Source organism: Tenacibaculum sp. SM2510 (genome assembly GCF_057002845.1).
On sequence record NZ_CP192703.1, the window covers coordinates 57,672 to 173,014 of the forward strand.

Consider the following 115,343-nt stretch of genomic DNA (forward strand, 5'->3'; position numbering starts at 1 on the left):
TATCTGAAGAAATAGAAAAAGGTGGTGAGTTAAAAGTAAACCTTGATACATCACTGTTATCAGATGGAAAAAACATATTTAAAATTGAAGCCATTGATCAAGCGAATAATAAAGTAGTATATGAGGTCAATTTTATAACAGATAATACAGGGCCAGAAATTAACATTGATAATCTAATAAAAAATTTAGTAATAGATGAAGTATTAATGTTAAAACCAACAGCGTCTGATGTGTATTCAGAAGTGGCTTCAGTCGAAATTATATTTAGTGATAAATCATTGTTTTTAACAGAAGAGAAGTCAAATATAAGTTACGAATTTGATCCTGACACTGTAGGTGCTGGAGATGGAATTTTTATATTAAAAGCAATAGATAATCTTGGGAATATTACAAATATAGAAATACCAGTAAATATTCATCGTAGACTTATAACAATAAATATTCCAGAAAATAGAATTAACCAAGCAATAACAACTTCAGTTGTTTTCGTTTCTGGAATGGATGGAACATTAATAATATCTAAAGAAATTACAGGTAGTGATAGAGAGGTTACTTTAAGTACTCCAGAAGAATTTAGTACAGATACTGAATTTATGGTGTCATTTTTTTTAGAAGATAATGGCAGTGGAGTAAGTGTTTCAACACATCAGAATTTGACAAGAAACAACCCTAAGGTACTTAGTTTAGCAAAACCAACAAGATATAATGAAACTAATATAAAGGTACCAACCAATGGTTTTTTATCTAATGACGGACTTATTGGAGGAGTAACAGGTGAACGTCTTATATCTTTTGAAAATGCAGAAGCTAGTTATAGTGTTTTCTTAAATACGACTGATAGTGAATTAAATATATCTTCTGCTTTGACTACTGAGAGCGGAAATTCTTTTGATTCTTTTTACGTATATGATTCTAAATCCGGAAGATATCTGTTTATACCTAATCCAATAGAGGATAATTATGTGTTAAACAAAGGCGAATTAAATGAAAACAACCTTGAGTCACGTAAGCTTACTATCAGTTCCCCAAGATCAATGACGACTGCATTAGAAGTTTTGCAAATCTTTGGAGCAACATCAGAAGAAGATCGTTCAACTAATAAATTTCACAAAATTTATAATTTTTATATGGATGGAGTTTTAGATTTTCCTACTGAATATTATTTAAATACTTCATTTTATTCTTATAGACATGATTTAGAGTTCGGTAACTATTATACAGAACGAAAAGGAGCACCTATTGAAAATTATCAAATTCCGGATGTAGATCTTAGTTATACTTCTACTGGTAATGAAATTGATTTGTCAGTTCAAGGAACAAATCACATTGTAGGGAGAGCAGATGTTCGTTTTAAAAATACACAAAGCATTTGGTATGTAACTTTTGATAGTAAAAAAAACAGTAATATTATTGTTCCTGAATTACCTGAAAGTATCTCACATTCAATAAAGACAGCTTATGAAAATGGAGATATGGAAGTGAATTCTGTAGAGTTAATATCATATGAATCAATTTCTTCATACGAAGATTATGTTAAAAAAGTAGTGAAAAATAATACTGATATTTTAGATATTACCGATTGGTATCAATTAGTTTTTTCTTCTAAAGGGAATTTTAATGGACCAAATAAAGAATTTGTTTTTCAGTAGATGAATTATTAAAATAAAATATTCATACAAAAAAAAACCTCATAAAACTAAGTTTTATGAGGTTTTTTTTGTAGTAAAGCAACTATTTTTTTGATTGCTGTAAAGCCGCTTTTATAAAACTCACAAACAGCGGGTGTGGATTTAACACCGTACTTTTATATTCTGGGTGGTATTGTACACCAACAAACCAAGGGTGTGTAGGAATTTCAACTATTTCAACCAAGCCTGTTTTAGGGTTGGTTCCTGTAGCTTTCATTCCAGCATTCTCTAATTGTTCCTTATAATCGTTGTTATATTCAAATCTATGACGATGACGCTCACTAATTAATGTCGATTTATAGGCTTTAAATACTTTAGAATCTTCGATAATTTCACAATCCCAAGCGCCTAAACGCATGGTACCTCCTTTTTGGGTAACGTCTTTTTGAGTTTCCATTAAGTTAATAACAGGATGTACAGTTTCTTTATTCATTTCTGTAGATTCTGCATCTTTTAAACCTAAAACATTACGAGAATATTCAATAACAGCCATTTGCATTCCTAAACAAATTCCTAAAAAAGGAATATTATTTTCACGAACATATTGTACAGCAGCTATTTTACCTTCAGTTCCTCGATCTCCAAAACCAGGCGCTACTAAAACACCATTTAATCCGGCTAATTTTGAAGGCGCATTTTCTGGAGTCAATTCCTCAGAATGAATCCAACGTACATTTACTTTTGTCTTGTTAGTTGCACCTGCATGAATAAAAGATTCAGTAATCGATTTATAAGAATCGTGCAATTCAACATATTTACCTACCAAACCAATTTCTATAGTAGAAGTAGGGTTTTTATGACGTTCTAAAAACTGATTCCATGCTTTTAACTTTGGTTGCTTACGGGTAGATAAGTTTAATTTATCTAAAACCACATAATCTAAACCTTCTTTAAACATTAAGTTTGGAACATCATAAATAGTTTCAGCATCTAAAGACTGAATTACATCTTGTTTTTTAACATTACAAAATAAAGCTAGCTTATTTTTAATAGTATCGCTAATCTCGTGTTCAGAACGACACACTAAAATATCAGGGCTAATACCACTTTGCATTAATGTTTTTACAGAATGCTGTGTAGGTTTTGTTTTTAATTCACCGGCCGCAGCTAAATAAGGTACTAGTGTTAAATGAACAACAATAACATTGTCATTTCCTAGTTCCCATTGTAATTGACGAACAGCTTCTATATAAGGTAGTGATTCAATATCACCCACGGTTCCACCAATTTCAGTAATCACAATATCATAATCACCAGTATTTCCTAAAATTTGAATACGATGCTTAATTTCATCCGTAATATGCGGAATTATCTGAACTGTTTTTCCTAAAAATTCTCCTTTACGCTCCTTATTTATTACAGATTGATATATTTTACCTGTAGTAACATTGTTAGCTTGAGAAGTTGGTATGTTTAAAAATCGCTCGTAATGCCCAAGATCTAAATCTGTTTCAGCACCATCATCAGTAACATAACATTCACCGTGTTCATACGGGTTTAATGTTCCTGGATCGATATTAATATACGGGTCTAATTTTTGGATGGTTACAGAGAAACCTCTTTGCTGTAATAATTTAGCTAAAGATGCGGCAATAATTCCTTTTCCTAGTGATGAAGTTACGCCTCCTGTTACAAAAACGTATTTAGTGTTGTTCATGGTGTTGTTAGGTTTGGGCAAAAGTAAGAAGTCTAGCTATTCGAACAAATAAAAAAGTGAAAAAAGATATATAAAAATTTACTATTTTTGCCAAGTGAAAAAATATTAGAAAAAAGTAAAACTAGTATTTGTTAAACAAAAAAACTGTTGTATATTTGCCCACGCTTTTAGCAGGCGGAATTTCATAAAAGCAACGTATAATTAAAGACCATTTTTAAAAATATAAATAATGCCGAAAAGAACTTACCAACCATCGAAAAGAAAAAGAAGAAACAAACACGGTTTCAGAGAAAGAATGGCATCTGCTAACGGACGTAAAGTACTAGCAAGAAGAAGAGCAAAAGGAAGAAAGAACTTAAGTGTATCTTCAGCTCCAAGACCAAAAAAATAATGATTAATTATCATTAATATATTAGGTGTTACTATTTTTTAGTAACACCTTTTTTTGTATATAAACATTTTTTATTTTTGTCAACAACACAACACAACAAACAAAATGCCTAAAAATCAAAACCTTAAATCTATTTTAATAATCGGATCGGGACCAATTGTTATTGGACAAGCCTGTGAGTTTGATTATTCTGGAACGCAAGCTTTACGTTCTTTACGTGAAGACGGAATTGAAACTGTTTTAATCAATTCTAATCCTGCAACAATCATGACCGACCCAACAATGGCCGATCATGTATACCTTTTGCCTTTAAACACAAAGTCGATAATACAAATTTTAAAAGAGCATCCACAAATTGATGCCGTTTTACCAACAATGGGTGGTCAAACAGCGTTGAATTTATGTATTGAAGCTGATGAAAAAGGAATTTGGGAAGATTTTGGTGTAGAGATTATTGGAGTTAATATTGATGCGATTAATATTACCGAAGATCGTGAGAAGTTTAGAAACTTAATGTTAGATATTGGTATTCCAATGGCGCCGCAAGCTACAGCGACTTCTTTCTTAAAAGGAAAAGAGATTGCACAAGAGTTCGGATTTCCTTTAATTATTAGAGCATCCTTTACTTTAGGTGGTGAAGGGGCTTCTTTTGTTTATAAAGAAGAAGATTTTGATGCTTTGTTAACTCGCGGATTAGAAGTGTCTCCTATTCATGAGGTAATGATTGATAAAGCGCTTATCGGTTGGAAAGAATATGAGCTTGAGTTATTAAGAGATGCGAATGATAATGTAGTTATTATCTGTTCTATTGAAAATATGGATCCGATTGGAATTCATACAGGAGATTCTATTACGGTAGCTCCAGCAATGACACTTTCTGATAAGACATTTCAAAAAATGCGTGATATGGCAATTCATATGATGCGTAATATTGGTGATTTTTCCGGTGGATGTAATGTGCAGTTTGCGATTTCTCCTGATGAAAAGGAAGATATAATAGCAATTGAAATTAACCCACGTGTATCACGTTCATCCGCTTTAGCGAGTAAAGCAACTGGTTACCCAATTGCAAAAATTGCAGCGAAGTTAGCATTGGGATATCATTTAGATGAGTTAGACAATCAAATAACAAAATCGACATCAGCTTTATTTGAGCCAACTTTAGATTATGTAATTGTAAAAATTCCACGTTGGAACTTTGATAAGTTCGAAGGTTCAGACAGAACTTTAGGCTTACAAATGAAATCTGTTGGTGAGGTTATGGGAATTGGACGTTCGTTTCAAGAAGCATTACATAAAGCAACTCAGTCTTTAGAGATTAAACGTAATGGTTTAGGAGCAGATGGAAAGGAAAATAAAAATTACGAAGAAATTATAGAGAAGTTAACATACGCTTCTTGGGATCGTGTTTTTATTATTTACGATGCAATTAAAATGGGAATTCCGTTGAGTAAAATCCACGAAATTACGCAGATTGATATGTGGTTCTTAAAGCAATATGAAGAATTACACGAAATAGAAAAAGAAATTTCTAAGTATACTATTGATACCCTTGATAGAGATTTATTATTAGAGGCTAAGCAAAAAGGATATGGAGATCGTCAGATTGCACATATGTTACGATGTTTAGAAAGTGAAGTATATAAAAAGAGAGAAGAGTTAAATATTAATAGAGTTTATAAGTTAGTAGATACTTGTGCTGCTGAATTTAAAGCAAAAACTCCGTACTATTATTCAACTTTCGAAAGTGATATTGTAACCAAAGAAGGAGTTACAGTAATCGCAAATGAAAGTGAAGTTACACCAAAAAAGAAAATTATTGTTTTAGGTTCAGGGCCAAACCGAATCGGACAAGGAATTGAATTTGATTATTGTTGTGTACACGGAATTTTAGCTGCAGCCGAATGCGGTTACGAAACGATTATGATTAACTGTAATCCAGAAACGGTTTCTACCGATTTTGATACGGCGGATAAATTATACTTCGAGCCTGTTTTTTGGGAACATATTTATGATATTATTAAACATGAAAAACCAGAAGGAGTTATTGTTCAGTTAGGTGGACAAACTGCTTTAAAGTTAGCGGAGAAATTAACGAAATACGGAATTAAAATCTTAGGAACGAGTTTTGAGGCTTTAGATTTAGCAGAAGATAGAGGAAGTTTCTCTACGTTATTACAAGATAATAACATTCCTTTTCCAGAATTTGGAATTGCAGAAACGGCAGATGAAGCTTTAGAGTTGGCTGATAAATTAGATTTCCCGATTTTGGTAAGACCTTCTTATGTTTTAGGAGGACAAGGAATGAAAATTGTTATCAATAAAGAAGAATTAATAGAGCATGTTGTTGATTTATTAAGAAGAATGCCTGGTAATAAATTATTATTAGATCATTATTTAGATGGGGCAATAGAAGCAGAAGCAGATGCAATTTGTGACGGTGAAAACGTGCAAATTATCGGAATAATGGAACATATTGAGCCTTGTGGAGTGCACTCTGGAGATTCAAACGCAACTTTACCCGTATTTAACTTGGGTGATTTAGTATTGCAACAAATAAAAGATCACACAAAAACAATTGCTTTAGAGCTGAAAACAGTTGGTTTAATAAATGTTCAGTTTGCAATTAAAAACGACATTGTTTATATTATTGAAGCAAATCCGCGTGCATCTCGTACGGTTCCTTTTATTGCAAAAGCATACAAAGAACCTTATGTAAACTACGCTACCAAGGTAATGTTAGGAGAGAATAAAGTAACAGATTTTACTTTTAATCCGAAATTAGAAGGTTATGCGATAAAGCAACCTGTATTTTCATTTAATAAGTTTCCGAATGTAAACAAGCAATTAGGACCAGAAATGAAGTCGACAGGAGAAAGTATTTTGTTTATTGATGATTTAAAAGATGATCAATTTTACGACTTGTATTCAAGACGTAAAATGTACTTAACTAAATAAGTTTTTAGAGAATACTTAAAAAGCCTATCAATAATTATTGATAGGCTTTTTTTTAACAAAAAATTAACTTGTTGTATATGCAACTAAAATTGCGCTTTAAGTTAGTTTTGCAATTGATATTAAAGAATGTATATGGGTATTGAAAATACATTAGCGCCTTGGTTAGGAGAAACTATGAAAATGATTGATAATCATATTCAAGAATTATTTTTTGAAAAAAAAATAGGCCTTACAAAAATACAATGGGTGCTTTTAAAACGATTAAAGGAAAAGAATGGTGTACCGCAACAAGAGTTGGCTTTTTTAACAGGTAGAGATAAAACATCATTAACTCGCTTAGTGAATACTATGGAAAAGAAGAATTTAGTTGCTAGAATCCCCTCTAAATTAGATAAAAGAATTAATAATATTCACATTACCAAAAAAGGAGAATTATTATTTAAAGAAACCATACCATTAATAGAAAATTTTGTAGCATTATTACAAAAAAACATATCTGAAGAAGAAATCACAAGTACAATAAGTGTTATAAAGAAAATACAAGAAAATTTAAAAACAAAAATCAGTTAAAAGTTGTAAGTACAACTAAATATATAAATCATGAGAAAATTAATCATTGTAGGCGCAGGGGTATTAGTACTTGGACTGTCATTTATAATCTCCAATCTTTTAAAAGATAGTAAGAAAATTCCTAAGCAAAAAATAACAAAAATAGAAAAAACTGTTTTTGTAAAAGAAGTTAAAAATAGTGATGTTGCAATAACTATTACTGCAAACGGAAACTTACAAGCTAAGAATAAAGTAGCTATTTTTTCAGAAGTACAAGGAGTTTTGAAGCCTACAAGAAAACCTTTTAAAGCAGGTATATCTTATAAAAAAGGACAAACATTGTTGCATATTAATAGCCAAGAGTTTTATGCATCGATTCAATCTCAAAGAAGTTCATTGCAAAATTTAATAGCTTCAATTATGCCTGATTTACGACTAGATTATCCAAATTCTTTTGAAAAATGGAATGAATATTTAAAAAACTATGATATAAATAAAGCAGTACAGCCACTTCCACAGGCAAGTTCTGATAAAGAAAAGTATTTTATAACAGGTAAAAATATATATACCTCGTTCTATAATTTAAAAAATTTAGAAGCAAGGTTAGGAAAATATAACCTTAGAGCACCTTTTAGTGGTGTAATAACAGAGGCTTTAGTAACTAACGGTACTTTAGTAAGAGTTGGCCAGAAAATGGGGGAGTTTATAGATACTTCAGCATTTGAATTGGCATTATCTGTTAATGGCGGTTTTGCAGATATTTTAGAAGAGGGAAAAAGTGTAACACTTCAAAATTTAGAAAAAAATAAAACATGGCCAGGAAAAGTTGCTCGAATTAACGGGAAAATAGATCAAACTACACAAACGGTTCAGGTATTTATAGATGTAAAAGGAAAAGAGTTAAGAGAAGGTATGTATTTAGAAGCAAATGTGCCTGTAAAAACAATGACTGATGCTATTGAAATAAACAGAAAACTGTTAGTTGAAAATAAATCGGTGTATGTTGTAGAAAACAATGCCTTAGATTTGGTAGCTATCAACCCAGTTCATTTTAATGAAAATACGGTTGTAATAAAAGGATTACAAAACGGTGCTCAATTAATCCGTAAGCCTGTTGCAGGTGCGTATGTGGGGATGCCTGTTAAGATATTTTCTGAAACTAAAAACACCACAAAAAAATAAGATATGAGAAAAGTAATTGCATATTTTATAAAATATCCAGTGGCGGTAAATATCATTATTATTGCTTTTGTCGTATTAGGAACTTTTGGTTTTTCTTCTTTAAAATCATCTTTTTTTCCGTTAACGGATGCTAAATTCATCAATATAAGTGTAGCCTATCCAGGAGCTTCTCCTCAAGAGATGGAAGAAGGAGTAGTGTTAAAAATTGAAGATAATTTAAAAGGATTGGTAGGTGTAGATCGAGTAACATCTACATCATCAGAAAACTCAGCAAGTATTTCAGTAGAAATATTAAAAGGTTATGACATTAATGTTGTTTTAGCAGATGTTAAAAATGCGGTAGACAAAGTGCCTAATTTTCCGTCGGGAATGGAGCCAGCTGTGGTTGCTAAAATTGAAAACATTGCAGAAACAATTAGTTTTGTGGTAACAGGAGAAAAGATTCCGTTAAAATCTTTAAAAAATATTGCAAGAGATATAGAAAATGATATTCGTAGAATAGACGGAATTTCACAGATTACTGTTTCTGGTTATCCAGCTGAAGAAATTGAAATAGCCGTTAAAGAAAATGATTTAGTAGCCTACGATTTAACATTTAATGATGTTGCAAGAGCAGTATCTACTGCAAATATATTAACCTCAGGAGGATCTGTGAAAACCGATGCAGAAGAGTATCTAATCCGTGCAAATAATCGTTCTTATTATGGTGATGAGCTAGACAATTTGGTAGTAAAAGCAAATGCTACTGGAACCATAATCAGGTTAAAAGATGTTGCAACGGTAAAAGATATTTGGAATGAAACTCCAAATAGAAATTTTTATAACGGAAATTTAGCGGTCAGAATACAAGTAAGTAACACGAATAATGAGGATTTATTAACTTCTGCTAAAAAAATAAATGAATATATAGCGAAGTTTAATAACGAGCATGAAACTATAAAAATTGAAATTACAAGAGATTCATCAATCACTTTAAATCAGCGTACTGAATTATTGTTTAAAAATGCATGGCAAGGAATGTTGTTGGTAATGCTATTTTTATCATTGTTTTTACGTCCGAGGTTAGCGTTTTGGGTAGCAGCAGGACTACCTGTAGCATTTTTCGGAATGTTTATGTTAGCAGGGTATTTTAATATCACCATTAACGTATTATCATTGTTTGGTATGATTATCGTTATCGGTATTTTGGTAGATGATGGTATTGTGATTGCGGAAAATATATACCATCATTATGAAATGGGGAAAAACCCGATTAGAGCTGCTATTGATGGAACCATGGAAGTTGTTCCGCCAATTATATCGGCAATTACCACTACAGTTTTAGCCTTTTCAGTTTTCTTTTTCCTAGAAGGAAATATAGGAGAATTTTTTGGCGAAGTTGCTACCGTTGTAGCGCTTACCTTAATTCTTTCATTAGTAGAAGCCTTAATTATTTTACCAGCACACGTTGCCCATTCAAAAGCATTAGATAGAAATCAGAAATTATATGCATTTAATAAGTATGCTGAAAATTTTATGGATTTTATGCGTGATAAATTATACGCGCCAGCATTGCGATTTGTTTTAGATAATAAGTTCTTCGGATTGGTAATTCCGGTTGCTTTATTTGTAATTACGATCGGCGCATTTCAAGGAGGAATTATAAAAGGAACTTTTTTTCCGTCGATAGCGAGTGATCGAGTATCGGTAAATTTAACCATGCCGCAAGGAACTAACGAAAAAATTACGGATAGTATTATTTCTGTAATTGAAGCAAAAACGTGGGAGGTTGAAAAAGAATTTACAGAAAAATATGCAATTACTGATGAACCAGTAGTTGAAAATGTTTTAAAACAGATAGGGCCAGGTTCTGCAAAAGCATCTTTGCGAATAAATTTATTACCAGGCGAAACAAGAACTTTTGGTTCGAGAGAAATTACCAACGAAATTCGTAAAAGAGTTGGAAATATATATGGTGTAGAATCGTTAACTTTTGGTTCGGGAGGTAATTTTGGAGGAAGTCCGGTTTCAGTATCATTATTAAGTAATAACATCGCTGAGTTAAAGGCGGCTAAAACCGAATTAAAATCAGAATTAAATAACAATCAAAATTTAAAAGATGTAACTGATAATGATCCGCAGGGAATCAAAGAAATTAATATACAGTTAAAAGACAATGCGTATTTATTAGGCTTGAATTTAAACGAGGTAATGTCGCAAATTAGAAGTGGGTTTTTTGGTAGACAAGCGCAACGTTTTCAACGAGGACAAGACGAAATAAAAGTTTGGGTTCGTTATGATAAAAATGAACGCTCGTCGATTAAAAATTTAGATGATATGCGAATTGCTACACCTACAGGTAGTAGAGTTCCGTTATCAGAAATAGCAACTTATAAAATTGAGCGAGGAGAAATATCTATAAATCACATAGCAGGGCAACGAGAAATAAAAATTGATGCTGATATGAAAGATGCTCAAGGAAGTGCTACAGATGTTTTAGATGATATTAAGGCCAGAATAATGCCTGAAATTAAAGCAAAATATCCATCGGTAACAGCTTTGTATGAAGGGCAGAATAGAGAAGCATCAAAAGTTTCAAGTTCGGCAGCATTGGTGGGTCCTGTAATTTTATTGCTAATTTATATTGTAATCGTATTTACATTTAGATCGTACGGACAGCCATTTATGTTGTTAATTATGGTACCTTTTAGTTTAATAGGTGTTGCCTGGGGGCATTGGTTTCATGGTTTTGCAGTAAATATTTTATCACTTCTAGGAATCATTGCTTTAGTAGGTATTATGGTAAATGATGGCTTGGTATTGATCAGTAAGTTTAACAGCTATTTAAAAGAAGGAATGAGTTTTGATGAAGCAATATTTGCTGCAGGAAAATCTAGATTTAGAGCTATTTTCTTAACAACAATTACTACAGTTGCAGGTTTGGCTCCATTAATTTTAGAAACAAGTCGTCAGGCACAATTTTTAATTCCGATGGCAATCTCTATAGCATACGGAATTATGATTGCTACTTTTTTAACCTTATTAACTTTACCTGTTTTATTATCAATCGCTAATTACTCTAAAGTATATACAATGTGGTTGTGGGAAGGCAAAAAACCAAAGAGAGAATCGGTAGAAAGAGCTATTAAAGAATTGGAATCAGAAAATGCTGAAGAAGCATAGTAAAAGAGAATAAAGATGAAAACAACCTATTTAATTATTGGATTTCTGTTTGTAAATGTTTCTTTTTACGGACAAGAAATACTAACGAAGGAAAAAGCGGTAGAAGTTACGCTTGAAAATAACTACGATATACGGGTTACTAAAAACAACTTAGCAACAGCTAAAAATAATAAGAGTATTTATAATAGCGGTTATTTACCAACGGTAGTTGGAAATGCAGGAGCTACCTATAGTAGTAATGATACTGATAATGAGTTTCAGGATGGTACTGTAAATTCAGTTACTGGCGCAGAATCTAAAGCATACAATGCATCCGTGGGATTGAATTATACTATTTTTAATGGATTTAATAGGCAAAACACGTTTAAACGCTTGAAAGAGTCGTATAATTTAACAGAATTACAAGCACGTCAGGTTATTGAAAATACGTTAACGACACTTTTTTTAGCATATTACGAAGTAGGGCGCTTAACAGAAAACGAAACTACACAGAAAGAAACATTAGGTATTTCTAAAAAGCGTTTACAAAGAGCAGTGTATAGTTTTGATTACGGGCAAAACACAAAATTAGATGTTTTAAATGCTGAGGTTGATGTTAATAATGATAGTATTACATATTTAGGTGTAAAAAGACAATTAGCCAACGCTAAAAGAGATTTAAATGTAGTATTGGGTAGAAATGTAAATACCCCAGTAGTTGTAAACACCAATGTAACTTACGCTATTGATTTGAATTTGATGGATGTGTTAGCTAAATCGAAAGTAAACAATGCAAGTTTATTACAAGCAAAAAAAGATATTGAACTCCGACAATTAGATATTAAAATTAATAAATCAGGTTGGATGCCAAATGTAGGTTTAACAAGCTCGTATGCTTGGAATAAAAGTAATAATGATGCTACCAATGCTTTTAGCCCAATTTCTAACACACGAAAAGGTTTGAATGCTGGTGTAAATTTATCCTGGAATCTTTTTGATGGTGGAAGTACTAAAACGAATGTAACCAACGCTAAAATAGCCTTAGCAACACAAGAAATTCAAAAAGAACAACAAGTAGAATTGTTAGAAAGAAATGTAAATAACGCTTGGGAAACCTATCAAAATGCTTTGTTTTCATTACAAGTTCAAGAAAAGAATGTAATAACGAATAAGCTTAATTTTGATAGAACAGATGAGCGTTATAAGCTAGGGCAAGTTACTTCTATAGATTTTCGTCAGGCACAAGTAAATTTAATTAATGCAGAGTTAAGTGTAAGTAACGCGAAGTACACTGCGAAAAATGCTGAATTGCAATTACTACAATTAGCAGGAACGTTATTAGATAATAAGAATTTCTAGAAATAGAATTTTAATATAAAGATAAAAAAATCCGAAGTTAGCTAACTTTGGATTTTTTTTATTCAAAAATAGCAACAGCTCTTACGGGAGAGCCTGTGCCACCTCTTATTTTTAAAGGAAGTCCGATAAAGCGAAATCGACCTCTACCTATCAATTTATGTAAATTAATCATATTTTCATAATGCGTGAATTTTAATTCCCCACAAATATGGTGCACTTCTTTATTAGAAATTTTTGGAACGCCTGGCGACATGGTTTCAACTCCAAAAGCAGCTATTTTTTGTTCTCCTAACCAACGAGCGCATTCTGCTGTAATTCCAGGGCCTTTGTCCCAGTTATCAGTGTTAAAGTGTTTGCGATAATGATCGGTATATAAAAGAATTGTATCTCCTTTTTTTATTGTTAAATTACTTTTAGATAAAGTTGTTTTAACCTCTTCAGAGGTGATTAACTCTTGTAGTTTTTTATGAGAAAAATCTAAGCAAATACCTTTTGTGTAAAACATAGAAAGCGGCATGGTATCTATAGATTCACTTTTATATTCAGCAGCCATATGATTTAAAGCATCAACATGGGTACCAGTATGTTCTCCCATTTCTAGCTTATAAACAGCGGGAGTTTTGGTTGTTGGGTTTTTAATGTTATCCCACTCTTCATGTGTATTATGAACAGATATTTTTACTTGAGGAAGACTTTTATAAACAGGCATTCCTTCAAAAATCTCTTGACTTAAATCTATAATCTCAGGCATAAACTATAGTTGAATTTTTACATTATAGTTTTCTAAATAGTTAATGTAATTATGAGGAACAAAGTCTTCGCTATCAAATTCGTCTTGACGTTTGTTTTTCATTTCAATACGTTTTATGGCCTTTAAAAACCGACTAACTTCAATATCATTTTTTACAATTAAGCCAGGAACTTCAACACTATTTCCTTCATCATCTTTTGCAACCATTGTAAAGTAAGATGAATTACAATGTTTCTTTTTCCCTGTCCTGATATTTTCTGCTTCAACACGAATACCTACCACCATAGATGTTCTTCCAACATAATTAACAGAGGCTTTCATGGTAACTAATTCACCAACTTCAATCGAACTTAAAAAATCAACAGTGTCAACCGAGGCGGTAACACAGTATTCGCCAGAATGTTTAGAGGCACATGCAAAGGCTATTTGATCTAGTAAAGATAAAATATAACCTCCATGAATTTTACCGCTAAAATTAGCATGTGAAGGTAGCATTAACTCTGAAATTGTAATATAAGTTTCTTCTACGTATTTATGTTTTTTATTACTCATCTGCTGGTTTTAAACCCCTAAAATGTGGTGAAACTTCTTCCTCTACTTTGGTTATAAAATATTTAGTATCTCCCAACCAAAAATAAGTATCGTAACGCTCTTTATAAGTAACTTTTACATAACGACCTTGAAACTTTTGCAAATCGTCAATTACTTTTTTTGCTTGATCTTCAACAGAAAAAGAAAAAATTTGTGCGCCAGAAATACCTTGGCTAATTTCTCCTTCCCATGTTTTTATAAACATTCCTTTATTACTAATTTTTATTAATTCACCAGAACGAACACCTTCGCTATAAGGTACATAATATATAAAAGCATAATATAAACCAGCGATTAATATAATACTACTAATAATTAAAGCTAAAATCTTTTTCATTGCATAGAAGTTAAAACCTTTAGGGTTTGTTTAGAACAAAAGTAATGTTAAATTTTAGACTTAAAAAATGAAAGTAAAGTAGTAAGTTTGTGTATCTTCAAAAAAGAAATACAATGAACTATATTTTATTTGATGGTGATGTACGTAACGCATTATTACCATTTACATACACAAAGCCAGTTGCCGATATTAGAGTTGGTATTTTAACCATTAGGGAAAAATGGGAAAAACACTTAGGTTTAACAACAACTACAATAACTGAAGCGTATTTAGAAGAAAAATATCCGATGGTTGAAATGGAAGAAAACGTTTTGTTAAACGCTTCTTTTTTACCAACGAAACCATTAATTGAAATGGTGAAGAGCTTAACAAAAAATCAAGCGATTTTTAAAGGAGAAGATGTAATTGCTTTTTATACTGTTGATTCACAAGAAGAGGTAGATTTTTCATCTTATGAACAAATTGAGTTTGATGATGAAATTATTCAAATAAAAAATACTTGGGATATTTTCTCATTGAATGATAAGGCTATTAGGAACGATTTTGATTTAATTACGGATGGAAGAGATTCAGAACCAATACCAGAAACTGTTAGTTGTATAAATAGAAAAGATATTTTTATTGAAGAAGGAGCAAAGCTAACCTATGCTATTTTAAACGCTTCTACAGGGCCAATTTACATAGGTAAAGATGCAGAGGTGATGGAAGGTGTTGTTGTTAGAGGCGCGTTGGCAATGTGTGAAAACTCAGTATTAAAATTAGGAGCAAAAATATATGGGGCAACAACTTTAGGGCCACATTGTAAAGTAGGAGGCGAGGTTAATAACTCCGTTTTAATGGGATATTCTAGTAAAGGACATGATGGTTTTTTAGGGAACTCTGTACTAGGAGAGTGGTGTAATTTAGGAGCTGACACAAATAATTCGAATTTAAAAAATAACTACGCAGAAGTAAAATTATGGAGTTATGAAACAGGGCGTTTTGCAAAAACGGGCTTACAGTTTTGTGGTTTAATGATGGGAGATCATTCTAAGTGCGGCATAAACACTATGTTTAATACAGGAACAGTAATAGGAGTTTCTGTAAATATATTCGGAAGCGGTTTTCCAAGAAATTTTGTCCCCTCTTTTAGTTGGGGAGGAGCATCAGGCTTTACAGAATATAAAACATCAAAAGTTTTTGAAGTTGCAGAAGTTGTAATGAAAAGACGAAATATAGCGTTTGATGAAAAAGAGAAAAAAATTCTTGAATACGTGTTTGAAGAAACAAAAAAGAATAGAAATTATTAGAAAAAAGCCTCACAATATTGTGAGGCTTTTTTTAGAAACTAACTCTAAAAACTAAATTAGGTGTTATACCTAAAGATAGTCTATCTATAGTCTCTAGTTTATAGGTGATTTCATTATCAGCATTAATAATTGGCATAGCAGTATAGGACCTATTAATAATGTTTTTTTTATTATATATATTTAAAATAGAGCAGCCAAGCTTACCTCTCCATTTTTCTGAAAATTTAAATGAGTAAATAATTGATCCATTTAAACGATGGTATTTAGGTAAACGTTTAGAATTTATATTATCGGTGTCTAAAACAATACTAGGAGCGCCAGTATTTTCATCAACAATAAATGCATTAATAGGGGTGTATGCGTTACCAGTTCTTTTACTCCAGCCAAGTGAAAATTCATAGTTTTTAAGCTTAAAGGCATGAGACCATGAAAAATAGTTTGTAATATCATGGTTAGAGGGGAAGAATTTATTTTCTAAATCTAAAAATTTAAATTGATTTTTAGTGTATGAATAATTAATCCATGTTCTGTAATTATTAAATTTTTTATTAATAAGTAAATCTACTCCAAATATTTTACCTGTTCCATTAGAAAAATCAGTTGTTTGGTCATTGTAACCTCTCGTTTGTGAGGTCATCCCATCTACGTTTTTTAAATAGGTTTCAACATCAACTTTCCATTTGTTTTTACTGAAAATTAAACCAGATGAAATCTGAAAACTTTTTTGAAGAGGTATATTATCAGTATTTACTTGTGCCCAAATTTGATTTTCTAAATCAAACCCTAAGCTAGAAGTTTGAAATTCTACAATTTGCCCTAATGCTTGATGTTTTTGTTCTAAAGAAGCTTTAAATCTAAGGTCGTAGGTAATGTTTTTTTCAAGGTATAGCCGGGGTTCAATTACCGATCTATTAATTTTGTCAAAATAATTAAGTCTTAGTCCCGCATTTATTATCCAATTATTGTTGTCGTAAATACATTCAGCGAAAAAAGAACGAGTGTTATTGGTTCCTTTATCTTGCAGAATTGAGTTTATTTTTTTGTTATTATAATTGCCTTCTTCTTCGTATTTTAATGTGTATTTAGTTTCATTTGATAGAAAATCATACCCCACTAAAAAATTAGTTCGATTATTTGCTTTATAATTTAGGCTATAAGAAAAACCTAAGTCTTTAACGGTGTTTTTTTTAATAGACTTTCGAACTAAATAACCGTTTATATAATTGTAATTCCCCTCATAGTTAAGGTTGAAATTTGAAAAATAAACTTTTAGGTTCTGTTTTAATTTGGGGGTTAATTTCTTGTTCCATAAAAAACTCAAACCATTATTCTTAATATCTAAGTTATCTACATAAAGGTCTTTATAGATAGGTATTTTAAAGCTATTAGATAACTCATTCTTAGTATACAAAAAGCTTAAAGATAAAGTTTCATTTACTGATGGCTTTAGTATTATTTTAGCTGAATAGTCGGCAAAATAAAAATGATTGTCTCTAACAAAAGAAATGTTATCTGTTATGATGTTTCTTTCTTGATTAGCATCAAATGTTTGAAATACTTTATCTGATAATTTACTAAACGTAAAGGAATTAATGGCGTCAGTAAAAGAACGTCTAAAAGAAGTTGTAATAGCTATTTTTTTAGATATTGGAACTCTAAGGTATGCATCAGCATGTGTCATATTAAAACCAAAACCTCCCGTTATTTTTTCAGGAATATTATCTTCAGTTTTAATATCTATTACTCCTGATATTTTATTTCCATATCTAGCTTGTGTACCACTTTTTGAAAGGGTTATTTTTTTTGTTATATAGGGGTTAAAAGCTGAAAGGGTTCCGAAAAAATGACCAGAATAATACATTTTTATTCCGTCCCATAAAATTAAATTTTGATCAGGAGTTCCACCTCTTATGTAAATTCCAGATGCTGTTTCATCAGGGCTTTGCACACCTGGTATAATTTTTAGACTTTCTAATACGTCGGGTTCTGTTAGTCCAGGAAGTATCCCTAGTTTTTTAGGCGAAACAGCTATAGACCCGTTTTTGTTTTTGTTAATACCAGAGGTGACATAGTTTATTACAGATACCTCTTTTAACACATTAAAGTTGTTGTTTAATTTTTTAACTGTAATAAAATAATATCGTTTATTAATTCTATTAAATTCTAGAATAGTTTGGGATTCTATTTCATCAACAAATTCTTCAATTGTACATGCTTTTTTTATAAATGAAAAGACAAGTTTTTTTGTTATTTTAGAATCAAAAGAGAATTTTATTTTATAATTAGCTTCTGTTTTTTTTAAAACGTCTAACATAGGCGTGTTAAAAAAAGCAATGTCTATTTTTTCTTGAGAAAAAACAGACATTGTTAAGCATATATAAAGAATACTTAATTTTTTATTCATTCATTAGAGGTTAATACAACCGAACTATTTTTTGCTAATTTAAATGAAATTTTCATAGGAGCAAAAACAGTTTTTAAGGCGATATTAACATCATTATTTGTAAAAGCACCGGTAAAGCGTCTATTTACATCTATTTTATCAGTATTAAATTTTAAATTGTATTGCTTTTCTAGTGTTAAAATAACTTTACTTAAAGGGGTGTTGTTAAAGTTGCTCTCTCCGTTTAGCCAAGATGGTTTCTCTATAGAAAAATTCCAATTTTCATTTTTGTTATTGTAAACTCTAAATGCTTTTCCTTTAGTTAAAATAGCTTGATCATTATTTTTTGAAACAGCTTTTACTTTACCTTCAAAGCACAAAATTTCAAAGAAGTTATTAGAAGTGTTTACGGCAAATTTAGTACCTAAAACAACCACTTTTCCTTGTTCTGTATTAACGGTAAAAGATTTTCCTTTTTCAACTTCAAAGTACGCTTCACCTGTTAAATTCAGGTTTCTTTTTTCATTCCAAATCTTTTTATCGAAAGAGATACTAGAACCAGGTGAAAGATAAGCAGTAGAATTGTCAGGTAATTTAACAACTATTTGTTCACCGTAAGCAGATGAAAAATTACTAGTATTATCTCTGTTGATGTAAAATACAGTTAATAATATAATAATTGAAGCAGCGGCGCTATACATCCAAGAAGGCGAAAGTTTAAAAACCTTTGTAGGTTTCTTTTTCGAGCTCTTTTCTTTTTTTATTTTGTTTAAAGCGTCTTCTTTATTATAATTAGGAGCTTTCAGTAATAGAGAAGCATCATTAATTTTTTTATATTGATAATATTCTTCAGAATCTTTAAACTTCTTTAATTCATCTGATGATAAGTCATTAGCAATCCACCTCCCTAAAAATGTTTCATTGTTATGTTCTTGTTTCATTTTTTTGTTATTCTTGCTATTTATATTAAGAACAATTAATTTACTAATTACCCTACTTTTTATTAAATTTTACCAATTTTTTCTTTGATAATTAATAAAGCTTTACTCATTCTTTTTTCTACTGCTTTTACAGAAACGCCTACAATTTCTGAGATTTCAGCGTATTTTTTCTTGTCGATTCTGCTTAAAAGAAAAACTTCTCGTTGTTTTTCAGGTAAATCGGCGATTACTTTTTTTAGTTTTTGATAAAACTCTTCCTCCTCTAAAATAAATTGCGGAGTTTCGTTAGTGCTATCCAAAGAAACATTTCTTCTTTGATGCTCTAAAACAACTTTTTTATGGGCTACTTCATTAAAAAAACGATTGTTTGCAACAGTATATAAAAACGATTTTGCTTTTTCAAAGATTATTTTAGAGCAGTTGTCCCAAAGTTTTATGTAAGATTCTTGAACAATATCTTCTGCTTGCTGAGTATTACCACACTTATAATAAATGTAGTTTCTTAGGGTTTGAGAGTGTTTGTTAAAAATTTCTTCGAAATTTTTTTGTTCACAAACAGATTTTAAAAGTTCTTTACTCATTTTTTTTCTTATAATACAAATAAAATTAGCATGTAATATTAGTATTTTTTATAAATAGGCAATTTCATATGCGCGGTTTCATAATGAGGTGTTTTTTTATACACATAGTATAATTGCGCATAGGTGTTTTTTGCAAAAATAGTGTCCTTATTTACTTTATCCATCAACGCTTTTTTTACTAACGGATTTTCTTTTAAAAATTTTGTAGCAACATCTTCAAAAACATAAGCAGAAAAACCTTCTTTTTGTTGCAGAATTGTATCAAAGAAATTCCAATTAAAAAAAGAGTCAGTAGCCTCGGCTTCTAAGGTTTCAATAACATATCTAACACCTTCTTGCTGCGTAGAAATATAAATGTCACCTTTTTTAACTTGAACAGTTTTTGTTTCTGTTACTACAGAAGTATTATAGTGCAAATAATGCCCTTCGTAGGCTGTTTTTCGAGTTTCAAAATCTTTTATATGTTGGGTTTCTAAAGTTATAAGTGTATCTTTTTTAAAATGCGTAAAAGCTATTTTGTTTTGTTGTAGTCTTTTAATAATTTTATGCCAACCTTGTTGTACTATATATGCTTTAGGTATTGTTATTTCTTTTGTGTTTTTGAAGTTGTTGTAATAGGTTACTTTTTTAGTATACGGTTTAGTTTTGTTGTAAAACAATCTTTTTCCGTTGGTTACTTCACTATCAATATAAGATCCTTCATAGCCTTTAAAATATAAATAACTAGGGTTGTTTTTATCGACCTGAAAAGTAATAGGATATGTTTTTTTACTTAAAATATCTTCAAGATTTTTTTTACGTAAATCTTTAATTTTAGTGATGTTTTTCTCCGTAAAATCTAATGTAGAAAGTAACAATTCATAGGTTAGCTCTACACGAATTTTATATGGTTTTAACATGTGTGTTTCTACCATTAATCCTAAGGTGTTAAATAAGGTTGTATATCCGGTAGAGTATCTTGGCGAATCGTAAAACTGCGACCATCCTTTTTCGGGAGTATTTCCCCACACATTTACATAAGGAGTAATCGGAATTTGTTTTTCTTTTAAAGATTTTTCAATAAACGGTCGCATTTCAGTTTCTAAAAAAGCCCCAAGTTTACCACCTAATTTATTGTGCTGTGTGAATAAATGTGTGATAGCATATTGATAATCGGCACCGTTACTTACATGATTATCTATAAAAATATCGGGATTTATTAAATGAAATATTTCTGCAAAAGTCGCTGCATTTTTAGTGTCTTGTTTTATAAAATCACGATTTAAATCATAATTACGTGCATTTCCTCTAAATCCGTATTCTTTCGGTCCGTTTTGGTTGGCTCTAGTATGTGAGTTTCTATTTAAAGCGCCTCCGATATTATATACAGGAATCACAGAAATTAAAGAATTTTTGTAAATCTTTTTTAAAGAATCACTCTGAACAATATCTCTTAGAAGCAACATAGAAGCATCTATTCCGTCCGATTCTCCGGGATGAATTCCGTTATTAATAAGTATTTTGCTTTTAGAAGAGTCCTTAATATTTTTTAATGCTGTTTTTCCGTCTGAATTAAAAACTATTAAATGTAACGGTTCTCCAGAATCTGTTTTACCTATTTCAAATAAAGATATTTCAGCATATGTTTCCGCTAAAGCTTCGTAAAAAGAAATAACATCTTTATATTCTGGCGTTTCTGTTCCGTTTGATTTTTCGAAAAGTGTGGTAAAATCATCCGTATTGATGCGCTCTTTTTTACATCCGAAGAAAGCAATTACAAAAAGTAGAACAAGTAGTTTTTTCATCAAAAATTAAAGTTTTACAGCATCAGGAACTAAGCCGGTATAATCACCATCGTTTCTAATAACATCACGTACAATTGAGGATGATATATAACTTTTACCAGAAGATGTTAGTAAAAAAACGGTTTCTATTTCAGAAAGTTTACGATTGGTATGAGCGATGGCTTTTTCAAATTCAAAATCACCAGGGTTTCTTAGGCCTCTTAAAATAAATTCAGCATTTTGTTCCTTGCAAAAATTCACTGTTAATCCGCTATATGTAACTACTTTAATTTTAGGTTGATGTTTAAAAGATTCTTCAATAAAACGTTTACGTTCCTCTAAAGAAAACATGTATTTTTTATCAGCATTTATACCAATTGCAATAACCAACTCATCAAACAAGGTAACGCCTCGTTCAATAATATCTACATGTCCTAAAGTAATGGGATCGAAAGACCCTGGGAAAACTGCTTTTTTCATAAGTTATATATTTAAAAGATATTCTTTCGTTATTAACCGAAAAAACAACCATTTTTATCTTTTTTAATCACCTGAATGATTTCATCTAAATGTGTTGATTTAGGGAAAGGTTTATACAATTCCCATTTCTCGTTTGCTCGCATCCAATATAGATTCCATTCTGATTTCGATTTATAAAATCTAATTTTAGCGAATTCAATATGATTTTTTTGCGCTGAGTTTATCCAATCCGGTCTAATTTTATAAAAAATGGCTGTGTTTTTATCAAAAGAGTATCCAAAATCTAATTGTTTTCTAATTTCAATATCTGCAGGTCGTAATGATTCTGCAAATTTTTTAATTGTTACTTCATTAATATTTATAGTAATACTTTTCATTTTAATTTAATGCTGTTTCTATAGCGTTGCCAAATAGTGCTGTTAAAGAGATGCCTGCACAGCTTGCTTGTTGTGGTAAAATACTTGCTTCTGTTAATCCCGGTACGGTATTTATTTCTAAGAAATGAGGTTCATTATTTATAAAAATATACTCGGCGCGCGTAAAACCTTTCATATTTAAAACTTCATAGACGCGTTTTGCTACTTCGGTAACGTTTTTTTCTTGTAATTTAGAAATACGAGCGGGTGTAATTTCTTGTGATTTCCCTTCGTATTTAGCTTCATAGTCAAAGAAATCATTTTCTGAAACAATTTCTGTGATTGGTAAAACGGTTGTTTTTTCTTGGTACTCAATTACTCCCACAGAAACTTCGGTTCCGTTTAAAAAACTTTCTATTAATATTTCAGAATCTTCTTTGTAAGCAACTTCTAATGCCGGAATTAATTCAGCCTTTGTGTGAACTTTAGAAATACCATAGCTAGAGCCTGCATTGTTTGGTTTTACAAAACAAGGTAAACCAACATGGGCAATAATTTCATCAACATTTATGTGGTCTCCTTTGTTTAGATATACGGAAATTGCAGTAGCAACACCATATTTTTTAACGACACTTAAAGTATCTCGTTTGTTAAATGTTAATGCCATTTGATAAAAAGGAGCAGAGGTGTGTTTTAATCCGATTAAATCGAAATAAGCTAGTATGAGTCCGTTTTCACCAGGCATACCATGAATTGCGTTGAAAACACAGTCAAAAACTATTTTACGACCATTTACATCCGCAGAAAAATCATGTTTATTTATAGGGTATTCATTGTTTTCTTCATCAACCAAAACCCATTTATTTTTTAAAATATGAATTTTGTGAGCAGTATATTTTTCTTTATCAAGATGCTTGTAAACAACCGAACCACTTTTTAAAGATATTTCTACTTCAGAAGAATATCCTCCCATAATAATAGCTATGTTTTTTTTCACTTTAATGCTTTTGAGTTGTTTTATAATGTAAAATTGTTTGCCTAAGTTTATACAAACTTACCAAAAAAACTCGTTTAAGAGTTAATGAATTAAAAATAGTAATATTTTTACTGTAAATTTGCGCCACCTTACAAAAAAATAATATGAGTAATTTTTCAGAAAAACTTAAAAATTTATTTCTTTTTTTAAAGAGTAAAACCTTTTTTATTCAAATAGGAATAGCGATTGCTTCGTTATTAATAGTTGTTTTTGTGTTGCAATGGTGGCTTGGAACCACAACGAACCACAATCAAAAAATACAAGTACCTAATTTGCATAAAATGTCATTATTAGAGGTTGAAAAAAAATTAGAAACACTTAATTTAAGCTTTGTTATAATTGATAGTGCTACTTACAATCCTTTGTATCCAAAAAAATCGGTTATAGAACAAGATCCTGAAGTAGGAGATTTTGTAAAAGAAAATCGTAAGATATACTTAACTTTAAATCCCTCTAAATATAGAGACATTGTAATTCCTGATTTAAATGGACGAACAAAAAGACAAGCAACCACTCATTTACAATCTCAAGGTTTTATAGTAGGTAAAGAGATTACTTTTGTAAGGGATATAGGAAAGGATGTTGTTAGAGGATTAAAATACAAAGGAGAAAGAATTACACCAGGAACAAAATTACCAAAGAAAACAACTATCAACCTTATTTTAGGTGATGGTAATAGGTAACTAATTATATAATTGATTAATGCAGGAAGACGCAAATTTAGCAATAGAAAACGACGATTTATACGAACACCATAGGTTTGTAGCAACTGAAGGGCAAGAACCTTTAAGGGTAGATAAATTTTTAATGAACTTTATTGAAGGTTCAACTCGAAATAAGATTCAGCAAGCGGCAAAAGCAGGAAATGTTTTGGTTAATGACGAGGTTGTTAAACCCAACCATAAAGTAAAGCCAAAAGATGTAGTGCGCGTAGTTTTAGCGTATCCGCCAGCTGAAAATTTATTGGTAGCAGAAGATATTCCTATCGATATTGTTTATGAAGATGATGCTGTAATGGTGGTTAATAAACCAGCAGGAATGGTGGTGCACCCAGGGCACGGTAATTACTCAGGTACTTTGGTAAACGGATTAATTCACCATATAGAAAATTTACCAACAAATTCTAATGAACGCCCAGGTTTAGTTCATAGAATTGACAAAGATACAAGCGGACTTTTAGTAGTTGCAAAAACAGAGTTTGCAATGGCGCATTTATCTAAGCAGTTTTTTGATAGAACTACCGAGCGTTTGTATTATGCACTAGTTTGGGGAGATATAAAAGAAGACGAAGGAACTATTGAGGGTAATATAGGACGTAGTTTTAATAATCGTTTGCAAATGGCTGTTTTTCCTGATGGAGATTATGGTAAGCATGCTGTTACGCATTACAAAGTTTTAGAACGTCTTACCTATGTTACTTTAGTGCAGTGTAAATTAGAAACTGGTAGAACACACCAAATAAGAGCACATTTTAAATATATAGGTCATACGCTTTTTAACGATGAGCGTTATGGAGGTGATGATATTTTAAAAGGAACAACGTTTACAAAGTACAAACAATTCGTGCATAACTGTTTTAAAGTATTGCCAAGACAAGCTTTACATGCAAAAACATTAGGTTTTACACATCCTACAACGGGTGAGTTTATGCAATTTAATACAGAAATACCTGCAGATATTGAAGCGTGTTTAACTAAGTGGAGAACCTATTCAGAGAATTCAAAACACGAAGAATAAAATATAAAACATATTATAAAACAAAAAAACCAGCCTTATAAAGCTGGTTTTTTTTGTTTTCGGTTTAAGAAAATTATTTTTTTAAATAAGGAGTAATTTTATTAATTAAATCTTCAGGTGATTTTACATAAGCAAAGAAATTAGCAATTTATTTTTCGTTGCGTATTAAAATAAAGCGGGGAACCATTTTTGTTTTAAATCGTTTTTTAGCTTTGTTAAAATAGGCTAATGCTTCTTTTTTACTTTCATCTAAATCGTTGTAAACTTTTACCATTACAAATTTTTTAGAAAAATCCTGAAATTTTTTAGTATCATAGGCATATTTTTGAACAGTTCTGCAAGGCACACATTTCTTCTCGCCTAAGTATATAAAAACATCTTTGTTGTTTTCTTTACCGTAAGCAATGGCGCTGTCAATATCTGTACGCCAATTAATACCTTGAGAAAAAGTTTGAAGGCAGCTAAAAAAAGTAATGGTTAAAATATTTTTTTTCATTTTCATAGATTTTATTTTCTATAAAAACAGGTAAATTATTATAATCGCATGTTAACTAAGCTCATAATACGATCAAATTGTTCTTCTAAGCCCATATCTGAGTTGTCAAATTTTATAGCATTATCGGCACGAACAAGAGGTGAATCTTCTCTAGTAGAATCTATTCTATCGCGTTCTTGAACATTATGCAATATTTCAGCATAATTAACCTTGTCACCGCGATCTAGTAATTCTTTATAACGACGTGTAGCACGTTTGTCTGCAGAGGCAGTCATAAATAATTTTAATTCAGCATCCTTAAAAACAACCGTGCCAATATCTCGACCATCCATAACAATACCTTTGTTTTTACCCATTTCTTGTTGTTCGCTCACTAATTTTTTACGAACTTCAGAAATGGTAGCTACTTTACTTACCAAACGAGAAACCTCAATAGTTCTAATAGTCGCTTCAACGTTAATGTTATTCAAATACATTTCAGCAAAACCTAGCTTTTCGTTAAATATAAAGGAGAGCGAAATTTTTTGCAAATCTGCAATTAATTTATTCGGATTAAAATGTGAATCTGAAATGTAATTTTGTTGCATTGCGTATAGCGTAACAGCCCTGTACATAGCACCAGTGTCAACATATATATAACCTAGTTTTTTCGCAAGTTGTTTTGCAATAGTACTTTTTCCTGTAGAAGAAAACCCGTCGATGGCAATGGTGATTTTTTTTGTCATAAGAGATGATAATAAAGAACAAATATACGCTAGAAATACATTTTTTTACTCAATAAATATTAAATTTAAAATAAGTATAGAGTAGAGTTAGCTAGTGTTTTAACCTGGTTTTGTCTCTTTAGTTGTGAGTGTGCATTAGTTTTTATATATTACAATATTAATATTGCGATGTGTTAAGGTGTTTTTAAAAAAAAAAATGTATTTTTATCGTCCTTTAATTCCCCTTTGTAAATGAATAAAATAACTAGAAGCATACAAATACTTTTAGGTATACTACTTCTTTGTGTTCACAGTAATACAACGCTTGCACAAACTTTAGAAAGCCCGGTTATTGCGGGTGGTGGCTCTGCATGTGATACTTCAGGAGCAACAGATTTTTCAGTTGACTTTTCTTTTAGTGGTAGTGTTTTTAATGATGATAATGTTTTTTTTGTTGAATTATCTGATGTAAACGGAGAATTTACTGTCGCTTCAGAAGTGATAGAGCTAAGGAGGCTTGAAAGTACAGCTGCGAATAATTACAATCAAGCATTTAATATAAGTACTACAATACAATTGCCAGATGGGACTTTTGGTAAAAATTATAAAATAAGAATTCGTACAACTTCACCAGAAATGACTTCAGAGTCGATTTTTTTTGAAGCCTATCACGATATCGTAAGTGATTCTGAAATCGGAATTAATGATGATAATGATTTCGCATTATGTAACGGCGAGAGTAAGGAAGTTTTTCTAACAACAACTGTTGTTGGAGAATATCAGTGGTTTAGAAGAGTTGGTACAACAGATACCTTAGTAGCAACAACACAAGAGCCATCTTTTATTATTACTCAGGCTGGGACGTATTTTGTAGTAATTGACTACGGAAGTTGTGGTGGACCAAAATCAAGATTTATTAACGCTATTGGTATTAGTAATTCAGATGCACAAATAAAAGGTTCTTCTTCTGTTGAAATTTGTGGAGACGAAGCCTATACTTTTGAGGCTAATGCAAGTAATACGAGTTATACATACGAGTGGTATCAAGATGATGTTTTAAAACAAACATCTAATTCCAACACATACACAACTCCAACGGCGGGTCAGTTTGGTACCTATCACTTAATTGTAAAGCTAGAAGACTGTGAAGTAAGATCTAATGATGTTGTATTATCACAAGAAACAACACCCGATTTTAATGTAAATACCGTAGGAGCTTTAAAAACAATTATTCTTCCAGGAGAAACAAGGGAGCTTTGTATAACACACGATGCTAGTTCTGCAACAATTCAGTGGTACCAAGATGATGCTCCTCTACCTTCAAGAACGCAATTGTGTTTTAACGCTAGAGATGCAGGAACATATTTTGCGCGTGTAACTAAAAACTCAGCAACTTCATGTAACCTAGTAGTAGATTCAGATAAATATGAGTTAATATCTCTAAAATCTTTTGATGTAGCTATAAGGACTGAAACAACCTATGAAGAGTGTAATACCGTAGCAACAAATTTAAGTATAGTAGGTGTTACAGCTTTGGGGGTTGATGATGAAGAATATGAATTGTCTGCAGCTCAAATAGCACAGTTAAATTATCAATGGAAAAAAGACGGAGCAGATGTTGTAGGAGCAACCGAAACTACTTATAATGTTAGTTCTTATCAAGATAATGGAGTGTATTCGTTACAAGTTGGAGTAGGTACATTAGCAACAGATTCTAATGAGTTGCCTATTAAACTTATTGTAGAAGACCCAGAAATAATATCAACATCTTCTTCTAATTCATTATGTCCAGGAGGCGATATTATATATACAATAGATGTTTTAGTAGCAGGATATACATATGAATGGTTTAAAGATAATGATACCACTGCAATAGCAACCGATGTTCAAGATTTTGCTGTTACAGAGATTGGTGATTATACACTAAAAATAACTGGATTTGGTTGTGAAAAAACATACGCGCCTATAACAGTTGTTTTATTTGATGAATCGGTAGTGGCGGTAACACCTTCAGAAAAAGTAGTACTTATACAAGGACAAACAGTAACCGTAACAGCATCGGGAGCCGAGTCTTATGTTTGGTATGAAGGAGAGGATACTACAGGAGCTGTTTTGTCAACAAACGAAACTTTAGATGTAAATATATTAGGTTTTTATACTGTTATAGCTTCTGTAGGTACTTGTAATGTAGTACGTACGATAGAAGTTGTGGAGCAAGATGACCAGGTGATTGTACCAAATATTGTAACACCTAATCAAGACGGAATAAACGATACTTGGCAATTATCAAACAAATATGCGTTTCAACCATCAGTATTAATACAATTGTATGATTCGAGCGGAAAAGAAATTTTAAAGACGACCGATTATAAAAATGATTGGCCGCTAGAAAGTTTAGGAAATCAAAAAATCTTTTATTATAAAATTATAAAAGAAGACGTGTTAATTAAAGCAGGAACAATATCTGTATTAGATTAAAAACTTAAGATGATAAAAAAAAATACATTATGTATCGTGTTATTAGTAAGTGTGTTTTCATTACAAGCACAAGTGTCTAATGATGCACAGCAATACAATAGTTTTACTTCAAGAAATTTCATGAAGTTTAACCGTTTTTTAACAGTACCAACTTTTTCAGCTTTAAGAGAAAATAAAACAGAAATTACCGCAATTGTACGTAATAGTAATGTTGATTTTGAAGATAACCCAAGATTATATGTAGGGACTTATTCTGGTAAAATGAGGGAAAATGTTGGGGCAGGATTAGCTATTTATCAACAAGAAGTAGGTGTTTTTAAAGATTTTGGTGCTTTAATAAATTATGCTCAAAAATTACAATTAAATGAAAACCTAGATTTAACTGTAGGGTTTAATTTTTTATATAGTCGAAGAAGTGCGGATGCTGTAAAAGTAAATTCAACCGTACCAGATCCACAAGTAGCAAATTTTCAAGACATTCCTCTAGTTATGTTACAGCCAGCAGTAACTTTGTCGTTTGGGAAGTTTGATGTAGGCTTATTTTTTGAGAATTTAGTAGATTTTAATTTAAAGACTAGTGAAGTAGCTACATCTTTCGGTGATAAAACATTCTCTACACATGCAATGTATTCACATGAGTTTACCTATGCCTCAGGAATTTTTGAAGGAGCAGATTTAAGAACATTAATAATGGCAAGAAAGCCAGGTAAAGATGCATTTAGTGCGGGAGGTAATGTAATATTAGATTTACCTAAAGCAGGCTGGCTTAAAGCAGGTTATGATAAAACGTATGGTATATCTGCAGGAATAGGAGTTAATATATCTGATAAACTAGCTGTAGGTTTTAGTTATGAGAAAAGCAGTTTTGCAGCAACAAATGAAATAGGTTTGATCTATAACTTTGATAAAAAATCATATACAAGAGAAAGACCAACAAGAAGAGTAGGTAATGTAAATGTAACATTACCAGAAAGAGCTCCTAAAAAAGAATATAAAAACGGAGAACATAACAATTTATCTGACGAAAATCAAATAGCACAAGACTCAATAGACATCTTAAATAAAAAGGTTGATGAAATTTTACGCTTATTAAAAAACCAGCCACCACTTAAAAAAATAAAGGTTGGAAAACCTACAAAGGTAAATACACCTGTAGAGAATACAGTTGAAGAGAAAGATACTTCATTAAAAAGAAGATCTGATAAGCCATGGCGACAAAGTTCAATTACTCGTTCTGGTGGCGGAGGCACGATGTATTATATTGTAGCGGATAGATTTAAAAACAAAACAAACGCAAAAGATTTAATAGAAAAGTGGAAGCGATTAGAAGTAGAAGCTAAATATATTTTCGAACCGAAAGGTAAGTGGTACTACGTATATATAGATCGATTTGGAAAAGAAGAGGATGCAGAAGAAAAAATTGATGAATTTAATGATAAAACAAGAATGTTTGAAAGTGGTGATAAAAATGATAAATCATCAATTAAAATAGAAAAAGGAAGTAAAGACCCTGTTTACATAGAAAAAATTACCATTGGTGTAAGTGGTGGAAGTTATCAAGAGCTTAAAACACAACCACCAGCAAGAGTTAGAACAATGTCAGGTATGACAGGTGTTGCGCCAGGATACTATATACAAGTATATGTGAATTCTCAAAAAGCGTTAGCCGATAGAAATGTTGATGAATTAATAAATGACGACATTGAAGCAGGATATTTTGTAAATCCTAAGACTGGAAATATGCATGTATATATTGCAAAAACAGATAATAGAGAAGAAGCTATTAAGCTGTATGAGAGTAATTTAAATAACTCTTTTTACGATCGTAAAACGATAGTACGTATAAAATAATTAATTTGTAAGCCCCCAAAGCAATTAATTCCCTAGAAAAGATGATGAAAAAAATACTAATCACACTAGTTTTACTAATAACTACTGTAACTTTTTCGCAAGAAAAAATTAGTTTATTCGATGACTCAAGAGTGTCAAAAGAACTCAAAGAGAGCGCAAAAAAGCTATCTAACGTTAAAGAAAGCTCAACGGCCAATAAGCTAGCTGATACCCCTTTTACCAACAGGTTAGGAGCTGGTGGTATTAATGTAAGAGGTAATATTACTTTTGCGGGTAACAATATATTAAGTATTGAAGACTCTAGGTATAGTTTTATAGGTCCTAACGATGATTTTAATTTCGGAGGAAATGCCAACACTGATTTTGAGTTAGGCTATATTGATATTGATGATGATTTAGGTATTCCGGGGAATAATACCACTTTTTCATCAAGTATGTCAACACTTAATTTACCAAGCTGTTCAAGAGTTGTATACGCAGGGCTATACTGGGCTTCTATATATCCATATGATGAATGGAGCGATGAGTCTGCTGGTGTAAACACCAGAGATAACGACTTTAATACTATGAAGTTTAAAGCTCCTGGGCAACCATATCAAGACATAACAGGAACTGTACTTTATGACGATGGAGAAGCTACTCAATTACCTTATGTATGTTATAGTGATGTAACCTCAATAGTACAATCGTTAGGAACTAATTATAATGGAGATTATTTTGGAGCGAATATTAAAGCTACGCTAGGGCAAGATTCAGTTGGTCAACGACTAGGTTCTTCAGCAGGTTGGGTTTTAGTGGTTATTTATGAAAATGAAGGAGAATCAAGTAAAAACATCTCATTATTTGATGGTTTTTCTACGATTGATGGAAATGCGGATACTGACGTAACATTTTCTGGGTTTACTACAATTCCTTCAGGACCTGTTAGAGTTCAGTTACTTACGGCAGCTTTGGAAGGGGATAAACCTTTTGTTGGAGATAGTTTTCAAATACTAAACCAATCAAACAACTATGATGATATAACTACAGGTAATAATAACCAAACCAATAACTTTTTTAATAGTTCTATCACCAAATTTAATAATTTTGTTAATAACAGGGCGCCAAGAAGTACGAACACTTTGGGTTTTGATGTTGATTTATTTAACCTAGATAATCCTTCAAATTCAGTTATAGGAAACGGACAATCTTCAATTGACGTTAGGTTTACCACGGCACAAGATGCCTATTTTCCATTTTTAAATGCAATGACTGTTGAAATTATTGAGCCTAAGGTTCAATTAATTAAAACGATTGAAGATGCTGCAGGTAATGATATTTCTGGGCAAACGGTTGGCTTAGGTTCAGAACTTTTTTACAACATACGTTTTCAAAGTGTAGGTACAGATAATGCAACGAATACTCAAATTATAGACGTTCTTCCAAAGAATGTAGATTTTATATCCGCAGATTTAATATTACCGCCAGAATTAGAAAGTACACGAGCCGATATTTTAAATAATTACGAGCCACCATCGGCAGGTAATGGATTTAGAGGTCGATTAATCTTTGAAATTCCAGATAATCTTGTAGAAGAAAACGGGACTTTTTACGATATAAAGATCAAAGTACAAGTAGTTAGTGATTGTAATGAATTAAGGGATGTTTGTTCTAATGAGATAGAAAATCAAGCATTTGCTAATTATTCAGGAGATAGAGGAGGAACACCTCCTGTAAGTGGTGAAGAAAGTTTTGCAGGTGTGGATGGTTGTAATTTTGGAGTAGTAGGTACTTCTAATTTTTTAGTGGATACCGCGGGTTGTACTTTTGAAAGAACTGAAGTTATTTGTGGTGCAAGTTTAGATTTAGTTGCAGGTAATGGTTTTGCTAACTATTCATGGGAAGAAGCAAGTAATCCTGGAGTAGTTTTAGGAACAAACCAAACATTAACTATCACACAAGCAGGTACCTATGTCGTAACAAAAACGGCACCAGTAGGTTGTATAGATTCAACAGAATCTATTGAAGTAGTAAGTTTTAATAATGAGCCAAATCCATTAGCTCCTTTTTCAGATCAAGTTTTAACATCTTGCCCTAGTAATAGTTTTGAATTAGCTGAAATTTATTTATGTGGTAGTGGTAGTTCGAGACAAGTGAATTTACCATTTACAGGAGCAACAACTGTTAATTGGTTTAAGTTAGACGAAGCTTCATGTGCAGATCAAACAGTATCAGGTTGTGCTAATGTAGCAACAGACTGTACTTGGGCAGATATAGGTCAGGAGTTAAATAAAACATTTGATACAGAAGGCGAATACCGTCTAGAAGTTTTATATGATGGGAGATGTCCACAAACATATTATTTTAATGTTTATAAGGCTACATTAAACCCAACAGTGGTTAAAGAAGATATATTATGTGGTAGTTCAGCTACTGTTAGAATAGATAATGTACCTAATGGGTATGAGTACAGTTTAACAGGGCCCGGAGGGTTCAATGCTCCTTTTCAAGCAAGTAATACCTTTACGGTAACAGCTCCAGGAGATTATGATTATTTTATCCGATTAGCAGGCGCACCAGCAGGATCTTGTACATATACATTTCCATCTTTTAATATTCAAGAAAATAATATAGGTATAAACATTATAACAACGGATATGCAATGTGCAAATGAACCTGCACAAATTAGAGTTCAAGTTAATAATGTACCAGGAGATTATACATATATTTTAATGCAAGGGGGTAGTCAAGTTGCAAGTTTTGGTCCTACAACAGATAATGACCATACTTTTAATGTGACAAATGGTGGCCTTTATGAGGTAACTGTTAATACTCCACAATGTACTATTTCAGAAAATGTTACAATTACAGAGCCTGCAGAATTAAATTTAACAGCAGTACCTACTAAAGATATTTCATGTAAAGACGGAGCTTCTAATGGTATTATTACATTATCCGCTTCAGGAGGAACTATAAATTCTGGAGACGCCTATTCGTTTGCTATATGGTCTAAAGACGGAACAGCTCTTTATGCTAATATATCAGACATACCTGTGTCAGAGTATTTTACAGACCTTACACATGAAGTAGTTAATGGAGAAGAAGGAACTTATGTTTTTATTGTTATTGATAGTAATAATTGTACCACTTTTTCAGGGCCAGTAACAATTAACGTCGAACCAGAATTACAGTTTGATTATACAGCAACTGATATTACCTGTAATGGTTTAACTGATGGAAGAATTGAAGTAACAATTAATGGTAGTGATCAAGGTTTCTCTCCAATAGAATATAGTATTGATGGTACAGGGGGACCATGGAACACAACAGGTGTATTTACAGGGCTTGCAGCTAATACTTATACAGTAACAGTTAGAGCTTCGAAACCTAGTTATCAATGTGTTTATGAAATACAAAATATTGTAATTGATGAACCAACAGTTTTAGTAGGAGGTAGTGCAGCTGGGACTGATCATAGTTGTGATGCTTCGGGAGGAACAGTATTGGGTACATTAACATTTACTCCTCCAACAGGAGGAACAGGTGTATATACTTATTTTTATGGTTTATCGGCAAGTGGAACCTCTTCATCAACAACAGCAACAAGTGTAACAGATTTGCCTGAAGGTACTTATAACATAAGAGTTGAAGATGCTAATGGTTGTTCAAGAGATTTTAATGATGTAACAATCGATCCGTTACCAGTAATTCCAGTTTTCACAAATTCGGTTACCTATAATTGTGATGGTACAGGAAACATTACTTTAACCGCACCAGCTACCCCAGTATTAACATATAGTTATAGTATTGATGGCGGCGCAGTTCAGGCGAGTAATATTTTTACAGATCAAGCAGTTGGTAGTCATACTATTACGGTAACAGCACCAAGAGCATGTCCTAGAGATTTTGTAGTTAATGTAGCTTCAGGCCAAGCCTTTGGCGCGTCAATAACAGGAAGTACAGATGTAACTTGTAATGGAGCAACAGACGGAACGATAACTTTTGAGGTAACAAATTTCACAGGAAACTATGAGTATCGTTTAAATGGAGCAGCCTTTGTAACAAGTAGTAATGCAACAGAAACCTTAACCGGTTTAGATAATATATCATATACAATTGAAGTTCGTCCGGATGCTAGTTCATTGGCGGTATGTACAATTAATTTAGGACCAATAACTTTAAATGAGCCAACGGCAGTTGTAGCGAGTGCTGTAATAACCAAAGAAGTTACCTGTGCAGCACCAACCGGTGCGACTATAGAGGTAACAGGATCTAACGGTACACCAGGTTATACCTATAGTTTAGATAATGGTACAACATTTCAAGCAAGTTCAACATTTACAGATGTTGCCGCAGGAACTTATAATGTAGTAGTAAGAGACACTAACAGTTGTGATTCACCAGCATTTTCAATCACGGTAGCTCCGGCAGCAAATATTACATTTACTTCAGTACCAACAGTTTGTTATGCAGGAGGAAATACAGGAGAGATAGTTGTAGATGTAACAGCTGGAAATGGAGATTACCAGTTTATCTTAAATGGAGGTTCAGCACAAACGCCAACACCAACAAGTGCAACGACTTATACTTTTACAGGCCTAAGTAATGGAACTTATACGGTTGATGTTATTGATGGCGGAGGATGTTCAGGAACACAACAAACGGTAACAATAAATGAGCAGTTAACAGCTACAGCAGCCACAACCAATGTGACTTGTAATGATGGAAGTTTAACGGTAACAGCTCAAGGAGGTAACGGAACATATCAGTATGCAATTATAACCACCGGAAGTGGAGCCGTGCCAACTTTTGGAGCGAGTAACACTTTTGCAATAACCACAGCAGGAGATTACGATTTCTTTGTAGAAGACGGATTAGGATGTAGTTATAGTTCAACGATAACAGTAGCTCAAACAACAGACCCATCGTTTACCACAGTTGCAAACCAACCAAGTTGTAATGGAGATACAGGAAGTATCAATATCACAATAGCAGATGGAGTTTCACCTTATACCATAACGGTAAATGGTACAGCAACAACAGGATTTTCAAATACAACAACCCAAGCAGGTAGTACTATATTGTATGACACATTGTCACCAGATACTTATACGATTCAAGTAACGGATGTTAATGGATGTAGTCAAACACCAGTAGATGTAATAGTAAACCAATTAACGACCGTTGTAAGTACGGCAAGTTTAACACAAGATTATACGTGTTCTACATTTGGAGAGATCACATTTACAGCAGCTACAGGCGGAACAGGACCTACCTATAATTATGGAGTAAATGGAGTTTACGGAGCAGGTTTAGTTTATGGAAACTTAACAGAAGGAACTTATGTATTAACGGTACAGGATACAAACGGATGTGAAGAGTCAGTAGGTTCTATAACAATCGATCCGTTACCAGTAATTCCAGTTTTCACAAATTCGGTTACCTATAATTGTGATGGTACAGGAAACATTACTTTAACCGCACCAGCTACCCCAGTATTAACATATAGTTATAGTATTGATGGCGGCGCAGTTCAGGCGAGTAATATTTTTACAGATCAAGCAGTTGGTAGTCATACTATTACGGTAACAGCACCAAGAGCATGTCCTAGAGATTTTGTAGTTAATGTAGCTTCAGGCCAAGCCTTTGGCGCGTCAATAACAGGAAGTACAGATGTAACTTGTAATGGAGCAACAGACGGAACGATAACTTTTGAGGTAACAAATTTCACAGGAAACTATGAGTATCGTTTAAATGGAGCAGCCTTTGTAACAAGTAGTAATGCAACAGAAACCTTAACCGGTTTAGATAATATATCATATACAATTGAAGTTCGTCCGGATGCTAGTTCATTGGCGGTATGTACAATTAATTTAGGACCAATAACTTTAAATGAGCCAACGGCAGTTGTAGCGAGTGCTGTAATAACCAAAGAAGTTACCTGTGCAGCACCAACCGGTGCGACTATAGAGGTAACAGGATCTAACGGTACACCAGGTTATACCTATAGTTTAGATAATGGTACAACATTTCAAGCAAGTTCAACATTTACAGATGTTGCCGCAGGAACTTATAATGTAGTAGTAAGAGACACTAACAGTTGTGATTCACCAGCATTTTCAATCACGGTAGCTCCGGCAGCAAATATTACATTTACTTCAGTACCAACAGTTTGTTATGCAGGAGGAAATACAGGAGAGATAGTTGTAGATGTAACAGCTGGAAATGGAGATTACCAGTTTATCTTAAATGGAGGTTCAGCACAAACGCCAACACCAACAAGTGCAACGACTTATACTTTTACAGGCCTAAGTAATGGAACTTATACGGTTGATGTTATTGATGGCGGAGGATGTTCAGGAACACAACAAACGGTAACAATAAATGAGCAGTTAACAGCTACAGCAGCCACAACCAATGTGACTTGTAATGATGGAAGTTTAACGGTAACAGCTCAAGGAGGTAACGGAACATATCAGTATGCAATTATAACCACCGGAAGTGGAGCCGTGCCAACTTTTGGAGCGAGTAACACTTTTGCAATAACCACAGCAGGAGATTACGATTTCTTTGTAGAAGACGGATTAGGATGTAGTTATAGTTCAACGATAACAGTAGCTCAAACAACAGACCCATCGTTTACCACAGTTGCAAACCAACCAAGTTGTAATGGAGATACAGGAAGTATCAATATCACAATAGCAGATGGAGTTTCACCTTATACCATAACGGTAAATGGTACAGCAACAACAGGATTTTCAAATACAACAACCCAAGCAGGTAGTACTATATTGTATGACACATTGTCACCAGATACTTATACGATTCAAGTAACGGATGTTAATGGATGTAGTCAAACACCAGTAGATGTAATAGTAAACCAATTAACGACCGTTGTAAGTACGGCAAGTTTAACACAAGATTATACGTGTTCTACATTTGGAGAGATCACATTTACAGCAGCTACAGGCGGAACAGGACCTACCTATAATTATGGAGTAAATGGAGTTTACGGAGCAGGTTTAGTTTATGGAAACTTAACAGAAGGAACTTATGTATTAACGGTACAGGATACAAACGGATGTGAAGAGTCAGTAGGTTCTATAACAATCGATCCGTTACCAGTAATTCCAGTTTTCACAAATTCGGTTACCTATAATTGTGATGGTACAGGAAACATTACTTTAACCGCACCAGCTACCCCAGTATTAACATATAGTTATAGTATTGATGGCGGCGCAGTTCAGGCGAGTAATATTTTTACAGATCAAGCAGTTGGTAGTCATACTATTACGGTAACAGCACCAAGAGCATGTCCTAGAGATTTTGTAGTTAATGTAGCTTCAGGCCAAGCCTTTGGCGCGTCAATAACAGGAAGTACAGATGTAACTTGTAATGGAGCAACAGACGGAACGATAACTTTTGAGGTAACAAATTTCACAGGAAACTATGAGTATCGTTTAAATGGAGCAGCCTTTGTAACAAGTAGTAATGCAACAGAAACCTTAACCGGTTTAGATAATATATCATATACAATTGAAGTTCGTCCGGATGCTAGTTCATTGGCGGTATGTACAATTAATTTAGGACCAATAACTTTAAATGAGCCAACGGCAGTTGTAGCGAGTGCTGTAATAACCAAAGAAGTTACCTGTGCAGCACCAACCGGTGCGACTATAGAGGTAACAGGATCTAACGGTACACCAGGTTATACCTATAGTTTAGATAATGGTACAACATTTCAAGCAAGTTCAACATTTACAGATGTTGCCGCAGGAACTTATAATGTAGTAGTAAGAGACACTAACAGTTGTGATTCACCAGCATTTTCAATCACGGTAGCTCCGGCAGCAAATATTACATTTACTTCAGTACCAACAGTTTGTTATGCAGGAGGAAATACAGGAGAGATAGTTGTAGATGTAACAGCTGGAAATGGAGATTACCAGTTTATCTTAAATGGAGGTTCAGCACAAACGCCAACACCAACAAGTGCAACGACTTATACTTTTACAGGCCTAAGTAATGGAACTTATACGGTTGATGTTATTGATGGCGGAGGATGTTCAGGAACACAACAAACGGTAACAATAAATGAGCAGTTAACAGCTACAGCAGCCACAACCAATGTGACTTGTAATGATGGAAGTTTAACGGTAACAGCTCAAGGAGGTAACGGAACATATCAGTATGCAATTATAACCACCGGAAGTGGAGCCGTGCCAACTTTTGGAGCGAGTAACACTTTTGCAATAACCACAGCAGGAGATTACGATTTCTTTGTAGAAGACGGATTAGGATGTAGTTATAGTTCAACGATAACAGTAGCTCAAACAACAGACCCATCGTTTACCACAGTTGCAAACCAACCAAGTTGTAATGGAGATACAGGAAGTATCAATATCACAATAGCAGATGGAGTTTCACCTTATACCATAACGGTAAATGGTACAGCAACAACAGGATTTTCAAATACAACAACCCAAGCAGGTAGTACTATATTGTATGACACATTGTCACCAGATACTTATACGATTCAAGTAACGGATGTTAATGGATGTAGTCAAACACCAGTAGATGTAATAGTAAACCAATTAACGACCGTTGTAAGTACGGCAAGTTTAACACAAGATTATACGTGTTCTACATTTGGAGAGATCACATTTACAGCAGCTACAGGCGGAACAGGACCTACCTATAATTATGGAGTAAATGGAGTTTACGGAGCAGGTTTAGTTTATGGAAACTTAACAGAAGGAACTTATGTATTAACGGTACAGGATACAAACGGATGTGAAGAGTCAGTAGGTTCTATAACAATCGATCCGTTACCAGTAATTCCAGTTTTCACAAATTCGGTTACCTATAATTGTGATGGTACAGGAAACATTACTTTAACCGCACCAGCTACCCCAGTATTAACATATAGTTATAGTATTGATGGCGGCGCAGTTCAGGCGAGTAATATTTTTACAGATCAAGCAGTTGGTAGTCATACTATTACGGTAACAGCACCAAGAGCATGTCCTAGAGATTTTGTAGTTAATGTAGCTTCAGGCCAAGCCTTTGGCGCGTCAATAACAGGAAGTACAGATGTAACTTGTAATGGAGCAACAGACGGAACGATAACTTTTGAGGTAACAAATTTCACAGGAAACTATGAGTATCGTTTAAATGGAGCAGCCTTTGTAACAAGTAGTAATGCAACAGAAACCTTAACCGGTTTAGATAATATATCATATACAATTGAAGTTCGTCCGGATGCTAGTTCATTGGCGGTATGTACAATTAATTTAGGACCAATAACTTTAAATGAGCCAACGGCAGTTGTAGCGAGTGCTGTAATAACCAAAGAAGTTACCTGTGCAGCACCAACCGGTGCGACTATAGAGGTAACAGGATCTAACGGTACACCAGGTTATACCTATAGTTTAGATAATGGTACAACATTTCAAGCAAGTTCAACATTTACAGATGTTGCCGCAGGAACTTATAATGTAGTAGTAAGAGACACTAACAGTTGTGATTCACCAGCATTTTCAATCACGGTAGCTCCGGCAGCAAATATTACATTTACTTCAGTACCAACAGTTTGTTATGCAGGAGGAAATACAGGAGAGATAGTTGTAGATGTAACAGCTGGAAATGGAGATTACCAGTTTATCTTAAATGGAGGTTCAGCACAAACGCCAACACCAACAAGTGCAACGACTTATACTTTTACAGGCCTAAGTAATGGAACTTATACGGTTGATGTTATTGATGGCGGAGGATGTTCAGGAACACAACAAACGGTAACAATAAATGAGCAGTTAACAGCTACAGCAGCCACAACCAATGTGACTTGTAATGATGGAAGTTTAACGGTAACAGCTCAAGGAGGTAACGGAACATATCAGTATGCAATTATAACCACCGGAAGTGGAGCCGTGCCAACTTTTGGAGCGAGTAACACTTTTGCAATAACCACAGCAGGAGATTACGATTTCTTTGTAGAAGACGGATTAGGATGTAGTTATAGTTCAACGATAACAGTAGCTCAAACAACAGACCCATCGTTTACCACAGTTGCAAACCAACCAAGTTGTAATGGAGATACAGGAAGTATCAATATCACAATAGCAGATGGAGTTTCACCTTATACCATAACGGTAAATGGTACAGCAACAACAGGATTTTCAAATACAACAACCCAAGCAGGTAGTACTATATTGTATGACACATTGTCACCAGATACTTATACGATTCAAGTAACGGATGTTAATGGATGTAGTCAAACACCAGTAGATGTAATAGTAAACCAATTAACGACCGTTGTAAGTACGGCAAGTTTAACACAAGATTATACGTGTTCTACATTTGGAGAGATCACATTTACAGCAGCTACAGGCGGAACAGGACCTACCTATAATTATGGAGTAAATGGAGTTTACGGAGCAGGTTTAGTTTATGGAAACTTAACAGAAGGAACTTATGTATTAACGGTACAGGATACAAACGGATGTGAAGAGTCAGTAGGTTCTATAACAATCGATCCGTTACCAGTAATTCCAGTTTTCACAAATTCGGTTACCTATAATTGTGATGGTACAGGAAACATTACTTTAACCGCACCAGCTACCCCAGTATTAACATATAGTTATAGTATTGATGGCGGCGCAGTTCAGGCGAGTAATATTTTTACAGATCAAGCAGTTGGTAGTCATACTATTACGGTAACAGCACCAAGAGCATGTCCTAGAGATTTTGTAGTTAATGTAGCTTCAGGCCAAGCCTTTGGCGCGTCAATAACAGGAAGTACAGATGTAACTTGTAATGGAGCAACAGACGGAACGATAACTTTTGAGGTAACAAATTTCACAGGAAACTATGAGTATCGTTTAAATGGAGCAGCCTTTGTAACAAGTAGTAATGCAACAGAAACCTTAACCGGTTTAGATAATATATCATATACAATTGAAGTTCGTCCGGATGCTAGTTCATTGGCGGTATGTACAATTAATTTAGGACCAATAACTTTAAATGAGCCAACGGCAGTTGTAGCGAGTGCTGTAATAACCAAAGAAGTTACCTGTGCAGCACCAACCGGTGCGACTATAGAGGTAACAGGATCTAACGGTACACCAGGTTATACCTATAGTTTAGATAATGGTACAACATTTCAAGCAAGTTCAACATTTACAGATGTTGCCGCAGGAACTTATAATGTAGTAGTAAGAGACACTAACAGTTGTGATTCACCAGCATTTTCAATCACGGTAGCTCCGGCAGCAAATATTACATTTACTTCAGTACCAACAGTTTGTTATGCAGGAGGAAATACAGGAGAGATAGTTGTAGATGTAACAGCTGGAAATGGAGATTACCAGTTTATCTTAAATGGAGGTTCAGCACAAACGCCAACACCAACAAGTGCAACGACTTATACTTTTACAGGCCTAAGTAATGGAACTTATACGGTTGATGTTATTGATGGCGGAGGATGTTCAGGAACACAACAAACGGTAACAATAAATGAGCAGTTAACAGCTACAGCAGCCACAACCAATGTGACTTGTAATGATGGAAGTTTAACGGTAACAGCTCAAGGAGGTAACGGAACATATCAGTATGCAATTATAACCACCGGAAGTGGAGCCGTGCCAACTTTTGGAGCGAGTAACACTTTTGCAATAACCACAGCAGGAGATTACGATTTCTTTGTAGAAGACGGATTAGGATGTAGTTATAGTTCAACGATAACAGTAGCTCAAACAACAGACCCATCGTTTACCACAGTTGCAAACCAACCAAGTTGTAATGGAGATACAGGAAGTATCAATATCACAATAGCAGATGGAGTTTCACCTTATACCATAACGGTAAATGGTACAGCAACAACAGGATTTTCAAATACAACAACCCAAGCAGGTAGTACTATATTGTATGACACATTGTCACCAGATACTTATACGATTCAAGTAACGGATGTTAATGGATGTAGTCAAACACCAGTAGATGTAATAGTAAACCAATTAACGACCGTTGTAAGTACGGCAAGTTTAACACAAGATTATACGTGTTCTACATTTGGAGAGATCACATTTACAGCAGCTACAGGCGGAACAGGACCTACCTATAATTATGGAGTAAATGGAGTTTACGGAGCAGGTTTAGTTTATGGAAACTTAACAGAAGGAACTTATGTATTAACGGTACAGGATACAAACGGATGTGAAGAGTCAGTAGGTTCTATAACAATCGATCCGTTACCAGTAATTCCAGTTTTCACAAATTCGGTTACCTATAATTGTGATGGTACAGGAAACATTACTTTAACCGCACCAGCTACCCCAGTATTAACATATAGTTATAGTATTGATGGCGGCGCAGTTCAGGCGAGTAATATTTTTACAGATCAAGCAGTTGGTAGTCATACTATTACGGTAACAGCACCAAGAGCATGTCCTAGAGATTTTGTAGTTAATGTAGCTTCAGGCCAAGCCTTTGGCGCGTCAATAACAGGAAGTACAGATGTAACTTGTAATGGAGCAACAGACGGAACGATAACTTTTGAGGTAACAAATTTCACAGGAAACTATGAGTATCGTTTAAATGGAGCAGCCTTTGTAACAAGTAGTAATGCAACAGAAACCTTAACCGGTTTAGATAATATATCATATACAATTGAAGTTCGTCCGGATGCTAGTTCATTGGCGGTATGTACAATTAATTTAGGACCAATAACTTTAAATGAGCCAACGGCAGTTGTAGCGAGTGCTGTAATAACCAAAGAAGTTACCTGTGCAGCACCAACCGGTGCGACTATAGAGGTAACAGGATCTAACGGTACACCAGGTTATACCTATAGTTTAGATAATGGTACAACATTTCAAGCAAGTTCAACATTTACAGATGTTGCCGCAGGAACTTATAATGTAGTAGTAAGAGACACTAACAGTTGTGATTCACCAGCATTTTCAATCACGGTAGCTCCGGCAGCAAATATTACATTTACTTCAGTACCAACAGTTTGTTATGCAGGAGGAAATACAGGAGAGATAGTTGTAGATGTAACAGCTGGAAATGGAGATTACCAGTTTATCTTAAATGGAGGTTCAGCACAAACGCCAACACCAACAAGTGCAACGACTTATACTTTTACAGGCCTAAGTAATGGAACTTATACGGTTGATGTTATTGATGGCGGAGGATGTTCAGGAACACAACAAACGGTAACAATAAATGAGCAGTTAACAGCTACAGCTATTGTAACAAATGCAAGTTGTTTTGATGGGGCTATAGAAGTATTTCCTTTAGGAGGAGATGGTAATTATGTGTATTCAGTTGTAATAGCTAACGATCCTGTACCAGCAAACGGAACATTTAGTAATACAAACCCTATTACACGACCAACAGGTACTTATGACGTTTATGTAAGAGATAATGGAGGAGCTACAACAGGAGTAGGTTTTTGTCAATTCTTAATAGAAGATGTTATCGTTAATAATATTTCACCAATAGATATTACACCTAGCGCAAACCAGCCTATTTGTAATGGTGATTTAGGAAGTATTGATGTCGCTATCGCAGACGGAGAATCTCCGTATGATTTTACAGTGGTAAATTCAGGAGGTACTACTGTTGCAACAGTTACAGATCATTTAGGAACCTCAATTTCATTCAATGATTTACCTGCAGAGACTTATGATATAACTATTATAGATAATTTAGGATGTTCTGAAACAGAGCAAGTAATATTAACCGATCCTATAGCATTGGTAATGGATATTGTTTCGGTATTACCTCCAGGTTGTGCCCCAAATCCAGCATTAACAGGTTTTGATTTCGTTAATATTAATCCCGTAAATTACCTTCCGTCTATATTACAATATAGTATTGATAATGGAGCTACTTGGATTGATTTTACAAGTACAGGAGGTCAGGTACGTAATTTAAATTCAGGAGATATTGTTTTTCCAGTATTACGAACATCAGATGGGGCAGCAGGAACAGGAAATACCATTTGTTTATTAGCCAATGGACAATATGAAGTGCCTTACCCAGTAGAAGGATTAATTGTTAACCCTGTAAGTACACCAGGAACATGTGTTGGAGGATTTAGTGTTACTGTAGAAGCAGTTGGTGGAGCAGGGCCTTATGAATTTGCAATAAACTCTGCATCAGGCTGGGTTGGTCCAGATGCTCCAAATCCTAATACATTTACATTTACAGGTTTGATACCCGGACAAACATATGATTTTTTCGTAAGAGATGTTACAGGTTGTATTAAACAGAATAATGAAGATGTATATGCCGTTTTCACTCCGTCAGTGCCTATTACAGCCGCTGTAAATAATGCCGCGTGTAATGGTGCTGCGAATGGACAAATTACATTTTCAATAGATAATACAAGTGGAGATTTAACAGATCCTTTTGATTATACTTTATTTAAAAGAGATGCAACTAATACAGGAGTGGGAGTTGCAGGATATATTGGTATCAATCAAACTGGTTTTGTAGACATCGTTGTTACAGGTTTAGATCAAGGAGAATATTATATAGAATTAACAAATACGAGTGGAGGACCACCATTATGTCAGTTTGCAAGCTCAGATACCTTAATAGAAGAAGGTACACCAATAACAGGTAATTTAACAGTTGTTAATAATATTACGTGTAGTGTTGATGGAACGGTAAGAATAGATAGTGTAAGTGGCGGATTCCCTGGATATGTTTACACTGCCACAGTTTATGAAACAGGTACACCGGTAAATACCGTAACAAGTACCGTTTCGGGAAATATCGTAACAGTAGCAGTAGCTGATTTAGGAGCTTATACTTCTGTAGATGTAGAAGTGTTGGTAACTGATACCAATGGGTGTACTACAAACTTAGGACCAGTAACGTTAACCTTAAGTCCATCACCAACAATAGATACTATAGTAACAAGTACATGTGCTGCAAATAAAACAATAACAGTTGATGTATCAAGTGGTACAGCTCCATATCAATACTCTAGTGATGGTGGAATAAATTATACAGCAGCAACAGCAGCAACTTCGTATACTTTTAATAGTTTAACACCTGGTTCTTACGATATTGTTGTAAGAGATGCTAATGGTTGTTCAGACACACAAAACGGAGTAATTATTTACCCTGAGCTAAACCTTACTTTAACTACAGGGCAAAATTTAAATTGTGCACCAGGGGAAGCAATTGTAGATATTACAGTTAATTCTGGAGCAGATTTAGGGGTTACAGGAGATTTTTCATATGTTATTACTGCAGTAGCAGCACCAGCTGTTACACCAGCACTTAATACAGGGACTATTTCAGGAGTAAGTACAACAGCTTCGCATACAGTAACAGCAGAAGGTACTTATGAAGTAACTATTACTGATAATACTTCTGGTTGTGTTGAAACACAACAAATAACTATAGCTGCAGCGATTCAACCAAACTTTACAGGTATTGCGAGTGTAGATGATATTTGTTTTGGAAGTTCAACAGGCGAGATTCAGTTGACCGAGGTAAATAATAGTATCAATCCATTAACTTATAGTATTGCACCAGCAGCAGGAAGTTTTAATGCAGCTACGTTAACTTACACAGGTTTACCAGCAGGAAGTTATGATATAACAGGAACAGGAACCAATGGATGTACTACTATGATAACGGTTGTTATCAATGAGAATCCAGATTTAGTTCTTACACCAAGTGTAGTAGATTTTGCATGTACAACAGATAATGACACGAATAATGCCATTGTAAGTGTAACAGCAATAGGCGGATCAAGTACTTATGTACGTTATGTATTTGTTTACGATAACGGAACTGTAGCAGTAGGTGATGATATCACTCAAGACAGTTCAAGTGCAAGTTTTGCCGTAACCAATGAAGCAGGCGGAAGTGTAGCGATTACAGTTTACGACGATAATGGTTGTAGTGAAGTAACTACGCAAGCAGTAGCGGCGTTTAACGGATTAAGCAATGCAGATTACGCAGTAACCAAAGCGGTAGATTGTAGAGTATTACCATTAGGAGGGGCAGATTTAAATATCACTTTCGATTCTAGTGTAAGTGCTATTACAGCCGATGTTGTAATCACCGGAGTAAATACGGCTTATACAGATACACAAAGTGGCGTATCACCAGTAAGTTTTACAGGAGTACCAGCCGATACATATACAGTAACAATTACAAACCCATCAACAGGTTGTGTATTAACAACAAGTATTTTAGTAGAAGCTGAGCCAACATTTAATTTAGATGTAAATAAGACGAGTGATGTAGCATGTGTATCGAGTAATGAAGGCGCATTTGATTTTGATTTCAGTGTAAGTTCACCATACGCAGGAAACTACGATTACCAAGTTTATGATACCAATGGTACAGCGGCAACAGGAGATGATACTCCAGTAGGAGGATTAGTATCAGGAGCAACAGGAAGTTCATCAGTAACAGGATTATCGGCAGGTAGTTATTATGTTACAGTAACGATGACAGGAAGTCCATTTTGCCCTGTAACATCAGCAAATGTAACGATAGATGAACCAGCAGTAGCCTTAACATTAGCAACTAGCGCAGTAGGTGTAAGTTGTAATAACGGAGGAGACGGAAGTATTACGGCAACAGGATCAGATGGATGGGGAGGTTATACTTATAGTTTAACTCCTGGAACAGGAACTTCACCAGCAGTAGCATTTAGTACCAACAATGTATTTAACAATTTAGAGTCAGGTACGTATGATATTACAGTAAGAGATGCCAACGGATGTGAAGTTGTATTTACAGAGACAGTTAACAATACTACGTTAGTAGAATTTACGGTAACAAAAGATGATAACTCATGTAACAGTAGTGTAGGTGGAAATATAACGGTAACACCAACAGGCGGAACCGGTACCTATACTTTTACATTAACCAATACAGTTACAAGTACAGTAGTATCAACAGCAACAGGAACAGTAGCGCATACTTTTACAAACATAGCGGCAGGCGATTATTCAGTATCTGTAGTAGATAGTAATAGTTGTCCAGGAGTAGCTATTGGAAGTTCATTAGTAACCATTACACCAAACTTAGCATTTACAGCAATTCAGACAAAGAATATAGATTGTAGTGCAAGTACAGACGGAGTAATAGAGCTTACGATATCATCAGGTTCAGGAACGTATGAGTATTCAGTAGTAAATAGTTTAGGCGGTCCAGTTGTAGCTCAAACGACTACAGGAGGAACCACAGTAAGTTTCCCTGTATCATCAGCAGATACCTACACAGTAGAAGTATTTGATATGGCAGCAACGCCAGTATGTTCAAATACAGTTGATGTTGTAGTTGGAGCTCGTATAGAACCAAACTTTACAGGTATTGCGAGTGTAGATGATATTTGTTTTGGAAGTTCAACAGGTGAGATTCAGTTGACCGAGGTAAATAATAGTATCAATCCATTAACTTATAGTATTGCACCAGCAGCAGGAACATTTAATGCAGCTACGTTAACTTACACAGGTTTACCAGCAGGAAGTTATGATATAACAGGAACAGGAACCAATGGATGTACTACTATGATAACGGTTGTTATCAATGAGAATCCAGATTTAGTTCTTACACCAAGTGTAGTAGATTTTGCATGTACAACAGATAATGACACGAATAATGCCATTGTAAGTGTAACAGCAATAGGCGGATCAAGTACTTATGTACGTTATGTATTTGTTTACGATAACGGAACTGTAGCAGTAGGTGATGATATCACTCAAGACAGTTCAAGTGCAAGTTTTGCCGTAACCAATGAAGCAGGCGGAAGTGTAGCGATTACAGTTTACGACGATAATGGTTGTAGTGAAGTAACTACGCAAGCAGTAGCGGCGTTTAACGGATTAAGCAATGCAGATTACGCAGTAACCAAAGCGGTAGATTGTAGAGTATTACCATTAGGAGGGGCAGATTTAAATATCACTTTCGATTCTAGTGTAAGTGCTATTACAGCCGATGTTGTAATCACCGGAGTAAATACGGCTTATACAGATACACAAAGTGGCGTATCACCAGTAAGTTTTACAGGAGTACCAGCCGATACATATACAGTAACAATTACAAACCCATCAACAGGTTGTGTATTAACAACAAGTATTTTAGTAGAAGCTGAGCCAACATTTAATTTAGATGTAAATAAGACGAATGATGTAGCATGTGTATCGAGTAATGAAGGCGCATTTGATTTTGATTTCAGTGTAAGTTCACCATACGCAGGAAACTACGATTACCAAGTTTATGATACCAATGGTACAGCGGCAACAGGAGATGATACTCCAGTAGGAGGATTAGTATCAGGAGCAACAGGAAGTTCATCAGTAACAGGATTATCGGCAGGTAGTTATTATGTTACAGTAACGATGACAGGAAGTCCATTTTGCCCTGTAACATCAGCAAATGTAACGATAGATGAACCAGCAGTAGCCTTAACATTAGCAACTAGCGCAGTAGGTGTAAGTTGTAATAACGGAGGAGACGGAAGTATTACGGCAACAGGATCAGATGGATGGGGAGGTTATACTTATAGTTTAACTCCTGGAACAGGAACTTCACCAGCAGTAGCATTTAGTACCAACAATGTATTTAACAATTTAGAGTCAGGTACGTATGATATTACAGTAAGAGATGCCAACGGATGTGAAGTTGTATTTACAGAGACAGTTAACAATACTACGTTAGTAGAATTTACGGTAACAAAAGATGATAACTCATGTAACAGTAGTGTAGGTGGAAATATAACGGTAACACCAACAGGCGGAACCGGTACCTATACTTTTACATTAACCAATACAGTTACAAGTACAGTAGTATCAACAGCAACAGGAACAGTAGCGCATACTTTTACAAACATAGCGGCAGGCGATTATTCAGTATCTGTAGTAGATAGTAATAGTTGTCCAGGAGTAGCTATTGGAAGTTCATTAGTAACCATTACACCAAACTTAGCATTTACAGCAATTCAGACAAAGAATATAGATTGTAGTGCAAGTACAGACGGAGTAATAGAGCTTACGATATCATCAGGTTCAGGAACGTATGAGTATTCAGTAGTAAATAGTTTAGGCGGTCCAGTTGTAGCTCAAACGACTACAGGAGGAACCACAGTAAGTTTCCCTGTATCATCAGCAGATACCTACACAGTAGAAGTATTTGATATGGCAGCAACGCCAGTATGTTCAAATACAGTTGATGTTGTAGTTGGAGCTCGTATAGAACCAAACTTTACAGGTATTGCGAGTGTAGATGATATTTGTTTTGGAAGTTCAACAGGTGAGATTCAGTTGACCGAGGTAAATAATAGTATCAATCCATTAACTTATAGTATTGCACCAGCAGCAGGAACATTTAATGCAGCTACGTTAACTTACACAGGTTTACCAGCAGGAAGTTATGATATAACAGGAACAGGAACCAATGGATGTACTACTATGATAACGGTTGTTATCAATGAGAATCCAGATTTAGTTCTTACACCAAGTGTAGTAGATTTTGCATGTACAACAGATAATGACACGAATAATGCCATTGTAAGTGTAACAGCAATAGGCGGATCAAGTACTTATGTACGTTATGTATTTGTTTACGATAACGGAACTGTAGCAGTAGGTGATGATATCACTCAAGACAGTTCAAGTGCAAGTTTTGCCGTAACCAATGAAGCAGGCGGAAGTGTAGCGATTACAGTTTACGACGATAATGGTTGTAGTGAAGTAACTACGCAAGCAGTAGCGGCGTTTAACGGATTAAGCAATGCAGATTACGCAGTAACCAAAGCGGTAGATTGTAGAGTATTACCATTAGGAGGGGCAGATTTAAATATCACTTTCGATTCTAGTGTAAGTGCTATTACAGCCGATGTTGTAATCACCGGAGTAAATACGGCTTATACAGATACACAAAGTGGCGTATCACCAGTAAGTTTTACAGGAGTACCAGCCGATACATATACAGTAACAATTACAAACCCATCAACAGGTTGTGTATTAACAACAAGTATTTTAGTAGAAGCTGAGCCAACATTTAATTTAGATGTAAATAAGACGAATGATGTAGCATGTGTATCGAGTAATGAAGGCGCATTTGATTTTGATTTCAGTGTAAGTTCACCATACGCAGGAAACTACGATTACCAAGTTTATGATACCAATGGTACAGCGGCAACAGGAGATGATACTCCAGTAGGAGGATTAGTATCAGGAGCAACAGGAAGTTCATCAGTAACAGGATTATCGGCAGGTAGTTATTATGTTACAGTAACGATGACAGGAAGTCCATTTTGCCCTGTAACATCAGCAAATGTAACGATAGATGAACCAGCAGTAGCCTTAACATTAGCAACTAGCGCAGTAGGTGTAAGTTGTAATAACGGAGGAGACGGAAGTATTACGGCAACAGGATCAGATGGATGGGGAGGTTATACTTATAGTTTAACTCCTGGAACAGGAACTTCACCAGCAGTAGCATTTAGTACCAACAATGTATTTAACAATTTAGAGTCAGGTACGTATGATATTACAGTAAGAGATGCCAACGGATGTGAAGTTGTATTTACAGAGACAGTTAACAATACTACGTTAGTAGAATTTACGGTAACAAAAGATGATAACTCATGTAACAGTAGTGTAGGTGGAAATATAACGGTAACACCAACAGGCGGAACCGGTACCTATACTTTTACATTAACCAATACAGTTACAAGTACAGTAGTATCAACAGCAACAGGAACAGTAGCGCATACTTTTACAAACATAGCGGCAGGCGATTATTCAGTATCTGTAGTAGATAGTAATAGTTGTCCAGGAGTAGCTATTGGAAGTTCATTAGTAACCATTACACCAAACTTAGCATTTACAGCAATTCAGACAAAGAATATAGATTGTAGTGCAAGTACAGACGGAGTAATAGAGCTTACGATATCATCAGGTTCAGGAACGTATGAGTATTCAGTAGTAAATAGTTTAGGCGGTCCAGTTGTAGCTCAAACGACTACAGGAGGAACCACAGTAAGTTTCCCTGTATCATCAGCAGATACCTACACAGTAGAAGTATTTGATATGGCAGCAACGCCAGTATGTTCAAATACAGTTGATGTTGTAGTTGGAGCTCGTATAGAACCAAACTTTACAGGTATTGCGAGTGTAGATGATATTTGTTTTGGAAGTTCAACAGGTGAGATTCAGTTGACCGAGGTAAATAATAGTATCAATCCATTAACTTATAGTATTGCACCAGCAGCAGGAACATTTAATGCAGCTACGTTAACTTACACAGGTTTACCAGCAGGAAGTTATGATATAACAGGAACAGGAACCAATGGATGTACTACTATGATAACGGTTGTTATCAATGAGAATCCAGATTTAGTTCTTACACCAAGTGTAGTAGATTTTGCATGTACAACAGATAATGACACGAATAATGCCATTGTAAGTGTAACAGCAATAGGCGGATCAAGTACTTATGTACGTTATGTATTTGTTTACGATAACGGAACTGTAGCAGTAGGTGATGATATCACTCAAGACAGTTCAAGTGCAAGTTTTGCCGTAACCAATGAAGCAGGCGGAAGTGTAGCGATTACAGTTTACGACGATAATGGTTGTAGTGAAGTAACTACGCAAGCAGTAGCGGCGTTTAACGGATTAAGCAATGCAGATTACGCAGTAACCAAAGCGGTAGATTGTAGAGTATTACCATTAGGAGGGGCAGATTTAAATATCACTTTCGATTCTAGTGTAAGTGCTATTACAGCCGATGTTGTAATCACCGGAGTAAATACGGCTTATACAGATACACAAAGTGGCGTATCACCAGTAAGTTTTACAGGAGTACCAGCCGATACATATACAGTAACAATTACAAACCCATCAACAGGTTGTGTATTAACAACAAGTATTTTAGTAGAAGCTGAGCCAACATTTAATTTAGATGTAAATAAGACGAATGATGTAGCATGTGTATCGAGTAATGAAGGCGCATTTGATTTTGATTTCAGTGTAAGTTCACCATACGCAGGAAACTACGATTACCAAGTTTATGATACCAATGGTACAGCGGCAACAGGAGATGATACTCCAGTAGGAGGATTAGTATCAGGAGCAACAGGAAGTTCATCAGTAACAGGATTATCGGCAGGTAGTTATTATGTTACAGTAACGATGACAGGAAGTCCATTTTGCCCTGTAACATCAGCAAATGTAACGATAGATGAACCAGCAGTAGCCTTAACATTAGCAACTAGCGCAGTAGGTGTAAGTTGTAATAACGGAGGAGACGGAAGTATTACGGCAACAGGATCAGATGGATGGGGAGGTTATACTTATAGTTTAACTCCTGGAACAGGAACTTCACCAGCAGTAGCATTTAGTACCAACAATGTATTTAACAATTTAGAGTCAGGTACGTATGATATTACAGTAAGAGATGCCAACGGATGTGAAGTTGTATTTACAGAGACAGTTAACAATACTACGTTAGTAGAATTTACGGTAACAAAAGATGATAACTCATGTAACAGTAGTGTAGGTGGAAATATAACGGTAACACCAACAGGCGGAACCGGTACCTATACTTTTACATTAACCAATACAGTTACAAGTACAGTAGTATCAACAGCAACAGGAACAGTAGCGCATACTTTTACAAACATAGCGGCAGGCGATTATTCAGTATCTGTAGTAGATAGTAATAGTTGTCCAGGAGTAGCTATTGGAAGTTCATTAGTAACCATTACACCAAACTTAGCATTTACAGCAATTCAGACAAAGAATATAGATTGTAGTGCAAGTACAGACGGAGTAATAGAGCTTACGATATCATCAGGTTCAGGAACGTATGAGTATTCAGTAGTAAATAGTTTAGGCGGTCCAGTTGTAGCTCAAACGACTACAGGAGGAACCACAGTAAGTTTCCCTGTATCATCAGCAGATACCTACACAGTAGAAGTATTTGATATGGCAGCAACGCCAGTATGTTCAAATACAGTTGATGTTGTAGTTGGAGCTCGTATAGAACCAAACTTTACAGGTATTGCGAGTGTAGATGATATTTGTTTTGGAAGTTCAACAGGCGAGATTCAGTTGACCGAGGTAAATAATAGTATCAATCCATTAACTTATAGTATTGTACCAGCAGCAGGAAGTTTTAATGCAGCTACGTTAACTTACACAGGTTTACCAGCAGGAAGTTATGATATAACAGGAACAGGAACCAATGGATGTACTACTATGATAACGGTTGTTATCAATGAGAATCCAGATTTAGTTCTTACACCAAGTGTAGTAGATTTTGCATGTACAACAGATAATGACACGAATAATGCGATTGTAAGTGTAACAGCAATAGGCGGATCAAGTACTTATGTGCGTTATGTATTTGTTTACGATAACGGAACTGTAGCGGTAGGTGATGATATCACTCAAGACAGTTCAAATTCAAGTTTTGCCGTAACCAATGAAGCAGGCGGAAGTATAGCGATTACGGTTTACGACGATAATGGTTGTAGTGAAGTAACTACGCAAGCAGTAGCGGCGTTTAACGGATTAAGCAATGCAGATTACGCAGTAACCAAAGCGGTAGATTGTAGAGTATTACCATTAGGAGGCGCAGAATTAGATATCACTTTCGATTCTAGTGTAAGTGCTATAACTGCGGATGTTGTAATAACAGGAGCTGCAGGGTATACAGATACACAAACAGGCGTATCACCAGTAAGTTTTACGGGAGTACCAGCCGATACATATACAGTAACAATTACAAACCCATCAACAGGTTGTGTATTAACAACAAGTATTTTAGTAGAAGCTGAGCCAACATTTAATTTAGATGTAAATAAGACGAGTGATGTAGCATGTGTATCGAGTAATGAAGGCGCATTTGATTTTGATTTCAGTGTAAGTTCACCATACGCAGGAAACTACGATTACCAAGTTTATGATACCAATGGTACAGCGGCAACAGGAGATGATACTCCAGTAGGAGGATTAGTATCAGGAGCAACAGGAAGTTCATCAGTAACAGGATTATCGGCAGGTAGTTATTATGTTACAGTAACGATGACAGGAAGTCCATTTTGCCCTGTAACATCAGCAAATGTAACGATAGATGAACCAGCAGTAGCCTTAACATTAGCAACTAGCGCAGTAGGTGTAAGTTGTAATAACGGAGGAGACGGAAGTATTACGGCAACAGGATCAGATGGATGGGGAGGTTATACTTATAGTTTAACTCCTGGAACAGGAACTTCACCAGCAGTAGCATTTAGTACCAACAATGTATTTAACAATTTAGAGTCAGGTACGTATGATATTACAGTAAGAGATGCCAACGGATGTGAAGTTGTATTTACAGAGACAGTTAACAATACTACGTTAGTAGAATTTACGGTAACAAAAGATGATAACTCATGTAACAGTAGTGTAGGTGGAAATATAACGGTAACACCAACAGGCGGAACCGGTACCTATACTTTTACATTAACCAATACAGTTACAAGTACAGTAGTATCAACAGCAACAGGAACAGTAGCGCATACTTTTACAAACATAGCGGCAGGCGATTATTCAGTATCTGTAGTAGATAGTAATAGTTGTCCAGGAGTAGCTATTGGAAGTTCATTAGTAACCATTACACCAAACTTAGCATTTACAGCAATTCAGACAAAGAATATAGATTGTAGTGCAAGTACAGACGGAGTAATAGAGCTTACGATATCATCAGGTTCAGGAACGTATGAGTATTCAGTAGTAAATAGTTTAGGCGGTCCAGTTGTAGCTCAAACGACTACAGGAGGAACCACAGTAAGTTTCCCTGTATCATCAGCAGATACCTACACAGTAGAAGTATTTGATATGGCAGCAACGCCAGTATGTTCAAATACAGTTGATGTTGTAGTTGGAGCTCGTATAGAACCAAACTTTACAGGTATTGCGAGTGTAGATGATATTTGTTTTGGAAGTTCAACAGGCGAGATTCAGTTGACCGAGGTAAATAATAGTATCAATCCATTAACTTATAGTATTGTACCAGCAGCAGGAAGTTTTAATGCAGCTACGTTAACTTACACAGGTTTACCAGCAGGAAGTTATGATATAACAGGAACAGGAACCAATGGATGTACTACTATGATAACGGTTGTTATCAATGAGAATCCAGATTTAGTTCTTACACCAAGTGTAGTAGATTTTGCATGTACAACAGATAATGACACGAATAATGCGATTGTAAGTGTAACAGCAATAGGCGGATCAAGTACTTATGTGCGTTATGTATTTGTTTACGATAACGGAACTGTAGCGGTAGGTGATGATATCACTCAAGACAGTTCAAATTCAAGTTTTGCCGTAACCAATGAAGCAGGCGGAAGTATAGCGATTACGGTTTACGACGATAATGGTTGTAGTGAAGTAACTACGCAAGCAGTAGCGGCGTTTAACGGATTAAGCAATGCAGATTACGCAGTAACCAAAGCGGTAGATTGTAGAGCTTTACCATTAGGAGGCGCAGAATTAGATATCACCTTTGATTCTAGTGTAAGTGCTATTACAGCCGATGTTGTAATAACAGGAGCTGCAGGGTATACAGATACACAAAGTGGCGTATCCCCAGTAAGTTTTACGGGAGTACCAGCTGATACATATACAGTAACAATTACAAACCCATCAACAGGTTGTGTATTAACAACAAGTATTTTAGTAGAAGCTGAGCCAACATTCGAGTTAATTGTAGCTAATATTCAGAGAGCATGTTTCAATGATACAGGAAGTATTGATTTAAGTTTTAACCCTACTTCACCATATACTGGTAACTATAGTTATGAGGTATTTAATGTTGGAGGGGTAACAACTAGTATAACAGGAACAGCAAATGGAAGTGCAGTTACTACAATTAGTGGTTTAGCAGCAGGTAATTATTATATAGCTATTGATATGGGCGTAAATGCTCCATATTGTACAGCACAATCTAATGATTTCGAGATAGAACAGCCTACTACGGATTTAACGTTATCAGAAGAATTAACGTATGTAAAATGTACACCTACCGATTCAGGAGAAGTTAGTTTAACAGCAGCTGGTGGTTGGGGAAGTTATGAATATGAATTAGTAAACAACACAACAGCAAGTACTGTTCAAGCTTTTGATAATAATTCTGTAATTACAGGTTTAACAGCAGGGGATTATACTGCAACAGTAAGAGATGCTAATAATTGTACAGAAATAATTACGTTCACATTAGAGGCAGGTATACCAATAACGGGTACTTATACAGTAACACCTAATGTATGTACTGGTGAAAGTATGGCAACTATTTCAGTTGATGCGGTAGGTGGTCAACTACAAGCGGGAACTCCGTTAGTAACATATAGTTATATACTAGAGTATCCTAACGGAACAAGAACTACAAGTCAGTCATCAAATTCATTCTCTAATTTACCAGCAGGTATTGGATATTATGTTTTAGTGGCAGATGGTTATTCTTGTGATGCTAGAGTAGGTCCTATAGATATTGTAGATCCTACAGAGGTAGTAGCAAATGCTGATATTATAGCAGCTATTACTTGCGATCCTACACGGAATGAGGCAATCGTAGAAGTTTCTGGATCAGGAGGAACAGGCCCTTATGAGTTTAGTATGGACGGTATTAATTTTGTATCAGCAAATACAGTTCCAAATCATAGGTTTAATCTTGCAGCAGGGGAATATCAACTGTACGTAAGAGATAGTGAGTTCTGTATTTCAGATCCAACAACAGTAACAATTAATTCATATACAGATGTAACAGCTACATTAAATACTTCATCAGCATTTATTACTTGTAATGGAGATGCTAATGCGGTGCTATCGGCAAATGCACAAAACGGATTTGGTAATTATGAATATCAATTATTAGATGAAAATGATGTAGAAATTAGAACATGGCAAACAGATAATTCATTCACTAATTTAGATATAGGAACTTATAAAATTAATGTAAGAAGTACCAATACTGCAGGTGATATTTGTTATGCAATAACAAGTGAGTACACCATTTCTCAACCATTAGCATTAACAGGTACTGCTGTAGCAACGCAAAACGTAACATGTTTTGGAGGGAATACAGGTATTATTACAGCACAAGGTTTTGACGGTAATGGAGGTTACGAATACAATTTAATCTCTGTACCAGCAAATCCGTTGTATCCAGCAGATAAGTATGTAACAAATGGTGTTTTCGAAAATTTAGCAGCAGGTACTTATTATATAAATATAAAAGATGTTACAGGTTGTACTATTTTACCAGCTATTGAAGTTGAAATTATAGAGCCAGATGCATTACAAATAAACTTAGTTAGTGTTGTAGAGCAAACATGTTATGATGATCCTTCTCCAGCAATTACTGTGGATGTACAAGGAGGTACACAACCTTACTTTATTAGTATTAATAATGTTGAAATAGCAACACCTTATAATAGTAATACAATTACATTAGGAGCAGCTGAAGGTATTGAAGATGATACGGTGTATGTAATTAGTGTGAGAGATAGCGGTGGTGGTTGTCCTTCACAAGCTTTAAATGCCATTACTACAGCTGAAGCTATAGACCTAGAATTGACAGTAGATTGGGAGTATACATGTCCTACAGGAAATATTATTGTAGCAATTGTTGCTGATCAATATAAGAATAACATGTCTTATACGTTATATGATCAAGGAGGCAACCCTGTTGCAACAAATACTACAGGAGAATTTGTTGATGTTGCTGCTGGTAACGGTTATACGGTTACAGCCACAAACACAACATCGTCTTGTACTCAAAGTTCAAGTGATCCTATTGATATATTAGATATTCAAGCGTTAACAATGACAATTGATGATTCTCAAAAGAATTTATTAATAGCAAATGTAGATTTTGGTTTACCACCATATAACTTTACAGTTGATGGAGTAGATTACGGAGAGGAAAATGAATTTCAAATATTACAAACTAAAGACTATACAATCACAGTAACAGATGCTAGAGGTTGTGAGGTAACATTAGTAGTAAGAGGAGTTTATGTAACAATTACAGTGTTAAATTTATTTACACCTGATGGTGACGGAGTAAACGATTTCTGGTATCCTTTAGAGGTTGAATCATACCATAATTTAAGAGTGTTTATTTTTGATAGATATGCTCGTGAAATAACTAAGTTTAGAGGCGTACAACAAGGATGGGATGGTATGTACGAAGGAAAACCTTTACCTGCAGGAGATTACTGGTATACTATTTATTATGATGAACTATCAGGAGAAGAGAAAAAATTAATGGGACACTTTACATTATATAGATAAGAATGAGAAAGATATTAATAACACTAAGTATCCTAATTTGTAGTGCCAAATTAGTAGCTCAAGAGATAAATTTACCTCAATATATAAGTCACATGGCCGATAATCCTTTTTTAATATCGCCTAGTTATGCTGGTATTGGAACAGGGTTACAAATTAGATTAAATGGGGTAAGCCAATGGATTGGTGTTGACGGCGCGCCAGATACACAATCATTAGTGGTAGAAGCTCGTTTAGCAGATCGTTTTGGAGGTGGTATCACTATTTTTAATGATAAAAATGGATTTACTTCTCAAAAGGGAGTAAAGTTATCGCTGGCAAGCCATTTAACATTAAGTAATTTTCATGATAGTTTTTTATCATTTGGATTGAGTTATAATTTTGTTCAATTTGGTATTGATACCTCTGAGAATAACTCAGGTGAAAATGTTACAAATAGATCACAAACAAGCTCTAATTTTGACGTAGGTATGTTATATCGTTACGAACGATTTAGTATTAGTGTAAATGCAAATAATCTTTTAAATAAAAAAGTAGAAAACTTTTCAACCAACGAACCAGAAGCTTTGCGAAGGTTTACATTATATACCTCGTATGTATTGGCAAGAATTAGTAATATGATAGAAATAGAACCTTCTATTTTTGTTGAATACTACGAAGCTGATAAAAGATCGAGAACCGATATGAATGTTAAAGTAAGAAAAGGGATTAATGACGGTTATGTTTGGGCAGGTTTAAGTTATACCTTCTTAAATGATCAATTTTTTGTACCTAATGCAATTGCGCCATTAATTGGAATAAAAAAAGAAAAACTATATATGTCTTACGGTTTTAGTGTTGATTTAAATAAAACACAAGATTTTAATTATGGTACACACATGATTACCCTTGGTTTTGATTATGAAAGAAGGCCTAGTTTAGCACGTTGTACTCAGAAAATGATGATTTTTTAAAAAAAACAAAATAATATTATGGAATCCTCAAGCTAAAACTTGAGGATTTTCTTTTTCTTTGCAGTAATGGAAAACAAGAATAAAATTTCAACAAATCTTAATAAATTTATCAGCAGTACTGGGTTTTGTTCTCGGAGAGATGCCGAAAAATTTATAGCAGCAGGTAGAGTAACCATTAATAAAAATGTTGCTCAATTAGGTAATAGAGTTTTTGAAGGAGATAAAGTACATATAGATGGGCGTTTATTAGAGGCAAAACCTACAACACTATACATAGCATTAAACAAACCAGTAGGTATTGTTTCTACGACAGATAGTAAAGAAAAAAAGAACATTGTAAAATTTGTAGGCCACCCAGAAAGGTTATTTCCTATTGGGCGTTTAGATAAACCCTCTGAAGGTTTAATATTTTTAACAAATGATGGCGATATCGTTAATAAAATTTTACGAGCAGGAAACAATCACGAAAAAGAATATATTGTTACGGTTGATAAACAAATAACAGATGACTTTATCACAAGAATGGGTAATGGAATTCCCATTTTAGGAACGGTAACTCAAAAGTGTAAGGTTAAAAAAATAAATGATTTTACATTTCAAATTATTTTAACCCAAGGTTTAAATCGTCAAATACGTAGAATGTGTGAATATTTAGAATACGAAGTAACGAAGTTAAAACGTGAACGTATTATGAATGTTTCTTTAGATAAACTAAAACCTGGCGATTGGCGGGAATTAACAGCTGATGAGATGAAGGAAATCAATGAAATGATTTCGAGTTCTTCTAAAACAGAAGAAGCATCTACAGTTGTTGAGAAAAAAAAGCCAAAACAACCAAGAAAGGAAGAAGTAAAAAAGCAAGATGATTTTAATAAAAAAAGTGCTGCTTTTAGAAAAAACTCACCCAAAACAAAAAGAAATTCTAATCAGAAATTTGGACGTAAACGTAAATAATAACTTGTAATAAAGAATGTTACTGAAAGTAAAAAACAAGTAACAGCAAACCACTTACTAATTATTATAATTTTATTTACTTTTCCAATTCTTAAATAAGCGTATCTTTGCCACTTATGCAATTCGACTTAAAAACAACCGACCCAAAAAGTAAAGCACGAGCTGGTGTTATTACAACCGATCATGGAACAATTGAAACTCCAATATTCATGCCTGTAGGTACCGTAGGTACTGTAAAAGGTGTGCATCAATCAGAGTTAAAAAACGAGATCAATCCAGATATTATTTTAGGAAACACCTATCACTTATACCTACGCCCAAAATTAGAAACTTTAGAAGCCGCAGGAGGTTTACATAAGTTTATGAATTGGGATCGTAATATTTTAACCGACAGTGGTGGATACCAAGTGTATTCGCTTTCAGGAAGAAGAAAAATTAACGAAGAAGGTGTTAAGTTTAAAAGTCATATTGACGGTTCTACACATTTCTTTACACCAGAAAATGTGATGGAAACACAACGTACTATTGGTGCTGATATTATTATGGCGTTTGATGAATGTACCCCGTATCCTTGTGATTATAATTACGCAAAACGCTCTATGCATATGACGCATAGATGGTTGAAAAGATGTGTAAATCATTTAGAAAAATTACCTTTTAAATACGGGCACGAACAAACGTTTTTTCCTATTGTACAAGGAAGTACTTATAAAGATTTAAGACAGCAATCTGCTGAATATATTGCATCTGTAGGCGCACAAGGAAATGCTATTGGTGGGCTTTCAGTTGGGGAGCCAGCAGAAGAGTTATACGCAATGACGGAAATAGTTACGGCTATTTTACCAGAAGATAAGCCTCGTTATTTAATGGGAGTAGGAACACCTATTAATATTTTAGAGAATATAGCATTAGGAATTGATATGTTTGATTGTGTAATGCCAACACGTAATGCACGTAACGGTATGTTATTTACAGCATACGGATCTATAAATATCAAGAACAAAAAGTGGGAGCAAGATTTTTCTCCTATCGATGAAATGGGAATTACTTGGGTAGATACCATGTATTCGAAAGCGTATTTACGTCACCTTTTTGCAGCAAAAGAAATGTTAGGTAAACAAATAGCTTCTATTCATAACTTAGGGTTCTATTTATGGTTAACAAGAGAAGCAAGAAAACACATTTTAGCAGGAGACTTTACAGCGTGGAAAGACAAAATGGTAAAACAAATGGACAATCGTTTATAAAAAACTAGTTTTTGAAAATACTTGATTGGTACATATTAAAGCGTTATTTAGTAACATTTTTGTTTACTTTATTAATATTAATACCCATAGCGGTAGCTATTGATATTGCAGAAAAGATAGATAAATTTTTACGTCATGAAAATTTAACTTTTTTTGAAGTAGCAAATGATTATTACAAAAATTTTATTATTTATTATGCAAATACATTTATGCCTTTGGCATTATTTATTGGTGTAATTTTATTTACCTCACGATTAGCAAATAACACAGAAATTGTAGCTATAAATGGGTCTCAAGTATCATTTACTCGCTTTTTATACCCTTATTTTATAGGGGCTACTATTGTTTGTTTAGTAGCTTTATCTATGAATCACTTTTTCGTACCTACAAGTAGTAAAACTAGAAAAGCATTTGAAAAAGAGTATTTAAGTAAAAAAAAATATACAGATCATTCAGTTAAGGAATTTAGCTTACAATTAAATGACAGTACCTATGTATATCTTCAACGTTTTGATTTAAAAAGAAACTCGGGGTATAATTTTTCTACAGAAATTTATGAAGGAATTCAATTAAAACAGCAGTTAACAGCAGCTAATATTAATTGGAAAGAAAAAGACAGTACTTTTAAGCTTTATAATTGGAAAATAAGAAAAGTATTTAAAGACAGAGACAGTATATTTTCAGGAACTTCTTTAGACACGACTTTTGCTTTTACACCTAAAGATTTTAATTACAAAAATATTTTAGCACAAGAAATGAGATCTCCCGAATTGATTAAATTTATAGAGATTTCTAAAAGTAGAGGTGCTAAAAACTTAAATGTTTATTTGGTAGAGCTTTATAAACGAACCAGCTTACCGGTTGCCTGTTATATTTTAACTTTAATAGCAGTTGCATTAGCCTATAAGAAGAGAAGAGGAGGAATTGGTTTAAACTTAGCTTTAGGTATTTCAATAATGTTTGTTTACGTATTCTTTTTAAAAGTAGCAGAAGTATTAGGAGGTGTGGCTGGGGCAAATGCTTTGCTGAATGTTTGGGTACCTAATATGGTTTTTGGTACATATGCAATTTATTTATATATAAATGGAAGGAAATAAATTAAGAAATTACCTACACCTACACTTTATCGTTTTCATTTGGGGTTTTACAGCAATACTAGGTGCGTTAATATCTATAGATGCTATTCCATTAGTTTGGTTTAGAATGTCACTTGCAGTAGTGTTTATAGCTATTTATTTTCTTATCCGTAGAAAGTCATTTAAAGTTGATAAAATAGGTTTGTTAAAATTTGCGTTATCAGGTATAATTATAGCATTGCATTGGATTACTTTTTTTAAGGCTATAAAAGTATCTAATGTATCAGTAGCTTTGGTAACCATGAGTACTGGCGCTTTTTTTGCATCATTAATTGAACCTATTTTTTTTAAAAGAAGAATAAAAGCAATAGAAATTTTATTAGGTATATTGGTAATTGCAGGGCTATATATTATTTTTAATTTTCAAAGCCAATATACATTAGGAATTGTTTATGCATTAATATCTGCTTTTTTATCAGCATTATTTGCTGTTTTAAACGGACTGTTCATTAAAAAATACAATGCAAATATCATCTCATTTTATCAACTAATGTTTGGTGCTTTAGGTATTACTTTATACTTACTTTTTACACAGAAATTCTCAATAGCATTCTTTCAAATATCAGCAAATGATTGGTTGTATCTAATTATATTAAGTAGTTTTTGTACAGCCTATGCTTTTATAGCATCTGTTCAGGTAATGAAATACTTAACACCATACACCGTAATGCTAACTATAAATTTAGAGCCTGTGTACGCTATTATTTTGGCGTTGATTATATTTGGAGAAAAAGAACAAATGAGCACTGAGTTTTATTACGGTGCATTTATCGTACTTTTTGTAGTTTTATTAAATGGTGTTTTAAAAAACTCAGGCTTAATAAAAAGTAAATTCAGTAAAAAATAGTATTTTTAAAAAGAGTAAAAAGCTAAAATTTACAATTTTTTAGTATGTTTGCCCTTACAAACGACTAATATAAAATCAAACTATATAATGGAATATTTAGATTTTGAATTGCCAATAAAAGAATTAGAAGATCAATTGGCAAAATGTTTTGATATAGGAAAAGAAAGTGATGTTGATGTTACAGCAACTTGTAATAAAATTGAAAAAAAATTAGAGAAAGCTAAAAAAGATATATACAAAAATTTAACCCCTTGGCAGCGTGTACAATTATCACGTCATCCAAACCGTCCATACACATTAGATTATATCAATGCTATTTGTGGGAATACTTTTATGGAGTTACATGGTGATCGTAATGTAAAAGATGATAAAGCTATGATTGGTGGTTTAGGTAAAATAGGTGATCAATCGTTTATGTTTATCGGTCAACAAAAAGGGTATAATACTAAAACACGTCAGTACCGTAATTTTGGTATGGCTAACCCAGAAGGGTATCGTAAAGCTTTGCGTTTAATGAAAATGGCAGAGAAGTTTGGTATTCCTGTAGTTACATTGGTAGATACACCGGGGGCATACCCAGGTTTAGAAGCTGAAGAACGTGGGCAAGGAGAAGCAATTGCTCGTAATATTCTTGAGATGACACGTCTTAAAACACCTATTATAACAATTATTATTGGTGAAGGTGCCTCAGGAGGAGCTATTGGTATTGGTGTAGGAGATAAAGTATATATGATGGAAAATACATGGTACACGGTAATTTCACCAGAATCATGTTCTTCTATTTTATGGCGTAGTTGGGAGTATAAAGAGCAAGCAGCTGCAGCTTTAAAGCTTACAGGTGATGATATGAAGCGATTAAAATTAATTGACGGAATTATTGAAGAACCTTTAGGTGGAGCACACGCTAACAGAGAAGGTGCTTTTAAAGCAGTACAAGAACAAATTATAACTGCTTTTGATGAATTAAAAGACTTAAATGATACTGATTTAGTAACCCAACGTATGGATAAATATGCCAACATGGGTGTTTACAAAGAGTAATCATATTACATATTTCATAAAAAACCTCGTCTTTAAGACGAGGTTTTTTTATGTGAAATTTATTAACTTCGGCTAAAACTAAATAGTATGATGGGAGATACACAAACAATAACATTTTTAGAGGACACTTTTGACAGCCATCCAAACTGTTTTAATGGATGGAGTGAAGATTATGCGCAAACAATTGTAAAAAAAGCTTTAAAAGAGCTTAATTATGAAAGTGAAGAAGTTGTTTTTACAAAGTATGCTTGTAAAGCTATTGATGAAGATAATTGGAGAACTAAAGTGTGTTACTTAGAAACAGAACAACCAGGTTTTTTCTATATTATGAGAGATATGGTCGATCATATTAATGTGATTTATAATAGATGGGATTAATAAATGAGCACATACCCTAATAAAAAAACAACCAAATTTGGTTGCTTTTTTATTAGGGTATATTTAAATATTTATGTGTTTGTAAAGAAACGCGCCATTTCGGATTTTTCATTACATAATCTACAATTAAAGGGGTCATTTGTTCTTTTTTACTCCATTCTGGTTGTAAAAAGAGCTGACATTTTTTGCCAACCTTTTCAGCTTGTTCTTCGGCGAATTGAAAATCATTTTTATTATGGATAATCATTTTCAACTCGTCAGCCTCTTTATAACATTCCTTGGTAGGTAGTTTTGTTTTTTTAGGAGATAAACAAAACCAATCCCAAACACCAGAAAAAGCATAGGCTCCGGAAGTTTCAATATGTGTTTTCATTCCTTTATCCTGAAGTTCTTTGGTAATGTAATCTAAACTCCACATTAACGGTTCTCCACCAGTAATTACTACAGTTTTAGCCCATTTTTGAGCATTGGTAACAATTATATCTGTTTTTGTTGGTGGATGTAAATTTGCATCCCAACTTTCTTTCACATCACACCAATGGCAACCAACATCACAACCACCTATTCTAATAAAATAAGCAGCAGTACCTGTATGAGACCCTTCACCTTGAATTGTATAAAACTCTTCCATTAACGGAAGCATTTCACCTTTATCTATTAATTCTTGTACTTCTTTTTTCAACATAAGGATGCAAAGATAGTCAACATTAAAATTTTATGGATGATTTTTGTTACTTTTACGTGTTTTATCAATAAAAAGAATCACAACAATATGAGTAAACCCGAAGAGTTTTTTAAATATATAAACGAAGGCTATAAAAGCAAAGGAGATTTTATCACTTTAGGTGCTGGTATGTTGGGTGAAGAGACCATAACAAATGCATTGGTAAATATTCCGTTAAAAACGTTAAACCGTCATGGTTTAATTGCAGGAGCAACAGGTACAGGTAAAACAAAAACATTGCAGGTGCTGGCAGAAAACATGTCTGACAAAGGAATTCCTGTATTGTTAATGGATGTAAAAGGTGATTTAAGCGGATTGGCACAACCTAGCCCTGGACACGCAAAAATAGATGAGCGTCATAAAAAAATAGGTATTCCCTTTAACGCAACAAAGTTTCCGATAGAGATTTTATCAATATCAGAACAAAACGGAGTGCGTTTACGAGCAACGGTATCTGAATTTGGTCCGGTTTTATTATCGCGTATTTTAGATTTAACAGACACGCAATCGGGAATTGTAGCAATTATATTTAAATATTGCGATGATCATAAATTACCATTATTAGATTTAAAAGATTTTAAGAAAATTCTTCAATTTGTAACAAATGAAGGAAAAGTAGAAATTCAGGCCGAATATGGTCGAATTTCTACTGCAAGTACCGGAGCAATTCTTAGAAAAATTGTAGAGATAGAGCAACAAGGCGGTGATTTATTTTTTGGAGAGAAATCATTTGAAGTAGATGATTTAACACGTATTGATGAAAACGGACGTGGTTTAATATCTGTTTTAAGATTAACAGATATTCAGGATAAGCCAAAATTGTTTTCAACGTTTATGATGCAGTTATTAGCAGAAGTATATGAATCATTTCCAGAACAAGGAGATAGCGACAGACCTGAATTAATTATTTTTATTGATGAAGCGCATTTAGTTTTTGAAGAAGCATCAAAAGCATTGTTAAATCAAATAGAAAGTATCGTAAAATTAATTCGATCGAAAGGAATCGGTTTGTACTTTGTAACGCAAAATCCTAAAGATGTGCCAGAAGATGTTTTAGCGCAATTGGGAATGAAAATTCAGCATGCTTTACGAGCATTTACAGCAAAAGACAGAAAAGCTATTAAGTTAGCGGCAGAAAATTATCCGGATTCTGATTATTATGATACAAAAGAAGTTTTAACACAATTAGGAATAGGAGAGGCACTAGTATCTGTTTTAAATGAAAAAGGAATTCCTACTCCGTTAGCAAGAACTATGCTTCGTGCTCCGATGAGTAGAATGGATGTGCTTACAGAAAAGGAAATAAAGCAGGTTTTAGATAATTCGAGATTAATACCAAAGTATAACGATACTGTGGATAGAGAAAGTGCTTACGAGTTACTAAATGAGAAAATTGAAAAAATAAATAAGGAGAAAACAGTAGAGGCGCTTAAAGAAGAAACGGCTAAAACAAGCAGAAGGTCTTCATCAACAAAAAGTAGGAGTACACGACAAAATCCTCTAATAAAAGTATTAACGAGCGCTACATTTATTCGCAGTGTATTTGGTATTTTAAAAAAAGTATTAAAGTAAAACAAAAAGTAGATAAAAACATTATCAATAATCAGAAACCAATAAATAAATGAAAAATTTAATTAAACCTTTAATAATCGCTTTAATATCAGTTGTGTTTATACAATGCGGAAATAGTAAATATGATGTTTCTAAAGGAAAAGTAGGTAAGTTAACGACAAAGACAACAATGCAAGAAGTTGATGGAATTTTTAAAAACGATTCTGTTGTAAAAATATTAAGTGAAGGAGCTAAAGGAAATAACTTTTATCAAGAAGATGATAAATATGTAATTTTCGAAAAAGGAGGGAAGCATTTATTAACGATTGTACCAAATGAACAATTAGATTCTTTATCAACAATAAAAAGTATTGAGATTTTTGACAATCGTTTTAAGACCAAATCTGGTTTAAATATAAACTCTTCATTTCAAGAAATTAATGCTAATAATACAATTAGTAAAGTAGAATCATCTTTTCTATCAGCAACCCTATTTATAGACGATTTAAATGCAACAATAGCACTAGATAAAGAAGATTTAGGTTTAAAAGATTTTAGTACACAAAAAGTAAGTATAGATCAAATTCCTGATTTAGCGAAAATAAAATCATTAACTATTTGGTTTAACTAAAACATACCAAAAGTCGAAACAAACGTTTCGACTTTTAATTTTTATATTATGAGTAAAAAATATACAATTCAAAGAAAACCATTTGTTTTTCCAACTACAGATGGGAAATTAATTGAAGAGCATTTTGGAAATGCAACAGATAAAAACAAAAAAGTAAGCATAGCGCATATGGTTGCGCCAGTTGGCTGGAGTGAGCCTTTTCAAACGCCAGAATTTGAAGAGTACACGTATATTATAAAAGGTAAAAAGCAATTTATAATTAATGATGAAACAATTGTTTTAGAAGCAGGAGAATCGATTAAAATAGAAAAAGGAGTACGAGTTCAATACTCAAATCCGTTTAACCAACCTTGTGAGTATTTAGCTGTTTGTATGCCTGCTTTTTCTATTGATTTGGTAAATAGAGAATAGGTTTAGGCGTAAAAAACATCATTACATCCTGTAAATAAATATTTTAAACCTTGCGTCATTCTGAATTTATTTCAGAATCATATTCAATTTAGAGAACGGTTACTGTATGGTTAGTGGCGTTTTAAAGAGTCGAAACTTTCAGTTTATTACAGGATTTTGAAAAAAGAACTGAACTTCAGATTTAACACTTTGTAGTCATTAACTATACAGATTGTTATGAGCTTTTTTTATTTCTAATTATTTTTACTATTCGGTTATATACAATTTCAGCCAAATTCCATTTATATAGTTTAGAATCTGTGGTGTTATTAAACAGAACAATAACAGTATCAATATCTTCATGATATTCGGAAAAACTCTGATATCCAAGAACCCACCCCGAATGTTTGTACACATAAATTGAAGAATAGATTTCTTGTTCGTTTTCATCAAACACTGAACCATTGTTTAGTGCTCTTAAAAAAATGCCAACATCTTCTGCTGAAGCAAACATTCCACCATATTCCGCTTTTAAATCGGATTCATAGCCAACATGATAGCCACTCATAATATCATCTATATTTACTTCATTAAGGGAATTGAATGTATTGTTTAGCTCGAGTGGTGCCAAAATTTTCTCCTTAATATATTGGTTGCGGCTATAACCTAAGACTTTGTCCATGAGTTTTCGAAGCAATAAATAATTCGTATTTGAATAACCATAATCTTCACCTGGCTCAAAATTGGCTGGCAAATCAAGTGCCAACTCAAGGGTTTCTTTACTGCTTTTCGGTGGGTTATCCCAATAACCATAATCCGTATAATTTGGAATACCACTCCGATGTTGTATCATCAACCTCAAAGTAATTTTTTCTGCATTTTCAATTCTACCCACAAGTTCTGGAAAGCAATCAGCGAGTGTTTTATCTAAAGATAAATGTTTGTCTTTAACTAATTTCGTGATAGCAACAGCGACATATAGCTTACTGATACTGCCAATATTGAATAAGGCTTGCGGGTCGGTAGGTATTTTGTTTTTTCGGTCTTTCCAACCACTTGTATAAAATGCTGGCGGTTTACCTGCTTCGTCTACATAAACAATCATTCCATCAAATCCATAATCAATTGCCTTATTTACTTGTTCTTCAACAGTATCAGGTAGTGGTAATATCCAAGCTTTTACCAAAGTCCATGGTACGAACCATAAAGAAGATATACTTACAATAATAAATATTATTCTGAGTATTCGTTTTGTTCGTTTTTTTGTCATACTATTTCAGGGTGATATGTTTTTTTAAATTGCTCATATCTATTGGTAATGAGAAACTGAAACAAGTTCAGTTTGACGATGTCACGAAATTTGTTATATTAATCTAGTGAATAAAAATATTAAAGGGTAAGTATTGTTAATACAATTCCTAAAAGGATTGCGGTAAATTTTTTAAAATTAAATTTGTGATTTTCTGAACTTTCAAAAAGTATGATTGTTGAAATATGAAGAAAAACACCAATAATTAAAGCCGTTATTTCGGTATGATATTCAATAAAAAAAGACACTTTATCTGAAACTAATACTCCTAGCGGACTCATTAAAGCGAAAAGACTTAAAAATAAAATAATTGTTTTTTTGCTATAATTTGTCTGTAAAAAGAAAGTAGTTAAAACAATGGCAATAGGAATTTTATGTACAATAATTGCCCAAAGTAAATTGTCGCCAGCATGATGTATTGGCAATCCTTCAGAAAAAGCGTGAATACATAAACTAACAAATAATAACCATGGAAATTTTGACGAATCGGAATGCACATGAATATGGCCGTGTTCGGCACCTTTAGAAAAAGATTCTAAAACCGATTGTATAATAATTCCGATTAAAATTAAGATTCCGATTTTCTTAGCATCACTTGTATGCATATAAACTTCAGGAAGTAGATGCAATATAGTAACCGACAGTAAATAAGCGCCACTAAAGGCTAACAAAAGTCGAACTAATTGATTGTTTGGTTTTAAAAATAAAACAAGTAAAGAGCCTAGTAAAACGGCTATTATTAATAAAGTATAACTCATTCTCCAATTAATATTAATCTATCAGAAGTGTTTTCATCAAATGCATTTAAGCTATAATCGCCAAAAACATGTTTCATATTTAAACCTGCTTTCTTAAAATAGGTTTCCATCTTATCTAAAGTTAAAAATTTTACCTGCTCTATATATGAATGTTGTTCGGCATCGGCAATAAAAGAAATGTGTTTTAAAATAAAACCATCTTTAATTTCTCTTTTAATGTGAAACTCAATGCCATCAATTGTTTTTACTTCTTCTGCAACTAATGAGTTTTTAACTTTCTCGACATTTAAAAAATCTAACACAAAAACACCATTTTTTTTTAAGCCGTTTTTAATACTTTTTAAAATAGCAATATCTTCATTGTCATCCTTAAAATAACCAAAACTTGTAAATAAGTTGAAAATAGCATCGTATTTATATTCTATGGGATCACGCATGTCCCAAACTTCAAAATTAAGCGATTCGTTTTCAAATTTCTTCGCATACTCAATGCTATTACCGCTTAAATCGCCACCAGTTACTGTATAGCCTAATGAATTTAAGTATACTGAATGTCTCCCTTTACCACAAGGTAAATCAGCAATATGACTCGTTTTAGGTAATTTTAAAAACGATGTAATGTTTCGCATAAAAAATTGCGCATCGGCATCATTTCTATGTTTATATAATGTGTGATAGTAAGAAGTATCGAACCAAGAAGTAAACCAGTCTGTTGTTTTCATAAGTATAAGGTCTGCAAAAATACATAAATCTTACGTTTTTTAGATTGAAACAAGAAAAGATTCACATCAACCCAAAATAAGCTGTACTTTTGCAGTGAAATTTTACAATTACATGGAGAAAGATTTTAAAATGACTGCTATTACAATGGCAGGTTTAGAAGGAGTTTTAGCAGATGAACTAAGAAAGCTTGGTGGCCAGGATGTTAAGGAAGGAATACGTAATGTTACTTTTAAAGGGGATACAGGTTTTATGTATAAAGCAAATATTGCTTTGCGTACGGCTATTCGTATTTTAAAACCGATTAAAAAGAGTAAAATTTTTGATGAAGAAGATTTATATGAAGCAATTCAGCGTGTAAAATGGGATAAATACATAGATGTTGACGGTACTTTTGCAATCGGAGCAGTAGTAAATTCGAAAAATTTTACGACAAACTCACACTATATTAGTTTAAAATCTAAGGATGCAATTGCTGATTATTTTATGAGCAAGTATAAAAAGCGTCCGAATGTAGATTTAAAACATCCAGATGTTAAAATTCACATTCATATTCATAATGAATGGTTAACAATTTCTTTAGATTCATCAGGAGATTCACTACACAAAAGAGGCTATAGAAGTGCTACCAATATTGCACCAATTAACGAAGTTTTAGCGGCAGGTTTGGTATTGTTATCTGGTTATAAAGGAGAAGAAAATTTTATCGACCCAATGTGTGGTTCAGGTACGATTTTAATTGAAGCAGCCATGGTTGCTAATAATATACCAGCAAACATTAACCGCAAGCATTTTGCTTTTGAAAACTGGAAAGATTACGATGAAGAATTATTTTTCGTAATTCAGGATGCTTTGTTAAAGAAAATTACAAGTTCACATTTTAAAATAATGGGATTTGATAAAGCTCCGTCTGCTGTTACAAAAGCAAAACAGAATATTATAAACGCGAATTTAGAGGAGTTTATAGGAATACACCATGTAAACTTTTTTAACTCAAAGAAAGAAGTATTTGGTAAAACAACTATTTTATTTAACCCGCCTTATGGTGAACGTTTAAATATTGATGTAGAAGAATTTTACACAAAAATAGGGAATACTTTAAAACATAATTACCACGATTCAACAGCGTGGTTAATTACTTCTGATACGCTAGCCTTAAAACACGTTGGGTTGCGTACTTCAAAGAGAATACCACTTAAAAATGCCGATTTAGATTGTCGTTTTGTAAAGTATGAACTTTATGAAGGAAGTAAAAGGATTAAGAATGATTTCGAATCTGATATCGAAGAATAATATAAAAATCCGCTGAAAGTTTTCAGCGGATTTTTTGTTGTTTGAAAGTACAAAAATGTAAGTTTAGCTGGCGTATTGGTATATAATTTTTAACGTGTTTTAAGTAGCTGATTTCTATAATAAGTAGTTACTAATTTACTTCATTTGAGTTTTCTAAAATAGATATAGTGATACTATTACTTTTGTTAAATCAGGATATGCATTAATAAATAACTCTACTAGGTTAGATGCATAGGAATACTTAACTAAATAAGGAGACCTGAAATTTAATTCTTCATCATTCAAAAAAAACTACCATATTTGGAACGTTTTTTTAATTAGTAGTAATTCTATTTTGCTTTCTTCTTACAGTTTTTCAATTTCTTGAGAGTATTGTTTTTTCATCCAATACAATGGAGGTTGCCTTTTGTGTTCAATTCTCTTTTTTTTGTTAAGATTTAGAATGATAGAAAACTCGTGAGATCCATTATTATAATTCGACAAGTCAGATGTAATGGCATCATAACTATAACCTATTTTTAAGTTCTCACTTAAACGTATTTGAAAAAGCCCCGATACCGATTCATCGATTCTATGAGAGATTCCAAATTCTAATTTGTCAAGCCAAAGAATACTTGTAGAAATATCTGTAGAAAGTGGTGCACCATTTACAGCTCTCATCATAAAAGAAGGCCTTAGCTTAAAAGATTCCCCTAAGTCAAATAAATATCCAGAAGACATATAAATAATCATTTCATCAGAAGCACTAGAGACCACTGTACTATTTTTATCATAGTGTTTACTCTTTAAAATATTGGCACTAGATAAGCTCGCAAAAAACCTATCGGTATAATAAAATACACCAACTCCCATATTAGGATTGAACTCATTGATGTTTTCACTAAACAAATCGTCATTGTTAATACCTAGTTCTAATAAGTTAACGTCTATGAAACTCCCTCCAGCTTTTAAACCAAAAGCCAATGTTGAAGTTTCAGAAGGATAGATAGAATATGAATAATCTGCATAGACATGTGTTTCTCTTAAGACATACACCTTGTCATTGACAATAGACAACCCTAGCCCTACATTTTTACCCGTAGCTCCGTGTATAGATAAAGTTTGTGTTTCAGGGCTACCAGCTTCGCCAGACCATTGGCTACGAATATTAGCCGTAGCAGTAAACAATCCGTGACTACCAGCGTAGGCAGGGTTAATTAAGTTAAAATTATTATAGTATTGTGTGTATAAAGGATCTTGTTGTGCGTTACTTTGAAGTACAAATATAAAAGCACCCAGAAATACGAGTTGTTTTAAAATATTTTTCATTTTATCTTTTTCTTAATAATTGATATATAACCAACCTTTGACTATTCTTGTTCCATTATCAATGCTTAACACATAGAAGTATGGAGCAGCAGGAAGCCTTCTTTCTTTTTTGTTTCCAATACCATCCCAATAGTTTTGATAATTTTTAGATTCATACACCATATTTCCATAGCGGTTATAGACTTGAATACTGTTGTTAGTATATTTATGAAGTCCTGTAATGATAAATTCATCATTAGTACCATCACCATTAGGCGAGAATCCTTTTGGTATTTCTATATCTCCTTCATCACAAATATCACCAATACCATTACGATCTAAATCAACTTGATCGCTATTAGCCGTAGTAGGGCAATTATCAACAGAGTTGTCAATTCCATCTCCGTCAATATCATCATCACACACATTTGCAATTAAATCATTGTCTATGTCAGCAGCAGTTAAGGTTACAGTTGCAACTTTAGAAGCGCTGTTTCCATTCACATCTACAACTGTTAATGTGACAGTATGATCTCCTAAAGTTGGACAGGTAAAACGAACCTGATCTAAACTCATAGAAGCAATACCACAATTATCAGAAGATCCATTGTCAATGTCAGCAGCTACAATACTTCTAGTTCCATCACTATCTAATTCAATAGTAATATTTTGAACAGCAACCGTTGGTTCAATCTTATCTATAATAGTTACTGTAGCAGAGCAAGTGTCAACCAGACCTTGATCATCTGTAACAGTTAGGGTAACTGAATTAAGCCCTATTTTATTACAATTAAAAGTATTATTATCTATTGAAAGTACAAAATCACCTTCTTTATCACTAGAGCCCCCATCAACATCCGAAGGCACTATAGTTACAGTACCGTTGATATTTAGTTCGGCAATGATGTCTTTACAAACTGCTGTTGGGGGGGTATTAAATATTTCAGAAGGTTGCTGAACTCCTTGGATAATTGTTCCATTCGAATTATTAGATGAAAGCTGTAATGTTTGCCCTATACTAAAGCTTGCATTGTAATTTGTATTAGAAATGTCTCCTCCTGAAACTACAATAGCTTTTTGGGCATAGCTTGTCGAGAAAAGCATAAACAGGATTAAACTAATATATAAATTTTTCATATTGAAAAAATGAGTTTTAAATTAATAGTTTTTATAAATTTGATAAGATTCATAACTATTCTAGTTAACTAAATTTATCACATAAAACTGAGTATCATTTTCAACTAATGTTATAGACTCATTTTGCCCAATAGTGATTCCCCCAAAAGGTGAAATTCTAATATTCCCAGCAAAACCTTGGCCAAAAGTAATATTATTTGAACCTGAATTAATGATAGTAATAACTTGTCCTTCAACTGCATTTGACAGGTTGTTAAAAGTTAGATCATTTAGCGGATTCATAATAATAATACTTTTTCCGTCAATGTCAATACTTGAATAGCTAACTGGCGTTTCTAATGTAATCTGTTTATTTAATTGACCTTTTAGAGCTAAGTTTTTAGTATTTATATTGTTAACTACTAAATTACCGTCAATTTCTAAAGTAGCAGCAGCAATTATATTTCCAATAGCAACATTCCCACCAGATGCTATTGACATTTTATTTACATTTTTCGTTTTGAAAATAACAGCCCCTACCGTATCAGAATCACTGTCAGATCCAATAGTTGTACTTCCTGTATTTATAGTATTTGAAGTACCAGAAGGAATATTAGATAAATCTCTTCCACTACCTATAAAACTAGTTGCTTTAACCTTATTTGAAACTTCTAATTTAGCTGTTGGAGTTTCAACATTCATCCCTATATTACCGTTTTCTAAGATATTAAATGCTAGAGAAGGTACTCCAGCCATAATTTTAAAATTAGAGTTGCTAGTGGCAGGAACTGTTACATAATTAACAATGCTAAAATAATTCTTACCTAAGTTAACTTTATCATTAATTTCTATTCGCCAGTCTGCTGTAGGAAAAGAGGAAGAAGTACTAGTATCAACAAAATTTATACTTGGCGTAGCAGATGCCATAACAAAATTATTAGTATTAAAATTATAGGATGAAACCATGCTTTCACCAATACCTAATTTTGAGAGTATGTTTGCATCATTTACGAACACTATATCTTGATCAGGATTAGATTTAAAGTCGGTTCGTGTTCCTGAATTATTACCATAATAAAAACTATTAAATGCAACTGGATAACCAGCACCTATATCAAAGTATTTTATAGCACCAATTTCCGTTTCATAAGTTGTTAACTTTTCATATAATACTCCCCCTTCTAAAGTCAGTAAAGCTGAACTACCTTCTAAATTTAGATTGGTACCTATACCGACATTGCCATTTTCATAGAATACATTGTTATTTATTTTTGACCATAAAATTTCGAACGCAGTACCTGTTGTCATTCCAAAGCCAGGAAACAACCTTGACGTGTTAAAATCTACTGCCGTTTTTAAAAAATCTAAATCTAAATTATTTGATAGTCCTAAATATCCTAATAATTCTATCTGACCTGATGTAATTGTAACTGGTTTGTTTGTTAAAGAGTTATAATCAGCAGTTAATGCCATCGTCGATTTTATAGTACTTGTGGCTAATGGTAAAGTGTTTAATTTTCTAGTACCTTTTAATGTGAAATTTGTGCCTCCAAGCGGATCTATTCCTACACGAACAAAGTATAAATCGCCTGACCAATCTATGTTCGTTAGCGTTCCAATAGCAGCAACACCTTCTCCAATTTTAACGCTTATTACACCAAGAGAATTCGTAGTAGTATTATGTATTTCTTCAAATACAACTGTTCCAGTACTTGTGGTTTTTAGTACTTGAAATTGTATTCCTGTAGCACTATTAATTAATAATTTTCCAGATGCATCTCTAAGTAGCATTTGATAATTTATTATATCTGTTGCTTGAGCATTACTATTATTAACAAATAATAATAAACAACTTAATATTAGTATAAACTGTTTCATAAAATAAATTTAATTGTTTAGACTTATACAATACCACACCGTACCATCATATACAAACGTAGCACTTTCATATATGCCCAGACTAATATTAGTGTTATTTGGTAATAATATTTTTTGGGTTCCAGTATTGTGTGCTATTGTAATTCCGCTTCCTCTATTAAAAATAGTTATTTGTTGACCAAGTGCTCCAGAAGTAAACCCATCAATAGTTTGCGCAATTGAATTATTCATGTTGACCATGGTTTTATTGGAAGCATCTATTTCAATATTTGCAGAGGTATTATCAGTACTATCATTAATAGTGTAACTTATGGTATTAATACTAAGACTACCATTAGCTGTAATATCCTCAGCAATGATATTACCAACAACTTCAAGTTTCTCAGTAGGAGTATTTGTACCGATTCCAACATTACCATTATTAGAAACTACCATTCTTGTTGTGTTTTGAGTTTGAAAAGCTATCTCACCAACATTATTTGTATCCGAATCTGCTTCAATAATTGTATCATCAAGGTTAGATATACCACCTGTTGCACCAGTGATTCCAGTAAGTCCTGATCCATCACCAACAAAAAATTGAGCTTTAATAGCACCAGTAACTTCTAAAGATTCTGAAGGAGTATCTGTTCCAATACCTACATTTCCATTACTAGCAATGTAAAATGCGTTGTTAGGCGCACCGGCAAGAATATTAAATGGTCTTGTAGCGTTTGTTACATCTAGAATTGCAAAATGTGATTCTCCTCCATTAGAAGATTCGTTTATTTCTATTTGCCAATCATTATAAGGCATTGTTCCTGTTGGGTCATCACTATCGTCAAATAAAATACGAAGATTATTTTCTTTTAATTTAAATGTATTAAATCCAAAATCTTCGCCATTAACAGCATCTACACCAACAGCTAAACTACTAGCAATAATAACATCAGTACTTGTAGTATTATCTCCATTAACAGAAGACCAACCTGACCCGCCTAAAGTTACATTATTTCCTAAGTTATTAATAAAATGAAATTTACCATCACCATCTGTATTATCGTAATACATCATTCCTGGTTCTGTTAGTGTGGTAGGAATTCCACTATATTTAATTCCTCCTCCAACATTTAGTTTTGCACCTCCAAAATTAGTATTAGTTGGTACACCAATACCAACATTTCCTGCTGAATAAAAGGCATTATTATTCGATTTTGTCCAAATAAATTGATCACCTTCTAGTACAGTTCCTGCAACAGTTCCAAACCCTGGGAAATCAGATTTTGCAGTGTTTGCAGTCACATCTGAACTTAATTGATCAAGATCTACGGTAGCTGAAACACTTAATAACCCTAGTTTATCACTCTGATTTTGTGTTATAGTTGTTGGTAAATTTGATAATGTAAGGTAATCTGCTGTTTCTGCCAATTGAGCTATATTACTGTATATAGCATAAGGTACACTAGTAATTTCTGCAATAGTTTCTATATTATAATTTGTGCCTCCAGTAGCATCTGTTTCTGTTTTAATAAAATATACTTCCGAAGCCCAATTAATAGTTAAAAAATCTCCTGAAAGTACAGTGCCTTCTCCAATCTGTATCGTTGCTAATCCATTTATATTCGTTAAAGCTGAAAGTGATTCAACATAAACAGGTGTTCCGGTAGAGGATCCTGAAAGTATGCTTACACGCATTTTTATCGTTTGATTAGTTATTAATGAATTTGCATCGCTTCTAATAACAACTTGGTAGGTAAAGGATTCGTTGGCTTGAGCATTTAAATTTATCGATAAAGTAAATATTAAAAATAGTGTTAGTAATTGTTTCATTTAAGGCTATAGATTAAATTTAAATATGTATTTGAGTTAATTATATTAATATATTTTTATGTTATTAAAATAAACATAGATTTTTTTTTGATCAAAAAAAATAACTGATAAAATTATTAATTTCATTTAAAAATTGATAAATGAGTATATCTATCTTGATATAGATATTGGGGGGAGAATAGCAATCTTGTAATTTGAGATTACGAATATAATAATAATAATAATAAATTACTTTAGCCATATGCATTAAAATTATTTATTACAAAAGAGTGTAAAACATATTACGATTTTAAAATAAAACTTTGAAATTTATTTAGTTGGGTCGGTTTTTATTAAGAATATTTTAGTGAATTATTTTTATAGTATAATTAATTTGAATAATTAATATGTTCGCTAATTTTTATGTTTTTTAGGGAACTCTCAAAAAGTATTATTTTTAAACACGTAATTTATTATTCGTCAAGATTTTTTAGACGTTTTTTTCAAATGTGTTTTAGTGTTTGAATTAATGTCACTCTATGATATGTAAAAAAAATCCGCTGAAATTTTTCAGCGGATTTTTTTGCTAAAGCATAAGGTATTGTTTATTTTTAATAGTGTTTTGAAATACTCATTCAATAACCTCAATAAATATATCATTTTTAGGAGAACCATAGTTTAAACTACCTGCAAACGCTTTAGAAACAGATATTAGCTGTCCAAGGTGATTTTTAATCACAAAGCATGGATATCCTTTTGAATTATAAATTTGTTCATTAAGCCCTGGATAACTTAAAGTTCTAACCTTTTTTTCGTGAACATTATCGCTAGAGAATTCTGGATTGTTATTTGTTCCGAGAATAAGAGTACCATCATCATTTATACTTGAAGGAAAGAAGTTTTGATTTAAAGTAGTTATTAAATTGTATGTGCTTGTAGAAAACAAAGTATTGTTTTCAATATTTAAAAGATATTGCTTGTTCTTAGAAAATAAAGAATTATTATTCCATTGAGAAGAAGCATTTATATTAACAGAACTAGAATCACTTGTTAATTGTCCGTTAGAATCTATACCAACGATTAAACCTTGTGTATAATTGTAGTTTCCGATCAATATTCTATTTTCACCTAAATCCATCATATTAATACGACTAACACTAAATATTTCATTATATGTATTATTAGTACTAATTAAATTTAATTTATTGTTTATTCTAGAAAAAGAGTAAAGCTTTTCTCTATCTGTAATTAACCAGTAGCCATTTTCATTGATAATTATATGTTCAGGGCTAATAGCTAAATTTTCAATACTATATTTAAAATTTAAATTAATATCGTATACTTTTATTTCACCTCCTGTATTTACAATTACTTCTGTTCCGTAGTCTGATTTAAATACTTTAACAAAAACAATAGAAGAACTATTGAGTTCAGTAGAGTTTTCTATGCTATATGAATTGTAATTATACCTGTAAAGTTTTGAATAATCAGCATAAAAAAATATAGTTTCATCAGGAGAAAAAGCTGAAAATTGAATAGCATTTATAAGTAAAACTTCTTGTCTAATAAAACTTGTAGTTCTTTGGTTTTTACCCTCTATCACTGTTCCATTTTTTGAGCCAAATATATTATAGGAGTTAATTACAAAAACTGGATTTTCAAAATAAGGAAGTTCAAAAGAATGGTTAATATTTTCTATATCATCAATTATAATAACTTGTTCTTCTTGAAAGCCTCCACCTGATCCTGATGAATAGTTCCGCACAGTAATCTCGTAATGAGAAAAGTAGTATCCATCATATTTTTGCCAATTTAATTGAACTGTTGTGTTACTCAAAACTGGTTCAGATAGATTTATAAGTGGTACTTGTATTGAACTTGTAGTAACGACAATTGGGTTACTTTCTCCTAAAAAACCTTTGTTAGTATAAATTTTAAAGACGTAACATATTTCTTCATAAGGAGCTGATACTTCATCTATGAAAAAAGTTTTATTTTTATCTGTAATCGTTGAAATTAATTCAGGATTTACAATATTGCAGTTCTTGTCTAATCTATAAATTTCATATTTATTAAAGTCATTATATCCATTATATTCATCCCATTTAAGTAAAATTTTATCATCATTACTTACAGTATTATCCCAATGAAAAGTGTCCGAATAAATATCCATTTCAATTGGTGGTTGATAACGATTGCAAACTACTTCAAATACTTCTAAGTTACCATCTGAATCAGTATCAATTTTAAACCTAAAAACTAAGCTACTTGAAGTTAGTTCTGTAATTACCCATTGATCCGTTTCAGAACCATTACTAATTGTTATTATCCCATTTGATAAAGACCAACTTGACTTGTAATTTGTTGTTGTGCATTTAGTATTATTGTTAAATAAATATTCTCTATATTCTCCTTCAGAATGAAAGTTAAAAAAATCTCTACCACATTCAGGGAATGAAGCTAAAACATCTGTTGTTTTTCCTTCATATTTAATTTTAAATATAGACCATAAACCTTCTATTTGTTCTTTTTCTACAGATGTTATTACTCCTTCAAGAAATGAGTCTGAAGGCATGTTGTCATCATCACAACTATAAATCAATATAAAAAAAAGAAGTCCGAAAAAGAATAAAACTTTATTCATTGCAGCAAGTAAGTTTTTCATGTAAAATCATTTTTACTTAAACTATGAATAAAGGGAGTTTACTTAATAATAAAAATATAAATAGACATATTTATTGATAATTAAAGTTTATTATTTATTTAATAATAAAAGCAAATCTACTTGATTATGTGATAGTAATCAAGCTAATTTAAAAAACATGAAAGTAGAAAAAAGCATAATATACATTGCGAGTCTTTTATTATAAATATACCCCGTCCTAAAATAAGTTGACACAAAAACGACTTATTATAAGAGGCCAAGTAAACAAGTGGGTTAAACCTACCCAACTCGATTACAACTTAGGCTTTAAATTAGTCAGGGTATCACAATTCTTTGGTTATGTTGGTTTTACAAAAATAATTAGAGGGTGAGAGGTTGAAGCAGAATAAGTAAAGTTGATAATAGAAAGTAGCGAAACCTTCTATCTCTCTGTTCTTTCAGTTTATATAAGCATAATAAAGCTTGTAAAGATGTTTATAAGCGGATTGTAAACAAAGGAAAGTGTAATAAATTACGCATTAATAGCAGTTTCAAATAAGTTGATAAAGTACCGTTTTGCTATCGTAAAACCTGGTTTAACATATGATGAAATTTATGTTTCTGTATTGCCTAAATAATCAGTAATTATATTACTTTGAGCATAGAATAGTAATGAGTAAATTTAAAGAAGAATTTTTTAGTTTTTACCTCAGTTCTTTGTTGGGGTTAGTTTTTCTCATACGTTTTTCTTGTTTTGAAATAAGAATCTGGATTATAAAATATGGCAAACATCTCAGACATAAAAGGAATATCCTCATTTCCTAATGACATAGCTTTATGTTCTAATTTACCTAAAATCTCAACCCAATATCTAATTGTTTGCAAAACATACAATTGTCGATATTTAATTATTGAATCTGTCATTCCAGTCAGATAACTTGCACTTTCAACATCAGAAATAGCGTTTCTTGATTCATCTGTGTATCTGACGATAGTAAATGACCCAATCATTAAATCTGCTATTTTAGCATTTTTCCTAATTCTTTCTTTTTTAGCTTTAGAGACTCTTTTTTCAAAAATTATTTTATCCACATTTTCGCTCCAATCCTTAATTGGGTCACTCTGAAAGTTGCTTTTAACTAAAAAGTTAATGTTTGAATATCTATCTCCTTTTGCAAATTTTGACAAAATGGATAATATTTTTAAATGAATGATCTCATTTACATCTTTAGAAAATCTAAATGAGATGTTATGATTTGAAATAATCGAGTTTGATTTTTTGAAAAGAATTTCTAGATCGTGTCCTATTTCGTCTTTTACATATTTTTGTTCAGGAAATTTTCCGTTATTTAAAATATAATAATCAAGAATTAAACATAATTTACCTATTCGTTCAAGACCTGTAGTTAAACTAGTAAAAGCTTGAAAATAAACTCCTTTTTGTCCATAATTTGCTTTTCCTAATTGAGTAATTCCACTAGCTAACATATCCTTGGTGAATTTTGCTTCATCTGCAATTACGTGAAAAGTCTTATTCATTTAGGTTTCTTATAATTACTGCCAACTTTAATGATATGAGTTCGTTTTAATGAATTATATCAAGATTTAGCGAAGTTATTAGAAAAAGAGGTAAGAATCAAACTAAATTTTATGGCAAATAAAAAGACTCACAATATATATTGCGAGTCTTTTATGATATATGTATTAGATAGTATTATTTTTTATGTAATAAATACTTACTAAAGCTTTTTCCGTTTATTTGGGTGTATTTAGAGTCTATGTCGTAGGCTACATCCATACCTGTAATATTAAAATTACCAGTCACTTTAGCATATTTTATATTTAAATCTTCTTCAAACTTTACATTTTTAAACGATACACCATTATTAAATTCAGTGTATTTAAAAATAGCACTTTCATTAAAAACAGCATTAGCAAAACTTACATGCTGTTTAAAATCGGCATATTTAAAAGTTGCAGGCTCATCAAAGAAAGTGTTTTCAAAAGAAATACCTCTCTCAAATTTAGCATATTTAAAGGTAGAGTCATTGTTGAATTTTGTGTTTGAAAAATCGGTATTTCTTTCAAATTCAGAATATTTAAACATTGCTTTTTGTTTAAAAGTACAATCTTTAAATACTACTTCGTCTTCAAAATTTGCAATAAAGGTATAACCACTTTTTTCATGAGGTATGTACGCTAGTACATCATCGTTAAAAGTACAGTTAACAAATGATATTTTATTAGTAATTTGTTTTTCTATTGTATTAGAGCCACCATTATTCCACCAACTTTTTCTTTTAGGTAATTTAGGTAGTGCCTCATCCATAAAAGTAAAGTCTAAAACCCCTTTAATAGTAGCGTTAGAAATAATAACAGACTTACCTTCTTTTACATCTCTAATAATGTCGGAAGCATTTACCGTTTTTTGTGCATAGGTAGTTAAGCATAATAAAACGGCGATGAATGTAATTGTATTTTTCATTTTCTTTGTTTTTGTGTTATACTTAATAGACAAAGATTTGTTTTGTATGTGACACTATTACAAAGAAAAACAGCATTTAGTTGCCTAAATGCTGTTTTAAATATGTTTTAAGAAAAGTCTTAGTTGTTTACTGAATCACTTAAGCCAGCACCCGCTTTAAACTTTACTACGTTTTTAGCAGCTATTTGAATTTCTTTTCCTGTTTGAGGGTTTCTACCAGTTCTAGCAGCTCTTTCAGAAACAGACCAAGTTCCCCATCCAACTAATGCAACTTTGTTACCTGACTTTAAAGACTTAGTAACGTTAGAAGTTAAAGAGTCTAATGCAGCTTTAGCATTAGCTTTAGAAATTCCTGCGTCAGCAGCCATTGCATCGATTAAATCTGATTTGTTCATAATCTTAATAAGTTTTAAAAATTAATTTTTGTTTTTCGCTAAATAGCTCAACAAATATAGTAGGAATGCGGTACCATGCAAGTTTTGACCCTAAAAAAAAGCGTATTTGTTAATAAGTAGGATACAATTGTTAATAACCACGACTTCTTTTTACCGTAAAACGCTAAAACCTTATAAGTAAAGGGTTACAGCGCTTTTGCTTCTTTATCGAATTGAAAACCGTTTAATAAACTTGTAGCATCCATTAATTTTTTACCTGAAATCTTAATTTGATCAACAATAAGGAAACCGTCTTTTACTGCAATTTTTAATTCCTTTTTAGAAGTAATAACTGTTCCGTTTGTAAATTCATGGGCAGAAAATTCTTTTGTTACGCCATATATTTTAGCTGAAATTTCTTCTTCACCATTTTTTATAGTTGTCCAAGCAGCAGGGTATGGGTTTAAGCCACGAATATGATTGTAGACATCTACTAAAGACTTAGACCAATCTATTTTACAATTATGAGGATACAGTTTATGAGCAGGTTTCTCTTCTAATTCTGGCTGTTTTGTAGTGTTTACAATTCCCGTAGCTATTAAATCTAATGTTGCGGCAACCAAATTGGCACCTAAATACATTAATCGATCGTGTAACTCACCAACAATTTCATCGTCTTTAATAGTTATATCTTTTTGTAAGATAATTTCACCAGTATCAATTTTATCATCAATAAAGAAAGTAGTAACACCTGTTTTGGTTTCTCCATTAATAAGAGCCCAGTTAATAGGAGCCGCCCCACGATATTCAGGTAATAAAGAGGCATGTAAGTTAAAAGTACCATATTCAGGCATTGCCCAAACAGCTTTTGGTAACATTCTAAAAGCAACCACTATTTGTAAATTAGCGTTCCAATCTTTTAAAGCAGTCTGAAATTCTTCATTTTTTAAATTGGTAGGTTGAAGAATAGGTAAGTTTTGAGACAGCGCATATTTTTTTACAGCAGATTGATTTAGCTTACGACCTCTACCAGCAGGTTTATCTGCAGCAGTAATTACGCCAACTACATTATAATCATTTTCGATAAGGTGTTGTAAAATGGTCACCGCAAAATCAGGTGTTCCCATAAAAACGATGCGTAAATCTCTCATTTATAAAAAGTATTTGTTGTTAGTAACGTTTATTTTTTCTTCGGATAAAAGCGTACGCAAAAGTATTAAAATGTTTGCTTCTTTTTCGTTTAGGTGTGTACTGATTTCGTAAACTGTTAAGGCTTTATGATTTTTTAATAATTTAAGAATAGCAAGTGGTTCTATAGTAAAAGTTTGTTTTTTTTGTAAGCAAACATCGCAAATACCGCACTCTTTGCTAGTCGTTTCATTAAAGTAATGTAATAACTGTACACTTCTGCAAACTTCATTGTTTTTAATGAACTCTAGTAAATCATCATTTTTTTGCTTTTTCTGAGCTAAATATAAACTGATGTTTTTAGAAACACGGTTTACGGTTGTATCGTCTTCTCTAGGATACAGAAAAAATAATTCTGAATTATTGGTTGCTTTGTTGTATTCAAGCATTTCTTTTTCAGCCATTCGTTCTAATTCCTCAATAACGTGCCAAGAAGTAACGCCTACTTTTTTAGCGATATAGAACTCATCAATTTTCACCAGATTTTCAAAAACACCACCATACAAACGCAATAATGTTTGGACAAAGTTTTTTGAAGACGGATTTTGCTGAGAATATAATAAAACTTGTTTACTTGAAACAGAAAATTGAATGGTAGATTTTTGTTGGAAATTAGAATTCAATTCTATAATTCCGTTACTATTTAATATTTGTAAAGCGTTATAGGTTTTATTGGGAACTAACTTGTATTTACTACAAAATTCTAAAAAGTTAAAATCGAAAGCAGTTTCGATAAGTTCTCCTTTGGCAATTTGAAAGTGTTGATATAACTTTCGATGCACCAATTTTATCTCTTCAATAACAGGTAGCGATTTTTCTAATAAATCTTTACTAAGTTTAATATCGTTATCATTTGTTAAAACAACCGAAAAGGCTTTGTTACCGTCTCGTCCGCCACGACCGGCTTCTTGAATATAATTCTCTATAGATGCAGGAAGGTTTAAATGAATAACAACCCGAACATTGGGTTTGTCTATTCCCATACCAAAAGCGTTTGTAGCAACAATAATTGGTGTTTTTTCGGTCATCCAACTATCAAAAGAAAGTTGTTTTTCTAAACTTGTTAATCCGCCGTGGTAAAAAGTACTTTTAAAACCGTTAGCATTTAAATAAGCACAGATTTCTTTAGTTTTAACTCTAGAGTTTACATAAACAATTGCTGGTGCTTTTGTTTTGGTAAAAATCTGATGTAGTTTACGGAGTTTATCATCCGTCTTAAAAATTTGATACGCTAGATTTTCTCTGTAAAAAGACTTTTTAAAAACCGTAGGATTTTCTAAATCTAAAGAAAGTATAATATCATCAATAACTTTTTTGGTGGCTGTTGCCGTTAAAGCAATAATACTTGTTGTTGGATGAAGTTCTTTTAAAATGGCAATATGTTGATAAGAAGGACGAAAATCGTGTCCCCATTCAGAAATACAATGCGCTTCATCAATGGCAATTAAATTTACATCTAATTGCTTTATTTTTTCTTGAATAAAACGAGATTGTAGACGCTCGGGAGAAACATATAAAAATTTTATTTTTCCAAAACGAATATTATCAAAAAGTGTAATAATATCATCTTGGGAGCTTCCAGAAGGAATTACGGTAGCTTTTATGCCTTTTGCAACAAGACTTTCTACTTGGTCTTGCATTAATGCTATTAATGGCGAAATAACAATACAAACACCATTATTTATTAAAGCGGGAATTTGAAAACAAATAGATTTACCACCACCTGTGGGTAATAAAGCGATGGCATTTTTTTTTTCTAATACAGCAGCTATAATTTCTTGCTGAGGAGCTCTAAAAGAACTATGACCCCAGTAATGTTGTAATATGTTTATTGATTCTTCATACATCGTTTTATAACGATTGTAAAATAAAATCGCAGCGTTTTTTTACGGTATCAAAAGGAACGTCTATAATTTCGTATCCTATTTCTTTGTAGGCTGCTTTTAAATACGTGTCTATCTCTACAGCTTGTTCGTAGGTTTCGTAGCGCTCGTTGTCCGATTTATAAATTTTCTCCCAAGGAGCACACATAAACACTTTTGTATATAAGTATTTATTGCTTTTTTCTTTATAGATAGGTGGGTATTCACTTGCTAAATAATTCATATACGCATGTACATCAGGAATTCCTCTATCAAAAAAAACAATGTCATTCGGGCATTTGTCAGCTTCTAAATATTGCTGCTCTCTACCTTCTAATAGCATTTGACTAAAAAGTAAAGGCTGTTCTAAAAACAATTGATCTATTCCTTCTTTTTGAGCTTTTAGTGTTACTTGTCTTGAAATTTCAGGCATACAATTATACCCACGTTTTATAAACTCTCTTAAAATTGAAGATTTGCCAGTTCCGGGTCCTCCTATTAAAACTATTTTTTGTTGCATGGTGCAAAAATATAAGTTTCAAATTATAAATGTAATAAATAGTGTAATTTTGTGGTTCATTTTTAAGATTATCTTAATGAATGATAATTAGTATAAGAAAAAAGTTTAATAAAGCATTATGTCAGATAGAGAAGCATTTTATATTAAGTTAAAAGGTCAGTTAGAAGATACAACAACATTTCCAAGTAAATATTTATATAAATTTATTGTGCCAACAGACGGAAATCAAGTAGAAGAGGTGAAAAACTTATTTAATAAAGGGGGAGCAGTTATTGAAACAAAAAAATCCAAAACAGGTAAATATAACAGTCTTTCTATTTTTTTAAATGTAAAAAATGCCGAGGAAGTAATTGCGTATTATAAAAAAGCAGATGTTATAAAAGGAATAATTTCTTTATAAATGGGTAAGTTTTTTTTATGTTTCTTCGTTTTTATTATAATTAACAGTTCTTTTGGGCAAAAAGATAAAGAGTTATTCCGTATAAATAATGTACCCGTAATGGTTTCAGAATTTAAACAGGTATATGAGAAAAACTTAGGACTTATAGTTGATGAAGAATCTAAAAACGTAGATAATTATTTAGAACTATTTATTAATTACAAACTAAAAGTTAGGGAAGCTTATAGTTTAAAATTAGATACTTTAAAAAGTTATAAAAGAGAATTAGAAGGCTATGGAAATCAGTTAATAGCTCCTTATTTGCAAGATGAAGCGTTTTTATCAAAACTAATAAAAGACGCTTATGATCGTAAAAAAAACGAAGTTAAAGCAAGCCATATATTAATTAAATTTCCTGAAAACGGTGTCAAATTTGATACTTTAGTACTTTATAAAAGAATTGTAGAAGTTAGGAATATGATTTTAAACGGAGTACCTTTTGAGAAAGTAGCAAAGGAAGTATCAGAAGATCCTTCTGCTAAACTTAATGGAGGTGATTTAGGATATTTTTCGGCATTTTCAATGGTGTATCCGTTCGAAGAAGCTGCTTATAAAACACCTTTAAATCAAGTTTCTAAGCCTTTTAAAACAAAATACGGATATCATATTTTAAAGGTTACAGGAAAAAGACTTTCTAAAGGAGCGTTTGAGGTTGCTCATATATTAATTAAAAACTCGAATAATAGTAAAGAAAAGATAGCTTCGCTTTATAAAAAGCTTCAGTATGGTAGTTCTTTTAATGAGATTGCTAAAAAATATTCTGAAGATAAAGCAACTGCTTTTTTAGGAGGTAATTTACCTAGATTTGGTACAGGTGATATGGTAACAATTTTTGAGAATAAGGTTTTAGAAATTAAAAATATAGGCGATTATACAAAACCTTTTAAAACCAAGTTTGGATGGCATATAGTTAAACTTCTAAAAAATCATCCTATAGGTTCTTTTGATGTTTTAAAAGAAGAGTTGACTAAAAAAGTTAGAAACTCTAGTAGAGCAGCTTTATCAAATCAAGCAGTTTTAAGTAGGTTGAAAAAAGAGTATAAAATTAGAGAATCAAAAAAAGCATTAGCAGTTTTTTTAACATTAGAGTACGATAAAAGAAAAAAAGAAAATCATAATAGTATTTTATTCACGATTAATAAAAAGAAAATATTTCAAAAATCGTTTTATGATTATCGCAAAGAGAATAAAATTTTACCAATTAAAACGGTTTATCAAAATTTTATAGATCATGAGATATTAGTATATTTTAAAAATGATTTACTAAACACAAAACCCGGGTTTAAGAATGCGTTTTTAGAATACAAAGAAGGATTACTTTTGTTTGAGTTGTTACAAAAAAAGATATGGAATAGCTCTTTAAACGATACTATAGGTTTAATATCTTTTTATAAATTGAATAAATCAAAATATAAAAACAAAACTCTTAATGAAGTAAGGGGATATGTAATTACCGATTATCAAAAAAAAATAGAAGCAGATTGGGTAAAAGAACTACGAGAAAGAAGTAAAATTGAAATAAAAGAAAAAGAACTAAAAAAGTTTAAAAAAATATACAATCAATAAAAGTGAAAAAAATAAACCTTTTTTTAATAGTAATACTTATTGTTTCGTGCGATTTTATTAGTTTAAAAACTAAAAGAGTTACGCAACATAGGCCTATTGCTACCGTTTATAATAAAAATCTTTACAAGAAAGATATTGAAGATTTAATACCCCGAGGTATTACTAAAAAAGATAGTTTAATTATAGTAAAAGGCCTTATAAATTCTTGGGCAAAAAAACAATTATTACTTGCTAAGGCAGAAGAAAATATATCAGGAGTAAACAGTAGTAAAATAGAAAATTTAGTTAATGACTATAAGAAGAGTTTATATATAAACGGCTATAAAGAACGTTTAATAAAGCAGCAATTAGATACAATTGTGAATCAAGAAGAAATAGAATTGTATTATCAAAAAAACAAAGAAAATTTTAAATTAAATGAAGAACTCTTACAGTTTGAATATATTCATTTTGGTAAAGATTTTTTAGATAAAGAAGAAACAATAAAAAATTTTAAATCTTCAGATGAAGAAGAACGAGAAGATTTAGATAGATATTTATTAAACTTTAAATCGTACAGACTACAAGATTCAACTTGGGTGCCATTTTCTTATTTACAGAAAAAAGTTCCGGCTCTTCAGTCAAAAACTGATCAAAAACTGTTAAAAATATCTAAATACATACAAAAAGAAGATAGTTTAGGAGTATATTTGGTCGCTGTAAAAAATATGTTGCCAAAAAATGCAACAGCACCTTTGTTATTTGTAAGTCCAAGGATAAAACAAATAATTTTACACAAACGAAAATTAGAATTAATTAGAGAGATAGAAAAAACGTTGATAAATGATGCAATTCAAAACAAAAACTTTAAAGAATACTAGTATTTTATTTACCTTTTTCTTAGCTAGTTTAGGTGCCATAAATGCACAACAAACTAAAATAGATGGAGTAGCAGTAGTTATTGGTAAAAATATTGTTTTAGATTCAGATATAGATAAATTTAAACAAGAAGTAGAGCAAAGAAGCGAAGGGAAGATAACAATTTCTAATTGTGAAATGTTAGAAGAGTTAATGCAACAAAAATTATTAGCCCATCATGCAATTATTGACAGTGTTGTTGTTTCTCAGTCAGATATTGATGAAAAAGTAAAAAGAAGTATTGCTTATTTTACAAATGAATACGGTAGTGAAGAAAAAGTTGTTAAAGCTTATGGTTTTAATGATATTGAAGATTTAAAGAAAGAATTAGAAAGAGTACAAAAAGAGAATCTTCTTATCGAAAAAGAACAGCAAAAAATCACACAAGATATCGATGTAACTCCAGAAGAAATACGAGTTTATTTTAAAGGACTAGCAGATAAAGAAGAATTACCAGAAATACCAGCAGAGGTAGAAATCGCGCAGTTAGTTTTAAAAGCAGAGCCTGCTAAAGAAGAAAATAACCGTATTATTAATAAGCTTAACGAAATTAAAAAGCAAGTTGAAGCTGGGGCAAGTTTTAAATTAAAAGCAATTATAAATTCAGACGATCCTAGTGCTGCTCAAAATAGCGGTAATATGGGAGTAATTACAAAAGAAACAGGTTTTGTAAAAGAATTTAAAGAAGTAGCTTTTTCATTAGAAGAAGGTCAAATATCAGAGCCATTTAAATCTCCTTTCGGATACCATATTGTTTTATTAAATAAAATAAGAGGTAATGGTCGTGATGTTTCTCATATATTAATGCAACCAGAAATTTCTGATGCTAAATTAAATGAAACAAAAGAAGCTATCGAAAAGATTGTTAAAGATGTAAAAGATGGTACAATAACTTTTGAAGAAGCTGTAAAAGAGTATTCAGAGGAAGAGGAAACAAAAAATAATGGAGGTTTGTTAATAAACCCATATACACAAGAAACTACTTTTGAGTTAACAAGAATGGCACCAGATTTATTTGGTAGAATTAGTGAGCTTAATAAAAGTGATTTGTCGGATATTTTTTATGATGAAACTCGTGAAGGTGAAAAAATGTATAAAGTAATCTTATTAAAAGATAAAACAGAAACACATACCGCCGACCTTGTAGACGATTATGTAAGAATGCAACAATTTGCTTTAGCAAAGAAAAAAGAAGAAACCATTACAAAGTGGTCTAAACAAAAAATCCAAGAAACGTATATAAAACTAGGAAGCGATTATAAAGATTGTACTTTCAAGAAAGATTGGAAAAAAGAAAACAAATAAGAACTAATAATTTTAGTATATTGTGATTCCTGCGTTTAGCGGGAATCTTATTTTATAATAGTTTGTAAATTAAGGTTTTTTTGAAAAAGAACATTTAAAATTTAATTCATGTCAGACGTTACTGCTGTAAACAATTTAGTAAAAAAGTTTAGTCAATTACAACAAGAAATAGGGAAGGTCATAATTGGACAGCAAGAGGCTGTAAATTATACCTTATTGTCTGTTCTTTGCGGAGGTCATTCTCTTTTAATAGGAGTACCAGGGTTGGCAAAAACATTACTGGTAAATACAATTTCTGATGTATTAGGTTTGCAATTTAGTCGTATTCAGTTTACACCTGACTTAATGCCTTCTGATATTTTAGGGAGCGAAATTTTAGATGAAAACCGTCAGTTTAAATTTATAAAAGGACCCATTTTTTCTAATATCATTTTAGCGGATGAAATTAACCGTACACCACCAAAAACGCAAGCAGCTTTATTAGAAGCAATGCAAGAAAAATCGGTTACTATTTCTGGAAACCATTATAAGTTAGATTTACCTTTTTTTGTGTTAGCTACCCAAAACCCTATCGAACAAGAAGGAACGTATCCTTTGCCAGAAGCACAGCTAGATAGATTTATGTTTTCTATTCATTTAGAATACCCAACATTTGAAGAAGAGGTTGAGGTTGTAAAAAGCACAACATCAACAAATAGTCAAAAGGTAACTTCAATTTTATCATCACAAGAAATTATAGAATTACAAAAGTTGATTCGAAAAATACCTGTAGCTGATAATGTAGTAGAATATGCAGTTGATTTGGTAGGGAAAACCCGTCCGAAATCAGATAAATCGACAGAGCTGATTAAAAATTATATCGATTGGGGTGCAGGACCAAGAGCTTCACAAAACTTGATTTTAGCAGCAAAAGCACATGCAGCGATAAATGGAAAATTCTCTCCAGATATTGAAGATGTTCAAGCAGTTGCTATTCCGATATTATCACACAGAATGGTTAAGAATTACAAGGCGGAAGCTGAAGGAATCACAATTAAAGAAATTATTAAATCATTATTTTAATGAAAAAGTTACTCATATTTGGTCTTTTCTTATTAGTTATAATAGTTTCTTGTAAAAAAGAAGTAATTAAAGTATCAGAGGAAACAGAAAAGGAAGAGATTTTAGCTATAATGAAAAGCCAAGAAAAAGCGTGGTCTAATCACGATTTAGAAGGTTTTATGCAAGGATATTGGAAAAGTGATTCTTTAAAGTTTTACGGAAGTAACGGAATTACTTTTGGATGGGACAAAACTTTAGCAAATTATAAAAAAGGCTATCCTACAAAAGACCATTCGGGCGAACTTAAGTTTAAGGTTAATGATATTTCAAAAATAAATAACGATGCTTATTTTGTGATGGGAGAATATCATTTAACAAGAAAAGTAGGAAAAGCAAACGGTGTGTTTATGATTATCTTTAGAAAGGTAAATGGTGAATGGAAAATTATAGCAGATACTTCGTGTTAGTAATCATTAATTATATTACAGTAATTTAAAATCGAAAATGAATATTTTAAGAATAAAAGATGAAGTTTTGGCTGCTTTTGGTAATATAAAAGCAATGAAAAAATTACATGTTGATACCTATACTGAAGATAAAATTAAAAATATTTCTGGTACTAAGATTGCTGAATCAAGAGATGGTCAAATTTGGGTTAATTTTCAAGAATTAAACGGATTCTTATTCATGAATTCTACTGTTTTAAGTAAATTGAATTTAAAAACATCTAGTGGTGGTAAATTGATACTATTAACAGAAGGTTATGAAATTGAAATAAACTCGGACGAAAAAAATATTGAATCTGATTTTTCAAATGTTTCTAATACTTGGATAACGGAAGTAAGTTTTGTTTTAGAAATGAAGGAAAGAGAAATAATAGAAAATAAAGAATTTGAAATAATAGAATATCAATTTAAAAAAGAAAAATTAATATTACGAAGAATAATATAAAAAGAGGCAATTTCAATTGAAATTGCCTCTTTTTATATTATGCAAAAATGACTTTAAGAAAACATCTTCGCTACTTTTTCAGCTTTTCTACTTTCGCTATAATCGTAAAAACCTTCACCAGATTTACTTCCTAATTTACCAGCATTTACCATATTTACTAATAAAGGACAAGGAGCATATTTAGGGTTTTTAAATCCGTCGTACATTACATTTAAGATAGATAAACAAACATCTAATCCAATAAAATCAGCTAATTGCAAAGGACCCATTGGGTGTGCCATACCTAATTTCATTACGGTATCAATTTCAGCAACACCAGCAACACCGTTGTATAATGTTTCGATAGATTCGTTAATCATTGGCATTAAAATACGATTGGCTACAAAGCCAGGATAATCATTTACTTCAACAGGTATCTTACCAATTTTTTTAGTCAAATCAACCGTAAAATCCATTACTTCATCAGTGGTGTTATAACCTCTAATAATTTCAACCAATTTCATGATTGGTACCGGATTCATAAAATGCATTCCAATTACTTTTTCAGGTCTGTTGGTGACCGCAGCAATTTGTGTGATAGAAATAGAAGAAGTATTGGTTGCTAAAATGGTATCTTCAGGACAAACTTCATCTAAGTTTTTAAATATTTTTAATTTTAAATCTACATTTTCAGTAGCAGCTTCAATAACTAAACTAGCGTATTGAACACCTTCTTTAATTGAGGTATAGGTTGAAATGTTCCCTAAAGTTGTATTTTTATCTTCTTCAGATATTTTTTCTTTAGTAACCATTCTATCTAAATTCTTAGTGATAGTTGCTAACCCCTTGTCTAAAGCAGCTTGCGATATATCAATAAGTTGAACGTTGTATCCAAATTGAGCAAATGTATGCGCAATTCCGTTACCCATAGTTCCTGCTCCAATTACAGCGATATTTTTCATTTTTTTGTGTTTTATTATTTTTTAAAGCAATCAATAATCATATGAGCAACTCGTAAAGCTTCGGTTCCTTGACTTAATGATACGATTGGCGTTGTGTTATTATTTATAGCATCCGCAAACGATTCTAGTTCATCTAGAATAGCATTGTTTTCAACAACATCAGGATTATCGAAATAAATTTGTTTTTTAACACCTTCAGCATTCTGAAGAATCATTGCAAATTCATCTGGGGTTTCAGGAACATCTTTCATTTTAACCACTTCTGATTTTTTCTCTAAGAAATCGACAGAAATATAGGCATCCTTTTGAAAAAAGCGACTTTTACGCATGTTTTTCATTGAAATTCTACTAGAAGTTAAGTTTGCGACACATCCGTTTTCAAACTCAATACGAGCATTGGCAATATCTGGGGTGTCAGAAATAACTGAAACTCCGCTTGCATGTACATTTTTTACTTTAGATTTTACTACCGATAAAATAATATCAATATCATGAATCATTAAATCTAAAACAACAGGTACATCAGTTCCTCTCGGATTAAATTCGGCTAATCTATGTGTTTCGATAAACATTGGTGTGTCTATCATATCTTTTACAGCTGTAAAAGCAGGGTTGAAGCGCTCTACATGACCAACTTGACCGCGAACATGATTCTGGCTAGCTAAAGTTTTAATCGCTTGCGCTTCTTGTAATGTGTTTGTAATAGGTTTTTCAATAAAAATGTGTTTTCCTTTTTCAATTGCTTGTTTTGCACAATCGAAATGAGATAATGTTGGTGTAACAATATCTACAACATCTACTGCATCTATTAATTCATCAATAGAATTAAATAATTTATATCCAAATTCTTTTGCTACTTTTTTAGCATTCTCGGTAAAAGGATCGTAAAACCCTACCAATTCGTATTTTTCAGATTGTTGTAACAAACGCAAGTGAATTTTACCTAAATGACCTGCACCTAAAACTCCAGCTTTTAACATATATATATATAATTTTGTAGGGTCATTTTTAATTAAAGAAGTAGTTCTTACAAGAAGATTACTTAACAATTTAATCTATAAATGACACTGTTTTTAACCTATTTATCTTTTCTATTTTAAATAGAAAAGCAATGCTAACAAAGATACACTTTTATACAGATTTATTACTATTTTTGAACTGTTGAAATTTTACCATTTGTGATAGATACTACCAAACATCAAGGACTTAGAAATCAATTAGCTATTGTTTTACAAACAAAAGGTATTGAAGATGAAAACGTGTTAAATGCCATACGAAAAATACCGAGACATCTTTTTATAGATAGTAGCTTCGAGGCACATGCATATCAAAACAAAGCATTTCCTATTGCTGCAGAACAAACAATTTCGCATCCATATACGGTTGCTTTTCAGTCTCAGGTTTTAAAAATTAAGCCAGGAGATAAAGTTTTAGAAATAGGAACAGGGTCAGGATATCAAACGGCCGTCTTATTAGAACTAAAAGCAGAGGTTTTTACGATAGAGCGTCAGCATGAATTATTTAAAAGGACTTCGAAATTTTTACCTAAAATAGGATATCGCCCAAAACGATTCATTTTTGGAGACGGTTATAAAGGGTTGCCGGAAGAGGCTCTTTTTGACCAAATTATTGTTACAGCCGGCGCTCCGTTTGTGCCAAAAGCATTATTAGGGCAAATAAAAGTAGGAGGTAAGTTGTTAATTCCTGTTGGAGATAAAGAACAGGTAATGACCTTATTTATCAGAAAATCACCAAAAGAATTTGAAAAGCACGAATTGGGGGATTTTAAATTTGTGCCAATGTTAGAAAATAAAAATTAAAAAATCCGCCTAATAAAAGCGGATTTATTGAATTTGAATAAAAAGAAACATCAAATTACTCAGCTGCTTCTGTTGCGTCAGCAACAATAACTTCTGATTGATGTTGATTTTGTTTTGTTTGATCAACTTTAGATAACCCACAAGGAGCTGTACTGCCACAAGAAGAAAAACCTATTAAACTAACGATACAAATTGCAATAAATACTACTTTTTTCATTTTTGTTGTTTTATTAAAAATCAAATATACATATTTCTAATTAACTCAGCAGAATCTTTCTTCGAATCAATAACGTTAAATCCAACCATTTTATTTTGTATTTGGGTAATTAAATCTTCTGTGATAGGTTTACCATCATTCCATTCAGTTATAGACAGCCATTCTTGAATGTCTTCTAATTGCTGTTCGTATCTGTGAGCTAAAGTTTTATCAATATCACTGATGTTCTTAAAATCATTAGTACAATTGTTAATGATGTTTAAAACATTTTTAACTTCTTCAAAATTATTTTCTAAAACTTCGTTGCGAACCGCAACAACAAAACATGGCCAAGGTGTAGGGCAGTCTCCTAAACGTCTAAAAGTATTATTATCAACTAATGGTTTTGTGGTAAAATGCTCCCACATAAAGTAGTCTGCATCTCCGTTTGTTAACGCATCTATACCGCCTTGTAGGTCGCCAATAACCTTAAATTTTAGTTTATTAATATCCCAACCATTATTGTGGGCATTTACGATTGCCATTAAATGAGAACCAGATCCAAAACGACTAATTGCTACTGTGGCATTTTCTAAATCAGCTATTTTTTTAAAATTTGATTTATCAGCAACATGAATACCCCATATTAAAGAACTCTTTACAAAGGTTTGTGTAATTTTAGAAGGATTACCATTAATGATATCTTTAATAATTCCTTCGGTTAATACTATAGCAATATCTACTTCACCAGCGCGAAGTGCCTTGCACATTTGCCCAGTACCACCAGGGAAATCTTGCCAACGTAAATTAATACCTTGGTTTGTGAATTCTTTGTTCTTTAAAGTAACATACCAAGGATAATTAAAATGTTCTGGTACACCACCTACTTTTAAGTTTAGCATTATTCTACTAATTTATCTAATGTATAAGTAATTAAGTCAGCTACAACTTTACTTGGGTCTTCACTAAATGTACCATTAGCTCTGTTTGCAATTATGGCATTCATAGAGGCGGCGTTGTGCCCTAATAATTTTGATAAACCATAAATAGCAGAAGTTTCCATTTCTAAATTGGTTATTCTGTTTTCGTTGTGATTAAAGCTATCTATTTTTTTATTTAAATCTCCGTCTTGTAAGGCTAAACGCAATACACGACCTTGTGGCCCATAAAAACCTCCAGCGGTAGCTGTGATTCCTTTAAAAACCTTCTCAGATATTAATTTATCTTCTAATTTCTTTCCATTAGCAACAATCAAAGGATATGATTTTCTAGCACTCCAGTTAGTATGAGCAATAAAAGCTTGTTCAATTTCTGGATGCGCTATTTCTGTTGTTTGATACGATAATAACATTCCGTTTAAATCTAACGCATGAGAGCTTAATAAAAAACTATTTACGGGAATATCAGCCTGTAAAGAGCCAGAAGTTCCGATACGCGTAATGTTTAATTGGGTATGTGATTTTTTAATTTCACGTGTTTCTAAATTGATGTTAACCAAAGCATCTAATTCATTTAAAACAATATCAATATTGTCAGGGCCGATTCCGGTAGAAATTACGGTTAACCGTTTTCCTTTATAGGTTCCTGTAGTTGTTTTAAATTCACGCTTTTGAGTTGTAAACTCTATATTATCAAAATGTTGCGTAACTTTATCTACACGATATTGATCGCCTACAAAGATAATATCGTTAGCAATATGTTCTGGTCTTAAATTTAGATGATATATGCTTCCATCAGGGTTTAAGATTAGTTCAGAATGTTGAATATTCATTTTATGATGTGATTTTTAGCAGCTTATTTGTAGTGTTTACATATAAGTAGCTGTATTTTTTAGCCCCGCCAAGATACGAAAAATCAGAACGTATTTTACCATAATAATTTGTTTGTTGATGTAATACTTTTTTGCCCATTTTACTTAGTTTAATAGGGTTGAAAGAAGTAAACATATTTTTTAATTGATCAATTTTATTAAAATATTGAGAATCGCCAAACCCGTAGTTTTCTTGGTTGATTAATAGCTTGTTAACCAATTGTGTTTTACTTTCAAGTTGATTGTTATTTGCCATTTTTAAAATACTGTTTTCAATATGATTTAATCCGTTTTCAATGGATGGAAAGCGAAGCAGGTGGTTTTTTAGGGCTTCTTCTAAATAACTAAAAGTACTATTTTTTTCGTGTTTATAAACATTTTCTAGTTGCAACGGACTATCAGAGCAATATAATTGCCAAATATAGTCGGCATATTCAATATCATCTTGCGCTAAGGTAACCTTGTTTTTATATTGTTCTTGTAATTGGTTTTTTGTGAGTTCTGATAAACTTACTAACTTTTTTTGAGTGTTTAATTTTCCGCTACAAACTAATGATATTTGTCGTCCTTTTCGGTAACGTTTTAACCAACTGATAACTGCAAGCATATTTATTTGGCAAAATAAGTCGTGATCGAACCATAAGATAATTTCATCTTGTGCTTTTTCATTACAAAGATTTCGATATTCTTTTAGCGTTTTATCTATAAATTTTTGTTTGGAAATTTTATAAGAAGTTTTTAAAAAATCGAAACGAGTTTTCCAGAAGCTTTCACTACCTACATCGGCTTCAGTTTTTCCTTCACATAGCATTTCCCGCCATGTAATAATTTTACCTTTAAAATTTAAGTATTTAAGTCGTTTGGTAGTATAGTCTCCGTTTGTAATATGTAGTTTAGGAGGAATCATGTTTAGTGATATTTAGTTGATTTCTTTCACTTTATATATAATTAACGCTCATTTTATAACGTTATTATCAGGTAGTTAATTTAATTACCTTCAATTGCTATATAATAAAAAAAGTCATGGATTTAAATCCATGACTTTTTTTATTATTAACCTCCAACGCGTTTTACATTAAAGCCTTTATCTTTTAATATTTGCATTATTTTATCACGATAATCTCCTTGAATAATTATTTTATCATCTTTAAAACTACCACCAACACTTAGGGTTGTTTTAATTTCTTTCGCTAGTTTTTTAAAATCTTGCGCTGCGCCATTATAACCATCTAAAATTGTAATTGGTTTTCCTTTGCGTTTTTCATACTTGCAAAGTATTGGATCATCTTGCAACCAAATTTCTGGTTTCTTTTCTTTTTTTACTTCCGTTTCTGTATGTTCTGGAAATAAGTTTTTTAATTGATCGTGTAAATCCATTGTACTATTTTTTCAATCCTAATTCACGTAAACGCTCATCTAAAAATTCACCAGCAGTAATATCATCAAATTGTTTTGGATTGTTTTCATCAATACAATTGTCTAAAACATCTAATTTCATATCAGAAATAGGGTGCATGAAAAAAGGAATTGAATAGCGAGAAGTTCCCCAAGATTCTTTTGGCGGATTGGTAACTCGGTGTATTGTAGATTTTAATTTATTATTACTGTGGCGTGATAACATATCACCTACATTAATCATTAATTCATCAGGTTGTGCAACGGCATCAATCCAATCTCCTTTATGGTTTTGAACTTGTAATCCTTTTCCTTGGGCTCCCATTAACAAAGTAATTAAATTAATGTCACCATGAGCAGCAGCTCTTTCGGCTCCTTTTGGTTCAGATTGAATAGGTGGGTAGTGAATAGGACGTAAAATACTGTTTCCGTTCTTTATATAATTGTCAAAATAAGTCTCCTCTAAACCTAAGTGTAATGCCAATGAACGCAATACAAATTTCGCTGTTTTTTCTAACATTTGATACGTTTGCTTACCTACTTCATTAAATTTAGGTAGCTCTTCAACATCTACGTTATTAGGATATTCATTTGCGTATTTAGAATCGGCATCTACATACTGACCAAAATGCCAAAATTCTTTTAAATCGCCTTCTTTTTTACCTTTAGCACTTTCTTTACCAAAAGAAACGTAACCTCTTTGACCACCAATACCTGGAATTTCATATTTCTCTTTTACACTTGTAGGTAAGTCGAAAAAGTTTTTAATTTCTGTATATAAATTACCAACTAATTCATCATCTAAGAAATGGCCTTTTAAAGCTACAAACCCTATATTCTCATAAGCGTCACCAATCTCATTGATAAATTTTTGTTTTATGTTTTTATCATCAGATAAAAAGTCTGCTAAATTTACGCTTGGAATTTTATTCATTGTTAATAAGTTTAATTATTCAAAGTGTAAAGTTAATGAAATCAACCGTAAGCTCTAAAATTACTTATTAACAAAAGGTATTAAATATGAGATTGTATAATTGAAGCCAAAACCAGTATTACTTTCAAATACGCGATTAAAACCGGGAGCATAAAGGGTTTTAAAGTTCTTCTGATCATCTAAACTTAACATTACCTTATAAGAAAAACCGCCACTAAGAAATAAATTTTTTAAAACCTCTACTTTTATACCTAGTTGAAATTCAGTCCAATGCGCTGTTAATCCTGATTCTGTAATTGGAGCTTCAATAGTGTCAGACGGAAAATAAGTACTTCCTACATTTGTTTTGTAGCTATTTAAAGTCTGATCGAAAAGAGCAAAACCATAACGCATACCTACATAAATTTCGTTATTCATGTCTAACCAATTTTGGTAAGCATTAAAATTTGCACCAAGTCGTATAAAGCTTCCTTTTGATGCTGATTTTGTAAAATCTTCAAAGGTTATTTCTTCTTCATAACCAAGCTCGGTAGCTATATACCATTTTTTAGAAATACGATAATCACCTACCAATTCTAACCCGCTATAACTTTTATCAACGATTGCTAATGCAGGTCTGCTAATATCAACACCTAAACGCAATCCATAACCTGTTTTATAGGTTGTAGAATCATTTTTAGTTTTAGGGATTTCTTTTTTTTGTGAATAGCTATTTGCATAAATAACAATCAAACAGAGACTAATAATATACCTGTACATGCGCTTTTGTTTGATTATTGATATTTGTAATTGTTGAAGTAGATAAATTATCAATCCAACTAGTATATTCTAAGTTTACATCTTTAAATATAACTCTAAAGCCACAAGAGCGAGAAACATAATCATCTTCAGGATTGTATTTTATAGTAAGAGTTGCTGATTGATTTGTAGCTTTATTACCATCTGCGTTGTTCATTTTAAGAGTGTAAACAGTTTCTTTAGCTAAAGAGTTTAACGGAATAGCAATACTATCTGTAGTTCTATTTGTAAAAAGGCTATCTGTTTTTCCTTGTGCTATTATAGAAAAACGTTCCACTTGTTTTAGTTGAAATACATCGTCTTTATCATAAAAACGTAAAACTAAATTTGGGGTTACAGGATTTTGAACACAGAAATCGTCTTTTTCACAAGATGATATTCCTATCAAACAAATAAATAAAATAAAGATGTATTTTTTCATTTAAGATTTATTTTTCAAATAAAACAACTGTTTCTATGTGTGCTGTATGCGGAAACTGATCTACTAAACTGATTTTTTTAATAAAATAACCTGCTTGCATTAATTGTTCCGTATCACGAGCTTGTGTTGCTGGGTTACAAGATACATAAACCATTCTATCTGCATTTAAGTTGATGATTTTGGTTAATGTTTTAGGAGCAATACCTGCACGAGCTGGATCTAAAATAATGGTTCTAATTTTATTTTGATATTGTGGATGTTCTTTTAAGAATTTACCAACATCAGCAGCATAAAACTGTAAACCTTCTATATTATTTCGTTTCGCATTTTTCTTTGCATCTTCAATTGCTGATGCAACAATATCTACTCCAACTATTTTTGCGTTTTCGCTTCTTGAAGCTAAAATTTGACCAATAGTTCCTGTACCACAAAAAAGGTCCATTACCACAGTATTGTCAATAGCTTCTTTGTTTTCTAAAGCATAATCAACAACTTTTGTATATAATTTTTCTGCAGATTTAGGGTTTGTTTGAAAAAAGCTTTTCATGCTAATTTCAAAATTTAAACCTAATAATTCCTCTACAATTTTATCTTTTCCGGTAACCAATTCTATACTTCCAGAGGTAGCGATTGTTCTATCACCAACTTCATCATTTATAGTATGTAATAAACCAGCTAAACGATCTCCAAAAATATCTTTTAACAATGCAACAAAAGCTTGCATATCAAATTTAGGTAAGTCGTAAGATGTAGTTACTAAATTAAATAATAACTCGTTTGTTTTGTAAGATTTACGAACTACAAAATACCTAAAGAAACCTTCTTTTTTGGGTCCGTGCCAAGGCGCTAATCCAGTTTTCTCACAGTATTCACGAATTACTTTTAAGTTGTCTTCAACTTGTGTATCAAATAATCCAGAATCTTTATCTAAATTATCTCCCATCCACCAAACACCGCGACGTTTAAATCCTAAGGTAAAAAAGTCAGCATCTGTTTTATTTACTCTGTCGTAACCAATAGCCGAAAATCCATACTCCATTTTATTTCGATAATGAAATACATTTGGTGAAGTAATAAATTCATCAAACAAGTCCTCTATATTTTCAACTTTCCCTATTCTTTGGAATAAAGATAAGGTGCTTTGTTTTTTATATTGATGTTGTAAATCGATTGGTAATTGAATATACGGAGCACCAGGAATGTCTTGAAACGGAACTTCAACTTCATTTTCAGAAGGTTCTAAAACATCAATTAATTTTGCTTCGGCATATTTTTTACTCGATTTGCCAATTTGAGCTTTTACTAATTGCCCTGGTAATGTGTTAGGAACAAAAACAACAAAGCTTCCTTCTTCAGAATGAATTCTAGCAATTCCTTTTCCGCCGAAGGCATAATCTTCAATTTTTAATTCTAAAACTTGATTTTTTTTAACAAACTTATTTCGTTCTCTACGTGGCATTGTAAACTATAATTTATGGATTGCAAAATTATGAAAAGTTATGGTTTGTTGATACAAAAAAGACTACTCATTTGAGTAGCCTTTTTTATGAAAGAGATATATTGTTTATTTTCCTGCTTCTTTTTTAGCTTCTTTAATCATTTTTTCGTTTGCTAAAATGGCAAACTCAACACGTCTGTTTTTACTTCTACCCTCTGATGTTTCGTTAGAAGCAATAGGATCTTGAATACCTAACCCTTTGGTTTCGAATCTTGCGATCTCTATTCCCATTTCAGCTAAATAATTTTTTACAGAACTAGCTCTTCTTGCTGAAAGCGCTTGATTATATTCTGCTTTACCAGTAATATCAGTATAACCATAAATAACAATGTTTGTGTTTTTATAGTTGTTAAAAACGGGTACTAATTTATTAAGGTTCGCTTTAGCTGATGTCGTTAAAGTAGATTGATTTGTGTTAAATCTAACAGCGTTTTCACCTAGCGTTAACATAATTCCTTCACCAACTCTTTCTACCTCAGCACCAGGCAATGCTTCTTCAATTTCACGGGCTTGTTTATCCATTTTGTTACCGATAACTCCACCTGTAACACCTCCAATAACTCCACCTAGTACTGCTCCTAATTCAGAGTTTTTTCCGCTTCCTACGTTGTTACCAATTACGGCTCCTAAAATAGCGCCTGCTGTTGTTCCAATAGCAGCACCTTTTTGAGTGTTGTTAGCGTTTTTAATTGAGTTACAAGATGTAAGTACGCTACTAGTTAAAATTAGTGCGAATAGACTGTATATAATTGTTTTTTTCATGATGTTTTTTTATAATTATTTTCTTTGAAATGTATATGTAATATCTTTAATACTCCCTGCAACATTTATTTTGTCAATTAGTTGAAAACTTGTTTCTGTTACATTACTAATGCTTAGTACAAAACCACTGTTAACTTTTTTAGCTTTGTGATCATTAATTATTTTTAAAACAAATTCACCACTTTTATTAATATACCATGTTATTGGCGAACTAAATTCTTTACAAGAAGTTACTGGATTGTTAAGGCTCATTTGGCCTTTGTTGTTGTTTGAAACAAAGCTCCAGTTACTACCAACAAAGCATTTAGAATCTTCTATATTAAAAGAGTTTACTTTTAAATAGTCAGAGCCTGGATAGCTTACTGAAGTAATTGCCCAGTTTCCTTTAAGCATTCGTTCAGTTTTTCCGTCTAATTTAGTGTTTACTACAGAAGTTGATTTACAGCTGATAAACAGCATTAAAACAACTAAAATCGTTAAATATTTTTTCATGTTTAGTTTTTTTATCATTTACAAAATTAAACTATTTCAAGTTAGTCTATGATGCATCTGAAATTTACTTTGACTCATTTAAGATACATTGTGACTTAAAAAGTCGCTAAAATTTAATAGTTTTGTTTTTTTAGGGATGATTTCTTTCCCACGCTGCTTTTTCAAGGTTTATAAATATAAGGTTATAAAACTATACTATTGAAAGAATAAAGGTAGAACAGGAATAGTTTTTTATGAATTAAAAATTATTTTAAAATGGCTGTTTTAGACCAATTAACTTCGCAACAAGCGATCGAATTAGAGAATAAGTACGGAGCACATAACTACCATCCGTTACCAGTAGTACTTAGTAAAGGTGAAGGCGTACATGTATGGGATGTTGAAGGTAAAAAGTATTACGACTTCTTATCTGCATATTCTGCAGTAAACCAAGGACATTGTCATCCAAAAATTGTTGGAGCAATGGTAGAACAAGCAAAAACATTAACCTTAACTTCTCGTGCATTTTATAATGACATGTTAGGTAAGTACGAAAAATTTGCTACCGAACTTTTTGGTTTTGATAAATTATTACCAATGAATACAGGTGCAGAAGCGGTAGAAACTGCTTTGAAATTATGTAGAAAGTGGGCATATGAAGTAAAAGGTATTAATGAAAATGATGCACAAATAGTAGTTTGTGAAAACAACTTTCACGGTCGTACAACAACTATTATCTCTTTTTCTAATGATCCTGTAGCACGTAAGAATTTTGGGCCTTATACAGATGGATTTATTAAAATAGAGTATGATAACTTAAAAGCTTTAGAAGAAGTTTTAGAAAGTGATAAAAATATTGCAGGTTTCTTAGTAGAGCCAATTCAAGGTGAAGCTGGTGTATATGTGCCAACCGAAGGATATTTAGCAGCAGCAAAGGAATTATGTGCTAAACATAATGTACTTTTTATAGCTGATGAAGTACAAACAGGAATTGCAAGAACAGGTCGTTTATTGGCTACTTGTGGTAATTGTTCATGTGCCGACAAAAATTGTTCTGGTGAACCAGAAATAAAAGCGGATATTTTAATTTTAGGAAAAGCACTTTCAGGAGGGGCTTATCCAGTTTCTGCTGTATTAGCAAATGATAACATTATGAATGTTATTAAACCAGGAAATCATGGTTCTACTTTTGGAGGTAATCCAGTTGCAGCAGCAGTTGCTATTGCTGCATTAGAAGTTGTTCAGGAAGAAAATTTAGCAGAAAGAGCATATACGTTAGGTGAGATTTTCAGAGCTGAATTATCTGAATTCGCAAAAGGTAATGATTTAGTAAAATCTGTAAGAGGAAAAGGGTTGTTGAACGCTGTTTTAATTAATGATACAGAAGAAAGCTCTACCGCTTGGGATATTTGTATGAAATTACGAGATAACGGTTTATTAGCAAAACCGACACATGGTAATATTATTCGTTTTGCACCACCTTTAGTTATTACTGAAGCACAATTAATGGAGTGTATCGATATTATTAAGAAAACAATTTCTGGATTTAAAAAATAAATTCATAAATTTTAAATATATAAGAGGAATGATTAAAATCGTTCCTCTTTTTTTGTGTCCTTGTTTTCTAAAGGATAAAAAAGGTTTTATTGCTAAAGACCAAACTTAATATATAGGCTTAGCCCCGATTGTAGTATTTGTTTGAGCTCCTCGCAGAGAGCGAGTACGTAAAGCGGGAAATAGCTTCAAAAAAATGTTTTATTAAAGGGTTTAGCTTACAGTCTCATAAATATTTAAATGCTTTTTTAAAATACCTGAAGGAGTGTTTTTCGTTTCATCAAAAATTCGAGTATCACCAAATAAAATAAAACTTTCTTTAGCTCTAGAAACGGCTACATTTAACATATTTGGTTTGTTGTCTTTTTCGAAAAACATAGTACCTTCATCTTCGTTAGAGTATACCGAACTGAACAATATAATGTTTCGTTCAGCACCTTGTAAAGCATGTACGGTACCTAGTTTAATGTTGTTTACCTTAAAGCCGGCTTCGGTTAATGCTTTAGATAATTCACCTTTTTGACTCGCAAATGGCGTAATGATACCTAAAACACTTTCGATCGTTTCAACATTATAGGCTTCTTGTATCTTTTCTTTATTTTGTTGCAGCCAGGTTATAATGGCTTTTACTTCGTTTATATTGCAACGGCTGTTAAATTTACGTTCACTAAAACCTTCTACATGATACGCCATCATTGATGGGAAAACTTGGTTGTCTTTTGCTTTTCCTTTCATCGGTTTTAAAATACCGTTGTAAGCAAGTTCGTTGCAAAAACTAATAATTTCATCGTTACATCTTCGGTGTTCTAATAAAACCAAACCTTGCTCTTTTTCAGTACCTAAAGGTGTTTCGAATTCACAGGCATTTTGAGCCATTTTCATAATACTACCGCAGGATGCTAAAAAGCCCATTTTTGTTAAATAGTCTTCATCGTTTTCATTTTGAAGCATATTTAAACTTGTTAAATTACCAATATCAATTTTTTGAGGAATAGACCAAATAGGTTCAATTTGTTTTAAATCGCCTATAACAAAGGCTTTTTGAGCCAATGAAAATACAGGGATACTAACTTCGGGAGTTACCTGACCGGCTTCATCAATAATTAAAAGATCTAAAAAATTGTATAAAGGAAGATACTCGAAAATAGGTTTTCCGTTTTCATCTTCTCCTTGAAATTGACTGTATAAAAAGTGACTCGGCGCCATATAAAAAGTAGCCACAAAACAAGGTGTTAACATTGCTCTGCGTTTCCATTTATTCTTAATAGCGTTTTCTCCTGTTCCTTTTTCGGTATTGTTTTCAAAAGCATCTTTTGTGGCTAATAACCAACGCGCTTCCCAATAATGTACAGCTAATAGAAATGCTTTATGGCGTAATTCCATATCAATCTCATCATAAAAAAAACGCTGTGAGTTGTCTTTAGAGCTTATTTTTTCATATTCATTGGTCCACATTTGCTCTTCTGAAACAAAAGGAAATCCTTTAATTTTGTTTTCTGCTTTCCAATTTTTTAATTTTAGATTTGCTTGTAGCGCTAAATTTAAATTAGCGATACATTCTTTAATAAAAGCAATTGTTTTTTCGCTACTAGCAATGGTGTCTTCATTGATTTTAAAAATAAAACTCTCATTGTTTTCAGAAGTATCAGTTTTAAAATATTTTTTTACTTGATCAATAAAATCGACTTGTTTTGTGGCTGACTTTAAATTAGTAAGTATGGTTCGCCATTCTTTAAGACTTCCTATTTTAAAAGCATCTTTTTGAATATAATCGGCTTCCTTTAAAAGAATGTTATTAATGTAATTGATAGAAGTTATATAATCGGCAGAAAACTGAACTCCGTCAATTAATTTATCTTCAATGGTAATGATCTCGTTTTGTAATGCATCGCAAACATCTTCTAACGAATTTGTTTCCGCATTAAAATAATTGCAAAAGTTTGTTAAAAAGTAATATTCGGCTTCGTTTAGGTATTTTTCATCCTCTAAATTACATAAAGTACCTTCATTACCAAACATATTTCCTTTTAAGAAATTGATATTTTTTAAGGCTTTTTCATTTTTAGAGTTTGAAGGCAAATAGGTTGCGTATCCGTTAAAATCAGGAATCCAACGTGCTGCTAATTCTTCCATCGAGCTTTCAGAATTAACAAAACTATCAATAATATTGGTAACTGCTTGGTTGTTGTTAGAGCAAGCTAATATAACAGGAGCATCTTGCCCTGCAATTGCAGCTTTTACAAATTCGGTTGCTACTAAACTTTGTAAAAGTGTTGTTTTCCCGGTTCCTGGAGGTCCGTTTACCGCAGTAACTGCATTTTCTTCAGCAGTTAAATAAGAAAGTAATGTTTTACGCTGACTTACAGATAATGGAAATTCATTAGACATTTGACCTAAATGCAAATGGTTGTAATTTAAAAAACCAGTATCGGTAACAGCTTCAATTCTGTTTTTTGCAGTTGGGTCTATTATTTTAGATAAAATGGGGAGTTCTTCTTCATTTTTTAACAAGTTTTCATACAAAAAAAGAATACTTTTTGCGGTAGAAATTTTAGAACTGATGGCAAAATAAGTAAGTTGATATTGTGTAGTATATCTTTCTGATTGATAGTTGTTTAAGTTGTTATTGGTAATTGCCGAAAATATATCGGTTACATAATTCCAGTATTCATCCCAAGGTACTACTTCGTCGTCGTATTCAGTATATGGAGCTTCAAGTTCTTTGGCATCTAAAACAGTGTCTATTTCAGAAAAAATGAAATCATTTTTAACATCGGCAACGGGCGTTAAATAATTACGAACAATTAAAGGAAACAATTCTTTAGGAGCCGATAATTGCCCTGAACGATTTACAACAGCAACAATCCAAAATGGATGAATTGGGCGTTGTTTATACGTAGTGCTATCCGTTTGATATTCTAAATGAAAAGGAGAGATAAGTATTTTAGTTTCTTCAACTTTGTACCATTTGTTACTGTCTTTTTTTGTGATTCCTTTTAAACGATTAATACGTCGTTCTTCTACATCTAATAATTCATTTGCTTGTTTAGAGTTGATGAGCGCATTGCTTAAATCCGAAGATTGTTGGTGAAATAATTTCTTGATTTTAGAAATATCAATAGCTAGGTTTTCACTATCAGATAAGCTGTTTTTATAATATTGTAACCAGTTTTTTTCGTTTTTCATGCGCTGAAGAAATCCTGAATTTATAGATGGATAAAGAAGGCGAAAATAGCATATTAATCAACTTAAAAATGACTTGCCATTGTCTTTTTATCAACCAAAAAATCAACATGTTTTTAACTGATTCGTATATAGTGAAATAACAAAGCGTTTTTGAAAGTTGAAGAACTTATAAATTGCCTGTTAGAGCGCAATCGAGAATTTACAGGTTCTTAAAAAAGAGGTCTCGACTGCGCTCGATTTGACAGTAAATGAAGTAAAGTTGAACACTTTTATCTAATAGTAAAAGCTATTTACTGCTGCGCGAAATAATGATAATCTTTAATAACGGTATCTATAAAATCCATCGGGTTTTGATCGGTTGTAATATTCGTTAACTCCTTAACTTTTATATGTAATTTCATAATTACTTGATGGTTTCTTTTCTTTTTAGCGTCGCTATATACTTTTTTAATGGTGTGAATATCGCTATCGGTAAGCAAAGTAACTTGTGAGTAAAGAGGTACGTAATTATCGTCAATATCATTGGCGATGGTATCTTTTAAGGTAATTCTTTTCTTTTCAGAAATAACAGTAGTTGACGCTGCTAAATCACCCAAACGTTGCCCTTTTCCGTTTAAAAGAATAGTTAAAACAGCCACTGATCCACCAGCTAAAGTAAAATCTACAATTCGTAATAGCCAGCGTATTAAGTAACTGCCAAATGTAGGTTTAGATCCGTCTATCTTTACAACTCTGGTTCTATTAAAATATTTACCAGGTGTTTGTCCATTCATTAAAACTTCAAAAAGTAAACTGTAAAAAAAAGCAGGTAAGCCTAATAGCATATATATGCTCATATATTTCATACTAGGAGCCATATTTAACATTGCCATAATAAAAAATAGGATAATGTAATAACCTGCAATAAATAAAGCGTCTATTAAGTAAGAACCAATTCGGGTAGTAATATGTGCTACATTTTGATTTATTGAAATATTTTGAGCAGTTTCTATTTGAAAATTATCCATGAATTAGTTTTTCAATTTTTTATTGATTGTTCTTTCAACTTTTTTTAGTTTAGCGAAGATAAAAATATTCTATGATTAGAGACGTTTCTCTTAAAATTTGCTGTAATTTTTTTTCTGAATGAGAGAAGCTGCCTTTGTAAAAAAAAATAAAGAGAAGTGGCAATTGTTTGAAGACGCTTTGTACAAGAAAACAAGTCTTTCTCCAGATAAATTATCTGACTTATATGTTGAGCTGACGGATGATTTAAGTTATGCCAAAACCTTTTATCCGAACGGAAATACAGTGGTGTATTTAAATTCGATAGGATCTGTAGCACATCAAAAAATTTATAAAACTAAAAAAGAAAGTAAAAATAGGTTCATCAGTTTTTTTAAAACGGAGTTTCCTTTATCATTTTACAAACATCAAAAGCAGTTATTCATAGCTTTTGGAGTGTTCGCTTTTTTTAGTTTGGTTGGTGCTTTTTCTTCCGCTAATGATGTTGATTTCGTTCGCCTTATTTTAGGTGACAGTTATGTAAACATGACGTTAGAGAATATTGAAAAAGGCGATCCGATGGCAGTTTATAAAAAAGCCAACGAAGTAGATATGTTTATCGGTATTACCATCAATAATATAAAAGTAGCCATGTTTGCTTTTGTTTTAGGAATGCTGTTTTCTGTAGGGACTTTATATATAATGATGCAAAACGGTATTATGTTAGGTTCGTTTTTGTATTTCTTTTATGGTAAAGGATTGTTATGGGAATCGTCTCGTACAATTTGGATTCACGGTACCATAGAAATATCAGTAATTGTAATTGCTGGTTGTGCAGGCTTGGTTTTAGGAAACGGATTATTATTTCCCGAAACCTATTCTCGATTAGAATCTTTTAAACGAAGTATGAAAGACGGATTAAAAATTATGGTAAGTACCATTCCGTTTTTTATCATCGCTGGGTTTTTAGAAGGTTTTGTAACGCGCCATACCGAAATGCCAGATTGGCTAGCAATCACTATTATTTTAGCATCCTTAGCAAGTATTATATTTTACTACGTAATATACCCAATTCAACTACATAAAAAATCAATTATCAACCAACCAACATATGAATAAAGAATACATACAATTTAAAAAAGAAAGAGATTTAGGAGCCATTATTACTGATGCTTTTAAATTTATACGATTAGAAGGAAAACAATTCTTTTTAACAATCTTAAAAATAGCTGCAATTCCTATTTTAATAGCGGTAGCAGCAATGATATATTATATGATGTCTATACCTTCATTTGGATCTAATGATATAAGTAATTTTTCTGGAATGTTTGCAGCATCTTTAATCGTAATTATTTCATATTTAGTCGCATTTGTATTTATCAATTTAGCAGGAATGCATTATATAAAATCATATATTGATAATAACGGAGCTGTAGATCAAGAAGAAATTTCACGCAATACCAAAGAACGTTTTTGGTCTTTTATGGGGTTTGGAGTTTTAGCAGGAATTATATTTTTTGTAAGTATAATGTTATGTTTCTTTCCATCAATTTATATATATACAATTTTGTCTTTAGGAGCTTCAATACTAGTTTTCGAAAACGAATCAGCAACTGGTACAATTGGTAAATGTTTTAGCTTTATCAGTGGGCATTTCTGGGAAACTTTAGGTGTTTTGATTGTGGTTGGACTGTTAGTTGGGGTGTTAGGCTATATTTTTCAAATACCAGCAGTAATATATCAATTTGTACAAATGGGAATAGGGTTAAATAGTCAAGATCCAACAGCTGTATTTAATTTATTTAGTGACCCGATATATTTACTTTTATATTTAATTTCTATCGTAGGGAAATTAATGTTTTATGCAATAACATTAGTAACTAATGTGTTTTTATATTTTGATATTAACGAACAGAAAAATTTAACAGGAACCATTGAAACAATTGATAGTTTAGGTCAATAATATTTTGAAACAGCTCCTCTCTTACATGCTATTCTTACTATTTTCTCTTCAAATGTTTGCACAAACATCTGAAGAGAAAATAGTTCAGTTCGACACTGAATTTATCGAATTTAAAAAATTCGACAACAAAAAAATATCTGAATACAAACAGCAAGAAGCTTTTATTTATATAGTTGAAAAACGCGAACCTACTATTATCGAAAAAGCGTGGAATTGGTTTAAGCGAACGGTAAAGAAAATACTATCATATATTTTTGATGATATTTCACCAGCAATGGGTTTTCTAAGAATACTATTAAGAGCATTGCCATATATAATAGCTGGCTTGGTATTATTTTTAATCATTAAATTCTTTTTAAAAGTAAATGCACGTAATATTATTGATGGTAAAAAAGCACAATCGATTGTAAACTTATCTGATGAAGAAGCGCTAATAAAAGAAAAGGATTTACCTACGTTAATTAAAACGGCAATAACCAATGGGAATTTTAAATTAGCGACGCGTTATTACTATTTATTATTACTAAAAAAATTATCAGAAAAAGAGCTGATTTCTTGGCAGCAAGAAAAAACAAATGAAGATTATATAAAAGAATTAGCCACAAATAAAAGTTTGTATAAAGAGTTTGAAACACTAACTCATTTATACGATTATGTTTGGTATGGAGAATTTTTAATTGATAAAGAAAAGTTTTTAAAAGCAGAAACTAGTTTTAAAAAAGTGATTGCTAAAATTTAATAAGTTGGATAAAAAACTAAAAGTATATATTGGTTTATTGGTATTTATACTGCTTGGTATTGTATATATCGAGTCTATAAAACCAAAAGAAATTAATTGGTTTCCGAGTTATGATGCGAAACATAAAATTCCGTACGGAACCTATGTGTTGCATAAACAAATGCCAGCATTATTTGCTGATAAAAAAGTAAGAGACGTATATCAATCTCCCTATTTATTTTTAAAAGATTCCACCAATAAAGGAACTTATTTTTTTGTTGATGGAAAGCTAAATTTTGGTAAAGAGGAGTTTAACGAATTACTAAAATTTGTAGAAAAAGGGAACACTATTTTTATAGCGACCAACGGTATTCATATTGATACACTTAATGTTAAAACAAAACAATTAAGTACTACAGCTTTTGAAGAAAAAGCATATCAAAAACTCGTAAATAAAAATTTAAATACCAACGAATATCATTTTGATAGAGATTTCTCGAAAGCGTATTTCTCTAAAATAGATACCTTAAAAACAACTGTTTTAGGCGAGTTGTTAATCAGAAATGAAAAAAATTCCGTTGTAAGTCGTAAACCTAACTTTATTAAAACCAAATTCGGAAAAGGTACTTTTTACTTGCATACATTCCCACAAGCATTTACCAATTACAACATGCTTTTAGATACTAATTACACCTATGTAGCAAGTGTATTATCGTATTTGAATGTTAATGAAAATAATAGTTCAAGCGGACAAAACTCAGGAACTAGTAATAAAGCTACAATTCTTTGGGATGCGTATTACAAAACAGGAAAAAGCGGAATTTCTTCACCAATGCATTATATTTTAAGCTCTAAACATTTAAAATGGGCCTATTATATGGCATTAATAGGCGTATTGTTTTTTGTGATTTTTAAAGGAAAAAGAAATCAGCGATTAATCCCTGTAATTACACCTTTAAAAAATCAGACTTTAGCATTTACACGTACTATTGCGAACATGTATTATGAAAAATCAGATCATAAAAATATAGCTACACATAAAATAAATTACTTTTTAGAATATATAAGAATCACACACCGATTATCAACTTTAAAAATTGATGCTATTTTTTATAATAAGTTAGCAAGTAGAAGTGGTAATTCATTAGAAAAGGTTGAGGAACTATTCAAAAAGATTGATAGTATAAAGGCTAAAGATAAAATTTCAGAAGAAGAGTTGATTGCGTTAAATAAAGCAATTGAAGAATTTAAAGCATAAAAAATAAAAGCATGAATACAGAAAATACTCCAACAGAAGGAAACGAACTATTTTCAAGCAGAATAGATTTATCAAAATTAAAAGAGGCTGTTGTTAAGATAAAAGAACAATTAAGTAAGGTAATTGTTGGTCAAGAAGAGTTTATAGAACTGTTATTAGTTGCGTTATTAGCAGACGGACATGTTTTGATTGAAGGTGTACCAGGAGTAGCAAAAACAGTTACGGCAAAATTATTAGCAAAAACAATCGCGACTGACTTTAGTAGAATTCAGTTTACACCCGATTTAATGCCTTCGGATGTTTTAGGAACGTCTATTTTAAACATGAAAACATCTAATTTCGAGTTTAAAAAAGGCCC

At 32.4% G+C, this 115,343-nt stretch carries 81 protein-coding genes (2 of these 81 cut by a window edge); 38 read left to right on the forward strand and 43 right to left on the reverse strand.

What is annotated here, in order from left to right:
- A protein-coding gene (locus ACQ629_RS00295) for an Ig-like domain-containing protein (protein WP_483705806.1) crosses the window boundary here: on the forward strand, window positions 1–1,649 show its 3' portion. The gene continues 541 nt to the left of window position 1, outside the view; only the last 1,649 of its 2,190 coding nucleotides appear in the window; its start codon lies off the left edge, out of view; the stop codon is at window positions 1,647–1,649.
- Between the two features lie 82 nt (window positions 1,650–1,731).
- On the opposite strand, the gene ACQ629_RS00300 is transcribed toward ACQ629_RS00295, so the two are convergent.
- Window positions 1,732–3,345, reverse strand: a complete 1,614-nt coding sequence (locus ACQ629_RS00300) for a CTP synthase (RefSeq protein WP_483705808.1) — start codon at window positions 3,343–3,345, stop codon at window positions 1,732–1,734.
- Window positions 3,346–3,574: 229 nt separating this feature from the next.
- Between ACQ629_RS00300 and rpmH the strand changes: the two genes are divergently transcribed.
- The 6 genes from rpmH (at window position 3,575) to ACQ629_RS00330 (ending at window position 12,925) form a co-directional block, all read left to right on the forward strand.
- Window positions 3,575–3,736 carry a 50S ribosomal protein L34 gene (rpmH, locus tag ACQ629_RS00305; protein ID WP_058884776.1) on the forward strand — a complete coding sequence of 54 codons (162 nt, stop codon included), beginning with the start codon at window positions 3,575–3,577 and terminating at the stop codon, window positions 3,734–3,736.
- Window positions 3,737–3,841: 105 nt separating this feature from the next.
- Window positions 3,842–6,694 (forward strand): carbamoyl-phosphate synthase large subunit, encoded by a 2,853-nt coding sequence (carB, locus tag ACQ629_RS00310; RefSeq protein ID WP_483705810.1) that lies wholly within the window; start codon window positions 3,842–3,844, stop codon window positions 6,692–6,694.
- 132 nt (window positions 6,695–6,826) lie between these two features.
- Window positions 6,827–7,264: a MarR family winged helix-turn-helix transcriptional regulator gene (locus ACQ629_RS00315; RefSeq protein WP_483705812.1), complete on the forward strand. Its 438-nt coding sequence runs from the start codon at window positions 6,827–6,829 to the stop codon at window positions 7,262–7,264.
- A 30-nt stretch (window positions 7,265–7,294) separates the two neighbouring features.
- Window positions 7,295–8,425, forward strand: a complete 1,131-nt coding sequence (locus ACQ629_RS00320; protein ID WP_483705814.1) for an efflux RND transporter periplasmic adaptor subunit — start codon at window positions 7,295–7,297, stop codon at window positions 8,423–8,425.
- Window positions 8,426–8,428: 3 nt separating this feature from the next.
- Window positions 8,429–11,587 carry an efflux RND transporter permease subunit gene (locus ACQ629_RS00325; protein ID WP_483705816.1) on the forward strand — a complete coding sequence of 1,053 codons (3,159 nt, stop codon included), beginning with the start codon at window positions 8,429–8,431 and terminating at the stop codon, window positions 11,585–11,587.
- A gap of 15 nt (window positions 11,588–11,602) precedes the next feature.
- Window positions 11,603–12,925, forward strand: a complete 1,323-nt coding sequence (locus ACQ629_RS00330) for a TolC family protein (protein WP_483705818.1) — start codon at window positions 11,603–11,605, stop codon at window positions 12,923–12,925.
- A gap of 58 nt (window positions 12,926–12,983) precedes the next feature.
- Here ACQ629_RS00330 and ACQ629_RS00335 read toward each other — a convergent pair whose 3' ends face one another.
- Genes ACQ629_RS00335 through ACQ629_RS00345 form a run of 3 tightly spaced genes read right to left on the reverse strand, consistent with a single transcriptional unit; the run spans window position 12,984 to window position 14,604 of the window.
- Window positions 12,984–13,676, reverse strand: coding sequence for a cyclase family protein (locus ACQ629_RS00335; RefSeq protein ID WP_483705820.1), 693 nt, complete (start codon window positions 13,674–13,676; stop codon window positions 12,984–12,986).
- 3 nt (window positions 13,677–13,679) lie between these two features.
- Complete coding sequence (locus ACQ629_RS00340; RefSeq protein WP_483705822.1) at window positions 13,680–14,228, reverse strand: acyl-CoA thioesterase; 549 nt, start codon at window positions 14,226–14,228, stop codon at window positions 13,680–13,682.
- Window positions 14,221–14,604 (reverse strand): 6-phosphogluconate dehydrogenase, encoded by a 384-nt coding sequence (locus tag ACQ629_RS00345; protein ID WP_483705824.1) that lies wholly within the window; start codon window positions 14,602–14,604, stop codon window positions 14,221–14,223. Before ACQ629_RS00345 ends, ACQ629_RS00340 begins: the two co-directional genes overlap by 8 nt.
- 113 nt (window positions 14,605–14,717) lie before the next feature.
- Between ACQ629_RS00345 and ACQ629_RS00350 the strand changes: the two genes are divergently transcribed.
- Window positions 14,718–15,893, forward strand: coding sequence for a GlmU family protein (locus tag ACQ629_RS00350; protein WP_483705826.1), 1,176 nt, complete (start codon window positions 14,718–14,720; stop codon window positions 15,891–15,893).
- Window positions 15,894–15,924: 31 nt separating this feature from the next.
- On the opposite strand, the gene ACQ629_RS00355 is transcribed toward ACQ629_RS00350, so the two are convergent.
- The 7 genes from ACQ629_RS00355 to ACQ629_RS00385 form a co-directional block, all read right to left on the reverse strand.
- Window positions 15,925–18,297, reverse strand: a complete 2,373-nt coding sequence (locus ACQ629_RS00355) for a TonB-dependent receptor plug domain-containing protein (protein WP_483705829.1) — start codon at window positions 18,295–18,297, stop codon at window positions 15,925–15,927.
- Complete coding sequence (locus tag ACQ629_RS00360; RefSeq protein WP_483705831.1) at window positions 18,294–19,217, reverse strand: FecR family protein; 924 nt, start codon at window positions 19,215–19,217, stop codon at window positions 18,294–18,296. The genes ACQ629_RS00355 and ACQ629_RS00360 overlap by 4 nt, the downstream gene beginning before the upstream one ends.
- A gap of 62 nt (window positions 19,218–19,279) precedes the next feature.
- The gene (locus ACQ629_RS00365; protein WP_483705833.1) at window positions 19,280–19,798 is read right to left on the reverse strand and encodes an RNA polymerase sigma factor; all 519 of its coding nucleotides are present in this window, start codon (window positions 19,796–19,798) and stop codon (window positions 19,280–19,282) included.
- 38 nt (window positions 19,799–19,836) lie between these two features.
- Window positions 19,837–21,582: a M14 family metallopeptidase gene (locus ACQ629_RS00370; protein WP_483705835.1), complete on the reverse strand. Its 1,746-nt coding sequence runs from the start codon at window positions 21,580–21,582 to the stop codon at window positions 19,837–19,839.
- Window positions 21,583–21,588: 6 nt separating this feature from the next.
- Window positions 21,589–22,041 (reverse strand): pantetheine-phosphate adenylyltransferase, encoded by a 453-nt coding sequence (gene coaD / locus ACQ629_RS00375; protein WP_483705837.1) that lies wholly within the window; start codon window positions 22,039–22,041, stop codon window positions 21,589–21,591.
- A 32-nt stretch (window positions 22,042–22,073) separates the two neighbouring features.
- A complete protein-coding gene (locus ACQ629_RS00380) occupies window positions 22,074–22,418 on the reverse strand; it encodes a DUF3024 domain-containing protein (RefSeq protein WP_483705839.1) in 345 nt (114 codons plus the stop codon).
- Window position 22,419: 1 nt separating this feature from the next.
- Window positions 22,420–23,394, reverse strand: coding sequence for a D-alanine--D-alanine ligase (locus tag ACQ629_RS00385; protein ID WP_483705841.1), 975 nt, complete (start codon window positions 23,392–23,394; stop codon window positions 22,420–22,422).
- A 143-nt stretch (window positions 23,395–23,537) separates the two neighbouring features.
- Here ACQ629_RS00385 and ACQ629_RS00390 point away from each other — a divergent pair, with 143 nt between their 5' ends.
- Together ACQ629_RS00390 and ACQ629_RS00395 are read left to right on the forward strand one after the other, a co-directional pair.
- Window positions 23,538–24,116 (forward strand): PASTA domain-containing protein, encoded by a 579-nt coding sequence (locus tag ACQ629_RS00390; protein ID WP_483705843.1) that lies wholly within the window; start codon window positions 23,538–23,540, stop codon window positions 24,114–24,116.
- Between the two features lie 19 nt (window positions 24,117–24,135).
- A complete protein-coding gene (locus ACQ629_RS00395; RefSeq protein WP_483705845.1) occupies window positions 24,136–25,170 on the forward strand; it encodes an RluA family pseudouridine synthase in 1,035 nt (344 codons plus the stop codon).
- 148 nt (window positions 25,171–25,318) lie between these two features.
- On the opposite strand, the gene ACQ629_RS00400 is transcribed toward ACQ629_RS00395, so the two are convergent.
- Both ACQ629_RS00400 and cmk read right to left on the reverse strand, forming a co-directional pair.
- A complete protein-coding gene (locus ACQ629_RS00400; protein ID WP_483705847.1) occupies window positions 25,319–25,666 on the reverse strand; it encodes a thioredoxin family protein in 348 nt (115 codons plus the stop codon).
- Between the two features lie 38 nt (window positions 25,667–25,704).
- Entirely contained in the window at window positions 25,705–26,391 is a 687-nt protein-coding gene (gene cmk / locus ACQ629_RS00405) for a (d)CMP kinase (RefSeq protein ID WP_483705849.1), read from the reverse strand.
- 231 nt (window positions 26,392–26,622) lie between these two features.
- Between cmk and ACQ629_RS00410 the strand changes: the two genes are divergently transcribed.
- The 10 genes from ACQ629_RS00410 (at window position 26,623) to ACQ629_RS00455 (ending at window position 65,559) form a co-directional block, all read left to right on the forward strand.
- Window positions 26,623–28,848: a T9SS type B sorting domain-containing protein gene (locus ACQ629_RS00410; protein WP_483705851.1), complete on the forward strand. Its 2,226-nt coding sequence runs from the start codon at window positions 26,623–26,625 to the stop codon at window positions 28,846–28,848.
- 9 nt (window positions 28,849–28,857) lie between these two features.
- Complete coding sequence (locus ACQ629_RS00415; protein ID WP_483705853.1) at window positions 28,858–30,699, forward strand: PorP/SprF family type IX secretion system membrane protein; 1,842 nt, start codon at window positions 28,858–28,860, stop codon at window positions 30,697–30,699.
- Between the two features lie 41 nt (window positions 30,700–30,740).
- Window positions 30,741–59,006, forward strand: a complete 28,266-nt coding sequence (locus ACQ629_RS00420) for a T9SS type B sorting domain-containing protein (RefSeq protein WP_483705855.1) — start codon at window positions 30,741–30,743, stop codon at window positions 59,004–59,006.
- A gap of 2 nt (window positions 59,007–59,008) precedes the next feature.
- Complete coding sequence (locus ACQ629_RS00425; protein ID WP_483705857.1) at window positions 59,009–59,956, forward strand: PorP/SprF family type IX secretion system membrane protein; 948 nt, start codon at window positions 59,009–59,011, stop codon at window positions 59,954–59,956.
- Window positions 59,957–60,022: 66 nt separating this feature from the next.
- Entirely contained in the window at window positions 60,023–60,910 is an 888-nt protein-coding gene (rluF, locus tag ACQ629_RS00430; protein WP_483705859.1) for a 23S rRNA pseudouridine(2604) synthase RluF, read from the forward strand.
- 116 nt (window positions 60,911–61,026) lie between these two features.
- The gene (gene tgt, locus ACQ629_RS00435) at window positions 61,027–62,157 is read left to right on the forward strand and encodes a tRNA guanosine(34) transglycosylase Tgt (RefSeq protein ID WP_483705861.1); all 1,131 of its coding nucleotides are present in this window, start codon (window positions 61,027–61,029) and stop codon (window positions 62,155–62,157) included.
- Window positions 62,158–62,168: 11 nt separating this feature from the next.
- Window positions 62,169–63,254, forward strand: coding sequence for an LptF/LptG family permease (locus tag ACQ629_RS00440; protein WP_483705863.1), 1,086 nt, complete (start codon window positions 62,169–62,171; stop codon window positions 63,252–63,254).
- On the forward strand, window positions 63,241–64,140 hold the full coding sequence (locus ACQ629_RS00445; RefSeq protein WP_483705865.1) for a DMT family transporter: 900 nt from the start codon (window positions 63,241–63,243) through the stop codon (window positions 64,138–64,140). Before ACQ629_RS00440 ends, ACQ629_RS00445 begins: the two co-directional genes overlap by 14 nt.
- Before the next feature lie 87 nt (window positions 64,141–64,227).
- On the forward strand, window positions 64,228–65,181 hold the full coding sequence (locus ACQ629_RS00450; protein ID WP_483705867.1) for an acetyl-CoA carboxylase carboxyltransferase subunit alpha: 954 nt from the start codon (window positions 64,228–64,230) through the stop codon (window positions 65,179–65,181).
- An 87-nt stretch (window positions 65,182–65,268) separates the two neighbouring features.
- Window positions 65,269–65,559, forward strand: a complete 291-nt coding sequence (locus tag ACQ629_RS00455; RefSeq protein ID WP_483705869.1) for a hypothetical protein — start codon at window positions 65,269–65,271, stop codon at window positions 65,557–65,559.
- Between the two features lie 52 nt (window positions 65,560–65,611).
- Here the strand turns inward: ACQ629_RS00455 and ACQ629_RS00460 are convergent, their stop codons facing one another.
- The gene (locus ACQ629_RS00460; protein ID WP_483705871.1) at window positions 65,612–66,244 is read right to left on the reverse strand and encodes a 7-carboxy-7-deazaguanine synthase QueE; all 633 of its coding nucleotides are present in this window, start codon (window positions 66,242–66,244) and stop codon (window positions 65,612–65,614) included.
- An 87-nt stretch (window positions 66,245–66,331) separates the two neighbouring features.
- Here ACQ629_RS00460 and ACQ629_RS00465 point away from each other — a divergent pair, with 87 nt between their 5' ends.
- From ACQ629_RS00465 to ACQ629_RS00475, 3 genes are read left to right on the forward strand one after another with little or no spacing between them, the layout of a single operon-like run.
- Entirely contained in the window at window positions 66,332–67,855 is a 1,524-nt protein-coding gene (locus ACQ629_RS00465; RefSeq protein ID WP_483705873.1) for a helicase HerA-like domain-containing protein, read from the forward strand.
- 49 nt (window positions 67,856–67,904) lie between these two features.
- On the forward strand, window positions 67,905–68,465 hold the full coding sequence (locus ACQ629_RS00470) for a hypothetical protein (RefSeq protein ID WP_483705875.1): 561 nt from the start codon (window positions 67,905–67,907) through the stop codon (window positions 68,463–68,465).
- 48 nt (window positions 68,466–68,513) lie between these two features.
- Entirely contained in the window at window positions 68,514–68,876 is a 363-nt protein-coding gene (locus ACQ629_RS00475) for a cupin domain-containing protein (RefSeq protein ID WP_483705878.1), read from the forward strand.
- 214 nt (window positions 68,877–69,090) lie between these two features.
- Here the strand turns inward: ACQ629_RS00475 and ACQ629_RS00480 are convergent, their stop codons facing one another.
- From ACQ629_RS00480 to ACQ629_RS00490, 3 genes are all read right to left on the reverse strand, one after another.
- Window positions 69,091–70,125 (reverse strand): serine hydrolase domain-containing protein, encoded by a 1,035-nt coding sequence (locus ACQ629_RS00480; protein ID WP_483705880.1) that lies wholly within the window; start codon window positions 70,123–70,125, stop codon window positions 69,091–69,093.
- A 119-nt stretch (window positions 70,126–70,244) separates the two neighbouring features.
- Complete coding sequence (locus ACQ629_RS00485; RefSeq protein ID WP_483705882.1) at window positions 70,245–70,922, reverse strand: ZIP family metal transporter; 678 nt, start codon at window positions 70,920–70,922, stop codon at window positions 70,245–70,247.
- Complete coding sequence (locus ACQ629_RS00490) at window positions 70,919–71,644, reverse strand: class I SAM-dependent methyltransferase (RefSeq protein WP_483705885.1); 726 nt, start codon at window positions 71,642–71,644, stop codon at window positions 70,919–70,921. The genes ACQ629_RS00485 and ACQ629_RS00490 overlap by 4 nt, the downstream gene beginning before the upstream one ends.
- A gap of 112 nt (window positions 71,645–71,756) precedes the next feature.
- On the opposite strand from ACQ629_RS00490, the gene ACQ629_RS00495 reads away from it, so the two are divergent.
- Window positions 71,757–72,935 (forward strand): THUMP domain-containing class I SAM-dependent RNA methyltransferase, encoded by a 1,179-nt coding sequence (locus ACQ629_RS00495; RefSeq protein WP_483705887.1) that lies wholly within the window; start codon window positions 71,757–71,759, stop codon window positions 72,933–72,935.
- Window positions 72,936–73,280: 345 nt separating this feature from the next.
- Here ACQ629_RS00495 and ACQ629_RS00500 read toward each other — a convergent pair whose 3' ends face one another.
- From ACQ629_RS00500 to ACQ629_RS00550, 11 genes are all read right to left on the reverse strand, one after another.
- Window positions 73,281–74,243 (reverse strand): PorP/SprF family type IX secretion system membrane protein, encoded by a 963-nt coding sequence (locus ACQ629_RS00500; RefSeq protein WP_483705889.1) that lies wholly within the window; start codon window positions 74,241–74,243, stop codon window positions 73,281–73,283.
- A gap of 12 nt (window positions 74,244–74,255) precedes the next feature.
- Window positions 74,256–75,359, reverse strand: a complete 1,104-nt coding sequence (locus tag ACQ629_RS00505) for a T9SS type B sorting domain-containing protein (protein ID WP_483705891.1) — start codon at window positions 75,357–75,359, stop codon at window positions 74,256–74,258.
- 60 nt (window positions 75,360–75,419) lie between these two features.
- Window positions 75,420–77,216 (reverse strand): autotransporter outer membrane beta-barrel domain-containing protein, encoded by a 1,797-nt coding sequence (locus tag ACQ629_RS00510; protein ID WP_483705893.1) that lies wholly within the window; start codon window positions 77,214–77,216, stop codon window positions 75,420–75,422.
- Between the two features lie 9 nt (window positions 77,217–77,225).
- Window positions 77,226–79,025, reverse strand: a complete 1,800-nt coding sequence (locus tag ACQ629_RS00515) for an autotransporter outer membrane beta-barrel domain-containing protein (protein ID WP_483705895.1) — start codon at window positions 79,023–79,025, stop codon at window positions 77,226–77,228.
- Between the two features lie 610 nt (window positions 79,026–79,635).
- Window positions 79,636–81,669 carry a hypothetical protein gene (locus tag ACQ629_RS00520; protein ID WP_483705897.1) on the reverse strand — a complete coding sequence of 678 codons (2,034 nt, stop codon included), beginning with the start codon at window positions 81,667–81,669 and terminating at the stop codon, window positions 79,636–79,638.
- A gap of 705 nt (window positions 81,670–82,374) precedes the next feature.
- Entirely contained in the window at window positions 82,375–83,187 is an 813-nt protein-coding gene (locus ACQ629_RS00525; RefSeq protein ID WP_483705899.1) for a hypothetical protein, read from the reverse strand.
- Window positions 83,188–83,362: 175 nt separating this feature from the next.
- On the reverse strand, window positions 83,363–84,133 hold the full coding sequence (locus tag ACQ629_RS00530) for a pentapeptide repeat-containing protein (RefSeq protein ID WP_483705901.1): 771 nt from the start codon (window positions 84,131–84,133) through the stop codon (window positions 83,363–83,365).
- Between the two features lie 119 nt (window positions 84,134–84,252).
- The gene (locus tag ACQ629_RS00535; RefSeq protein ID WP_218772720.1) at window positions 84,253–84,528 is read right to left on the reverse strand and encodes an HU family DNA-binding protein; all 276 of its coding nucleotides are present in this window, start codon (window positions 84,526–84,528) and stop codon (window positions 84,253–84,255) included.
- A 185-nt stretch (window positions 84,529–84,713) separates the two neighbouring features.
- A complete protein-coding gene (fmt, locus tag ACQ629_RS00540) occupies window positions 84,714–85,658 on the reverse strand; it encodes a methionyl-tRNA formyltransferase (RefSeq protein ID WP_483705903.1) in 945 nt (314 codons plus the stop codon).
- Complete coding sequence (locus tag ACQ629_RS00545) at window positions 85,659–87,542, reverse strand: RecQ family ATP-dependent DNA helicase (protein WP_483705905.1); 1,884 nt, start codon at window positions 87,540–87,542, stop codon at window positions 85,659–85,661.
- Between the two features lie 4 nt (window positions 87,543–87,546).
- The gene (locus ACQ629_RS00550; protein ID WP_483705907.1) at window positions 87,547–88,077 is read right to left on the reverse strand and encodes an AAA family ATPase; all 531 of its coding nucleotides are present in this window, start codon (window positions 88,075–88,077) and stop codon (window positions 87,547–87,549) included.
- Between the two features lie 118 nt (window positions 88,078–88,195).
- Between ACQ629_RS00550 and ACQ629_RS00555 the strand changes: the two genes are divergently transcribed.
- The 7 genes from ACQ629_RS00555 (at window position 88,196) to ACQ629_RS00585 (ending at window position 94,276) form a co-directional block, all read left to right on the forward strand.
- Window positions 88,196–88,477, forward strand: a complete 282-nt coding sequence (locus ACQ629_RS00555; RefSeq protein ID WP_218772716.1) for a DUF493 family protein — start codon at window positions 88,196–88,198, stop codon at window positions 88,475–88,477.
- On the forward strand, window positions 88,478–90,082 hold the full coding sequence (locus ACQ629_RS00560; protein WP_483705910.1) for a peptidylprolyl isomerase: 1,605 nt from the start codon (window positions 88,478–88,480) through the stop codon (window positions 90,080–90,082). It abuts the gene before it with no gap.
- A 2-nt stretch (window positions 90,083–90,084) separates the two neighbouring features.
- Window positions 90,085–90,942: a hypothetical protein gene (locus tag ACQ629_RS00565; RefSeq protein ID WP_483705912.1), complete on the forward strand. Its 858-nt coding sequence runs from the start codon at window positions 90,085–90,087 to the stop codon at window positions 90,940–90,942.
- Window positions 90,905–92,284 (forward strand): peptidylprolyl isomerase, encoded by a 1,380-nt coding sequence (locus tag ACQ629_RS00570; RefSeq protein ID WP_483705915.1) that lies wholly within the window; start codon window positions 90,905–90,907, stop codon window positions 92,282–92,284. The genes ACQ629_RS00565 and ACQ629_RS00570 overlap by 38 nt, the downstream gene beginning before the upstream one ends.
- A 108-nt stretch (window positions 92,285–92,392) precedes the next feature.
- Window positions 92,393–93,346: an AAA family ATPase gene (locus ACQ629_RS00575; protein ID WP_483705917.1), complete on the forward strand. Its 954-nt coding sequence runs from the start codon at window positions 92,393–92,395 to the stop codon at window positions 93,344–93,346.
- On the forward strand, window positions 93,346–93,792 hold the full coding sequence (locus tag ACQ629_RS00580) for a YybH family protein (RefSeq protein ID WP_483705919.1): 447 nt from the start codon (window positions 93,346–93,348) through the stop codon (window positions 93,790–93,792). Before ACQ629_RS00575 ends, ACQ629_RS00580 begins: the two co-directional genes overlap by 1 nt.
- A gap of 37 nt (window positions 93,793–93,829) precedes the next feature.
- Window positions 93,830–94,276, forward strand: coding sequence for a hypothetical protein (locus tag ACQ629_RS00585; protein WP_483705921.1), 447 nt, complete (start codon window positions 93,830–93,832; stop codon window positions 94,274–94,276).
- A 53-nt stretch (window positions 94,277–94,329) separates the two neighbouring features.
- On the opposite strand, the gene ACQ629_RS00590 is transcribed toward ACQ629_RS00585, so the two are convergent.
- Complete coding sequence (locus tag ACQ629_RS00590) at window positions 94,330–95,217, reverse strand: 3-hydroxybutyryl-CoA dehydrogenase (protein WP_483705923.1); 888 nt, start codon at window positions 95,215–95,217, stop codon at window positions 94,330–94,332.
- Between the two features lie 14 nt (window positions 95,218–95,231).
- Window positions 95,232–96,197, reverse strand: coding sequence for a Gfo/Idh/MocA family protein (locus ACQ629_RS00595; RefSeq protein WP_483705925.1), 966 nt, complete (start codon window positions 96,195–96,197; stop codon window positions 95,232–95,234).
- 198 nt (window positions 96,198–96,395) lie between these two features.
- Between ACQ629_RS00595 and ACQ629_RS00600 the strand changes: the two genes are divergently transcribed.
- The gene (locus tag ACQ629_RS00600; protein WP_483705927.1) at window positions 96,396–97,037 is read left to right on the forward strand and encodes a protein-L-isoaspartate(D-aspartate) O-methyltransferase; all 642 of its coding nucleotides are present in this window, start codon (window positions 96,396–96,398) and stop codon (window positions 97,035–97,037) included.
- A gap of 55 nt (window positions 97,038–97,092) precedes the next feature.
- On the opposite strand, the gene ACQ629_RS00605 is transcribed toward ACQ629_RS00600, so the two are convergent.
- The 11 genes from ACQ629_RS00605 to ACQ629_RS00655 form a co-directional block, all read right to left on the reverse strand.
- Window positions 97,093–97,254, reverse strand: a complete 162-nt coding sequence (locus ACQ629_RS00605) for a hypothetical protein (RefSeq protein WP_483705929.1) — start codon at window positions 97,252–97,254, stop codon at window positions 97,093–97,095.
- Window positions 97,255–97,274: 20 nt separating this feature from the next.
- Window positions 97,275–98,135, reverse strand: a complete 861-nt coding sequence (locus tag ACQ629_RS00610; protein ID WP_483705931.1) for a substrate-binding domain-containing protein — start codon at window positions 98,133–98,135, stop codon at window positions 97,275–97,277.
- Window positions 98,135–99,004 (reverse strand): nucleoside phosphorylase, encoded by an 870-nt coding sequence (locus ACQ629_RS00615; RefSeq protein WP_483705933.1) that lies wholly within the window; start codon window positions 99,002–99,004, stop codon window positions 98,135–98,137. Before ACQ629_RS00615 ends, ACQ629_RS00610 begins: the two co-directional genes overlap by 1 nt.
- 1 nt (window position 99,005) lies before the next feature.
- The gene (locus tag ACQ629_RS00620; protein ID WP_483705935.1) at window positions 99,006–99,950 is read right to left on the reverse strand and encodes a DUF1835 domain-containing protein; all 945 of its coding nucleotides are present in this window, start codon (window positions 99,948–99,950) and stop codon (window positions 99,006–99,008) included.
- A 146-nt stretch (window positions 99,951–100,096) separates the two neighbouring features.
- A complete protein-coding gene (locus ACQ629_RS00625; RefSeq protein ID WP_483705937.1) occupies window positions 100,097–100,420 on the reverse strand; it encodes a translation initiation factor in 324 nt (107 codons plus the stop codon).
- A gap of 4 nt (window positions 100,421–100,424) precedes the next feature.
- Window positions 100,425–101,372, reverse strand: a complete 948-nt coding sequence (locus ACQ629_RS00630; protein ID WP_483705940.1) for an isopenicillin N synthase family dioxygenase — start codon at window positions 101,370–101,372, stop codon at window positions 100,425–100,427.
- Window positions 101,373–101,432: 60 nt separating this feature from the next.
- A complete protein-coding gene (locus ACQ629_RS00635) occupies window positions 101,433–102,131 on the reverse strand; it encodes a DUF6048 family protein (protein WP_483705942.1) in 699 nt (232 codons plus the stop codon).
- Window positions 102,112–102,591, reverse strand: a complete 480-nt coding sequence (locus tag ACQ629_RS00640; RefSeq protein ID WP_483705944.1) for a DUF6452 family protein — start codon at window positions 102,589–102,591, stop codon at window positions 102,112–102,114. Before ACQ629_RS00640 ends, ACQ629_RS00635 begins: the two co-directional genes overlap by 20 nt.
- 7 nt (window positions 102,592–102,598) lie before the next feature.
- Entirely contained in the window at window positions 102,599–104,050 is a 1,452-nt protein-coding gene (gene rlmD, locus ACQ629_RS00645) for a 23S rRNA (uracil(1939)-C(5))-methyltransferase RlmD (RefSeq protein WP_483705946.1), read from the reverse strand.
- A gap of 105 nt (window positions 104,051–104,155) precedes the next feature.
- The gene (locus ACQ629_RS00650) at window positions 104,156–104,851 is read right to left on the reverse strand and encodes a YiaD family glycine zipper/OmpA-like lipoprotein (RefSeq protein WP_483705948.1); all 696 of its coding nucleotides are present in this window, start codon (window positions 104,849–104,851) and stop codon (window positions 104,156–104,158) included.
- A gap of 15 nt (window positions 104,852–104,866) precedes the next feature.
- Window positions 104,867–105,343 carry a lipocalin family protein gene (locus ACQ629_RS00655; protein ID WP_483705950.1) on the reverse strand — a complete coding sequence of 159 codons (477 nt, stop codon included), beginning with the start codon at window positions 105,341–105,343 and terminating at the stop codon, window positions 104,867–104,869.
- A 255-nt stretch (window positions 105,344–105,598) separates the two neighbouring features.
- Between ACQ629_RS00655 and rocD the strand changes: the two genes are divergently transcribed.
- On the forward strand, window positions 105,599–106,879 hold the full coding sequence (gene rocD / locus ACQ629_RS00660; RefSeq protein WP_483705952.1) for an ornithine--oxo-acid transaminase: 1,281 nt from the start codon (window positions 105,599–105,601) through the stop codon (window positions 106,877–106,879).
- A 210-nt stretch (window positions 106,880–107,089) separates the two neighbouring features.
- On the opposite strand, the gene ACQ629_RS00665 is transcribed toward rocD, so the two are convergent.
- Window positions 107,090–110,062 (reverse strand): DEAD/DEAH box helicase, encoded by a 2,973-nt coding sequence (locus ACQ629_RS00665; RefSeq protein ID WP_483705954.1) that lies wholly within the window; start codon window positions 110,060–110,062, stop codon window positions 107,090–107,092.
- A gap of 290 nt (window positions 110,063–110,352) precedes the next feature.
- On the reverse strand, window positions 110,353–111,069 hold the full coding sequence (locus ACQ629_RS00670; RefSeq protein WP_483705956.1) for an RDD family protein: 717 nt from the start codon (window positions 111,067–111,069) through the stop codon (window positions 110,353–110,355).
- Window positions 111,070–111,187: 118 nt separating this feature from the next.
- Between ACQ629_RS00670 and ACQ629_RS00675 the strand changes: the two genes are divergently transcribed.
- The 5 genes in view from ACQ629_RS00675 to ACQ629_RS00695 are tightly spaced (at most 25 nt apart) and all read left to right on the forward strand, a layout consistent with a single transcriptional unit that may run on beyond the window.
- Window positions 111,188–112,165: a stage II sporulation protein M gene (locus tag ACQ629_RS00675; RefSeq protein ID WP_483705958.1), complete on the forward strand. Its 978-nt coding sequence runs from the start codon at window positions 111,188–111,190 to the stop codon at window positions 112,163–112,165.
- Window positions 112,158–113,009: a hypothetical protein gene (locus tag ACQ629_RS00680; RefSeq protein ID WP_483705960.1), complete on the forward strand. Its 852-nt coding sequence runs from the start codon at window positions 112,158–112,160 to the stop codon at window positions 113,007–113,009. Before ACQ629_RS00675 ends, ACQ629_RS00680 begins: the two co-directional genes overlap by 8 nt.
- 25 nt (window positions 113,010–113,034) lie before the next feature.
- Window positions 113,035–113,748 (forward strand): DUF4129 domain-containing protein, encoded by a 714-nt coding sequence (locus ACQ629_RS00685; protein WP_483705962.1) that lies wholly within the window; start codon window positions 113,035–113,037, stop codon window positions 113,746–113,748.
- A gap of 4 nt (window positions 113,749–113,752) precedes the next feature.
- On the forward strand, window positions 113,753–114,985 hold the full coding sequence (locus ACQ629_RS00690) for a DUF4350 domain-containing protein (protein ID WP_483705964.1): 1,233 nt from the start codon (window positions 113,753–113,755) through the stop codon (window positions 114,983–114,985).
- Between the two features lie 11 nt (window positions 114,986–114,996).
- On the forward strand, window positions 114,997–115,343 hold the beginning of the coding sequence (locus tag ACQ629_RS00695) for an AAA family ATPase (RefSeq protein ID WP_483705966.1). 655 nt of this gene lie beyond the right edge of the window; the window shows 347 of its 1,002 coding nt (coding positions 1–347); it begins with the start codon at window positions 114,997–114,999; the stop codon falls past the right edge of the window.

What these genes read in the sequence shown, in the direction of transcription:
- ACQ629_RS00460 (WP_483705871.1), bottom strand. Translation starts at nt 66,244, where the DNA reads ATGTTGAAAAAAGAAGTACAAGAATTAATAGATAAAGGTGAAATGCTT.
- ACQ629_RS00325 (WP_483705816.1), top strand. Translation starts at nt 8,429, where the DNA reads ATGAGAAAAGTAATTGCATATTTTATAAAATATCCAGTGGCGGTAAAT.
- ACQ629_RS00400 (WP_483705847.1), bottom strand. Translation starts at nt 25,666, where the DNA reads ATGAAAAAAAATATTTTAACCATTACTTTTTTTAGCTGCCTTCAAACT.
- rpmH (WP_058884776.1), top strand. Translation starts at nt 3,575, where the DNA reads ATGCCGAAAAGAACTTACCAACCATCGAAAAGAAAAAGAAGAAACAAA.
- ACQ629_RS00500 (WP_483705889.1), bottom strand. Translation starts at nt 74,243, where the DNA reads ATGAAAAATATTTTAAAACAACTCGTATTTCTGGGTGCTTTTATATTT.
- ACQ629_RS00585 (WP_483705921.1), top strand. Translation starts at nt 93,830, where the DNA reads ATGAATATTTTAAGAATAAAAGATGAAGTTTTGGCTGCTTTTGGTAAT.
- ACQ629_RS00535 (WP_218772720.1), bottom strand. Translation starts at nt 84,528, where the DNA reads ATGAACAAATCAGATTTAATCGATGCAATGGCTGCTGACGCAGGAATT.
- ACQ629_RS00590 (WP_483705923.1), bottom strand. Translation starts at nt 95,217, where the DNA reads ATGAAAAATATCGCTGTAATTGGAGCAGGAACTATGGGTAACGGAATT.
- ACQ629_RS00390 (WP_483705843.1), top strand. Translation starts at nt 23,538, where the DNA reads ATGAGTAATTTTTCAGAAAAACTTAAAAATTTATTTCTTTTTTTAAAG.
- ACQ629_RS00490 (WP_483705885.1), bottom strand. Translation starts at nt 71,644, where the DNA reads ATGAAAACAACAGACTGGTTTACTTCTTGGTTCGATACTTCTTACTAT.
- ACQ629_RS00335 (WP_483705820.1), bottom strand. Translation starts at nt 13,676, where the DNA reads ATGCCTGAGATTATAGATTTAAGTCAAGAGATTTTTGAAGGAATGCCT.
- ACQ629_RS00520 (WP_483705897.1), bottom strand. Translation starts at nt 81,669, where the DNA reads ATGAAAAACTTACTTGCTGCAATGAATAAAGTTTTATTCTTTTTCGGA.
- ACQ629_RS00555 (WP_218772716.1), top strand. Translation starts at nt 88,196, where the DNA reads ATGTCAGATAGAGAAGCATTTTATATTAAGTTAAAAGGTCAGTTAGAA.
- ACQ629_RS00605 (WP_483705929.1), bottom strand. Translation starts at nt 97,254, where the DNA reads ATGAAAAAAGTAGTATTTATTGCAATTTGTATCGTTAGTTTAATAGGT.
- ACQ629_RS00530 (WP_483705901.1), bottom strand. Translation starts at nt 84,133, where the DNA reads ATGAAAAATACAATTACATTCATCGCCGTTTTATTATGCTTAACTACC.
- ACQ629_RS00550 (WP_483705907.1), bottom strand. Translation starts at nt 88,077, where the DNA reads ATGCAACAAAAAATAGTTTTAATAGGAGGACCCGGAACTGGCAAATCT.
- ACQ629_RS00475 (WP_483705878.1), top strand. Translation starts at nt 68,514, where the DNA reads ATGAGTAAAAAATATACAATTCAAAGAAAACCATTTGTTTTTCCAACT.
- ACQ629_RS00315 (WP_483705812.1), top strand. Translation starts at nt 6,827, where the DNA reads ATGGGTATTGAAAATACATTAGCGCCTTGGTTAGGAGAAACTATGAAA.
- ACQ629_RS00675 (WP_483705958.1), top strand. Translation starts at nt 111,188, where the DNA reads ATGAGAGAAGCTGCCTTTGTAAAAAAAAATAAAGAGAAGTGGCAATTG.
- carB (WP_483705810.1), top strand. Translation starts at nt 3,842, where the DNA reads ATGCCTAAAAATCAAAACCTTAAATCTATTTTAATAATCGGATCGGGA.
- ACQ629_RS00470 (WP_483705875.1), top strand. Translation starts at nt 67,905, where the DNA reads ATGAAAAATTTAATTAAACCTTTAATAATCGCTTTAATATCAGTTGTG.
- ACQ629_RS00345 (WP_483705824.1), bottom strand. Translation starts at nt 14,604, where the DNA reads ATGAAAAAGATTTTAGCTTTAATTATTAGTAGTATTATATTAATCGCT.
- ACQ629_RS00655 (WP_483705950.1), bottom strand. Translation starts at nt 105,343, where the DNA reads ATGAAAAAATATTTAACGATTTTAGTTGTTTTAATGCTGTTTATCAGC.
- rluF (WP_483705859.1), top strand. Translation starts at nt 60,023, where the DNA reads ATGGAAAACAAGAATAAAATTTCAACAAATCTTAATAAATTTATCAGC.
- ACQ629_RS00355 (WP_483705829.1), bottom strand. Translation starts at nt 18,297, where the DNA reads ATGAATAAAAAATTAAGTATTCTTTATATATGCTTAACAATGTCTGTT.
- ACQ629_RS00505 (WP_483705891.1), bottom strand. Translation starts at nt 75,359, where the DNA reads ATGAAAAATTTATATATTAGTTTAATCCTGTTTATGCTTTTCTCGACA.
- ACQ629_RS00340 (WP_483705822.1), bottom strand. Translation starts at nt 14,228, where the DNA reads ATGAGTAATAAAAAACATAAATACGTAGAAGAAACTTATATTACAATT.
- ACQ629_RS00480 (WP_483705880.1), bottom strand. Translation starts at nt 70,125, where the DNA reads ATGACAAAAAAACGAACAAAACGAATACTCAGAATAATATTTATTATT.
- ACQ629_RS00300 (WP_483705808.1), bottom strand. Translation starts at nt 3,345, where the DNA reads ATGAACAACACTAAATACGTTTTTGTAACAGGAGGCGTAACTTCATCA.
- ACQ629_RS00495 (WP_483705887.1), top strand. Translation starts at nt 71,757, where the DNA reads ATGGAGAAAGATTTTAAAATGACTGCTATTACAATGGCAGGTTTAGAA.
- ACQ629_RS00680 (WP_483705960.1), top strand. Translation starts at nt 112,158, where the DNA reads ATGAATAAAGAATACATACAATTTAAAAAAGAAAGAGATTTAGGAGCC.
- fmt (WP_483705903.1), bottom strand. Translation starts at nt 85,658, where the DNA reads ATGAGAGATTTACGCATCGTTTTTATGGGAACACCTGATTTTGCGGTG.
- ACQ629_RS00410 (WP_483705851.1), top strand. Translation starts at nt 26,623, where the DNA reads ATGAATAAAATAACTAGAAGCATACAAATACTTTTAGGTATACTACTT.
- ACQ629_RS00330 (WP_483705818.1), top strand. Translation starts at nt 11,603, where the DNA reads ATGAAAACAACCTATTTAATTATTGGATTTCTGTTTGTAAATGTTTCT.
- tgt (WP_483705861.1), top strand. Translation starts at nt 61,027, where the DNA reads ATGCAATTCGACTTAAAAACAACCGACCCAAAAAGTAAAGCACGAGCT.
- ACQ629_RS00670 (WP_483705956.1), bottom strand. Translation starts at nt 111,069, where the DNA reads ATGGATAATTTTCAAATAGAAACTGCTCAAAATATTTCAATAAATCAA.
- ACQ629_RS00595 (WP_483705925.1), bottom strand. Translation starts at nt 96,197, where the DNA reads ATGTTAAAAGCTGGAGTTTTAGGTGCAGGTCATTTAGGTAAAATTCAC.
- rocD (WP_483705952.1), top strand. Translation starts at nt 105,599, where the DNA reads ATGGCTGTTTTAGACCAATTAACTTCGCAACAAGCGATCGAATTAGAG.
- ACQ629_RS00640 (WP_483705944.1), bottom strand. Translation starts at nt 102,591, where the DNA reads ATGAAAAAATACATCTTTATTTTATTTATTTGTTTGATAGGAATATCA.
- ACQ629_RS00620 (WP_483705935.1), bottom strand. Translation starts at nt 99,950, where the DNA reads ATGATTCCTCCTAAACTACATATTACAAACGGAGACTATACTACCAAA.
- ACQ629_RS00510 (WP_483705893.1), bottom strand. Translation starts at nt 77,216, where the DNA reads ATGAAACAGTTTATACTAATATTAAGTTGTTTATTATTATTTGTTAAT.
- ACQ629_RS00425 (WP_483705857.1), top strand. Translation starts at nt 59,009, where the DNA reads ATGAGAAAGATATTAATAACACTAAGTATCCTAATTTGTAGTGCCAAA.
- cmk (WP_483705849.1), bottom strand. Translation starts at nt 26,391, where the DNA reads ATGACAAAAAAAATCACCATTGCCATCGACGGGTTTTCTTCTACAGGA.
- ACQ629_RS00685 (WP_483705962.1), top strand. Translation starts at nt 113,035, where the DNA reads ATGCTATTCTTACTATTTTCTCTTCAAATGTTTGCACAAACATCTGAA.
- ACQ629_RS00545 (WP_483705905.1), bottom strand. Translation starts at nt 87,542, where the DNA reads ATGTATGAAGAATCAATAAACATATTACAACATTACTGGGGTCATAGT.
- ACQ629_RS00635 (WP_483705942.1), bottom strand. Translation starts at nt 102,131, where the DNA reads ATGTACAGGTATATTATTAGTCTCTGTTTGATTGTTATTTATGCAAAT.
- ACQ629_RS00580 (WP_483705919.1), top strand. Translation starts at nt 93,346, where the DNA reads ATGAAAAAGTTACTCATATTTGGTCTTTTCTTATTAGTTATAATAGTT.
- ACQ629_RS00455 (WP_483705869.1), top strand. Translation starts at nt 65,269, where the DNA reads ATGATGGGAGATACACAAACAATAACATTTTTAGAGGACACTTTTGAC.
- ACQ629_RS00415 (WP_483705853.1), top strand. Translation starts at nt 28,858, where the DNA reads ATGATAAAAAAAAATACATTATGTATCGTGTTATTAGTAAGTGTGTTT.
- ACQ629_RS00570 (WP_483705915.1), top strand. Translation starts at nt 90,905, where the DNA reads ATGATGCAATTCAAAACAAAAACTTTAAAGAATACTAGTATTTTATTT.
- ACQ629_RS00515 (WP_483705895.1), bottom strand. Translation starts at nt 79,025, where the DNA reads ATGAAACAATTACTAACACTATTTTTAATATTTACTTTATCGATAAAT.
- ACQ629_RS00420 (WP_483705855.1), top strand. Translation starts at nt 30,741, where the DNA reads ATGATGAAAAAAATACTAATCACACTAGTTTTACTAATAACTACTGTA.
- ACQ629_RS00610 (WP_483705931.1), bottom strand. Translation starts at nt 98,135, where the DNA reads ATGCTAAACTTAAAAGTAGGTGGTGTACCAGAACATTTTAATTATCCT.
- ACQ629_RS00465 (WP_483705873.1), top strand. Translation starts at nt 66,332, where the DNA reads ATGAGTAAACCCGAAGAGTTTTTTAAATATATAAACGAAGGCTATAAA.
- ACQ629_RS00525 (WP_483705899.1), bottom strand. Translation starts at nt 83,187, where the DNA reads ATGAATAAGACTTTTCACGTAATTGCAGATGAAGCAAAATTCACCAAG.
- ACQ629_RS00380 (WP_483705839.1), bottom strand. Translation starts at nt 22,418, where the DNA reads ATGAAAAGTATTACTATAAATATTAATGAAGTAACAATTAAAAAATTT.
- ACQ629_RS00650 (WP_483705948.1), bottom strand. Translation starts at nt 104,851, where the DNA reads ATGAAAAAAACAATTATATACAGTCTATTCGCACTAATTTTAACTAGT.
- ACQ629_RS00575 (WP_483705917.1), top strand. Translation starts at nt 92,393, where the DNA reads ATGTCAGACGTTACTGCTGTAAACAATTTAGTAAAAAAGTTTAGTCAA.
- ACQ629_RS00615 (WP_483705933.1), bottom strand. Translation starts at nt 99,004, where the DNA reads ATGAATATTCAACATTCTGAACTAATCTTAAACCCTGATGGAAGCATA.
- ACQ629_RS00395 (WP_483705845.1), top strand. Translation starts at nt 24,136, where the DNA reads ATGCAGGAAGACGCAAATTTAGCAATAGAAAACGACGATTTATACGAA.
- ACQ629_RS00625 (WP_483705937.1), bottom strand. Translation starts at nt 100,420, where the DNA reads ATGGATTTACACGATCAATTAAAAAACTTATTTCCAGAACATACAGAA.
- ACQ629_RS00320 (WP_483705814.1), top strand. Translation starts at nt 7,295, where the DNA reads ATGAGAAAATTAATCATTGTAGGCGCAGGGGTATTAGTACTTGGACTG.
- ACQ629_RS00665 (WP_483705954.1), bottom strand. Translation starts at nt 110,062, where the DNA reads ATGAAAAACGAAAAAAACTGGTTACAATATTATAAAAACAGCTTATCT.
- ACQ629_RS00450 (WP_483705867.1), top strand. Translation starts at nt 64,228, where the DNA reads ATGGAATATTTAGATTTTGAATTGCCAATAAAAGAATTAGAAGATCAA.
- ACQ629_RS00485 (WP_483705882.1), bottom strand. Translation starts at nt 70,922, where the DNA reads ATGAGTTATACTTTATTAATAATAGCCGTTTTACTAGGCTCTTTACTT.
- ACQ629_RS00360 (WP_483705831.1), bottom strand. Translation starts at nt 19,217, where the DNA reads ATGAAACAAGAACATAACAATGAAACATTTTTAGGGAGGTGGATTGCT.
- coaD (WP_483705837.1), bottom strand. Translation starts at nt 22,041, where the DNA reads ATGAAAAAAGCAGTTTTCCCAGGGTCTTTCGATCCCATTACTTTAGGA.
- ACQ629_RS00445 (WP_483705865.1), top strand. Translation starts at nt 63,241, where the DNA reads ATGGAAGGAAATAAATTAAGAAATTACCTACACCTACACTTTATCGTT.
- ACQ629_RS00350 (WP_483705826.1), top strand. Translation starts at nt 14,718, where the DNA reads ATGAACTATATTTTATTTGATGGTGATGTACGTAACGCATTATTACCA.
- ACQ629_RS00630 (WP_483705940.1), bottom strand. Translation starts at nt 101,372, where the DNA reads ATGAATAAAATTCCAAGCGTAAATTTAGCAGACTTTTTATCTGATGAT.
- ACQ629_RS00365 (WP_483705833.1), bottom strand. Translation starts at nt 19,798, where the DNA reads ATGAGTAAAGAACTTTTAAAATCTGTTTGTGAACAAAAAAATTTCGAA.
- rlmD (WP_483705946.1), bottom strand. Translation starts at nt 104,050, where the DNA reads ATGCCACGTAGAGAACGAAATAAGTTTGTTAAAAAAAATCAAGTTTTA.
- ACQ629_RS00370 (WP_483705835.1), bottom strand. Translation starts at nt 21,582, where the DNA reads ATGAAAAAACTACTTGTTCTACTTTTTGTAATTGCTTTCTTCGGATGT.
- ACQ629_RS00560 (WP_483705910.1), top strand. Translation starts at nt 88,478, where the DNA reads ATGGGTAAGTTTTTTTTATGTTTCTTCGTTTTTATTATAATTAACAGT.